Origin of the sequence: Acinetobacter sp. V102_4 (assembly GCF_031799005.1) — a bacterium.
Classification (GTDB): Bacteria; Pseudomonadota; Gammaproteobacteria; order Pseudomonadales; family Moraxellaceae; genus Acinetobacter; species Acinetobacter calcoaceticus.
The window spans coordinates 115,343-228,225 of sequence record NZ_JAVQNR010000049.1; the positions used below are offsets into that span (position 1 = coordinate 115,343).

At 37.0% G+C, this 112,883-nt stretch carries 130 protein-coding genes, 1 tRNA gene and 4 pseudogenes (2 of these 135 running past the window's edge); 95 read left to right on the forward strand and 40 right to left on the reverse strand.

Going from position 1 to position 112,883, the window contains the following annotated elements; all coding sequences use genetic code 11:
* Positions 1 to 573: the 3' portion of an O-methyltransferase gene (locus RMB13_RS14005; protein WP_311085528.1), read on the forward strand. Its footprint begins 15 nt before the window's first position; only the last 573 of its 588 coding nucleotides appear in the window; its start codon lies beyond the left edge, outside the window; it ends in the stop codon at positions 571 to 573.
* On the opposite strand, the gene RMB13_RS14010 is transcribed toward RMB13_RS14005, so the two are convergent.
* A complete protein-coding gene (locus RMB13_RS14010) occupies positions 550 to 1,599 on the reverse strand; it encodes an AraC family transcriptional regulator ligand-binding domain-containing protein (RefSeq protein WP_311085529.1) in 1,050 nt (349 codons plus the stop codon). The two genes, RMB13_RS14005 and RMB13_RS14010, sit on opposite strands and share 24 nt — an antisense overlap.
* Positions 1,600 to 1,719: 120 nt before the next feature.
* Between RMB13_RS14010 and RMB13_RS14015 the strand changes: the two genes are divergently transcribed.
* Complete coding sequence (locus tag RMB13_RS14015) at positions 1,720 to 2,913, forward strand: alkane 1-monooxygenase (RefSeq protein ID WP_311085530.1); 1,194 nt, start codon at positions 1,720 to 1,722, stop codon at positions 2,911 to 2,913.
* Between the two features lie 51 nt (positions 2,914 to 2,964).
* Here the strand turns inward: RMB13_RS14015 and RMB13_RS14020 are convergent, their stop codons facing one another.
* Both RMB13_RS14020 and ahpC read right to left on the reverse strand, forming a co-directional pair.
* Positions 2,965 to 3,174, reverse strand: coding sequence for a KTSC domain-containing protein (locus tag RMB13_RS14020; RefSeq protein WP_003652651.1), 210 nt, complete (start codon positions 3,172 to 3,174; stop codon positions 2,965 to 2,967).
* A 254-nt stretch (positions 3,175 to 3,428) separates the two neighbouring features.
* A complete protein-coding gene (gene ahpC / locus RMB13_RS14025) occupies positions 3,429 to 3,992 on the reverse strand; it encodes an alkyl hydroperoxide reductase subunit C (RefSeq protein ID WP_003652649.1) in 564 nt (187 codons plus the stop codon).
* A gap of 352 nt (positions 3,993 to 4,344) precedes the next feature.
* Between ahpC and hrpA the strand changes: the two genes are divergently transcribed.
* Positions 4,345 to 8,202, forward strand: coding sequence for an ATP-dependent RNA helicase HrpA (gene hrpA / locus RMB13_RS14030; RefSeq protein WP_311085531.1), 3,858 nt, complete (start codon positions 4,345 to 4,347; stop codon positions 8,200 to 8,202).
* A gap of 94 nt (positions 8,203 to 8,296) precedes the next feature.
* The gene (locus tag RMB13_RS14035; RefSeq protein WP_311085532.1) at positions 8,297 to 9,403 is read left to right on the forward strand and encodes a beta-ketoacyl-ACP synthase III; all 1,107 of its coding nucleotides are present in this window, start codon (positions 8,297 to 8,299) and stop codon (positions 9,401 to 9,403) included.
* Between the two features lie 100 nt (positions 9,404 to 9,503).
* Here RMB13_RS14035 and RMB13_RS14040 read toward each other — a convergent pair whose 3' ends face one another.
* The 7 genes and pseudogenes from RMB13_RS14040 to benA form a co-directional block, all read right to left on the reverse strand.
* Complete coding sequence (locus RMB13_RS14040) at positions 9,504 to 10,760, reverse strand: OprD family outer membrane porin (protein WP_311085533.1); 1,257 nt, start codon at positions 10,758 to 10,760, stop codon at positions 9,504 to 9,506.
* A 45-nt stretch (positions 10,761 to 10,805) separates the two neighbouring features.
* On the reverse strand, positions 10,806 to 12,164 hold the full coding sequence (locus RMB13_RS14045; protein WP_311075244.1) for an aromatic acid/H+ symport family MFS transporter: 1,359 nt from the start codon (positions 12,162 to 12,164) through the stop codon (positions 10,806 to 10,808).
* A gap of 479 nt (positions 12,165 to 12,643) precedes the next feature.
* Positions 12,644 to 13,837 (reverse strand): benzoate/H(+) symporter BenE, encoded by a 1,194-nt coding sequence (benE, locus tag RMB13_RS14050; protein WP_311085534.1) that lies wholly within the window; start codon positions 13,835 to 13,837, stop codon positions 12,644 to 12,646.
* Between the two features lie 57 nt (positions 13,838 to 13,894).
* Entirely contained in the window at positions 13,895 to 14,680 is a 786-nt protein-coding gene (locus RMB13_RS14055; protein ID WP_311085535.1) for a 1,6-dihydroxycyclohexa-2,4-diene-1-carboxylate dehydrogenase, read from the reverse strand.
* A gap of 18 nt (positions 14,681 to 14,698) precedes the next feature.
* A complete protein-coding gene (gene benC, locus RMB13_RS14060) occupies positions 14,699 to 15,715 on the reverse strand; it encodes a benzoate 1,2-dioxygenase electron transfer component BenC (RefSeq protein ID WP_281831628.1) in 1,017 nt (338 codons plus the stop codon).
* Between the two features lie 52 nt (positions 15,716 to 15,767).
* Positions 15,768 to 16,287: pseudogene (gene benB, locus RMB13_RS14065) on the reverse strand (benzoate 1,2-dioxygenase small subunit).
* Positions 16,284 to 17,666 (reverse strand): benzoate 1,2-dioxygenase large subunit, encoded by a 1,383-nt coding sequence (benA, locus tag RMB13_RS14070; RefSeq protein ID WP_281831630.1) that lies wholly within the window; start codon positions 17,664 to 17,666, stop codon positions 16,284 to 16,286. Before benA ends, benB begins: the two are co-directional and overlap by 4 nt.
* Before the next feature lie 107 nt (positions 17,667 to 17,773).
* Between benA and RMB13_RS14075 the strand changes: the two genes are divergently transcribed.
* Both RMB13_RS14075 and RMB13_RS14080 read left to right on the forward strand, forming a co-directional pair.
* Complete coding sequence (locus RMB13_RS14075) at positions 17,774 to 17,902, forward strand: hypothetical protein (protein ID WP_311085536.1); 129 nt, start codon at positions 17,774 to 17,776, stop codon at positions 17,900 to 17,902.
* Positions 17,903 to 17,946: 44 nt separating this feature from the next.
* Positions 17,947 to 18,906, forward strand: coding sequence for a LysR family transcriptional regulator (locus RMB13_RS14080; RefSeq protein ID WP_003652630.1), 960 nt, complete (start codon positions 17,947 to 17,949; stop codon positions 18,904 to 18,906).
* A gap of 51 nt (positions 18,907 to 18,957) precedes the next feature.
* Here RMB13_RS14080 and RMB13_RS14085 read toward each other — a convergent pair whose 3' ends face one another.
* A complete protein-coding gene (locus RMB13_RS14085) occupies positions 18,958 to 19,158 on the reverse strand; it encodes a heavy-metal-associated domain-containing protein (protein ID WP_080592898.1) in 201 nt (66 codons plus the stop codon).
* A 166-nt stretch (positions 19,159 to 19,324) separates the two neighbouring features.
* On the opposite strand from RMB13_RS14085, the gene RMB13_RS14090 reads away from it, so the two are divergent.
* The 3 genes from RMB13_RS14090 (at position 19,325) to RMB13_RS14100 (ending at position 22,709) form a co-directional block, all read left to right on the forward strand.
* Entirely contained in the window at positions 19,325 to 21,796 is a 2,472-nt protein-coding gene (locus tag RMB13_RS14090) for a heavy metal translocating P-type ATPase (RefSeq protein WP_311085537.1), read from the forward strand.
* A gap of 75 nt (positions 21,797 to 21,871) precedes the next feature.
* The gene (gene cueR, locus RMB13_RS14095) at positions 21,872 to 22,273 is read left to right on the forward strand and encodes a Cu(I)-responsive transcriptional regulator (protein ID WP_005048061.1); all 402 of its coding nucleotides are present in this window, start codon (positions 21,872 to 21,874) and stop codon (positions 22,271 to 22,273) included.
* Positions 22,274 to 22,301: 28 nt separating this feature from the next.
* Complete coding sequence (locus RMB13_RS14100; protein ID WP_311085538.1) at positions 22,302 to 22,709, forward strand: GFA family protein; 408 nt, start codon at positions 22,302 to 22,304, stop codon at positions 22,707 to 22,709.
* 666 nt (positions 22,710 to 23,375) lie between these two features.
* Here RMB13_RS14100 and RMB13_RS14105 read toward each other — a convergent pair.
* Positions 23,376 to 23,726 (reverse strand): four-helix bundle copper-binding protein, encoded by a 351-nt coding sequence (locus RMB13_RS14105; protein ID WP_017390238.1) that lies wholly within the window; start codon positions 23,724 to 23,726, stop codon positions 23,376 to 23,378.
* A gap of 487 nt (positions 23,727 to 24,213) precedes the next feature.
* Complete coding sequence (locus tag RMB13_RS14110; protein ID WP_311085539.1) at positions 24,214 to 24,546, reverse strand: hypothetical protein; 333 nt, start codon at positions 24,544 to 24,546, stop codon at positions 24,214 to 24,216.
* Between the two features lie 442 nt (positions 24,547 to 24,988).
* Between RMB13_RS14110 and RMB13_RS14115 the strand changes: the two genes are divergently transcribed.
* Positions 24,989 to 25,582: a LysE family translocator gene (locus tag RMB13_RS14115; protein WP_017390240.1), complete on the forward strand. Its 594-nt coding sequence runs from the start codon at positions 24,989 to 24,991 to the stop codon at positions 25,580 to 25,582.
* Positions 25,583 to 25,630: 48 nt separating this feature from the next.
* On the forward strand, positions 25,631 to 25,849 hold the full coding sequence (locus RMB13_RS14120; RefSeq protein WP_017390241.1) for a hypothetical protein: 219 nt from the start codon (positions 25,631 to 25,633) through the stop codon (positions 25,847 to 25,849).
* 256 nt (positions 25,850 to 26,105) lie between these two features.
* Here RMB13_RS14120 and xseB read toward each other — a convergent pair whose 3' ends face one another.
* Both xseB and xseA read right to left on the reverse strand, forming a co-directional pair.
* Positions 26,106 to 26,300 (reverse strand): exodeoxyribonuclease VII small subunit, encoded by a 195-nt coding sequence (xseB, locus tag RMB13_RS14125; protein ID WP_003652614.1) that lies wholly within the window; start codon positions 26,298 to 26,300, stop codon positions 26,106 to 26,108.
* Positions 26,290 to 27,555 carry an exodeoxyribonuclease VII large subunit gene (gene xseA / locus RMB13_RS14130; protein WP_311085540.1) on the reverse strand — a complete coding sequence of 422 codons (1,266 nt, stop codon included), beginning with the start codon at positions 27,553 to 27,555 and terminating at the stop codon, positions 26,290 to 26,292. The genes xseB and xseA overlap by 11 nt, the downstream gene beginning before the upstream one ends.
* A gap of 254 nt (positions 27,556 to 27,809) precedes the next feature.
* Between xseA and RMB13_RS14135 the strand changes: the two genes are divergently transcribed.
* Positions 27,810 to 27,886 (forward strand) — tRNA-Met (locus RMB13_RS14135).
* Between the two features lie 173 nt (positions 27,887 to 28,059).
* Positions 28,060 to 28,293: a hypothetical protein gene (locus RMB13_RS14140; protein WP_017389051.1), complete on the forward strand. Its 234-nt coding sequence runs from the start codon at positions 28,060 to 28,062 to the stop codon at positions 28,291 to 28,293.
* 150 nt (positions 28,294 to 28,443) lie between these two features.
* Here RMB13_RS14140 and RMB13_RS14145 read toward each other — a convergent pair whose 3' ends face one another.
* Positions 28,444 to 29,115, reverse strand: coding sequence for a LexA family transcriptional regulator (locus tag RMB13_RS14145; protein ID WP_311085541.1), 672 nt, complete (start codon positions 29,113 to 29,115; stop codon positions 28,444 to 28,446).
* Positions 29,116 to 29,788: 673 nt separating this feature from the next.
* On the opposite strand from RMB13_RS14145, the gene RMB13_RS14150 reads away from it, so the two are divergent.
* The 3 genes from RMB13_RS14150 to RMB13_RS14160 all read left to right on the forward strand — a co-directional run bounded on the left by RMB13_RS14150 (position 29,789) and on the right by RMB13_RS14160 (position 31,218).
* On the forward strand, positions 29,789 to 30,043 hold the full coding sequence (locus RMB13_RS14150; protein WP_017390244.1) for a hypothetical protein: 255 nt from the start codon (positions 29,789 to 29,791) through the stop codon (positions 30,041 to 30,043).
* Positions 30,044 to 30,252: 209 nt separating this feature from the next.
* Positions 30,253 to 30,642 carry a hypothetical protein gene (locus RMB13_RS14155; RefSeq protein ID WP_003652608.1) on the forward strand — a complete coding sequence of 130 codons (390 nt, stop codon included), beginning with the start codon at positions 30,253 to 30,255 and terminating at the stop codon, positions 30,640 to 30,642.
* 30 nt (positions 30,643 to 30,672) lie between these two features.
* The gene (locus RMB13_RS14160) at positions 30,673 to 31,218 is read left to right on the forward strand and encodes a glycosyl hydrolase 108 family protein (RefSeq protein WP_311085542.1); all 546 of its coding nucleotides are present in this window, start codon (positions 30,673 to 30,675) and stop codon (positions 31,216 to 31,218) included.
* Between the two features lie 97 nt (positions 31,219 to 31,315).
* Here the strand turns inward: RMB13_RS14160 and RMB13_RS14165 are convergent, their stop codons facing one another.
* Positions 31,316 to 31,933, reverse strand: a complete 618-nt coding sequence (locus RMB13_RS14165) for a LysE family translocator (RefSeq protein WP_017390247.1) — start codon at positions 31,931 to 31,933, stop codon at positions 31,316 to 31,318.
* Positions 31,934 to 32,190: 257 nt separating this feature from the next.
* On the opposite strand from RMB13_RS14165, the gene RMB13_RS14170 reads away from it, so the two are divergent.
* The 4 genes from RMB13_RS14170 to RMB13_RS14185 all read left to right on the forward strand — a co-directional run bounded on the left by RMB13_RS14170 (position 32,191) and on the right by RMB13_RS14185 (position 35,322).
* Positions 32,191 to 33,123, forward strand: coding sequence for a lauroyl acyltransferase (locus RMB13_RS14170; RefSeq protein ID WP_017390248.1), 933 nt, complete (start codon positions 32,191 to 32,193; stop codon positions 33,121 to 33,123).
* Between the two features lie 344 nt (positions 33,124 to 33,467).
* Positions 33,468 to 33,683: a cold-shock protein gene (locus RMB13_RS14175; protein WP_003652601.1), complete on the forward strand. Its 216-nt coding sequence runs from the start codon at positions 33,468 to 33,470 to the stop codon at positions 33,681 to 33,683.
* A 220-nt stretch (positions 33,684 to 33,903) separates the two neighbouring features.
* Positions 33,904 to 34,128, forward strand: a complete 225-nt coding sequence (locus tag RMB13_RS14180) for a hypothetical protein (RefSeq protein WP_017390249.1) — start codon at positions 33,904 to 33,906, stop codon at positions 34,126 to 34,128.
* Between the two features lie 384 nt (positions 34,129 to 34,512).
* Positions 34,513 to 35,322: a pyrroline-5-carboxylate reductase dimerization domain-containing protein gene (locus RMB13_RS14185; protein ID WP_311075215.1), complete on the forward strand. Its 810-nt coding sequence runs from the start codon at positions 34,513 to 34,515 to the stop codon at positions 35,320 to 35,322.
* A 15-nt stretch (positions 35,323 to 35,337) separates the two neighbouring features.
* On the opposite strand, the gene RMB13_RS14190 is transcribed toward RMB13_RS14185, so the two are convergent.
* From RMB13_RS14190 to RMB13_RS14200, 3 genes are all read right to left on the reverse strand, one after another.
* Positions 35,338 to 35,454 carry a hypothetical protein gene (locus RMB13_RS14190; protein WP_004793556.1) on the reverse strand — a complete coding sequence of 39 codons (117 nt, stop codon included), beginning with the start codon at positions 35,452 to 35,454 and terminating at the stop codon, positions 35,338 to 35,340.
* 178 nt (positions 35,455 to 35,632) lie between these two features.
* Positions 35,633 to 36,118, reverse strand: a complete 486-nt coding sequence (locus tag RMB13_RS14195) for an Lrp/AsnC family transcriptional regulator (protein ID WP_034677787.1) — start codon at positions 36,116 to 36,118, stop codon at positions 35,633 to 35,635.
* A gap of 233 nt (positions 36,119 to 36,351) precedes the next feature.
* Positions 36,352 to 37,026: an HAD-IA family hydrolase gene (locus tag RMB13_RS14200; protein ID WP_311085543.1), complete on the reverse strand. Its 675-nt coding sequence runs from the start codon at positions 37,024 to 37,026 to the stop codon at positions 36,352 to 36,354.
* 197 nt (positions 37,027 to 37,223) lie between these two features.
* Between RMB13_RS14200 and RMB13_RS14205 the strand changes: the two genes are divergently transcribed.
* The 3 genes from RMB13_RS14205 to RMB13_RS14215 all read left to right on the forward strand — a co-directional run bounded on the left by RMB13_RS14205 (position 37,224) and on the right by RMB13_RS14215 (position 39,947).
* Complete coding sequence (locus tag RMB13_RS14205) at positions 37,224 to 37,991, forward strand: methyltransferase domain-containing protein (protein ID WP_311085544.1); 768 nt, start codon at positions 37,224 to 37,226, stop codon at positions 37,989 to 37,991.
* Positions 37,992 to 38,274: 283 nt separating this feature from the next.
* Positions 38,275 to 38,613, forward strand: coding sequence for a hypothetical protein (locus tag RMB13_RS14210; RefSeq protein ID WP_132071115.1), 339 nt, complete (start codon positions 38,275 to 38,277; stop codon positions 38,611 to 38,613).
* Positions 38,614 to 39,392: 779 nt separating this feature from the next.
* Positions 39,393 to 39,947 carry a TetR/AcrR family transcriptional regulator gene (locus tag RMB13_RS14215; protein ID WP_311085545.1) on the forward strand — a complete coding sequence of 185 codons (555 nt, stop codon included), beginning with the start codon at positions 39,393 to 39,395 and terminating at the stop codon, positions 39,945 to 39,947.
* Between the two features lie 66 nt (positions 39,948 to 40,013).
* Here RMB13_RS14215 and RMB13_RS14220 read toward each other — a convergent pair whose 3' ends face one another.
* A complete protein-coding gene (locus RMB13_RS14220) occupies positions 40,014 to 40,958 on the reverse strand; it encodes a metal-dependent hydrolase (protein WP_311085546.1) in 945 nt (314 codons plus the stop codon).
* Positions 40,959 to 41,241: 283 nt separating this feature from the next.
* Positions 41,242 to 41,475, reverse strand: coding sequence for a DUF2171 domain-containing protein (locus RMB13_RS14230; RefSeq protein ID WP_005041820.1), 234 nt, complete (start codon positions 41,473 to 41,475; stop codon positions 41,242 to 41,244).
* A gap of 249 nt (positions 41,476 to 41,724) precedes the next feature.
* Here RMB13_RS14230 and RMB13_RS14235 point away from each other — a divergent pair, with 249 nt between their 5' ends.
* Genes RMB13_RS14235 through RMB13_RS14250 form a run of 4 tightly spaced genes read left to right on the forward strand, consistent with a single transcriptional unit; the run spans position 41,725 to position 44,735 of the window.
* Positions 41,725 to 42,738: an acyl-CoA dehydrogenase gene (locus RMB13_RS14235; RefSeq protein ID WP_311085547.1), complete on the forward strand. Its 1,014-nt coding sequence runs from the start codon at positions 41,725 to 41,727 to the stop codon at positions 42,736 to 42,738.
* Positions 42,726 to 43,520 (forward strand): PIG-L family deacetylase, encoded by a 795-nt coding sequence (locus tag RMB13_RS14240; protein ID WP_311085548.1) that lies wholly within the window; start codon positions 42,726 to 42,728, stop codon positions 43,518 to 43,520. Before RMB13_RS14235 ends, RMB13_RS14240 begins: the two co-directional genes overlap by 13 nt.
* Positions 43,495 to 44,094: a class I SAM-dependent methyltransferase gene (locus RMB13_RS14245; protein ID WP_311085549.1), complete on the forward strand. Its 600-nt coding sequence runs from the start codon at positions 43,495 to 43,497 to the stop codon at positions 44,092 to 44,094. Before RMB13_RS14240 ends, RMB13_RS14245 begins: the two co-directional genes overlap by 26 nt.
* Complete coding sequence (locus RMB13_RS14250) at positions 44,091 to 44,735, forward strand: glycosyltransferase family 2 protein (RefSeq protein ID WP_311085550.1); 645 nt, start codon at positions 44,091 to 44,093, stop codon at positions 44,733 to 44,735. The genes RMB13_RS14245 and RMB13_RS14250 overlap by 4 nt, the downstream gene beginning before the upstream one ends.
* 4 nt (positions 44,736 to 44,739) lie before the next feature.
* On the opposite strand, the gene RMB13_RS14255 is transcribed toward RMB13_RS14250, so the two are convergent.
* A complete protein-coding gene (locus tag RMB13_RS14255; protein ID WP_311085551.1) occupies positions 44,740 to 45,102 on the reverse strand; it encodes a DUF3592 domain-containing protein in 363 nt (120 codons plus the stop codon).
* A 257-nt stretch (positions 45,103 to 45,359) separates the two neighbouring features.
* On the opposite strand from RMB13_RS14255, the gene RMB13_RS14260 reads away from it, so the two are divergent.
* The 6 genes from RMB13_RS14260 (at position 45,360) to RMB13_RS14285 (ending at position 53,101) form a co-directional block, all read left to right on the forward strand.
* Positions 45,360 to 46,607, forward strand: a complete 1,248-nt coding sequence (locus tag RMB13_RS14260) for a mechanosensitive ion channel family protein (protein ID WP_311085552.1) — start codon at positions 45,360 to 45,362, stop codon at positions 46,605 to 46,607.
* A 283-nt stretch (positions 46,608 to 46,890) separates the two neighbouring features.
* On the forward strand, positions 46,891 to 49,212 hold the full coding sequence (locus RMB13_RS14265; protein ID WP_311085553.1) for a TonB-dependent receptor domain-containing protein: 2,322 nt from the start codon (positions 46,891 to 46,893) through the stop codon (positions 49,210 to 49,212).
* Positions 49,213 to 49,477: 265 nt separating this feature from the next.
* Positions 49,478 to 50,419 (forward strand): metal-dependent hydrolase, encoded by a 942-nt coding sequence (locus tag RMB13_RS14270; protein WP_281831678.1) that lies wholly within the window; start codon positions 49,478 to 49,480, stop codon positions 50,417 to 50,419.
* Position 50,420: 1 nt separating this feature from the next.
* Complete coding sequence (locus tag RMB13_RS14275; RefSeq protein ID WP_311085554.1) at positions 50,421 to 51,317, forward strand: alpha/beta fold hydrolase; 897 nt, start codon at positions 50,421 to 50,423, stop codon at positions 51,315 to 51,317.
* Between the two features lie 22 nt (positions 51,318 to 51,339).
* The gene (locus RMB13_RS14280) at positions 51,340 to 52,581 is read left to right on the forward strand and encodes an NADH:flavin oxidoreductase/NADH oxidase family protein (RefSeq protein WP_311085555.1); all 1,242 of its coding nucleotides are present in this window, start codon (positions 51,340 to 51,342) and stop codon (positions 52,579 to 52,581) included.
* 40 nt (positions 52,582 to 52,621) lie between these two features.
* On the forward strand, positions 52,622 to 53,101 hold the full coding sequence (locus RMB13_RS14285; RefSeq protein ID WP_311085556.1) for a DUF6632 domain-containing protein: 480 nt from the start codon (positions 52,622 to 52,624) through the stop codon (positions 53,099 to 53,101).
* A gap of 50 nt (positions 53,102 to 53,151) precedes the next feature.
* Here the strand turns inward: RMB13_RS14285 and RMB13_RS14290 are convergent, their stop codons facing one another.
* Positions 53,152 to 53,556 carry a hypothetical protein gene (locus tag RMB13_RS14290; RefSeq protein WP_311085557.1) on the reverse strand — a complete coding sequence of 135 codons (405 nt, stop codon included), beginning with the start codon at positions 53,554 to 53,556 and terminating at the stop codon, positions 53,152 to 53,154.
* Between the two features lie 83 nt (positions 53,557 to 53,639).
* A complete protein-coding gene (locus RMB13_RS14295; protein WP_311085558.1) occupies positions 53,640 to 54,890 on the reverse strand; it encodes an MFS transporter in 1,251 nt (416 codons plus the stop codon).
* A gap of 111 nt (positions 54,891 to 55,001) precedes the next feature.
* Between RMB13_RS14295 and RMB13_RS14300 the strand changes: the two genes are divergently transcribed.
* Both RMB13_RS14300 and RMB13_RS14305 read left to right on the forward strand, forming a co-directional pair.
* Positions 55,002 to 55,448 (forward strand): helix-turn-helix domain-containing protein, encoded by a 447-nt coding sequence (locus RMB13_RS14300; protein ID WP_311085559.1) that lies wholly within the window; start codon positions 55,002 to 55,004, stop codon positions 55,446 to 55,448.
* A gap of 122 nt (positions 55,449 to 55,570) precedes the next feature.
* Positions 55,571 to 55,900, forward strand: coding sequence for a hypothetical protein (locus RMB13_RS14305; RefSeq protein ID WP_171264526.1), 330 nt, complete (start codon positions 55,571 to 55,573; stop codon positions 55,898 to 55,900).
* 62 nt (positions 55,901 to 55,962) lie between these two features.
* Here the strand turns inward: RMB13_RS14305 and RMB13_RS14310 are convergent, their stop codons facing one another.
* The 3 genes and pseudogenes from RMB13_RS14310 to RMB13_RS21850 form a co-directional block, all read right to left on the reverse strand.
* Positions 55,963 to 56,823: a DNA adenine methylase gene (locus RMB13_RS14310; RefSeq protein WP_311085560.1), complete on the reverse strand. Its 861-nt coding sequence runs from the start codon at positions 56,821 to 56,823 to the stop codon at positions 55,963 to 55,965.
* Positions 56,824 to 56,835: 12 nt separating this feature from the next.
* A pseudogene (locus tag RMB13_RS14315) lies at positions 56,836 to 58,267 on the reverse strand (hypothetical protein).
* Positions 58,268 to 58,337: 70 nt separating this feature from the next.
* Positions 58,338 to 58,479: pseudogene (locus RMB13_RS21850) on the reverse strand (peptidase S24); the annotation flags it as partial.
* Positions 58,480 to 59,074: 595 nt separating this feature from the next.
* Here RMB13_RS21850 and RMB13_RS14320 point away from each other — a divergent pair.
* On the forward strand, positions 59,075 to 59,605 hold the full coding sequence (locus tag RMB13_RS14320) for a hypothetical protein (protein ID WP_311085561.1): 531 nt from the start codon (positions 59,075 to 59,077) through the stop codon (positions 59,603 to 59,605).
* Between the two features lie 42 nt (positions 59,606 to 59,647).
* Here RMB13_RS14320 and RMB13_RS14325 read toward each other — a convergent pair whose 3' ends face one another.
* From RMB13_RS14325 to RMB13_RS14350, 6 genes are all read right to left on the reverse strand, one after another.
* The gene (locus RMB13_RS14325) at positions 59,648 to 59,944 is read right to left on the reverse strand and encodes a hypothetical protein (RefSeq protein ID WP_311085562.1); all 297 of its coding nucleotides are present in this window, start codon (positions 59,942 to 59,944) and stop codon (positions 59,648 to 59,650) included.
* Between the two features lie 108 nt (positions 59,945 to 60,052).
* The gene (locus tag RMB13_RS14330; RefSeq protein ID WP_002045195.1) at positions 60,053 to 60,196 is read right to left on the reverse strand and encodes a hypothetical protein; all 144 of its coding nucleotides are present in this window, start codon (positions 60,194 to 60,196) and stop codon (positions 60,053 to 60,055) included.
* Complete coding sequence (locus tag RMB13_RS14335; protein WP_311085563.1) at positions 60,193 to 60,405, reverse strand: hypothetical protein; 213 nt, start codon at positions 60,403 to 60,405, stop codon at positions 60,193 to 60,195. Before RMB13_RS14335 ends, RMB13_RS14330 begins: the two co-directional genes overlap by 4 nt.
* The gene (locus tag RMB13_RS14340; protein WP_311085564.1) at positions 60,393 to 61,040 is read right to left on the reverse strand and encodes a DUF1071 domain-containing protein; all 648 of its coding nucleotides are present in this window, start codon (positions 61,038 to 61,040) and stop codon (positions 60,393 to 60,395) included. Before RMB13_RS14340 ends, RMB13_RS14335 begins: the two co-directional genes overlap by 13 nt.
* Positions 61,041 to 61,051: 11 nt before the next feature.
* Positions 61,052 to 61,381, reverse strand: a complete 330-nt coding sequence (locus RMB13_RS14345) for a hypothetical protein (protein ID WP_311085565.1) — start codon at positions 61,379 to 61,381, stop codon at positions 61,052 to 61,054.
* 2 nt (positions 61,382 to 61,383) lie between these two features.
* Positions 61,384 to 61,572, reverse strand: coding sequence for a hypothetical protein (locus RMB13_RS14350; RefSeq protein WP_311085566.1), 189 nt, complete (start codon positions 61,570 to 61,572; stop codon positions 61,384 to 61,386).
* 240 nt (positions 61,573 to 61,812) lie between these two features.
* On the opposite strand from RMB13_RS14350, the gene RMB13_RS14355 reads away from it, so the two are divergent.
* The 4 genes from RMB13_RS14355 (at position 61,813) to RMB13_RS14370 (ending at position 65,975) form a co-directional block, all read left to right on the forward strand.
* Entirely contained in the window at positions 61,813 to 63,009 is a 1,197-nt protein-coding gene (locus RMB13_RS14355) for a DNA cytosine methyltransferase (protein WP_311085567.1), read from the forward strand.
* A complete protein-coding gene (locus RMB13_RS14360) occupies positions 63,006 to 64,799 on the forward strand; it encodes an ATP-binding protein (RefSeq protein WP_311085568.1) in 1,794 nt (597 codons plus the stop codon). Before RMB13_RS14355 ends, RMB13_RS14360 begins: the two co-directional genes overlap by 4 nt.
* A gap of 65 nt (positions 64,800 to 64,864) precedes the next feature.
* A complete protein-coding gene (locus tag RMB13_RS14365; protein ID WP_311085569.1) occupies positions 64,865 to 65,134 on the forward strand; it encodes a GHKL domain-containing protein in 270 nt (89 codons plus the stop codon).
* A gap of 1 nt (position 65,135) precedes the next feature.
* Positions 65,136 to 65,975 carry a hypothetical protein gene (locus RMB13_RS14370; protein WP_111854777.1) on the forward strand — a complete coding sequence of 280 codons (840 nt, stop codon included), beginning with the start codon at positions 65,136 to 65,138 and terminating at the stop codon, positions 65,973 to 65,975.
* A 37-nt stretch (positions 65,976 to 66,012) separates the two neighbouring features.
* Here the strand turns inward: RMB13_RS14370 and RMB13_RS14375 are convergent, their stop codons facing one another.
* On the reverse strand, positions 66,013 to 66,735 hold the full coding sequence (locus RMB13_RS14375; protein WP_311085570.1) for a S24 family peptidase: 723 nt from the start codon (positions 66,733 to 66,735) through the stop codon (positions 66,013 to 66,015).
* Between the two features lie 99 nt (positions 66,736 to 66,834).
* Between RMB13_RS14375 and RMB13_RS14380 the strand changes: the two genes are divergently transcribed.
* The 52 genes from RMB13_RS14380 to RMB13_RS14635 all read left to right on the forward strand — a co-directional run bounded on the left by RMB13_RS14380 (position 66,835) and on the right by RMB13_RS14635 (position 106,093).
* The gene (locus RMB13_RS14380) at positions 66,835 to 67,092 is read left to right on the forward strand and encodes a hypothetical protein (protein ID WP_311085571.1); all 258 of its coding nucleotides are present in this window, start codon (positions 66,835 to 66,837) and stop codon (positions 67,090 to 67,092) included.
* A gap of 29 nt (positions 67,093 to 67,121) precedes the next feature.
* Positions 67,122 to 67,406, forward strand: a complete 285-nt coding sequence (locus RMB13_RS14385; RefSeq protein WP_311085572.1) for a hypothetical protein — start codon at positions 67,122 to 67,124, stop codon at positions 67,404 to 67,406.
* A 53-nt stretch (positions 67,407 to 67,459) separates the two neighbouring features.
* The gene (locus RMB13_RS14390; RefSeq protein WP_311085573.1) at positions 67,460 to 67,732 is read left to right on the forward strand and encodes a hypothetical protein; all 273 of its coding nucleotides are present in this window, start codon (positions 67,460 to 67,462) and stop codon (positions 67,730 to 67,732) included.
* Complete coding sequence (locus tag RMB13_RS14395) at positions 67,729 to 68,562, forward strand: DNA adenine methylase (protein ID WP_311085574.1); 834 nt, start codon at positions 67,729 to 67,731, stop codon at positions 68,560 to 68,562. The genes RMB13_RS14390 and RMB13_RS14395 overlap by 4 nt, the downstream gene beginning before the upstream one ends.
* Positions 68,559 to 69,500, forward strand: coding sequence for a helix-turn-helix domain-containing protein (locus RMB13_RS14400; RefSeq protein WP_311085575.1), 942 nt, complete (start codon positions 68,559 to 68,561; stop codon positions 69,498 to 69,500). Before RMB13_RS14395 ends, RMB13_RS14400 begins: the two co-directional genes overlap by 4 nt.
* A 67-nt stretch (positions 69,501 to 69,567) precedes the next feature.
* Positions 69,568 to 69,972, forward strand: coding sequence for a DUF559 domain-containing protein (locus tag RMB13_RS14405; RefSeq protein ID WP_311085576.1), 405 nt, complete (start codon positions 69,568 to 69,570; stop codon positions 69,970 to 69,972).
* Entirely contained in the window at positions 69,969 to 70,409 is a 441-nt protein-coding gene (locus RMB13_RS14410; RefSeq protein ID WP_311085577.1) for a hypothetical protein, read from the forward strand. The genes RMB13_RS14405 and RMB13_RS14410 overlap by 4 nt, the downstream gene beginning before the upstream one ends.
* Before the next feature lie 2 nt (positions 70,410 to 70,411).
* Positions 70,412 to 70,582: a hypothetical protein gene (locus RMB13_RS14415; protein WP_311085578.1), complete on the forward strand. Its 171-nt coding sequence runs from the start codon at positions 70,412 to 70,414 to the stop codon at positions 70,580 to 70,582.
* 142 nt (positions 70,583 to 70,724) lie between these two features.
* Positions 70,725 to 71,048, forward strand: coding sequence for a hypothetical protein (locus tag RMB13_RS14420; protein WP_311085579.1), 324 nt, complete (start codon positions 70,725 to 70,727; stop codon positions 71,046 to 71,048).
* Positions 71,049 to 71,115: 67 nt separating this feature from the next.
* Positions 71,116 to 71,346 carry a hypothetical protein gene (locus RMB13_RS14425; protein ID WP_311085580.1) on the forward strand — a complete coding sequence of 77 codons (231 nt, stop codon included), beginning with the start codon at positions 71,116 to 71,118 and terminating at the stop codon, positions 71,344 to 71,346.
* 308 nt (positions 71,347 to 71,654) lie between these two features.
* Positions 71,655 to 72,257 (forward strand): M15 family metallopeptidase, encoded by a 603-nt coding sequence (locus RMB13_RS14430; RefSeq protein WP_311085581.1) that lies wholly within the window; start codon positions 71,655 to 71,657, stop codon positions 72,255 to 72,257.
* A gap of 163 nt (positions 72,258 to 72,420) precedes the next feature.
* Positions 72,421 to 72,834, forward strand: a complete 414-nt coding sequence (locus RMB13_RS14435; RefSeq protein ID WP_311085582.1) for a hypothetical protein — start codon at positions 72,421 to 72,423, stop codon at positions 72,832 to 72,834.
* 55 nt (positions 72,835 to 72,889) lie between these two features.
* A complete protein-coding gene (locus RMB13_RS14440; RefSeq protein ID WP_311085583.1) occupies positions 72,890 to 73,537 on the forward strand; it encodes a putative metallopeptidase in 648 nt (215 codons plus the stop codon).
* Between the two features lie 46 nt (positions 73,538 to 73,583).
* A complete protein-coding gene (locus tag RMB13_RS14445; RefSeq protein WP_311085584.1) occupies positions 73,584 to 74,057 on the forward strand; it encodes a DUF2280 domain-containing protein in 474 nt (157 codons plus the stop codon).
* Positions 74,047 to 75,474: a phage terminase large subunit gene (gene terL / locus RMB13_RS14450; protein ID WP_311085585.1), complete on the forward strand. Its 1,428-nt coding sequence runs from the start codon at positions 74,047 to 74,049 to the stop codon at positions 75,472 to 75,474. Before RMB13_RS14445 ends, terL begins: the two co-directional genes overlap by 11 nt.
* Positions 75,471 to 76,913 carry a DUF4055 domain-containing protein gene (locus tag RMB13_RS14455; RefSeq protein WP_311085586.1) on the forward strand — a complete coding sequence of 481 codons (1,443 nt, stop codon included), beginning with the start codon at positions 75,471 to 75,473 and terminating at the stop codon, positions 76,911 to 76,913. The genes terL and RMB13_RS14455 overlap by 4 nt, the downstream gene beginning before the upstream one ends.
* Before the next feature lie 10 nt (positions 76,914 to 76,923).
* Positions 76,924 to 78,018, forward strand: a complete 1,095-nt coding sequence (locus RMB13_RS14460; protein ID WP_311085587.1) for a minor capsid protein — start codon at positions 76,924 to 76,926, stop codon at positions 78,016 to 78,018.
* Positions 78,019 to 78,082: 64 nt separating this feature from the next.
* The gene (locus RMB13_RS14465) at positions 78,083 to 78,580 is read left to right on the forward strand and encodes a hypothetical protein (RefSeq protein ID WP_311085588.1); all 498 of its coding nucleotides are present in this window, start codon (positions 78,083 to 78,085) and stop codon (positions 78,578 to 78,580) included.
* 117 nt (positions 78,581 to 78,697) lie between these two features.
* A complete protein-coding gene (locus RMB13_RS14470) occupies positions 78,698 to 79,465 on the forward strand; it encodes a DUF6651 domain-containing protein (protein WP_311085589.1) in 768 nt (255 codons plus the stop codon).
* Between the two features lie 27 nt (positions 79,466 to 79,492).
* Complete coding sequence (locus RMB13_RS14475; RefSeq protein WP_311085590.1) at positions 79,493 to 80,437, forward strand: major capsid protein; 945 nt, start codon at positions 79,493 to 79,495, stop codon at positions 80,435 to 80,437.
* Positions 80,438 to 80,505: 68 nt separating this feature from the next.
* Positions 80,506 to 81,171, forward strand: coding sequence for an Ish1 domain-containing protein (locus tag RMB13_RS14480; RefSeq protein WP_311085591.1), 666 nt, complete (start codon positions 80,506 to 80,508; stop codon positions 81,169 to 81,171).
* Positions 81,172 to 81,175: 4 nt separating this feature from the next.
* Positions 81,176 to 81,565, forward strand: a complete 390-nt coding sequence (locus tag RMB13_RS14485) for a hypothetical protein (protein WP_270903755.1) — start codon at positions 81,176 to 81,178, stop codon at positions 81,563 to 81,565.
* Between the two features lie 3 nt (positions 81,566 to 81,568).
* Positions 81,569 to 81,937, forward strand: coding sequence for a glutamate 5-kinase (locus tag RMB13_RS14490; protein WP_311085592.1), 369 nt, complete (start codon positions 81,569 to 81,571; stop codon positions 81,935 to 81,937).
* Between the two features lie 37 nt (positions 81,938 to 81,974).
* Positions 81,975 to 82,679: a hypothetical protein gene (locus RMB13_RS14495; protein ID WP_311085593.1), complete on the forward strand. Its 705-nt coding sequence runs from the start codon at positions 81,975 to 81,977 to the stop codon at positions 82,677 to 82,679.
* Positions 82,680 to 82,768: 89 nt separating this feature from the next.
* Positions 82,769 to 82,939: a hypothetical protein gene (locus RMB13_RS14500; RefSeq protein WP_311085594.1), complete on the forward strand. Its 171-nt coding sequence runs from the start codon at positions 82,769 to 82,771 to the stop codon at positions 82,937 to 82,939.
* An 11-nt stretch (positions 82,940 to 82,950) separates the two neighbouring features.
* The gene (locus tag RMB13_RS14505) at positions 82,951 to 83,358 is read left to right on the forward strand and encodes a hypothetical protein (protein ID WP_311085595.1); all 408 of its coding nucleotides are present in this window, start codon (positions 82,951 to 82,953) and stop codon (positions 83,356 to 83,358) included.
* Positions 83,330 to 83,698 (forward strand): HK97 gp10 family phage protein, encoded by a 369-nt coding sequence (locus RMB13_RS14510; RefSeq protein WP_311085629.1) that lies wholly within the window; start codon positions 83,330 to 83,332, stop codon positions 83,696 to 83,698. The genes RMB13_RS14505 and RMB13_RS14510 overlap by 29 nt, the downstream gene beginning before the upstream one ends.
* Before the next feature lies 1 nt (position 83,699).
* Positions 83,700 to 84,098 carry a hypothetical protein gene (locus tag RMB13_RS14515; RefSeq protein WP_311085596.1) on the forward strand — a complete coding sequence of 133 codons (399 nt, stop codon included), beginning with the start codon at positions 83,700 to 83,702 and terminating at the stop codon, positions 84,096 to 84,098.
* Positions 84,099 to 84,176: 78 nt separating this feature from the next.
* Positions 84,177 to 84,809, forward strand: a complete 633-nt coding sequence (locus RMB13_RS14520; protein WP_311085597.1) for a hypothetical protein — start codon at positions 84,177 to 84,179, stop codon at positions 84,807 to 84,809.
* A 117-nt stretch (positions 84,810 to 84,926) separates the two neighbouring features.
* On the forward strand, positions 84,927 to 85,280 hold the full coding sequence (locus tag RMB13_RS14525; RefSeq protein WP_311085598.1) for a hypothetical protein: 354 nt from the start codon (positions 84,927 to 84,929) through the stop codon (positions 85,278 to 85,280).
* The gene (locus RMB13_RS14530; RefSeq protein ID WP_311085599.1) at positions 85,280 to 86,245 is read left to right on the forward strand and encodes a phage tail protein; all 966 of its coding nucleotides are present in this window, start codon (positions 85,280 to 85,282) and stop codon (positions 86,243 to 86,245) included. The genes RMB13_RS14525 and RMB13_RS14530 overlap by 1 nt, the downstream gene beginning before the upstream one ends.
* 52 nt (positions 86,246 to 86,297) lie before the next feature.
* Positions 86,298 to 87,215, forward strand: a complete 918-nt coding sequence (locus RMB13_RS14535; RefSeq protein ID WP_311085600.1) for a phage tail tube protein — start codon at positions 86,298 to 86,300, stop codon at positions 87,213 to 87,215.
* A 70-nt stretch (positions 87,216 to 87,285) separates the two neighbouring features.
* On the forward strand, positions 87,286 to 87,795 hold the full coding sequence (locus RMB13_RS14540; protein ID WP_311085601.1) for a hypothetical protein: 510 nt from the start codon (positions 87,286 to 87,288) through the stop codon (positions 87,793 to 87,795).
* Positions 87,796 to 87,905: 110 nt separating this feature from the next.
* Positions 87,906 to 88,043 carry a hypothetical protein gene (locus tag RMB13_RS21855; protein ID WP_409070791.1) on the forward strand — a complete coding sequence of 46 codons (138 nt, stop codon included), beginning with the start codon at positions 87,906 to 87,908 and terminating at the stop codon, positions 88,041 to 88,043.
* A gap of 402 nt (positions 88,044 to 88,445) precedes the next feature.
* A complete protein-coding gene (locus tag RMB13_RS14550; RefSeq protein WP_145850148.1) occupies positions 88,446 to 88,652 on the forward strand; it encodes a hypothetical protein in 207 nt (68 codons plus the stop codon).
* Between the two features lie 14 nt (positions 88,653 to 88,666).
* A complete protein-coding gene (locus RMB13_RS14555) occupies positions 88,667 to 89,386 on the forward strand; it encodes a nucleotidyl transferase AbiEii/AbiGii toxin family protein (RefSeq protein WP_311085602.1) in 720 nt (239 codons plus the stop codon).
* A gap of 118 nt (positions 89,387 to 89,504) precedes the next feature.
* The gene (locus RMB13_RS14560) at positions 89,505 to 89,792 is read left to right on the forward strand and encodes a hypothetical protein (protein ID WP_409070792.1); all 288 of its coding nucleotides are present in this window, start codon (positions 89,505 to 89,507) and stop codon (positions 89,790 to 89,792) included.
* Positions 89,793 to 89,911: 119 nt separating this feature from the next.
* Positions 89,912 to 90,550, forward strand: coding sequence for a TonB family protein (locus RMB13_RS14565; RefSeq protein ID WP_311085603.1), 639 nt, complete (start codon positions 89,912 to 89,914; stop codon positions 90,548 to 90,550).
* Between the two features lie 58 nt (positions 90,551 to 90,608).
* Positions 90,609 to 90,953 (forward strand): hypothetical protein, encoded by a 345-nt coding sequence (locus tag RMB13_RS14570; protein WP_311085604.1) that lies wholly within the window; start codon positions 90,609 to 90,611, stop codon positions 90,951 to 90,953.
* Positions 90,954 to 91,058: 105 nt separating this feature from the next.
* Positions 91,059 to 91,619, forward strand: a complete 561-nt coding sequence (locus RMB13_RS14575; protein WP_199942997.1) for a hypothetical protein — start codon at positions 91,059 to 91,061, stop codon at positions 91,617 to 91,619.
* A 2-nt stretch (positions 91,620 to 91,621) separates the two neighbouring features.
* A complete protein-coding gene (locus RMB13_RS14580; RefSeq protein WP_311085605.1) occupies positions 91,622 to 92,158 on the forward strand; it encodes a hypothetical protein in 537 nt (178 codons plus the stop codon).
* A gap of 26 nt (positions 92,159 to 92,184) precedes the next feature.
* Positions 92,185 to 92,727 (forward strand): hypothetical protein, encoded by a 543-nt coding sequence (locus RMB13_RS14585; RefSeq protein WP_311085606.1) that lies wholly within the window; start codon positions 92,185 to 92,187, stop codon positions 92,725 to 92,727.
* A 136-nt stretch (positions 92,728 to 92,863) separates the two neighbouring features.
* On the forward strand, positions 92,864 to 97,480 hold the full coding sequence (locus tag RMB13_RS14590; protein ID WP_311085607.1) for a tape measure protein: 4,617 nt from the start codon (positions 92,864 to 92,866) through the stop codon (positions 97,478 to 97,480).
* A gap of 295 nt (positions 97,481 to 97,775) precedes the next feature.
* Positions 97,776 to 97,925, forward strand: a complete 150-nt coding sequence (locus RMB13_RS14595) for a hypothetical protein (protein ID WP_009388179.1) — start codon at positions 97,776 to 97,778, stop codon at positions 97,923 to 97,925.
* A 56-nt stretch (positions 97,926 to 97,981) separates the two neighbouring features.
* Positions 97,982 to 98,380: a hypothetical protein gene (locus RMB13_RS14600; protein WP_311085608.1), complete on the forward strand. Its 399-nt coding sequence runs from the start codon at positions 97,982 to 97,984 to the stop codon at positions 98,378 to 98,380.
* On the forward strand, positions 98,380 to 98,886 hold the full coding sequence (locus tag RMB13_RS14605) for a DUF1833 family protein (RefSeq protein WP_311085609.1): 507 nt from the start codon (positions 98,380 to 98,382) through the stop codon (positions 98,884 to 98,886). The genes RMB13_RS14600 and RMB13_RS14605 overlap by 1 nt, the downstream gene beginning before the upstream one ends.
* A complete protein-coding gene (locus RMB13_RS14610; RefSeq protein WP_311085610.1) occupies positions 98,883 to 99,245 on the forward strand; it encodes a hypothetical protein in 363 nt (120 codons plus the stop codon). The genes RMB13_RS14605 and RMB13_RS14610 overlap by 4 nt, the downstream gene beginning before the upstream one ends.
* Positions 99,238 to 102,657: a host specificity factor TipJ family phage tail protein gene (locus RMB13_RS14615; protein ID WP_311085611.1), complete on the forward strand. Its 3,420-nt coding sequence runs from the start codon at positions 99,238 to 99,240 to the stop codon at positions 102,655 to 102,657. The genes RMB13_RS14610 and RMB13_RS14615 overlap by 8 nt, the downstream gene beginning before the upstream one ends.
* A gap of 117 nt (positions 102,658 to 102,774) precedes the next feature.
* A complete protein-coding gene (locus tag RMB13_RS14620) occupies positions 102,775 to 103,164 on the forward strand; it encodes a hypothetical protein (RefSeq protein ID WP_206223466.1) in 390 nt (129 codons plus the stop codon).
* Positions 103,165 to 103,314: 150 nt separating this feature from the next.
* The gene (locus RMB13_RS14625; RefSeq protein WP_311085612.1) at positions 103,315 to 103,884 is read left to right on the forward strand and encodes a hypothetical protein; all 570 of its coding nucleotides are present in this window, start codon (positions 103,315 to 103,317) and stop codon (positions 103,882 to 103,884) included.
* A gap of 156 nt (positions 103,885 to 104,040) precedes the next feature.
* On the forward strand, positions 104,041 to 104,586 hold the full coding sequence (locus RMB13_RS14630) for a glycosyl hydrolase 108 family protein (RefSeq protein WP_311085613.1): 546 nt from the start codon (positions 104,041 to 104,043) through the stop codon (positions 104,584 to 104,586).
* Positions 104,587 to 104,797: 211 nt separating this feature from the next.
* A complete protein-coding gene (locus RMB13_RS14635; protein ID WP_311085614.1) occupies positions 104,798 to 106,093 on the forward strand; it encodes a hypothetical protein in 1,296 nt (431 codons plus the stop codon).
* 192 nt (positions 106,094 to 106,285) lie between these two features.
* On the opposite strand, the gene RMB13_RS14640 is transcribed toward RMB13_RS14635, so the two are convergent.
* The 4 genes from RMB13_RS14640 to RMB13_RS14655 all read right to left on the reverse strand — a co-directional run bounded on the left by RMB13_RS14640 (position 106,286) and on the right by RMB13_RS14655 (position 108,853).
* Entirely contained in the window at positions 106,286 to 106,915 is a 630-nt protein-coding gene (locus RMB13_RS14640; protein ID WP_311085615.1) for a hypothetical protein, read from the reverse strand.
* Positions 106,916 to 107,046: 131 nt separating this feature from the next.
* Positions 107,047 to 107,490 carry a hypothetical protein gene (locus RMB13_RS14645; RefSeq protein WP_311085616.1) on the reverse strand — a complete coding sequence of 148 codons (444 nt, stop codon included), beginning with the start codon at positions 107,488 to 107,490 and terminating at the stop codon, positions 107,047 to 107,049.
* Entirely contained in the window at positions 107,487 to 108,485 is a 999-nt protein-coding gene (locus RMB13_RS14650) for a hypothetical protein (RefSeq protein ID WP_311085617.1), read from the reverse strand. Before RMB13_RS14650 ends, RMB13_RS14645 begins: the two co-directional genes overlap by 4 nt.
* Positions 108,482 to 108,853: a hypothetical protein gene (locus RMB13_RS14655; RefSeq protein ID WP_311085618.1), complete on the reverse strand. Its 372-nt coding sequence runs from the start codon at positions 108,851 to 108,853 to the stop codon at positions 108,482 to 108,484. The genes RMB13_RS14650 and RMB13_RS14655 overlap by 4 nt, the downstream gene beginning before the upstream one ends.
* Positions 108,854 to 108,925: 72 nt before the next feature.
* Between RMB13_RS14655 and RMB13_RS14660 the strand changes: the two genes are divergently transcribed.
* From RMB13_RS14660 to RMB13_RS14670, 3 genes are all read left to right on the forward strand, one after another.
* Positions 108,926 to 109,627 carry a hypothetical protein gene (locus tag RMB13_RS14660; RefSeq protein ID WP_311085619.1) on the forward strand — a complete coding sequence of 234 codons (702 nt, stop codon included), beginning with the start codon at positions 108,926 to 108,928 and terminating at the stop codon, positions 109,625 to 109,627.
* Positions 109,628 to 110,148: 521 nt separating this feature from the next.
* A complete protein-coding gene (locus tag RMB13_RS14665) occupies positions 110,149 to 110,652 on the forward strand; it encodes a hypothetical protein (protein WP_311085620.1) in 504 nt (167 codons plus the stop codon).
* Positions 110,649 to 111,917 (forward strand): S1 family peptidase, encoded by a 1,269-nt coding sequence (locus tag RMB13_RS14670; RefSeq protein WP_311085621.1) that lies wholly within the window; start codon positions 110,649 to 110,651, stop codon positions 111,915 to 111,917. The genes RMB13_RS14665 and RMB13_RS14670 overlap by 4 nt, the downstream gene beginning before the upstream one ends.
* 223 nt (positions 111,918 to 112,140) lie before the next feature.
* Here the strand turns inward: RMB13_RS14670 and RMB13_RS14675 are convergent.
* Positions 112,141 to 112,883, reverse strand: a pseudogene (locus tag RMB13_RS14675) (tyrosine-type recombinase/integrase) (it continues 270 nt past the right edge of the window).

Here is a 112,883-nt window from a genome sequence, read left to right on the forward strand (position 1 = left end):
TTCTTACAAAGAGTTGCAGATTTATATGACACCTTTAAACGGCATGATGCCCAGCAGGCAGATCGCTTGCTGCGTTATCGCAATATTGAGGCTGAGTCTGCAAAACTATTGTCGCAATTTATTCGCATGCAGCAAGCCAAATCAATTTTAGAAATCGGTACGTCAACGGGTTACTCAACTTTGTGGCTTGCTGAAGCTGCTCAGGCAACTGGTGGGCAGGTGACTACAGTTGAAATTGATGCAAAGCGAAGTGCTGAGGCGAAACGCCATGTTGCTGAGTTAGACCTTAGTGAAATCGTTCAATTTTGGGTGGGCGATGCAGCCGATTATTTAAAAGAAGCTCAGGATACGTTTGATTTTATTTTGTTAGATGCTGAGCGCAATGCTTATGAGAATTATTGGCCAGATTTAAAACGGTTGATCAAGCAAAAAGGTGGCGTACTCATTATTGATAACGTCATTTCACATGCGGCTGAAGTAAAATCATTTCTGGAACTGATCAAAAATGATCAAAACTTTATGAGCAGTATTTTGCCAGTAGGCGCTGGTTTATGTATGGTGGTTCTGAAGTAGGTTCACTTTCTTTAGATATTCTTGCCGATAAGCTTGCGGACTACAGCCCTGTACTTTATTAAATGCACGGGTGAAATTGGCAGGATTGGAATATCCCAGCTCATAGGCAATATGAGTAATGGTAAAGGTAGAATTCTCTAATAAATCAATGGCACGTTCAGTGCTGATCTGCTGCTTTAAAGCTTGAAACTCAACACCTTGTTGCTGCAAATAGCGTTGCAAGGTTTTGGTAGAAATGTTTAAGACTTTGGCACATTCCATTAGGGTTGGGACTTGATTGGCTTGTCGCAACATCATGCTGACCCATTCAACAATTTCACCTTGATGATAGATCTTCTGGATTTGTTCCAGACAGCGTTGCTCAACTATTTTTAAACTATGCGCATCAGCTAAAGGTAAGGGCAGTGCCAATTGCTGTTGATCAATTACTACGCGTATACCTGAAAGCCACGTATAGTTAAAGTGGAAATTGGCTTTCACTAAGGATACGTAACGTTCTTGATAGCTCGGCTCTGGAATACTCAAATATACTTGGTAGCGTTGTAATTGCTGACCTGCTAACTCTAACAGGCTGTAGTAAAACGCCACGGCAATCGCTTCAATATGAAAGGCCAAACATTGTTTATTCATCTGCAAAATCGGTTCGAATAATAGTTCAACCTTTTGCTGATTGGTCGGAAATCCAATACTGAGCTTAAAACTCGGCATAATCAGTCTAAAATATTGGGCAATCAGCCTAAGTGCATGTTCCAAATTAGGACTAGTCATTAGCGCATAGCCCACTAGACTATGTGAGCTGAGTTTTATATTTTTACCCAGTTCAAAGGCCAAGTCTTGAGTATTGGGCAGACTTAAACCAATCTCAATGAATTGTTCAATTTGTTGAATCGATAATAATTCTGTTTTTGCCAGTTCTTGCTGGAATGCCGTCAATAAATCGTTATCGTATTGATGCGTGCTGATTAAAATCTCAATCAGCCGTAAATAATAACGTGATGGAATAACAGGGATCTGTTGCTTCTGCACAAGAAAAACTCAGTAAAGTCTTAAAATGATAATAGCAAGTCTTGAAATGATAATATAGAGAAGCTATGAAGGAACACAATCAATTCAAGCAAAGCATTTTGTGTTTGATTGGAGTTTCTAATGAATATGCATACTCAACTGGATGTCGAGCAAGCGACAACAACATTTAAAGATAAAAAACGTCATTTATGGCTATTGGGTTTGGCTGTACCGACCATTGCAATGGGTGGCCTGGCGGGCTATCAATTTGGTCCTAAAAAAACTAAAAAGTTCTTCGCTTCATTTGGGCCATTATTTCTTCATGGTGTTATTCCAGCATTGGATAAATTGATTGGTGAAGACACAGAAAATCCACCATTAGATGCAATCGCAGATTTAGAAGCTGATCCGTATTACGCTCGTATTGTTAAACTTTTTATTCCTCTGCAATACGCGACCAATATCTATGGGGCATATTTAGCCAGTCGTAAAAATACATCTCTTGCTGATCAGGTTTTACTGGGAACTTTGGTGGGAATGGTCAATGGAATTGCTATTAATACTGCCCATGAACTTAGCCACAAGAATGGACAGCTTGAACATTATTTATCGCATTTAGCTTTAGCGCCATCGGGTTATAACCATTTCCGAATTGAACATCCTTATGGACACCACCGTCGAGTTGCGACACCTGAAGACCCAGCATCTTCACAATTTGGTGAAACCTTTTGGAAGTTTTTACCACGTACCGTGATTGGCAGCTTTAAGTCGGCGATCGAAATTGAAAAGAATCGTTTAGAACGTAAGAAATTGCCTTTCTTCTGTAAGGAAAATGAGCTGATTCATGGCTGGGCGATGTCTGCTGTGTACCATGCAGTCATGTTTGCGAAATTTGGTACGCGTTCGATTCCATTTCAAGTCACTCAAGCCGCTTATGCAGTAACTTTGTTTGAATCGGTGAATTATATTGAGCATTATGGCTTAAAGCGTGCAAAGAAAGAAAATGGCCAATATGAACGTACTTTGCCAGAGCACAGCTGGAACAATAATAATGTGGTGACCAATTTGTTCTTGTATCAATTACAACGCCATTCAGATCATCATGCTAATCCAACTCGGAGCTTTCAGACCTTACGTCACTTTGAAGATGCGCCGCAATTACCAGCAGGCTATGGTGCAATGATTCTGCCTGCATTTATTCCATCTTGGTGGTCAAAAATTATGGATGATCGCGTTGTCGATCACTATAAGGGCGACCTCAGTAAAATCAATATGCATGTTGATGTGAAGGAAAAAATGCTAGAGAAATATATTGAACAAAATGACGCGGCTTAAATAGTTGAAAGATATAAAACAGATCAGCCCAAGCGGGCTGATTTTTTATGATTAAGCAGAAATACAGAGCCTTTTAAAATGCAGATCAAACTCAAGATATTTGTGAACAAATGCAGTTTTATCATTTGTACGTAGCAAATTATTGTAGATAAACTCTGGAACGGGATGATAGAGCTCACCTGAGCCATTGCTATAGAAAATTTTTAAATAGCGTGAAGAAACATCGTATTTCCAAGAGGTTACAACAACAGATTTTTCCATATAACTACTCCTACTTTTATTTGATCTTTTAGTACATATATAAAAACTCTTTTGTTTCATCATTTGACAGTACTCTAAGTTAAGCAGACTGACAATTCATAAATGAATGTTGCTATAAATTTATAAGTATAAGAATTGTAAAAAATTAGCTATAAAATTTCGGTGTGGAGTAGGGCTTAGATTTATAAAAATAACCAATAAAAAAACCACCCTAAAAAAGGGTGGTTTCAGACGTATTGGTCTAATCTAAAAAATTAGATTTTACCAACTAAGTCGATAGATGGAGCAAGAGTTGCTTCGCCTTCTTTCCATTTAGCTGGGCAAACTTCACCTGGGTGAGCGTGAACGTATTGAGCAGCTTTTACTTTACGAAGAAGTTCAGACGCATCACGGCCGATACCACCAGCGTTAAGTTCAACGATTTGGATTTTACCTTCTGGATCGATAACGAAAGTACCGCGGTCAGCTAAGCCTTCAGATTCGATAAGAACGTCGAAGTTTTTAGAAAGAGTCCAAGTTGGGTCACCAACTAATGGATATTGAATTTTTTTGATTTCTTCAGAAGTGTCGTGCCAAGCTTTGTGCGTGAAGTGTGTATCAGTAGATACAGCATAAATTTCAACACCAAGTTTTTGGAATTCAGCGTAGTTGTCTGCTAAGTCACCAAGTTCAGTTGGACAAACGAAAGTGAAGTCAGCTGGATAGAAGAATACAACAGACCACTTACCTTTAAGGTTAGTTTCGTTAACTTCAACAAATTGGCCGTTGTGGTAAGCAGTTGCTTGGAATGGTTTAACTTCAGTATTAATCAAGCTCATCATTGTCTCCATGATTGAGGTTTATATTTAAACTTGTTTACGAGATGTAGAATAAATAAAAATTCTTTATTGGGGAAATAGTATTTTTACATGACTAAAATCGGAAAATTGAATAAGTGATAAATTTGCGATTTTTAAGTCCCCAAATACTGTACTCGATTTGACTGCAAAAACATGTAAATCAAATGACAGTTATAGTAAAAGAAACTTGCCTAACAACATGAAGTCTCGTTAGTGAGAATTCAAGGGTAAAATGTAAAAAAATTAAAAATATATCAAAAACCAATTGTTTTACCTTATGCACATTAAAGCGTAAAATAGCGGATTGTTGTATTTTCAGGAAAGTTTGTTTGTGCAGAATGGTTTAAATATAGATCAGTGGGTGATGGCAAGAGATCGTCACCGTTTAAATCGTTTACGTAAAGATAAAAAAGCCAATACAGCAGAGATTGAAAAATTATTTGAACAATCTAATGCCAAAGTAAGACAGCGCTTTGCACGTTTACCTGAAATTAAACTAAATCAGGAACTACCGGTTTCTCAATATGCTGACCGTCTAATTGATGCAATTCAAAAGCATCAGGTCATTATTGTGGCAGGTGAAACAGGTTCCGGTAAAACCACTCAGCTTCCCCAAATTGCAATGTTAGCAGGTCGTGGCTTAACAGGTATGATTGGTCATACACAGCCACGCCGTTTAGCAGCACGTAGTGTGTCGCAGCGTATTGCAGAAGAAGTCGGCGAAAAGCTTGGCGAGTCGATTGGTTTTAAAATCCGATTTAATGAACAAGGTTCGCAAGATTCGATTGTCCGGTTAATGACCGACGGTATTTTACTTGCCGAGTTAGGCAATGACCGTTTCTTATCTAAATATGACACGATCATTATTGATGAGGCGCATGAACGCTCACTCAATATCGACTTTATTATGGGCTATTTAAAGCAGTTACTGCCAAAACGCCCAGACCTTAAAGTTATCGTGACTTCTGCAACTTTAGATGTAAATCGTTTTAGTAATTACTTTAATGACGCACCAATTTTTGAAGTTGAAGGGCGTAGTTATCCAGTTGAAGTGCTTTATCGTCCAATTTCAGAGATGAATATTGGCGGAAGTGACGACGATGAGTTTGATGATTTTGAAGAAAATCTACCACGTGCAGTGGTACAAGCGGTTGAAGAATGTTTTGCCGATGCCGAAGCAAAAGGTCACCCAGAACATGCCGATATTCTGATTTTCTCAAGCACAGAGCAAGAAATTCGTGAATTACAGGAAACCTTGCAAAAGTACGGGCCAAGACATACCGAAATTTTACCGTTGTATGCGCGCTTAGCTGTTTCTGAACAACAAAAGATTTTCAGTCCAGGTGGTAAAGGCCGTCGTATTATTATTGCGACTAACGTAGCCGAAACAGCGCTTACTGTTCCTAATATTCGCTATGTGATTGATAGCGGTTTTGCCCGTATTTCTCGTTATAACTATCGATCACGGGTTCAACGCTTACCGATTGAAGCTATTTCCCAAGCCGCTGCCAATCAACGTAAAGGACGTTGCGGTCGTATTACTGCTGGTGTCTGTATTCGTTTATACAGCGAAGAAGATTTTTTAAGTCGTCCAGAATTTACCGAACCGGAAATTAAACGAACTAACTTAGCTTCCGTTATTTTGCAAATGCAAAGTTTGGGCTTAGGTGAGTTAGAAAACTTCGATTTTATTGAACCGCCAGATTTCCGTCTTGTGAATGATGGTCGAAAGCTCTTGATTGAGTTAGGGGCAATGAATGAGAAGAAAAATGAGCTGACCAAAGTCGGGCAAATGATGGCACGTATGCCGATTGACCCACGTTTAGCGCGTATGATTATTGGTGGTGCACATTTTGGTGTACTCAAAGAAATCTTGATTGTGGTGAGTGCTTTAGCGGTTCAAGATCCGCGTGAACGACCAGCAGACAAACAAATGCAGGCTGACCAAAAGCATGCATTGTTCAAAGAAGCAGATTCAGATTTTCTGTTTTATTTGAAACTTTGGGATACTTTAAATCCTAAAGGTGAAGCAAGTATGTCTGAAAATAAACGACGTCAGTTTGCTAAGGAGAATTTTTTAAGTTGGTTGCGTTTACGTGAGTGGAAACAAACGCATCAGCAATTAGTTGAATTAGCAGAAGGTTTAAAACTCAGCTTTAATGAAAAAGATGCAAATTATGAAAATTTGCATCGTGCGTTGCTGACAGGGTTACTTTCTTTCATTGCCAATAAAACAGATGAACGCAACACCTTTATGGCGGTGCGTCAGCAAAAGGCAAAAGTTTTTCCGGCAAGTACGCTGCACAAAACCAATACCTCTTGGGTGATGGCTTTTGAGATGGTCGAAACGTCTCAGGTATATTTACGTACTTTAGCCAAAATTGATCCTGAATGGATTTTGCTTGCTGCACGTGACTTGTTGAAATATCACTATTTTGAACCGCATTGGTCTAAGAAAGCGGGGATCGTAAATGCCTACGCGCAAATTTCTTTGTTTGGTTTAATTATTGAACCAAAACGGTTAATTAATTTTGAAAAAGTTGACCAGCCTGCTGCACATGAGATTTTCTTACGTGATGCATTAACCACAGGTAATTTGGGTACAGTTCCACCATTTTTAAAACACAACTTACTTAAACTTGAAGAAGTGGAGCGAGTTGAAGATAAATTGCGTCGCCGTGATTTGGTGGTTGATGAAGAAACAATTTATCAGTTCTATGCCTCTAAAATTCCCGAAGAAATTGCAAGCCGTCGTAGTTTTGAAGACTGGCGAGCGACGGTAGAAGCAAATAATCCGCGTTATTTATTTGTTGAGGATGATGCACTTTGGCTCAATGACCGACCAACAACGCAACAATTTCCAGATCATCTGCATAATGGTCAACTACGTTTAGCAACAACATATCATTTTGACCCAAGCCATGACGAAGATGGTGCAACTGTTCAGATTCCTGTTCAGGCACTACCTCAAGTCGATGAAAATATTTGGTCATGGGGAATTCCGGGCTGGCGCCAAGACTTAATTGAGGCTTTACTCAAAGCGTTACCTAAAGACAAGCGTCGTAATGTGGTGCCTATTCCTGATACAGCTCGTAAGCTCATGCAGGGTATTGATGCAGTACATTTACGTGAACATATTTTTAGTTATTTAGCTTTTGCCTTACGTGGCGAGCAAATTACAGACAAAGATTTCTCGTTTGAACGCATTGATCCATATTTGGTGCCGTTCATTAAAGTCATTGATGAAAAAGGTAAATTGATTGCCAAAGGTCGTGATCTGCCAGAGTTAAAAGCACGTTGTCGTGTGGAAACTCATCGTCCAGTAAAACAGCAAAAAGGTGAGTTTAAAAACTTCCCTGACAACTTTACTTTTGAGGCTTCGCACAAGGTCACAGGTGTTGTTGTGAAACAATATCAGGCTTTAGTGCCGACCAAAGCTTTTGCTGAAACTGATGCTAAAGATGATTCTGGTATTGTCATACAAACCTTTAATGATCAGGCTGAAGCCATTAAACACCATCGTGAAGGCATTATCCGCCTGGTACACATGCAACTTGGTGACTTGGTTCGTCAGTTGAAAAAGCAGATTTCAAAATCGCTTGCTTTAGCTTACTCACCTTTGGGCGATAAAGCTAAACTTGAGCAGATGTTGGTCTATGCAACCTTGCAAATGGCAATTACGACTCTGCCAATTAATGCAGATGAATTTAATAAGCTGCTAGAACAGGTCAAAAAGCAATTTTTGAGTTATGGTCAGCAAGCTCTTGAGCAATTGAGCGAGATTTATATTCAATGGCAGCAAATTCGCCGTCAGCTTTTGGTGCTTGATCCAGAGATATTTGGGCGAAGTATTGATGATATTGAAGATCAGTTAGATTTAATGTCACTTGGCAATTTTGTTTATTGCCAGCCTGTCGATCTTTGGCAGGAATACCCGCGTTATTTGAAAGCGCTGCTATTGCGTTTAGACCGATTGCCCAATAATCTACAGCGAGATCATGCAGCAATTGACGATGTCGATCCATGGATGGACAAGGTGTTTAAATTGAAAAATGATCCTAAAATCAAAGAATTGTATTTGATGTTGGAAGAGTTTCGCATTTCTTTATTTTCTCAACCGATGAAAACCAAGATGCCTATTTCACCAACTCGACTGCAAAAGTTATGGGATCGTTTGGGAATCAGTTAAAATAGATATGGGTCTGTTTATGTTGTTTTTAGCGAACAACGCAATTTATAAATGAAAGATTAACAGACCCTTTTCATTTTTTTAGGAGTTTTACATGGGCATTCGTATTACAGGTACTGGGCTATTTCATCCAACAGAAACCATTTCTAATGAAGAACTGGCCGTCAGTTTAAATGCTTATGTGGAACAATATAACCAAGACAATGCAGAGAAAATTGCATCTGGTGAACTTGAAGAGTTACGTGGTTCAAGTGCTGAATTTATTGAAAAAGCTTCTGGTATTAAAAGCCGTTACGTAATCGAAAAATCAGGAATTCTCGATCCGACTCGTTTACGTCCTCGTTTGTCTGAGCGTTCAAATGATGAGCTGTCTCTTCAGGCCGAATGGGGCGTTATTGCGGCTAAACAAGCAATGGAAAATGCAGGGGTTACTGCTGAAGATATTGATGTCGTAATTTTGGCATGTTCAAACATGCAGCGTGCTTATCCGGCAGTCGCGATTGAAATCCAGTCGGCGCTAGGTATTCAAGGTTATGCATATGACATGAATGTTGCATGTTCAGCTGCTACTTTTGGTTTGAAACAAGCGGCAGATGCAATTCGTTCAGGCGCTCGCCGTGTTTTATTGGTGAATGTTGAGATTACCTCTGGTCACCTAGATTACCGTAACCGTGATTGTCACTTCATTTTTGGTGATGTTGCAACTGCTTCTATTATTGAAGAGACTACGACTAAAACTGGTTTTGAAATTTTAGATATTCATTTATTTACTCAATTTTCAAATAACATTCGTAATAACTTCGGCTTCTTAAACCGTAGCGAAGATGCTGTAGTTGACGACAAATTATTCCGTCAAGATGGCCGCAAAGTGTTTAAAGATGTTTGTCCCTTGGTAGCAAAAATCATTAATGCGCAGTTGGAAAAAATACAGTTAACTGCAAACGATATTAAACGTTTCTGGTTACACCAAGCCAATGCCAACATGAATGAACTAATCTTGAAATATGTTGCTGGTAAAGAGGCAGATTTAAGCCGCGCACCAATTATTTTAGATGAATTTGCCAATACCTCTTCAGCAGGTGTGATTATTGCTTTGCACCGTACAGGGCATGAAGTGAATGATGGCGAATATGGCGTGATTTCATCTTTTGGTGCTGGTTATTCAGTAGGTTCGATTGTTGTACAAAAGCACGTTGCTTAAGTTACAAGATTAATTAAAAACGCTCGTAAGGGCGTTTTTTTATGGCTCAAAAATAATAAAGCGGACTAAAATTAGCCCGCTTAAATTAAATCAAAAGTTATTAAAACTTTTTGGTGTAATTGACAAACAGGCGGTCTTCACCAAAATCATTGCCATGTTTAACATTGTAATCAATGCGAATGTATTGCAGGGCAACGCCCTTTAAGTACGGCTGTTGAAACGCATAGTTTAAAATCACGTTCGACTCGGTTTCGTGGTTTTTCTCATCATTCGCTGCTTTAAAGTCATGCCCATACACATATTTCACCATTGCGTTTAGGCCGGGCACATAATCTTTAAAGTCGTAGCCATACATGACATGGTAAGACTTTTCATCTTCTTTAAAGAAACCAGTAGCATTCCAGTTAATGAAATAGGTTTCCGGTAAGAAACCATCCGGTAATGGATAAGCTGACTCACCCATGATTTGTTGGTAGCCTAAACCAAAGGTATGATTTTTCACTTTAAGCGTTTCTAGTACTCCAATGTTTTGTGCATCGATATCAAAAGTGTTGCCATCATCTTTTGCATTGAAGTATTTAAACTTAGAAGTAAGAGCGAAATTAGGTTGTTTCCAATTATGCTCAAGCCCAACATAGTGTTTGTTATAGAGGTCTTCTAAATTACCAAAGTAGTACTCACCCTTTAAAGCAGGCGTAAATTGGTAGCGTAGGTCAATATAATTTAAGCCATCAGATTCTTTGGTAATTCCATTTGCCGTGAATGAAAACTTTTTAAAGTCTTCTTCATTTCGTGGCGATACTTTTTCAACTCGACCAATTTCGGCATACAGCTGATCCGAAAGTTGCGACTTTAAATTGGTTCCCCAATAAGAAGCGAGCAATTGTCGGCTGGCATCGACAGCGGTTACAGGTAAATCGAGCCAAAGCTCACCCACACTCAAAAGCGTTTTGTCATAACCTAATTTTAATGTCGCCCCGTATTTTAAAAAGTCTGATGCTTGTGACTGAGTTTCCTTATTAAAAGGTAAAACTGTGTCTGCTACATGTTTGTCCGAACTTAGGCGCACGGCGTATTGAACGGAAGCATCTGCACCAATCGTAATAGGTTTGTCTGCAATTTGCAGCGGGGTATCATGCATTTTCGATTTATAAAATAAAGATGCTGCCTGAGACCAACTGCCAGTATCTTTGAGCGCATCGTTGTCAAAATTACGGTTGATGTAGGCATTCTTTAAAGTGAATTTCCATTCATCTTCAGCCTGCTGATTTGGATTTGCAGCCCATGAATTGCCACACATCAATACTAAGGTTGCAAAGGTTAAAGCATGTGGCTTAAGGCGATGTAATAATTCCATAATCCATTTCCAAAATCTATGCGCCAGTCCTAGGCGCATGTATGTTTACTGCTGGGTAAGCGTGTTTTGAGTGTTAAATGTTGATGGCGTTTGTGCGGCAACAGAGGCTTTTAGATTGACCATAAATATTGCAAGTGCAGCAATTACACCCGGAATCGCAATCGCTAAGAAATTCATTTGGTGAGGAAGCTCAAATGTGAGTAGGGCGCCAGTTAAAACTGGACCGATAATTGCACCAATACGACCAATTCCAGATGCCCAGCCCATGCCAGTTGAACGAAGTGCTGTCGGGTAGAACTGTGCAACAAACGTGTAGAGTAAGATTTGTGAACCAATTGTGGCAGCACCAGCAATGGCAATCAGGCTATATAAAATAAATTGTGGACTATTGATACCAAGTAAAATTAAAGCTGCTGACCCCACAATAAACATGATGGTAATGACTGGTTTTAAATGGAATCTGTCTGCTAAAGCCCCTCCACCAATTGCACCGACCATGCCACCGATGTTAAGTGCGAACAGGAACAACATGCTCGCACCTAGCGAATAGCCCGCTTGCAGCATAAGTTTAGGTAACCAGCTTCCTAAGGCATACACCATGAGTAAGCACATAAAGAAAGCAATCCAGAACATAAATGTGCTGAAGGTACGGCCTTGTTGAAAAAGTGCACGGACAGGTGCTTCAGTTGTTGTGCTTTCGTTTAACACCAGTTGTGTATTGGCGTTTACCTGAGTTTGAGGTGCAATTTTGCTGACAATACTTTTAGCCTGTTCACTCTGATTAGATTTCACTAAAAAGGTGAGAGACTCAGGCAGAAATTTCCAGATCAGTGGGAGTAATAGCAGTGGAATACCTGCAAGTAAAAACATGATTTGCCAGCCCATATCTTTCACGAGCCATGCACCGAGTAGAGCAGATGTCATGCCACCAATTGCGTAACCACTAAACATGATTGCGACTAAGGTACTACGAATTTTTTTAGGCGCATATTCGGTCATGAGTGCGACCACGTTTGGCATCACGCCACCAATACCAAGGCCAGCAATAAAGCGCAAAATTGCAAATTCAGTTGGTCCTTTGGCAAAAGCACCGATAAAGGTAAATCCACTAAATAAAGTCACACAAATCAGGATGGTTTTTTTACGCCCGAGCTTGTCCGAAAGTGTGCCGAAAATCATGGCACCAAACATCATGCCAAATAGAGCCGCGCTTGCCAGCAAACCTGCTTCTACCGCAGTTAATGACCATTGTTGCATTAATAAAGGGAGTGCTACTCCATAAATGACTAAGTCATATCCATCAAAAATAATAATAAGTAAACACCAGATTAAAACTTTCCAATGAAAAGAAGTAAAACTGGCCTTGTCAATTAGCTCATTAATATTAACCTTGCTCGTATCCATTTTCTTCACCTCCAATTTGTGAAGTATCGCGTTATTTTTTAATAAACTATTTTGTTATTGAGTTAGAGTCAAAAACCTAATTGATATATCTTTATGTCTTTAAGGTATTGTGTTTTTATTAATTTAATTATTTGAAAAATATGAATTTATTTTGATTTTTGAGGTTGGTTTTACTATCTGTATTAAATGATGTTAAATATTATATGGTGAGAATTTCAATGTTTTTATTGGTGTTTTATTCTTGATTTTCTTGCTAAGAATCACTGATAAAAATAGAGCTAAATTTATATTATGAATTGGAATGAAAATATTAAGATAGGAGATTAAAGTCTATTATTTAATTATTTTAGAAATTGACCTTTGAAAATGAAATTTAATTGATATTAAATAAAAATCGCCAAATCAGGGTTAGCAAATTATTTGCATCCTGATGTGGCGATTGAGGCTTTATTTTAGTGGTGGGCGCTTAGATAAAAAACTTAATTTGTGGCCGGAGTTGATCGTGGTGTGAGAATGAAATGGGCGATTACACCAATACAAATACCCCAAAACACTGAGCTTAATCCAAGAAAGTGCATGCCTGATGCTGTAGCTAAAAAGGTAATAAGTGCAGCATCACGTTGACTATCATTTCTCATGGCGACAGAAATATTTGTGGCAATCGCTCCAAGCAAGGCTAAACCTGCCAGTGCTGCAACCAACTCTTTAGGGAGTAAGCTAAATAGCATGACAATACTGCCAGCAAATAAGCCTCCTAAAATATAAAAAATTCCATTAGCGATACCCGCAATATATCGTTTTTCTTTAAGTTCATGTGCATCTTTGCCCATACATAAAGCAGCGGTAATTGAGGCAAGCACAATGGTAATACCACCTACGCAAGCAACAGCTAAAGAAGCAATACTGGTAACGCTAATAATCGGTTTGGCTGGCGTGTCATAACCGCTGAGTTTCATGATCGCCATACCCGGTAAAAATTGACCAGTTAAGCTGACTAAAATGAGAGGAAGAGCAAGGTTAAGAGTTGAGTTCCATGTCCACTCTGGGCTAATCCACTGCGGGATAGCTAAACTAAAACTCACATCAACCGGATTCATTTTGCCTAAAATGAGGCTTAATAAAACTCCGGCAGCTAATACCCAAATCATGGTGTAGCGTGGCATTAAACGCTTGGCAATTAAAAAGACAATGAGCATGCTAAAAACAATAAAAGGCATGCTATCAGATGCGGTAAATAGACCAATACCAAATTGAAAAAGAATACCTGCCATCATGCCTGCTGCGACATCTTGCGGAATCCATTTCAGTAATTTGTCGAAGTAACCAGTAATGCCAATTAAAAAAATAACGATAGCAGAAGTAATATAAGCGGCTACCGCTTCATGAAGTGAGACATTTGGGAATAGCGTCACTAACAGGGCAGTACCTGGTGCAGACCATGCGGTAATGACAGGAGTTTTATATTTAATCGAAAGATAAATACCTGAAACAGCAGCACCAATTGAAATTCCCCAAATCCATGACACCATCATATCGGTGGACACATGGGCGCGCTGAGCAGCTTGGAAAAAAATAATCAGTGGGCCTGAGTAAGAAATTAAAACTGCAAGAAAGCCAGCAACTGTTGCTGATATGGACCAGTCATTTTTTAATGTCTTTAACAGGGTTGCCATGTGCGATTGCCTCCATGCAAATCATGTTATTTACCCAATCATACAAAAAGATCAGGGTTAACCCTGATCTCCACCTCCGACCGAAATAACCGATCCGGTCATATACGATGCTTCGTCTGATGCAAGAAATAAAATTGCATTCACTTGTTCTTGAATTGTGCCATAACGGCCCATAAATGTTCGATCTATTGTTTGATCAACCACTTGCTGCATCCAGTCTTTTTCATTTTGACTTAATGGGTTGGCGTTACGCGGTACTTTGCGAGGCGGTGCTTCGGTTCCACCCGTCGCAACTGCATTGACTCGGATCCCGTCTTTAGCATGTTCAAAAGCAAGCGATGCCGTTAAAGCATTTACACCACCTTTAGATGCCGAGTAGGGAATACGATTAATGCCACGGGTTGCAATTGAAGATACATTTACAATAACACCCGATTGTTGCTTAATCATGGCGGGCAACACAGCGCGGCAGCACCATAAAGTTGGAAACAATGAGCGATTCACTTCCTTAATGATCTCTTCTTCGGAAAACTCTTCAAAAGGTTTCATCCAGATCGCGCCACCTACATTATTAATCAGGATATCGATCCGACCATAGTGTTCAATGGCTTTTGCAACAACCGCTTGAGCACCTGCGTAGGTTTCAAGGTCGGCATTAATCGTGACAGCATCGCCACCTGCATTCTGAATTTCTTTGAGAACTTCTTCAACATATTCAGAGCGGTCAGTCATGATGACTTGTCCACCTTCAGCCGCGACTTGCAGGGCCACGCCACGACCAATACCTTGGGCACTACCCGTGACAATCACGACCTTATCGGTAAATCTTTGATGGTTTGACATAGATAACTTCTCCACCTGTTAATTCGCAGAGAATTTTTCAAACAAGAAATTAGCAGGTTTGATATTTTCAGTTTCTAACCAGCCACGTACAGCCTCTACCATTGGTACTGGGCCACATAGATAAACATCGACATCACCACCGTTTAACCATTCACTTTCAATATGACCAGTGACATAGCCTTTGCGTTCATGGTTGCTCTCAGAGCTTGCAACTACAGTGCGGTATTCAAACCATGGGAATTTCGCCTGCAACTCATTGAGTTTTTCTAGAGCAACCAAATCAAAGTCATTGGTTACGCCAAAGACTAAACGAACAGGCTGTTCTGAACCTTTTTCTTCAAGCACTTGTAACATCGACATAAATGGGGCAATGCCAGTGCCGCCTGCGAGCATCAGCACTGGACGCGCTACATTACGTAAATAGAAGCTACCGAATGGACCGGTAAATGTCATTTTGTCGCCAGCTTGGGCATTTTTGCTCAAGAATTCACTCATTTTGCCGTTCGGTACGTTACGGACCACAAAGCCTGTTAAGCGATTGCCCGGTTTTGAGCTAAATGAATATGAACGTGTTTCGCCAGTTTCTGGAATTGCAACATTCACATACTGACCTGCAAGGAAATGAATATCCGGTTGGCCTTCATCAAGTTGAATATCAAACGTGATGGTTGAATCTGATAAATTTTCAACGCGAGCTAATGTACCTTGGAAGCTATGAATTTCTGTTTTGCAGACATCTGATGATGCTTGAATTTGAAATACAGCATCTGAGGTTGGGCGACATTGGCAAGCAAGAATATAGCCTTGCTCAGCTTCTTCTGGAGTTAATGCATCTTCAATATAGGTTTCTTCTGGCATGTCATAATGACCTGACTCGCAAAATGCGCGGCAAGTTCCACATGCACCATCACGGCAATCCAAAGGAATATTAATTTTTTGGCGATAGGCTGCGTCAGATAAGGTTTCGCCTTGAGCTACGTTAATGAAACGTGTAACACCATCTTCAAATTGAAGTGCAATATTGTGGTTTGACATGGCATGTATCCTACAAAATATTTGAAACTTTTACCCTCAGCCAACAGTCCGTTTAACTGAGGGGGTATGTCTTAAAGGTGGTAAATATCAATCACTTGATTAATGTAGTCATTTTTCAAAACGACATACTTGCTCAAGATTTTTGGTTGATCACCTGAAAAATCGATCACATAACGTGACATACCGAAATAGCTGTAATTTGTCTTGTAACGGAAACTCAAGGTATTCCAGTTAAAGCGAACAGTAACTTTATCTCCATCGCGTTCTACGACTTCAACGTTGGCAATATTGTGGCTTGTGCGTGTGTCCGGCATGGTTGCAGATGAACGCTCAGTTTTAATACGGAATACACGATATTCTAAACCTTGACGGTCTGGGTAATAAATGAGTGAAATTTCCGATTGAGGGTCTTCAGTTAATCTATCGTCGTCGTCCCAAGCTGGCATCCAGAAAGAAGCTTCCGGTGCGTAGCATGCAAGCCAGTCATCCCATTGTTCATCATCTAAAAAGCGAGCTTCGCGATAGAGAAACTGAGCAATATTTTCTAAAGTTGCTTTGTCTTGAGTGCTCATGCTGTTTCTCCCTGATCAGCAATTTCTTTCTCTGATGCAATCGCATGTTTCATGGTGTGTAACCAATATTGATGTTGGGCAAGATAAAGACCTTCATCTTCAGTTTTGATACCACTTAACATTGGTTTTAAACCAATTTCGTTTGCTGCATCGTCTGGCCCATAAATCCAATGTTTTGAACCACGGCACATGTCATTCCATTCAAGTGCAATACCTGCGTAGCCTGCCTGACAAGCACGGAATTCTTCTAAATCGTCTGGTGTTGCCATGCCTGAGGCATTAAAGAAATCTTCATATTGACGGATACGACGCGCGCGAGCTTCAGGTGCTTCGCCTTTAGGTGCGATACAGTAAATGGTGACTTCGGTTCTATTGACAGAAAGTGGGCGAAGTACACGAATTTGCGAACCGAACTGATCCATCAAATAAACGTTTGGATAGAGGCACAGGTTACGTGAGCGCTCAATCATCCATTTCGACATTGCTTCACCGTATTTTTCGGTGTATTCGTCTGCGTTCGGGAAGTTTGGACGGTCTTCTGGGTTTGCCCATTGTGTCCAAAGCAACATATGGCCATTTTCAAAACCATACGAGCCACCACCTTGTTTACCCCAAGAACCAGCGCTCATCGCGCGAATGTTATCAGCAGCTTGAGTTTCTTTACGGTGTTGAGTCGTTGCTGCATAGTTCCAGTGAACAGCAGAAACGTGGTAACCATCCGCACCATTTTCAGCAGTGAGTTTCCAGTTGCCTTCATAGGTATAAGTAGATGAACCACGTAAAACTTCCAGACCATGTTCAGATTGATCAACAATCATGTCGATGATTTTGGTGGTTTCACCCAAGAATTCTTCAAGTGAAGGAACATCTGGATTTAAGCTACCAAACAAGAAGCCTTTGTAGTTCTCAAAGCGAGCAACTTTTTTAAGGTCGTGCGAGCCGTCTTGATTAAAACAGTCAGAGTAACCAGCTTCGCTTGGGTCTTTAACTTTTAGAAGTTTACCTGAGTTGTTAAACGTCCAGCCGTGGAAAGGGCAGGTATATGTTGCTTTGTTACCACGCTTGTGACGGCAAAGTTGTGCTCCGCGGTGTGAACACGCATTGATCATGGCATTCAATTCGCCGTTACGGTTACGTGCAATAATGACTGGCTGACGACCAATGTGAGTGGTGTAGTAGTCATTATTATTTGGAATTTGGCTTTCGTGCGCTAAGTAAACCCAATTACCTTCGAAGATATATTTCATTTCGAGGTCAAATAGGGCTTCGTCAGTAAACACTGAGCGATGAAGTTTAAATTCACCTGTATCGATATTATCTACAAGTAATTCATCAATACGGTCAAGATGGCTAGTATTGATTACAGGAATACGTGGCATGTCCGTTCTCCGACTTTCCAAAAGTGTGGAAGTCACCAAGGCCTTAGCTAAAGATCTACAAGGTCTTGATATCCTAATATTGTCAATGAAGCGCATGAGCGCGCTGGGTGTTTAACCGTGAATTGATGAAGATGAATCACTTAAATATTGGCAAGAAGGCTTTTCACAAAGCAATTCATCACTTCATCGGTTTGTTGCTTGTATATACCTTAAAAGAATGGTTAAGCTGTGTCTAAGACTGAATTTGCATTTTTTTATATCTTAAAGGTATGGAAGCCTTATGGAACTAAGACATTTACGGTATTTTGTGGCTGTTGTTGAAGAGCAGAGCTTCACAAAGGCAGCCGAAAAACTATTTATTGCTCAACCACCTTTGAGCCGGCAGATCCAAAATTTGGAAAGTGAGCTTGGAATTCAATTATTTGAGCGTGGAAGCCGTCCTTTACAGACAACCCCAGCCGGACATTTCTTTTATCAGCATGCCCTTAAACTTTTGTCGAATGCTGAAGAAATAAAAAGTATGACCAAGCGGATTGGTCTGATTGAACGTAGCGTGACGATTGGTTTTGTTGGGTCTTTGCTCTATGGTTTACTGCCGCGAATCATCTATTTATTTCGGCAACAGCAACCGCATTTGAATATTCAACTGATGGAGTTAAGTACGACCGAGCAACTACAGGCATTAAAAGAAGGCCGTATTGATGTCGGGTTTGGTCGCTTAAGAATTAGTGATCCTGCGGTGAGACGTATTTTGCTACGTAAAGAACGCTTGGTGGTTGCTGCACATACGAGTCATCCCATTGCTCAGCGTACGGAAGGGGTATATCTGGCCGATCTTATTGATGAAAAGATGTTTATGTATCCCACTTCGCCGAAACCTAATTTTTCGACCCAGCTTTTAAATATTTTTGCCGAGCATAGTTTGGTTCCAAAAAATATGCATGAGATACGGGAAATTCAGTTGGCTTTGGGCTTGGTCGCAGCGGGAGAAGGTTTATGTATTATTCCTGCCAGTGCCGATACCATTCGTTTTCCGCACTTAAATTACATCCCAATTCTCGACAATGGGGCAGTCAGTCCGATTTTTATTACTGCACGCGCAATGGACAGAAGTGAGGACTTACAACTCTTATTTGATTGTATTTATCAGGTCTACGATTTAGAAGGGATACCTTATCAACGCACTGTTTTTACACTTGATCAGAATCCGATAGATGATTCAAATGGTATCGATTTTTAAATAAGATGAATGCATAGCCTCAAAGTCTGAAGCTATGCGTTATGCAAATTCTTACTGCACTTGAGCTGGAAAACCATCTTCATCCAGCGCTTCGGTAATTTTTTCGACACTTTCACTGGTTTCTACAGTTACGATTTTGGTCGCTAAATCTACATCTACTTTTGCATTTGGGTCGACATCTTGAATAGTTGCTGTCACACCACGCGCGCAGCCGCCACAAGTCATATTTTCAATAAGTAGTTTCATGTTCATACTCCATCAAGAATGAGATGTTTGTTTAGATAACACTGAGTCTAAACCTTGTCATGATTGTAAGGTCAAGACCAATTTTTTAAAAAAATATGCTTGACCTTCCCATGATGGGAATCTGTATGCTCAATACAGAATATTAAATTTTGCAGATTTGCAGAGGTGTTTGATGGACTCAAAAAACACAAAATTGCCAGCATATAGTGAAACACTACCAATCGAAGGTATGACCTGTGCCTCGTGTGTAGGTCGTGTCGAAAAAGCACTTAAGAAAGTTGAAAATGTAGAAATTGCTAACGTTAATTTGGCAACAGAAAAAGCTGTTGTTTATTCAAATCAACCGATTCAGCGTGAAGCACTGGTTAAAGCAGTTGAACGAGCGGGTTATGATGTTCCCAAAGCTGCACCAGTGGAGCTGTCTATTGAGGGCATGACCTGTGCATCTTGTGTTGCGCGTGTTGAAAAAGCCCTTAAAAAAGTAGACGGCGTGCAAGAAGCGACAGTTAACTTAGCCACAGAGCAGGCTTGGGTGCAGGCAGATGCATCAGTCAATGTTGAAGACCTGATTCGTGCTGTTAAAAAAGCAGGTTACGACGCCAAAGCATCTGAAAAAAATCAAGATGAGCAGCTCGATAAAAAAGCTTCAGAGTTAGATCAGCTTAAAAAAGATTTGATCATCTCGATTGTTTTGGCCTTACCTGTGTTTATTTTGGAAATGGGTTCACATCTAATTCCAGCTTTTCACATGTGGGTCATGCACACGATTGGTCAATACAATAGCTGGCTTTTACAGTTTGTTTTGACAACACTAGTCTTGGTTTTTCCCGGTCGCCGTTTTTACCAAAAAGGTATTCCAGCCCTATGGCGTTTAGCACCAGATATGAACTCTCTGGTGGCTGTTGGAACCTTGGCTGCCTATAGTTTTTCTGTTGTAGCAACCTTCATGCCGCATGTGTTACCCCAAGGCACAGTCAATGTTTACTTTGAAGCGGCTGCTGTGATTGTCAGTCTAATTTTGCTCGGGCGATATTTCGAAGCAAAAGCTAAAGGACGTACTTCACAAGCTATTCAGCATTTAGTGGGAATGCAGCCTAAAACAGCCCGTATTCAGCGTGATGGTCAAGTGGTGGAAGTTGCTGTTGCCGAAGTGGTCAGTGGAACTATTGTAGAAATTCGTCCGGGTGAACGTGTACCTGTCGATGGGGAAGTAGTTGAAGGACACAGCTATATTGATGAATCTATGATTACGGGTGAGCCTGTTCCTGTTGAAAAAATAGTGGGGCAGCAAGTGGTTGGTGGTACGGTCAACCAGAACGGTACTCTAAACATTCGGGCAACCGCAGTAGGTAGCTCCTCTGTGCTTTCACAAATTATTCGCATGGTTGAGCAAGCCCAAGGCTCTAAACTTCCGATTCAGGGTTTGGTCGATAAAGTCACCATGTGGTTTGTGCCAGCGGTGATGCTCATTGCTGCAATTACTTTCTTGGTCTGGTTTATCTTTGGGCCAGAACCTGCGTTAACTTTTGGTTTGGTCAACGCCGTTGCAGTACTGATTATTGCTTGCCCTTGTGCGATGGGACTTGCAACACCAACTTCTATTATGGTCGGTACTGGACGTGGTGCTGAGCTAGGGGTTCTGTTCCGTAAAGGCGAAGCTTTGCAGCTTTTACAAGAAGCGCAGGTGGTTGCCGTTGATAAAACTGGAACGCTCACTGAAGGCAAACCCACGTTGACAGACTTTAATGTGCAACAAGGTTTTGAACGTGAGCGAGTACTTACTTTGGTTGCCTCGGTTGAAGCCAAATCTGAACACCCAATTGCTTTAGCCATTGTTCAGGCAGCAGAGAGTGAGGGGCTAACTTTATTACCAGTAACAGCATTTAACTCGATTACAGGTTCAGGTATTGAAGCTGAAGTGTCAGGTCAAAAAGTACAAATTGGTGCAGACCGTTATATGCACCAACTTGGTTTAGATACCAACTCATTTCAAGCGATTGCTGCACAGTTGGGTGAAGAGGGTAAAACGCCGCTTTATGTTGCTATCGACCAGCAACTTGCTGCGATTATTGCCGTGGCAGACCCAATTAAAGAAACAACCTATGCTGCGATTGAGGCCTTACATCAGTTAGGTCTAAAGGTTGCCATGATTACAGGGGACAACCGTCATACGGCGAAAGCGATTGCTAAAAAACTTAATATTGATGAAGTTGTGGCAGAGGTTTTACCCGAAGGTAAAGTGGACACAGTTCGCCAACTGCAAAAACAATATGGTCGTTTGGCCTTTGTAGGGGATGGCATTAATGATGCACCTGCTTTGGCGCAAGCAGATGTCGGCTTAGCGATTGGTACCGGAACAGATGTTGCTATTGAAGCTGCTGATGTTGTGCTTATGTCAGGTAGTTTAAAAGGTGTGCCGAACGCAATTGCTTTAAGTAAAGCCACCATGCGAAACATACGCCAAAACTTGTTCTGGGCATTTGTATATAACGTTGCACTTATTCCAATTGCGGCAGGCGCATTATATCCAGCATTTGGCGTGCTACTTTCACCTATGTTTGCAGCAGGAGCGATGGCACTTTCTTCAGTTTTTGTTTTAGGAAATGCATTACGCTTAAAACGTTTTCATGCGCCAGTACAGTGAGCGTGCTGAAACTCATCTTTTGGTTTAAGATCATAACAGCAGGTCTTAAACCAAATTCAATATTTGAGGTGTGAGATGAATATCGGTCAGGCATCTAAACAGTCTGGTATTTCAGCGAAAATGATTCGCTACTATGAAGAAATCGGTTTACTTGAAGCCGCTCAGCGCTCAGCTTCGGGCTATCGTATTTACTCAGAAACTGACCTAAAGACTTTAAACTTCTTAAAACATGCCAGAGAGTTAGGTTTTTCATCCGAACAAATGAAAGAGCTGATTTCGCTTTGGAAAAATACCGATCGGCATAGTGCAGAGGTGAAAGCTTTAACCGTAAAACATATTGCCGAATTAAAACAGAAAATTGCGCATTTACAAGAAATGGTTAATATCTTGCAGGCATCAGCCGATGATTGCTGTGGTAACCAGCAAGCTTCTTGTGCGATCTTAGATCACATTGAAAAAGGTGTGGGTGTAAGCTAAGTTCCATTAAAATAAAAAAGGAAAAATCATGGCTTATACAGCTTCTTGTCTTTGTGGTGGCGTTCAACTCAGCATTAATTCCGAATTAGAACCCATCATGGTTTGTCATTGTAAACAATGCCAAAAAGCCCAAGGTGCTGCTTTTGCTGCCATTACTCAAGTACAAAAAAGTGATTTAAAAGTTGTGCAGGGTGAAAACCTGTTACAGGCTTATTTTGCATCGCCTAATAAAAAGAGAGTGTTTTGTAAAACCTGTGGTTCACCGATCTGGAGTGAACGTTTAGATAAGCCTGATGTAGTACGTTTAAGGGTAGGGCTCATTAATGAAGAAATATCGACATCTGTCATTTCTCATGCTTTTGTGTCTTCAAAAGTGAAGTGGTATCCAATTTGCGATAGTGCTCGCCAATATCCAAATGGGGTGGAAAACCCTTAAATATTAGGGTTGGATTGTATTTTATTCATTTGTAAAAAAACGTGAACAAGACTAGTCATGAATAAATAATGTGCTATAATTGTACTTAAGGTAATCGTAATATCTCCTCGATCCACAGGGAAACTTGGGACAGGGCAAAAGATACGATAAGACCTTACATATAGCTAGCAAAGAGCATGTAAGAGATGGATAGACACAAATCTTAGATTGCTCACCGTTGCAGAAAAGCCCGTGAAACGGGCTTTTTTAATGCCTGTAAAAAAGCTATTTATTGGATTATCACGCCATAAATAAAGTTTTTATGAATCTACTTTTGTCTGTTTCTTCTTCAGCAAATAAAACTCTGAAGAAATAATAAAATATTTTAAACATACAGACTGTTCTGTATTGCAATTTAATTTATTTATAGGTACATTTACTTAACGGTTTAAAGTTCAAGTTTAATAATGGACTCATGGTCGTTGTGGGAGATCTAAGAGCCTGCATTCTTCCCCAAGATGCGGGTTTTTTTTATGCCTAAAGAAAAGTTATTATTAACCTCTCTTAAATAAAAAAGATAAATTATTAGTTTTTAATATCTTAAGTCATTAAGTTTTTTAGAAATTTTCTTACCATATATAGCCTAATTATAAGTCAGCTATATAAACTTCCTTATGCGTTACGCGACTATGCACGATAGGCTTGACACGCTTGAGCACAAGCTAGGCATGCTTTAGCACAAATTTGGCAGTGCTCATGTTCATGTTTGCTGCATTCTGCTGCACAAAGTTGACATGCATGGGCACATAATGGCATCGCTTGTTCAGCTAACTCAGAATGCCTTAACTCTAAAGAAGTACATAACTGACAGGTTTCTATACAAGTCAGACAGTGTTTAATACACTCGCGCATCATATGTTCTTCTTGCAAACAGGCAGCTGCACAGGTTTTACAAGCAATCATACATTCTACGCAGGCTTGAATTGAGCTAGAGGCTTGGCAAAATAATGAATTATTTGCTTCTTGATTGATTTGCATACGAATTCTCCTATTCCAAAAGTTTTTATTAAAAAATGGAATATTGTTATGTTTTTCTATTTTATAGATCATTTTTCAAACAATGGGCATTTGAGATGAAAGGGGTACAAATACCCACTACATAATTAACCTCGTAGTAGAATGTTACATCCAGTTTTTAGCTTAAAAGCGCTTATTTCTTGATGATAAGAAGTATCAATAAAATTTAAGGATTGTGTTAAATTTAATTGCATATAATACTTTTGGCTAATTTCTTATTGTGTGAATATTAGGCAAATTAGGAATGTGAACTTTGAAGGACACGAAATGGAAAACGTTAATCAATACGCTCACGGAGCTGAGCATGAAGTCCACATCCATTGCAAACGATCATTAAGCACATTAATACTGAGTATGTTCGTATTAATTACAACTGGTCGTTAAAAGAAAAAGCACCCGAGGGTGCTTTTTCTATATTTGAATCTAACAACGGGTTGAATGAAAGAGTTTATGAAGACCCTACAAACCCACGACGTTTTTTGTAGGCTTGGCGGTCATAAGACGGAATATTGGATTGTTGCAGATCAATAGCTAACTGTTTTTTACGTTGAAACTGCACCTCACTTAAAAGCGCAGCATAGATTTTGGGACGATCAGTTTTAAACTTGTCTACATCTAATGGAATCTTATCTTCATTCTTGACAATGTACAGCACAGAACCATTGCCATTCGTTTCATAAACCGTCCAACCCAGCCGCACAGTATAGAGGCCAGTTTTTGGATTTTTACCTAAGTAAGATTTAAAACCATCGGGATGAGGGCGAACATAAGCATTCATCATGCATCCTCCATCATTTGATTTATTTGATGAAAGCGACAATCAATGAATTGATGGGGAGTGAGACATCATATTCAGTAAAATCACGATTTCTAATTGTTTATATATTGTTCAATTTTAAAATTTCAAGTGAGGCAAAAAGCTGCTATTTACTCAGTTATATAAAGTTCAAAATATTAAAAAACAGCAGATTTTTTGAGTAAAAAATTCTCAAGTTAATGTGGTAGAGGCTTGTAATAATAGCTCATTATTCTCTATTTATGTGATCGATTTTGCACATTTAAAATTATTTAAATCGTAAGTGAATTTACAGTCGGTTTGAGTTAATTATTTGTTTTAACATTAATTAATTTAATTTTAATATTTCTTGTTACAACCATTTTGTCGACAATAGATGCTCATTTTTGACATATTTCGCCTAGCATAATTAAAGAGTTCGTTGCCTATGGTGTCATTTCTGTTTATTGGACTAGTGGTCACCATTTTGTTGACTCCAGGCCCCACAAACACATTGTTAGCCTCGGCTGGAATACAGGCAGGGGTGAAGCAGTCTCTTAAACTTATTCCTGCTGAAGTGATGGGTTATCTCATTGCAATTACTTCATGGGGTGTTTTGCTTGAGTCAGTTTCACATTTAATCCCTTGGCTTCCTGCCTTATTAAAGTTAATAAGTGCAACTTTCATTCTCTACATTGCATTTAAACTTTGGGTAACATCAACAAATGACATCAAATTAGACAACCCACTTATTACGCCTAAGGCTTTATTTGTCGCAACACTTTTAAATCCTAAAGCTTTACTCTTTGCTTCTGCTATTTTTCCACATGCAGCATGGGAAGTGCTTCACGTTTATTTTGTGCATATTGCTATTTTTTTATCATTAATTACACCCATTGCATTTTTATGGATTGCTTTTGGAACCGTATTAATTTCAAACAAAGTAACTTGGTTAAACCAACGTAATTTACAACGTACGGCTGCATTTATTTTAACTTTTTTTGCTATGCCAATCGGCTATTCAGCGATTAGCTCATTTTAGATTTAACCCATTATTAGTATTAAAAATTTTAATTTTTAGGAGATTTTTATGAAAAGATTAAAAGTAATTATTAAGGACCAGTTTAACCAAGAAATCATTGCTTTGGCAAAAGTTAGACCTATGAACGACCACGCCCTTGAGCTTCATAAAAGCGTTGAACATATTGAAATTGATGATGACATTATTTTACCCAATATGGATTTACTCTATGAAAATCCTAAAGACGGGAAAATTTATCAATTAATTGGACCATTCAACGAGGAATAGCCTTTAAAGCATGTTTGAAAATGACCAAAATTGGAATGTGTGTGTAGGATGATCTTAATCGAAGGATTTTTAGTTAAGAAATGCTGAAAATAAAGTCAAACTAACGTAATAGACACAATTAAAATATTGAAGATCCCAAATAGTTGTGGGACCATGCTTTTTGTAAAAGTGTGACCTAATCCACACTTTTACATTTCAGGACTAAGTGGTTTTCACTAAGCCCATTCCTTCAATGAGAAGTAGGAATGGGCTTTTTTTATTCTTTAAATGTTTCATCTAAAGCTTGTTGAACTGCTTCAATGCGCGATTTACAAGCTTTATAGGCAGTAATCGATTCTTCAACAATTTTCATTAAATTATCAATATCTGGGCTTTCTTGAGACTCAAGTAATTCGGCATTTTTCTTCAAAATGTCATGGCCATCCTTAAACGTTAACTCTTTATTCTTCATTTGGAATTACCTGTGTAATGTTGGCTTCAATCACACCATCTTGCATTTCAATGGCAAGGGCTGGGTTTGAAATTTGATGTATAGAACGAATTGCTTTTCCTTCTGATCTAACAATCGCATAACCTTTGGCTTGAACCTGTTTCGGGTTTTGCAAAAGGACTTCTTTCATTAAAGATTCGATTTGGGCTAATGAAAATTTAACCTGTTGCTGTGAACTAAACTGAATACGTTCTTTCATCTGGTCAAGCAGATAATGCCCCGAGTTAAGTTGACTTTGTGCTGAAGATTTAATGTGGTGAAGCAGTTGCTCATTCTTGCTTTGATAGGTCGTGATTTGATGCTGCGAAAGGAGCTTAATGGTTTGCAGACTATCTACCGCTTCTTGTACGCGTTCAACAATATGGTTACGAATACCAGCAATCACTTTACTTGGCGTATCGAATGAACGATGGGCGATTTCATCAAGAATGGTACTGTCTTTTTCATGACCAATGCCGACCCAAATGGGTACAGTGCGTTTGCAGAGCAGAGCGGCAAGTTCATAATCATTCAAATAGGCTAAATCATTAACAGATCCACCGCCACGAATAATTACAATCAAGTCCGGCGGAAATGTAAATGTGCTGGCCCATTGCCGTAAACCTATACCTAAAGACTCGATTAAGCTGGTTGCGGCTGTATTTCCTTGAAAAGTAGCGGTCTGATACACAAAATGGCAAACACCATTTCTTTCTAGCGCATCGGCATCTTTTTTAAAGTCACCTAAGCCCGCAGCATTTTGAGGCGCAATTACTAAAACATTTTGAATATCAAAAGGAGTGGAGAGGAGTTTGTTCTTATGAATTAAACCTTCTTGAGTGAGTCGTTCAATAATTTGCTGATAACGTTTAGCAATTTCACCTAAGGTAAAACTTGAGTCAATCTCTTCAATATTGACTGAAAATCCATATTGAGGATCAAAACGTGCGCGAATTTTTATGAGAACATTTAAGTCACTTGAAATCTCAATACCAGTTTCACGTTCAAACTTTAAAACAATTTTACTTGCCGAAAATTTCCAGATTGTGGCCTTACAACTTGCAATGACCTTATCGGTATCTGCATCTTTTTCTGCAAGCTCTAAATAGTAGTGACCGCCTTTAATATTTAAATTTCGAATTTCTGCTTTTACCCAAACTGGCTCATCAAAAGCCAAACGTATGACTTCCTGAACTGTGCCGAGATATTCACTAAGGGAAAACTGAGGTTCAGACATACGAACTAAACATTAAAAGACCAACTTAGATAGTATAAAAGCCATCCAACCAAGGCAATTGCTGTCTGTGAATTTAGGGTTCTGTTTAAAATAAATACAACAATTCAAAAGATTAAATTTAAATTTAGGTTGTTCATCATTAGTTAATTCAAAATATAAAATTAATTAAAAAAGATAAAACTGATGAATTACAACATATTAAAAAATAAAGTTTGCTTTATAAAATATATAAGCGTATAAAGCTTACTTCCAATTGCGGGGTGGAGCAGTCTGGTAGCTCGTCGGGCTCATAACCCGAAGGTCGTTGGTTCAAATCCGACCCCCGCAACCAAAATATTATGCTCTGTGATGTACCACTTTTCATAATGCAAAAATTATGAAAAGCATTAGCTTATAAATAACCCTATATCAAGCTAAATATTAAATTCTAGACTGACTGTCCATACCTTAAATCTAGCGTTCTAATTAAATACCGTTAAATCACATGAGCTCAGTGATGAGTGAATGATTGTGAATATAGTAAATGAGTGGCAAATTGCCACAGCCGTAAATGGCAATGAAATTAATGTGAGAGTGGTTCCTCACGTGCGTAAGCAAAACTCTCAAGATGGTTATCGTTGGGTCGAAGTTGGTAAGAAAATTCAACTTCAAACTGGTGAAGAAATCGAGTTGAACCAAGATGGTAAAAGCTTTTATGCTGCATTTAACCAGCTTTATCGTTTAAGTACGTATTGCTAATAAAATGTTTAGCTCTCAAGCTAAAAACCTATCTCTTTTAATGGAGATAGGTTTTTTTATATCTATACGATTTATAAATAATTAAAGTTATAAAAAGGCAAGGTATATTAAATCGATAGAATTATTCTTTTAATTATATTTATAACTAAATTAACCTGCTCGCCAGAATTGACGGCCCATGACTTTAAAGTTCTTTCCATTTTCTTCGGTTACACGTCGGTCTCTAAACTTTTCATTTAAACTGTGCAAAATTAAAGAGCCATCTGCTTCTTTAAAAATCTGCTTAATCATTCCTTCCCCAGCAAAGTAAACCGCATAAATCTCGCCATCAATGACTTCAGTCTGAGAGATATCAATGCCGACTAAATCTCCATCTTTAATGTAATCGGTCATGCTATCGCCTTTAGCTTTGATAATACGCATGCACTCTTGAGCAACTCGTTTTTCTTTAAAAAATGATGCTGGAAAAGGAATTTTTCCATTAATTGCATCGAAGTGAAACTCGATAGATTCACCCGTACCACAAGAAAAGCTAGCTTCTACAACTTCAACCCAGACATATTGATCGGTGGATTCAGCACTCACAACAGTAGGGCTAAATACATCACTTTCTCTAAAAGAATCTTCAGTATTTCCGGTCGTTAGCCAATAACCATCTACACCCAAAAATTGGGCAATTAATGGAAGAAACGCTGATTTCAAATTTTTCCCTGACTCTAAAGCTTGATAGGCAGGCTGAGACATCTTGACTGCTTCTGCTACTTCAGCCTGAGTTTTTTTCGCTTTAACCCTTGAGTCTTTTAAACGGTCTTTAAGAGCCATAACGGTTACACCTGCAAACTTATAACAAATATATAACTTAAGTTATATCGAGTAAAACAACTATAGTTATTGACTAATAATAACTATAGTTATAATATCAGTTATATCTTAAGATGAATAGATAAAGTTTTAGTAGTGTTTAAGTCTCTATTTATTGGTTTATCAACGTGTTGAGATGAAAGCTAAATTTATTTTGTTTTTATAGGAGGCAAAATAAAAGGGAGATAGCTCAATTATGATGTGCAGATAGGCTATCAAAACAAAAATTGGAATAAAAAAAAGCCCGATTCCGTGGATCAGGCTTAATGTTCGTCGATAAAGGGTATCAAGAACATGAAGAATTTAACAAAGATTGTGAGTCGTAACAAAAGTTTCCGATATACGGCAAAGCCTTATTTGAACTTTTTGGTCAAAAAAATAAAGTCCGAAAAGGCTTAAAACTAAGAGCTTTAATACTTTTTTACAATTTCAGAAAAGGAAATATCTATTTTTAAATTAATGCTTTAAACGCATATTGTTTGGTTCTATATGTTTGTTGTACCAGTTGAAACGTTTCGAACACACATTTGTAGCCATAGCTTAGCTATATTGCTCAAAGAATGCGTCAAAACTTCAAGAATAACAAACGATAAAGATGCCTTATTAAACGAGTAAGTTGAGTTGGAGATAGTGAATGACTACAGCAATGCAGAACAGAGCTAAACAACTTAAAAATGCAAAACGTGGAGGGTATGTCCCAACAATTGCAAAAGATATAAACAAACTTAAGGTACAAAAAATAAAAAGGGCACTTGAAGAGGCGAAGCAAATTGCAAGTGAGCTTGAAGATGAAGCGTTCGAATTCGACGATCAAGTCTCTATGCAAAAAGCGATAGGTGCAATCACCGTGATTGAGTTGATTGAACAAGCCTTAAACAGTGCACACTAACCAGCTTTAGCACACAAACATTCTTTCTTGGGCCCTGAAATTAAGCGGGTCAAGGTAAGTTCGTCTTGCAATTTAGCGCCGCATTAAAGCGTTAGTGTTTTTTATTGACTGTAATAAAGAAAACTAAGGGTATTTATAAAACCTGAAAAACAACAAGCTGGTCATGGTGATGGATTTTCAAGTTTTACCCTTTAAAGCAGGACAAGATTATGAAAACAGTTCCAATGAATGGATTAGCCACATTTTTAAATTTTTATAGCATTGCAATTATGGTGGCTTTAGCAGTCAGCTTAGTTGTCGCAGTCGTGTTAATGATGCGTTTCCCTCGTTCACCGCAGGAATGGATTGTTGGGCTGATCTGTACAGTGGTTTCAAGCTTAACAGGTGGCTCATTTATTATCATGAAATGGAATTTACAAGAATGGGTGTTGGATATTTGGGGAATGATCACACTTTGTGGATTCTTCTTTATTTGCGGTTTGCCTGGTTGGGCTATTGTGAGATGGATATTTAACTTCATCAATAAACAAGAAGGTAAAACGATTGTGGAAGTTATGAAAGACTTAAAAAAAGCGAAAGATGATCTGCAAAATAGCTAAAAACAGTATTAATCATATAGGTAAAATAAAATGAATATCGACCAGTACTTAGAAGCAATTATAAACAGAGAAGGTGGGTACGTTAACCATCCATCAGATCATGGTCATGCCACCAAATTTGGCATTACAGAAGCGGTGGCCCGATCACAAGGCTATCAAGGCAATATGCAGGATTTAACATTAGCTGTGGCTAAATCTATTTATAAGAAACAATATTGGTTTGAACCCCAATTTGACCAGATCAATGAGATTAGCCCGACTATTGCAGAAGAGTTATTTGATACAGGCGTCAATTGTGGCGTCAATTTTGCAAAACCCTTGTTGCAGCGTGCTTTAAATTTGCTGAATAAGCAGGGAAAAGAAGGTTGGCCAAATCTTGCTTTAGATGGTCAGTATGGTCCTCTCACTTTTCAAGCTCTTAGAGGTTATTTGAACAGGCGTCATAAAGAAGGAGAAACGGTATTGGTACGCGTTTTAAATATTATGCAAGGGCAGCACTATATCGAAATTACAGAGAAGAACCCAAATTATGAAGACTTCTTTTATGGTTGGATTTTAAACAGGGTATCGTTGTAAAAATTGTAATTAGATAAAAATATGCTCAATCATCGAAATGCTTTAAAAGCCTAAACATGAGTTAAGGCTTTTAAAGCATAATTCTTAAAGTAATGATTTATTGTGCGATGAGTAAGATCGCAAGAAGAAAGAAAATAGCCCCACTGATTTTATTGAGTATAGAAAAATTATTTCCAGCCAACATCTTTTCTTTAAAAATTGAAGAGAAGTTTGCATAGACCAAATGAATTAAAAAACCAATCAAACAAAAGGTTAAAGATAGAACTAAAAACTGATTTAAAATTTCTTTCTTTATATCGATAAATTGAGGGAAAAGAGCAATAAAAAATACGATTGTTTTTGGGTTAAGCAAAGATGCGAGTAGACCCTGATAAAATAGTTTAGATTTGCTGACATTTTTATCACTTTGCTGATCTGTGATTAAATCTTGTGATGGGATTTTTTTGCTAAAGTTTTTATATCCGAGATACATTAAATAAAATGCACCAATAAATTTTAAAACCGTAAAAATAGTAGGGTTACTCGTAATAATAAGACCTACACCACTGGCGGAAATTACAGCAATTACAAACATACCAATAATTAAGCCGCTAATACCGAATAAAGCGGTTTTAACACCATAATTGATTGAATTTGTGACAGTAAATAAAACACCGGGGCCGGGGCTTAATAGGGTAAGGAATGCAATTGTTATAAAAACTAAAAGACCGCTCACGCTGATATATCCTATTTATCAATTGAGACAAAATTATGCGATTACTTTAAATGAGAAAATAATTTATGTATACAGAAGGTTATGTATATTTAAAATAAATAAATTAAATATTAAAATTTGAAAGTTTCGAAATAAAATATGCATTTATATAAATAGATAATGTATTTAAAAGCATAGCAGTTGTTGCAACATAAACATACAACCCTGATAAGTAGGCGTGTTAGTATGCTAAGTCTATACCTCAAGAAATATACAGTATGACGAAAAAAGAACGGCAGTTTAAATCTGGCGAATTTCAATTTTCCTTTTTATCGTTTAAATATTGGGGTCTATGGGTTTTAGCTTTTATTTTAATGTTATTCGCAATGTTACCTTGGGCTATTCAATGGCGTCTCGCCGATTTTCTTTCAAAAATAGCATGGAAATCTTTAGGTTCAAGAAGAAAAACAACACTACGTAATTTAGAAGCATGCTTTCCTGAAAAAACACCTATGCAAATTGAAGTGAAAGCCAAACAGGTTTTTGTAGATACTTTAACGGGTGTATTTGAAGCTTTAAATGCTTGGTATAGTCCAAACTGGTTTAAAAACCGTGTTCATATAGATGGATTAGAGAATTTAACCAACAATCAGGAAAATGGCGTACTTTTACTAGGCACTCATAGCACCCTTTTAGATGCAGGCGGAGCTGCGTGTACCTTATTTTTTAATATGGACGTGGTTTACCGACCTCAAAACAATCCCTTTTTAGATTTTCTGATTCATCGTAGCCGCGCAAGAGTGTATAAAAACCAGATTGCTCGAGACAACATGCGTGGACTTATCCAAAACCTTAAACATGGTCATGCCATATGGTATAGCCCAGATCAGGATTTTGGCTTAAAGCAAGGTGTAATGGCATCATTCTTCGGGGTACAGGCAGCTACTGTCACAGCTCACCGTAGACTTATGGATATCTCAAAAGCAGCAGCAGTGCCTTTATACTTTTACAGAAGTGGCAATATTAGAAATCCTCAATATCATGTTCTCGTTGAACCTAAATTAGAGAATTTTCCAAGTGGGTGTGAAGTTAGTGATGCTGAAAGAGTAAATAAAATTATTGAGAATCAAATTCGTATCGCACCAACGCAATACATGTGGTTCCATCGACGTTTTAAGACGCGCCCAGCTGGTGAAAAGAAATTCTATTGATGGTCTTATGGGGAAATAAAAAAGGTACTTCTTTCGATTAAAATGAAACAAAATTTGACTTTTAATTGAAAGGAATCTTAATTAAATCAATATGAAAGACGAAGGGCGAGAGGTATAGAATTTTTCTTGCTTTAATTATTTTGAATATCGATTGCAAATGCTTCTGAAGCGTGTATTATCGAGCATAACTAACAAAATATTCTTGTCATCATAAATTTCTATTTGCGCAGTTTTATTTATAATCCTTCGGTTTTTTCAGATATTTAAGTTTTGACGTCTATTTTTTAGTTAAATTGGTTTCCCCAATAATAAGTTATAATATTTTAAGATTTAGGATATAACATATGTCTACTACTACTGGTACAGTAAAATGGTTCAATGAAACTAAAGGTTTTGGTTTTATTGTGACTGATGAAGGTAAAGATATTTTTGCTCATTTTACCGATATTCAAACACCTGGTTTTAAAGTTCTCTTGGAAGGTCAACGTGTTGAGTTTACTGTAGTACAGGGTAAAAAAGGCCCGCAAGCTTCAAATATTGTGATTGTTCAAAACTCATAAATAAATAGAGCGTTTAATTGATTTAAATATATTATTTAAATAAAATATGTTTGAGTCTAAAACATTTTATTAGAGTTGAAAAAGCCCACTTTATATTTTGTGGGTTTTTTATAAGTTTTAATTCAACTTATATTTGAAAAAAAGAAGTATAAAAATACTCTTATAAAAGGGTTTTAAAATTTTATGTTATAACATAACTAATTAGGTGTATGGTATTAAAATGGATATTTGTATCGGCGGTATTTTTGACGGTCAAAAAATAGAAAACAATAATGATTTCTTTAAGGTTGAAGAGCATTATTCAGATCATAGTTCTAAATATATTAAACAGCACTTCCACTTGTTTGGACAAATTTTTACTTTCTGGGTTTGTGAAGATGTTGATTTAACCCAAGCAATAAGCAAAGCCGAGAGAATTTTAAAGAAGAAAAGAGAAAACATTTAGCTAATAAATCACAATACATCTGCTACGGTCTGTTAATTTAAATATTTTATTATTTAATGTAAGATATTTTATTAGTAGCTTAATTGAAGATAGCTTTTGAAAGTAAATATTTCATTTATATGGTATTAGATCGTTATTTACAATAGTTTGGTAGTAGTTACAGACTTTAACAATTTCTGTGTGGGATTTGCTATATATAGTTATACATTAGGCATAAGCTAAAGTTGTTTTATTTATTGCGCAAATAAAACAAACCCACTTAAATATTATTTATTTGAGTGGGTTCTTTATTCAAAAACAGTTATTCATTATTTCAGCGTTCATAATTAAATTATAGATAATATTTATTCTTATAGTCTACCTTAAGAAAGGAAAACATTTTAAATGGTAAATGCAGTACAACCTAATATTTGTTTTGTTGGTAGTAGTAATTTGGCGTTAGCCTTAATAGGAGGCTTGGTTTTAAAAGGTTTTAAAAAAGAAAAGATACATCTTATTGAAGATAAAAAAATTAGTGATACAAATACATTGAAGCAAAAGGAAAATAGTTTAAAAAAAGCGGATATTGTTATCTTATTATTGGAACCTAAAAACTTAAAAGGAATGCTTGAGCCTTTTAAAAAACATCTAGCACCTAAAGTCATTATTTCTATGATGGCGGGGATTGATATTGCAAAATTATCAACGATTACTGGCTCAAAAAAAGTTGTTCGTGTAATTTCAAATCCACCTGTGCTTACGCATACGGGTACTCACGTGCTCATTGCTTCTGAGCAAATGGACCAGCTCGATAAAGATGTCATCGAAATGCTGTACTCTGCAACGGGGCAGACTTTCTGGGCAGCTTCGGAAACACAAACTGACGCAATTATTGCATTATCGGGCTCAGGGCCGGCTTACTTTTTTTATATTTTAGATAGCATGATTAAGACGGGCGTTTCATTAGGGCTCGACAAACAGTTTGCCTTAGATCTAGCACTTCAAGCAGCGAGTGGCGCAGTTGAAATGATCCGTAAAACCAATGTGCCGCCTGCGGATTTATGTGGAAAGGTTACTTTGGCGAATGGCATTACAGAATCTGCTTTACGCATGTTCGATTTAGGCAATGTATCTGATGATATACGTTTAGCTATGAAAGCCGCATATCATCGTAGCAAAGAAATTACTTCAGAAATTATTTCTGAGATTGGTTAACTCTTCTTTAGCAAACTAGGCCTTTAAAAAGTATTCCCAAATAATGAAACCTAAGCCAAACCCAATAAAAGAGTAGAGAGTAATAATAAAGAATACAAAACTGGCCTTATTTTTTTTCTTCAAAATGTTCATGGCGATGCCTCCAATTCAGATTAATTTTATTATGGAGATGAGGAGGCTGTAATCATAGATACAGAATTTTTTAAAAAAAATATAACAGAGTCTAAATCTGTTATGGTCTAAACCGCTTAACTTAATAAAAATTTTAGAATCAATATTTTAAGTCGATGTACTATAGGCGCTACATCTTTTATTCAATTAACATTAAATCGGCTGTATTTGCAGATTTAAGAGGGCGTAGGGCAAAGGTTGAGCGTGTGTGTCGAATACCTTTAATTGAATAGAGTTTTTTTCGTAAAAAACGTTCGTAATGCTCCGCATCTTTTACGGCTACTTTGACCAAATAATCATAGTCACCTGTAACCAGATGAGCTTCTACAACTTCAGGTATATCTGCTAATGCTTCGCTGAAATTCTCTAACATTTCATCATCATGGCGCTCTAAAGTAATTTCTATAAAAAATACCTCATGAATGCCAATCGCTTTAGGGTTCACGTTTACCGTATAGCCTTCAATAATTTTTAAAGTTTCCAGACGTTTTAGTCGTGTCCAGCATGGAGAAGATGAAAGACCGACTTCTTCAGCTAATTGAGCAACGGTTAAACGGCCATTGCCACGTAAAGCAGATAAAATTTTCCGATCTATACGATCTAGTGTGTATTCTGTTCTGTTCAAAATATAAACCAAAGAAGAATCTTCTGATAAAATTAAATATACTTCATTTTTATGCTGCCATCATTTAAAAAAAGCAAAAAATACAGGAAACATTTTGAGCTAAAGGTACATACACTATTTCTATGCATTGAACCTTTCTGGATAGGGGTTGTGATGGAGCAAAGAGCACTGTTTCAGTAAGGGTGACTAAACAGTGCTCTTTGCGGATTTCATATGAGAACAAATATCCTTCTCTAAAGAATGAAACTCTCTAATTTATTAATTGCTGTTTCTAGCTGATCATAATGATTAATTTTTTTATCTGCTAAAGGAGAGTAGATAGAAGGATCTGGGTGGAAAAAGATAGTTTTCATTCCAGCTTTGTGAGCACCTTCAATATCGACTTTAGGGTTATCTCCTACAAAAATGCATTCATTAGGAATGTAGCCAAGCTCTTTACACGCATATTCAAATATTCGTCTATCTGGTTTCCGTATGCCTATGGCCTCTGAAACGATAATTGTAGAAAAAAACTCGTTGATACCCAGTGCATAAAAGTTATTTTCTTGAAACGGGGATTTGCCATTAGAAACTAAGCCTAATTTATATCCTTTGTTGTAAAGATTTTGAATTGTTTCAGGAACTCTTTCAAATGAAGAGGAAAACTTATTAAAGTCATTAACGTAGGATTCAAGTAATGTCTCGACGTTAAAAGATTTGATATTAAAATCTTCAAGTAATTGGGAATAAACCAAGTCTTTCCAAACACTTCCATTGTTATCTAATTCAATAAATCTGGCGATAAAATCTTGCTTATTCTGTTGTGGCACTAGTTGAAAAAAGTTTACTTGCCATTCGACAAATTTTATTAATGAGGTATTTCTGTCAAGTAGAGTTTGATCTAAATCAAATAAAATAGCTTTTGGCATTTTCTACTTTTATAAAATTTTTAGATAAAGCCAGTATAGCTGTCTATTGTATTTAAGGATTTTAAAATTTTGTGATTACTGTGTATTAAAATAAATTAAATAATAACTTTTATTTATCAATTGAAGAAAAACTAATCATTATTTTTTATCTAACTTTTCCTTTATGGTGATTTCATTGCATAGAAGGAAGCAAGGTTATGATCACCCAGCATGATATAAATCAAAAACAATATCAAAATAAGTCCCTCGACTATTTGAATAGCCAAGCTCATTCTGAAGGAATTGAATTTAATAAATTTATTAATGAAATTCAGAAAATTGAAAAGGCTATCGTTCTTGATTTAGGCTGTGGTGGTGGCCATGTCTCTTATAATGTTGCTCCGCATGCAGACCTTGTTTTTGCTTACGATTTATCTCATGAAATGTTAGACACTGTGTCTAAGGCTGCCAGCCAACGAAAATTAAAAAACATCTTTGTGCAGCAGGGCATTGCTGAAGATATGCCTTTTAGTGATCATCAGTTTGACGTGGTCATTAGCCGATATTCTGCTCATCACTGGCAACATGTTCCTAGCGCAATGAAAGAAGTAAACCGTGTTCTTAAGCCTGACGGCATTGTTATTTTTGTAGACATTATTAGTTCTAGCTCGCCGATATTAGATACGTTTTTACAGACGATCGAAACTATTCGAGATCCGAGTCATGTACGGAACTATAGTGTGAAAGAATGGGTTTATTTTATCGAAGATGCGGGCTTTGACTTGGTTGGCTTAGATAAACAAACGCTCTCGTTAGACTTTGATAGTTGGGTGAAGCGTATGAAAACACCTGAAGATCAAATTAAAACTTTACGCTATTTGCAGGAAGGTTCATCTGACCTCGTTAAGAAATATTTCAAAATTCAAAATGACGGTAGCTTTGAAAGCCATGTGGGTTATTTTGTTTTTAAGAAATTAGGGTTTTAAGTGGTGTAATAAGTAAGGGTTTTAGTAGATAAAAAATGAATTAAATGTCACTAGAACTCTTTTATTGAATAGCTTGGATTATATTAAAGATGGGTATAAAACAAATCTAATATCATTTATTTGATAAAACTTAATCACACAATTTTTATAAGGTGATTAAGTATTCAAAAGAGGAGAGGATTTATTTAATTTTCTTTTTATTAATAGACACTTATAAATAATTATTATTTAATACGCGCGCAACATTACCACTAATACTTTTAATAACTTTGTCGGGGAAATAATGCGTAATATTTTAGTAACGGTTTTCACTTTATTGGTAGGAACATCAATTTATGCTGGTCAAGAACCTAAAAGTCTTGTAGGGCAAACACACTGCGAGAAAACAGTAGAACTACATGGTTTTTTAAGCCGTGCTCAACTTGATTGTAATTATCACTATTCTTCACAAGAATTAATTCATGAAGCAGAAAAATGCACTAAACATGAGTTAGGTGATAAATACGGTAGAGAAGTCATGAGATTCGGCATGAACCAATTTGAAGAACGCAAGAAAGAGGATTTAAAAGGCCAATTATGTAGTCGGGTTTTAAAAGAGTTTCCAAACTATATTAGAAAATAAAATAAGGTTTTAAAAACCTCTTCTAGCAAGCCGATAGAATGGATTTAATTGTTCATTTTATCGGTGTATCACCATATATAATTCGCTAATTAAACTAGAAAATAAACTTTAAGAAGCCATCCAATGTCGAGTAAATTTTTAAGTTTGACTCATATTTAAAAGTTTCAAAAAAACTAAATCTTCCGTATTGGATTAATAAACCCTTTTACTAAAATTATTTTAAAGCTTTATTTCTAGCCAATATCACATTGACACCTAAAACCCCTCCGATTATGCTTTGCGTGCTGGCCTACATCGCCAGTCGACTTTGACAGGTCGGATAGCCAACGCACACGAAAAAGTCTTTCTTTTTTGTGGGCATCCCTGCGTGCCCCCTCTACGGTGGAACGGGAGGGGGACACCTTCGGGTGTGCTGATCTTTTGGCTATCAGTCTGTCAACCTTCTCTCGTTTCACCACCATTATTTGACAGTAATGTGGTGAAGCTTCTTTATAGCCAAAGGAGTTCGCTCATGCGTACTAATTCTTCTCAATTTTTGGCCTTTGCCAAAGTCTCTCTAACCATACCGCCCAACTGGTCTTTAAAACGGTTTAACCGACTCTAGGTTTTCTACAACCTTAGCTCGTTACGACTAAAAAATCATAGCAACAATAAAACCTGAGATAGCTTAGGCACATTTTTGTGCTGCTTTTGCATGCCTGTTTTTAGCACTCATTTTAAGAGTGACGGCATTTCTATCTCTTTTAGATACAACAAAAAATTATTTAAATGGTATACCTATGCCAAATTTAGAATCTTCATTTAGAGCACTCAGAGTGCTTCACACCGCAAAAGACTTATTTAATCAATATGGGTTTCATAAGGTCGGAGTCGACCAAATTATTGCGGAAGCCAAAGTTGCCAAAGCTACTTTTTACAACGACTTTCACTCAAAAGCACGACTCATCGAGATGTGTCTCACTTTTCAAAAAGACGCGCTCAAAGACAAGGTATTTTCAATTTCTAATTCTTACCGTGAACAAATGGTGCTTGATAAACTTAAGGAGATTTATTTTCTACATGCCGACTTAAATGGCTTTTATCATTTGCCATTTAAGGCAATTTTTGAAATTGAAAAGCTCTATCCGGTTGCCTATAAAGTCGTGGTTGATTATAGAAACTGGTTCATTGGTGAAATCCATAAGTTGCTTTTAACCTTAAAATCTACGGCTTCACTCCAAGACGCTTACATGTTTTTATTTATGATTGATGGAGCAATGGTCCAGCTTTTAGGTGAAAATGGGGTAGATGAGAGCGCACGGCTGTTGGATTATTTCTTTTTAAACTTTGTCTAATTGTTAAAACTTAAATAGAAAAAAGCCTCTCATTAAGGAGGCTTTTTCTTTGAAAGAAATAAGTGCTTAGCTTAATGTCGCAGGTTTTGCAGAATGAGTCATTTGTTCAAAGTATTGGACCGCAGGTGAACGAGCCATATAAGCCAAAGCTTGTTCAGTGTCACCTTCATGAATTGGGTTAAATTTTGGAGAAACCCATCTTAAAGTCGCTTTCCATAAATATTTAATGGTCGGTAGGTTGTCTGAGCGAGTAGCAGTTTTTTCAAACTCGCGAATGAAATTAAAGAAGCCACGACGCATCAATTTTTGAATGTCTTCGTGCTCTAAATCCTGCTTGCCTAGACTACGTGCAAAATCAGCAAGGAAGTAAATAAACAGTGGGAAAATAGCGGCCATAATCACTTGGCGCGACACATAAAAACCCAACTTGTTTGTTAAAAGGTGCTGAAATAAATCGTAAGCAACACAGCGGTGTTCAACTTCTTCGGCAAGGTGCCAACGGAATAAATCTGCCATTGCAGGGTCGGCGCTATCCCAAGACTTACTATCAAGTGTCCACTGACCAATAGTTCCCGTAAAGTGCTCAATTGCAGCAATAACACCTACTCGGAAAAGTAACCAATATTCTTCAAGTTTTTTGCCTTTCACAAGCGGCAGACCAAAAGGTTTATCGCCCAATAAAATATTAAAAACAAAATGGGCACGGTTGAGTGGATCTTGAATGTCATAGCCATTTTCACGTAAGAAGTCCTGTGCTTTTTCATGCGCACGTGCATGAGCAGCTTCTTGGCGGACAAAGCCTACTACTTCTTGTTTCAATGTTTCATCGGTAATGTAGGGAAGGGTTTTATTAAACACTCGGCAGAACCAGAACTCGCCAGCCGGCAAAAGCATATTGATACCATTTGCTACATGTGAGCATAACGGATCATTCGGCATCCAGCAGATAGATGACTCTGCGAAATCAAAATATACTTTTCGAGCTTTAAGCTGATGATTCCCTGTGATCATATACGTCACCCTATTCATAATTATTCATTTAATGCGAATGCACAATTTTTAGCATTAAGTAAAATCGATCACCATGTGCTTAAGGGACAAAAACATCTTACAAAAGGCTTATAGAGATAAAAAAGGTCTAAGTGAGAGGTTCGGTCCATAAAAAAGGCTCCTTTATTAAAAGGAGCCTTCATTTTTATAATCTAGGCTTTAAATTCTTTAAGCCTATTCATTTTTATAAGCTAAAACTTTTTATTATAAAGCTTACGGTAAGTAACTCGCCGTGCTTAAAAGCCTAGATTGCTTGCCATTGATCTTTAACTTCTTCTGAATTTTTATTAAGTATGACTTGGTTTTCTTTCACTTCCCCAATCCACGCAGTAGGAATGAGATGATGTTGACCACTTTCGTCTCGAGTCAGCTTTAATTGATTTTCACCATCGAGATGGTCGACTGTTCCTACTTTAGTACCGCAAGAAGCAATAACATCTGCGTGTTTTTGAATGTCAGTAATATTTAAAGTATTCATTTTAGACCTCTTCTTTGAAAATAGAAAAACGGTAGAAACTAAATTACTTTAAATAATGAGCTAAATGTTGAATTTTTAATAAACCTTACAGGATCGGTTTATAAACTCACTTAATGAATATATTTGAGTAACAATGAAATAATTAGATATAAAACTAATAATAATTATCTTTTTATTACAATTAATGTGTTTATTTAAACAGAAGTATTTAGATATGGTTAAATCAAGTCTTATAAATAATTATTTGCAATGAATATTAAAATATCTATAAATATGACGATATTGAGCATCTTGAGTGAATTTGAATCTGCCTTAGCTGAAGATAAAAGTAAGCTTCGTATAGATTTACTTTCTCAATTGGTAAATTTAGCCAAAAATTTACCTTATCCAGCTTCGGGCCACACCTATCAGCGTTGGCAACTTTTTGCTCAGATTGCTGGGTCAGATTTAAGTTTGGCTAAACTATTTGAGTCTCATTGCGATGCCTTAAGTATTTTAAATGAATTGGGCTATCAAGAAGAAATAGATGACCAGATTTGGGCGGTTTGGGCAGCAGACGGTGGACCAGCTCCATTACAAATAAAAGATAATCTTTGTAATGGCATAAAACCTTGGTGCTCCAGTGCGGAGTTTATCCAAAAAGCCTTAATGAGTTATAAAGACCGGCAAGGGCAAGCACAGCTTTGTATTGTTAACTTAGAACATCCTTCAATTACTACCGATTTGAGCCACTGGCATGCAGTCGGAATGCACGCCACGCAGACAGCTAGAGTCACTTTTGCAAATACGCCTGTAAAACCGATAGGTCATCCAAACAGTTATTTAGAACGTCCAAGGTTTTGGCATGGTGCGGCTGGAGTCGCTGCTTGTTGGTACGGTGCCGCTGTGCGTTTAGCCAGCTTTTTGCAGGAAAGTTGTCAGGCAAATCCTAACCCTTTTAAGAAATTTTACTTAGGAGAGTTAGCTCAACAATTAGCGATCACCAAGCAATATTTTCAATACATTGCTGAACTGATTGACCATCAACCATTGCTGAGTCATGAGCGGGAAATACGGATATTGCGTGCCCAAACTGAACAATGCTGTCAAAGTGTGATTGAACGAGTAGGGAAAGCCTTAGGTGCTCGGCCTTTTTGTGAAGATGCGACTTTCGCTCAGCTCATGGCTGACTTGCCTGTGTTCATGCGACAAAGTCATGCCGCTTTTGACTATGAACAAATTGCAGAACTCTGTTTATCGGAGCAAAGCTTATGGGAACTTTAAAACATCCTTTGGTAGAAGACCGCGTTATTTTTGGTGAGGGTACGTCCAAAGAGCAATGGTTAAAGGCATTTAAAGAACAACCTTTAGCACCTTTAAATCTTGAGTTATTTCGCTCTAAAAGGGTGGTGATTGTTGCTCCACATCCTGATGATGAAGTGCTCGGTTGTGGCGGTCTAATGCAGCAACTTATCGCACTGAATTGTAAGATTTTAATTTTAGCTGTGACTAACGGCACACAAAGTCATCCTAACTCGACAAAATATCCTCCAGATCAGCTCAATATTCTTCGTCCGCAAGAAAGCTTGGCAGCCTTAAAGTGTTTAGGGGCAGCAGAGTCAACCGAACGGGCAGAGCTTAATTTGTTAGATGGTCAGATCCATTTTCAAACCCATCAACTTTGGCAGAGTTTAGAGCAGACCGTGCAAGCTGACGATATTCTGATTTGTAGTTATGCACTTGATGGTCACCCAGACCATGAAGCGGTAGGTAAAACAGTACAAGCTTATGCAAACGCTAAGCAACTACTATGTTTACACGTATTAATATGGGCTTGGCATTGGGCAGAGCCTTTAGACCCACGAATTGATTGGCATCGCGCAAAAGCGTACCACTTAACCGAAGAACAATTAACTAAAAAACATCAAGCAATTTTGCAGTTTAAAACCCAACTTAAAGCAGATGAAACCACAGGGAATGCTGCGGTTCTCTCTTCAAGTGCTATTAAACGTCTTTTAATGCCTTATGAGGTGTATTTGAGTGATTCATTCTCGCATGTACTTTGAAGATTTATATCGTCATAACAGTGATCCATGGGGCTATGACTCACACTGGTATGAAGCCCGTAAAAGGCAAATTTGTCTCGCGCTGCTCACAAGACCTCGCTACCCAAAAGTGTTAGAAGTGGGCTGTTCAAATGGACATTTAAGTTTTCATTTGGCGCAAAGAGCTGAGGAGTTAGTGTGTATAGATGTCTCTGAGAGCGCAGTTCAATTGGCTTCCGAGCGTTTACAAGAGTTTGAGCATGTTGTTGTTGAGAATAGAAAAATACCAGAAGACTACTCAATTCAAAAATTTGATCTGATTTTAATTAGTGAGATGGCCTATTACTTGTCGGCAAACGAATTGCATCAGTTTATTGAAATGTTAAAGCATAGTTTAAATGATGACGGTGAAATTCTGTGTTGCCATTGGCGTCATGAAATTCAAGATTTTGAATTAAACGCAGAACAAGTCCATCAAGCTTTTCAGCAACATTTCCCATTTCATCATTATCTAAGCTTGAACGACCCAGATTTTATGATAGATGTTTGGACGGCGAACACTTCCTCTTTAGCGCAGCAGGAAAAACTAAGATGAAAATAGGTATCGTCATTCCAGCACATAACGAAGAGCAATATCTATCTGCCTGCCTGCAATCGATTCAGGTTGCCATAGATAATATTAGCGGTTATGACGTAGAGGTCATTGTTGTACTTGATAACTGTACAGATCAGTCGCGACTCATTGCACAAAGCTATCAAATCAATTGGATTGAGTGTGGTTATGCATGTGTAGGAAAAGCACGAGATTTAGGTATTCGCCATTTAATTGGGCGTGGAGTAACATGGATTGCGTGTACGGATGCAGACACGGTGGTTAGTCCTGATTGGCTGCGCTATCAAATAGAGCATCAACCAACAGATGCAATTTGCGGTACTGTGACCTTAGATGACTTGAGCCATCTATCGATATCCAAACGGCAGAAATACTTGGCACATTATAAAGATCAGATGGATCATGCACATATTCATGGGGCAAATTTAAGTTTTAGTGCGGAAGTCTATCTTTTGGTAGGAGGCTTTGAGCCTATTTCATGTCATGAAGATGTATCTTTAATCAAAAAATTGATCAAGCATTGTTGCAATATTACTTGGAGTAATCTGGTTAGAGTGACAACGAGTAGTCGGCTAAATGGGCGGGCACCTCAGGGTTTATCGTACTTTTTAAATAATCTCTAATAACTTAAACCATGACTTCTCCCAATATTGAAATATTCTTTAAATTTTTAGGGTCATATTTAATTTTGATGATGCTACCGACTTTATATTGATCGTGATTTTGTTTAGCAATAAGCACCTTCAGATTTTCAGTCATGATTTGACCTTGCTCAGTTTGAAATTTTAATTTTATGTGACATAAAGGGCGATATTGAACCTTGACGAGAGAGTCCTGAAAATACACAACTTCGGCAGAAGTAATGATTCCTCGTTTATAAATAAAAAATTTATGAACCAGACTTTTAAGAAAAAAGGTCCAAGCCATATAGATAAAGAATAAGGTGAACCAGATCATTCCAATACAAGTCAAAAAGTCAGAAAATTTCACTCACTAAAACCAGAATTATTCGTTTAATACATTATTTTAAATGAACCCAATCGTTCGATCTACGTTATATAACTGATCCAAAACTAAAGCAGGCAAGACCTTATAGTTAAGCGTCAAAAATCATGAGATTTGTAATTAAATATGGGCAGGGTATATAACTTAGTTGTTGTATTTATGACTACATATGTAAACAAGTCTTATTATCAAATGCTTTAACCCTTAAAATTCTAGAAAATAAAGTTTTAAGGGGTATGAGTTTGGATTTTTTAAATTTTTTTCGTGATATTCGGGTTGAGCTAAGCCATTATCCTTGGCTTGAGATGTTTGTTTCACTCATTATTTTGATTTTATTTGCAGCAATAGCAAATTTTATTGCTAAGCGAATTATTGTTCGGGGCGTTCGGCACTTAATCACAAAACTTAAATCACCCAATCAATCTATTTTTGCTCAGCATAGTGTCATAAAGAAATTTGCAAATATTGTTCCAGCTGTTGTGATTATGAACGGGATTGCAACAGTTCCTCATCTATCTCCAAAGTTTATTGCTTTTGTCGAAATGGGGGCACAAGCGTTTATTTTCCTCACGCTCGCGCTTACAGTCAGCGAACTGTTAAATATTTTTAATCTCATTTATCAACGTAATCCAAAATCTAGAAACAAACCAATTAAAGGTTACCTACAACTTGTTAAATTAATTTTATTTGTCGTTTGTGGCCTCATGATTTTGGGCACATTCCTTAAAAAGGATGTGTTTACTTTACTTGCAGGTTTTGGTGCGATGGCAGCAGTATTAATGCTGGTTTTCCAAAACACGATTTTGTCTTTGGTTGCCAGTGTACAAATTGCATCTTATGACATGGTTCGTATTGGTGACTGGATTGAGATGCCTTCACTGAATGCGGATGGTGATGTGATCGATATTTCACTACATACAGTGACTGTTCAAAATTTTGATAAAACCTACACCACTATTCCAACCAATAAGCTCGTTACTGATACTTTTAAAAACTGGCGAGGCATGAGTAATTCGGGTTGTCGCCGTATGAAGCGTTCACTCTTTCTCGATCAAAGTAGTGTTCATTTTATGACTGATGAAGAGCAACAAAAGCTCAAAGAATTTTTATTATTAGATCAATATCTTGATGCAAAGAATTCTGAAATTGAAGAATTCAATAAACATTTAAGTAATCAATCTCGTTATAACAAACGCCGTTTAACCAATATCGGTACATTTAGAGCCTATGTGGAATTTTACTTGCGCCAACATAAGGGGATTGCTCAAAATCAAACGATTATGGTTCGCCAATTACAGCCGACTAGCCAAGGGTTGCCGTTAGAAATTTATGCATTTAGCAATACAACTGCATGGGTTTCCTATGAAGCAATTCAGTCCGATATTTTTGATCATTTAATTGCGATTCTTCCCGAATTTGGTTTACGTGTTTACCAAGCGCCTTCGGGTCATGATTTGCAGAGATTAACGTCAGAGATTAATCCAAGTTAAGATTTAAAACTAATTGATCCACTTGCGTGTCAATTAGAATGATTAAAGCTGTCGAATATTCTTACAATTCAAAGCAGAGATATTCAGTGAGTAAAAATAAGTCAGCTCTCTAGAGCTGACTTATTTTTTATTCTTTATTAACTCTTTTCAGACACAAGACACATTGGGTCTTTTTCATAGGCACTTATAAGCACATACCAAAAAACAAGATTGTAGATTTTTGATAAGTATAGTGATTAAATAATGTAATGTTATAACATTACATTATTTAATCGAGGATAGAATGCGCTATACCACCTGTATGTTGAGTATGTTGTTTGTAATGCAACAAATTAAGGCTGAGGAATATAATAATGTCACACAACTTACACCCTTAAGAATAAAAGCATCTTCTACAGAAAATGTAGTTGAAGTTAATAAGTTAGAAATAAAAGCTGCAAAGACTTTAGGGGATGCTCTTTCAAAAATTTCTGGTGTGCAAAATTCAGCATTTGGACCGAATGCAGGTGCACCAATAATTCGTAGCTTGTCGGGTAATAGAGTTGGTGTTTTTGAAGATGGTCAATTAGTCAGTGGGATGAATGCGATAAGTGGAGATATTAACATTCCATTCGACCCACTTTTTACAGAACAAATTATAGTGAATAAAAGCTCGGATAGTATCCGTTATGGAGGCAATTCAATTGGTGGAAGTGTTCAAATAGAATCTGGTTTAATTTCTAAAGAAATAGAACATAAAGAGCATAAATTAGATATAGCCTATAGAAAAGGGTTTAATGATTTAGATGCGAAGGGATTCAAATTCAATATTAACAATCAAAATAATTGGTCGACAAATATTAGATATTCAAAACAAGAAATTTCATCGTATAAAATTCCAGGAAATAGTAAAGCGAATGCCTGTGAAAATCAGGTTTTCCCTGAGACTGGAGGTGTGAACAGTGCATTAGCAGATTCGTGTCAAAAAGACACTCGGATTCAGCATATTTACAATAAGTCTTCACAACCTTATATAGATCAGTTTATGACTGAAAACCCTGATTGGGCTGATGGGGAATTCTCATTTTATAGTGATAAACCATCATCAATCTGGAGCGGAAAAACTTATATCAACCCGAAGAATCCTGAATATATTCCTAATACGCCACAGAATACAGTAAAGAAGATTAATAATGATGTGACACCTAATTATTACAAAAAATTAGGAAATAGTTATGCTCAAAGCGAAAATGTGGGAGTGGGTACAACATATTTTTTTGATAAAGGTTACATTGGGATAAGCGCAGATCGAAAAAAAAGCGAATATGGTGTGCCAGGATTTTCAATGCAAAATCAATCATTTCAAGACCGCTATGTGATGCTTCCTGTTGGCGTGAAAATTGAGCAGAATCGCTTTGCTTTAGATTCATTATTGAAGCAACCAATTTCTATTTTTGAGAATATACACTTCAATCTACAACAGCTTTCGAACAAGTCAGGTGAGTATTTAGGTGCAACGCAAGCCAACGAATATAAAATCGATGAGCAATTAGCAGAGGTTTTAATGACACAAAAGTCATTTAAGAGTTTAACTGGTACTCTAGGTTTAAGTTTAAGAAATAGAGAAATTAAAGGTGATGGCAAGCAGCGGTATTTGCCGAACGTGAATACCAGTAATAAAGCTATATTTCTCCAAGAACAGTTAAATTTTAATAAGTTTTATTTTGATGCTGGTTACCGTTTTGAGAGTATAGAACATGAAATTCAAGACCAAACATTTAAGTTAGCGCGTAATGCTCGTAATTCAAAACTGGAAAATCAATCTTTCGATTTAAATCATTATTATATAGGGGGAGGACTAAATATTAATGATTACATTAATCTAAGGGCAAAATATGCAATTTCAGAGCGTGCTCCTGAAATTAATGAACTATATTCAAGTAATGCTCACTATTCAGTGATGACCCAAGAAGAGGGTAATCAGAACCTTGAGCCAGAAAAAGTCAAAAGTTTAGAATTAAGCATGATCGTGAATTGGAAAGAAGCTGAACTAAAAATAGTCGGTTACCAAATGATTTTTGATAATTACATATATCTCACGCATTCTGGTGCTTCTATGGCAAACCGCTTACCTTTGAAATATTGGACACAGACAGATACACAAATTACAGGTTTTGAAGTTGATGCAAATTATGATTTTGATCTTAATCAATATGGAAACTTAAAGCTTGGTGGTTTTGCCGATTTAGTTAAAAATAAAGCTACTGACCCTTCGAATATAAGATTGAACAATGATGGGGTTTATTTACCAAATATGCCAACAAACCGTTATGGATCTTATCTCGAATGGCAAAATAATTCTTGGTCAGCACAAGTATCAAGCACTTATTATGCGCAACCAAAATATTTAGGTAAGAATGTTAGTCAAGAAGTCCCTTTGCCTGCATATAATCTAGTCGATTTCAAAATTAATAAAAATTTGAATTTAAAGAATGCATCGTTTGATATTTTCTTAAATGGTACAAATTTACTTAATGAAGAAGCACGTCCTCAGAACTCACCTTTAAAATATATTGCACCGTTACCTGGCCGAGCTTTTCAAGTTGGAATAATGATGAGCATATAATTTGATGTAAAGATTCATTGGGTTGAAAAGGACTTCACTCAATTCATTAAAAGTTGAATGTAAATATTGAAACAAGCACCTTACGCACTACTTTTTTATTTTTAATGACTTTGCATAAGTAGAAGTACGACCTCCATTTTATTGCGACCTATCAATTTGATGAAATGATTTTTACCGTTCTGACATGGGAATTGTCCTTTAATGACATTAACAAGTTCTCTTTTAGAACTTAATGTGTAGCTATCTTGAGGAAGAGAAAAAGAACATGTATCCAAACACATTCAAAGATATGGCTTCTAAAACTTTATGGCCTTTATTTCCACGTCGTGTCGCTTTTGATTGGAATGACTCACCACTCCACTGGATGCCACAATCTCCAGTAGGAAGTCATGCTGTAAACCATTTCAGTTTTACACTTGTGCGAGGAGAGTACTTTTTCTGCCGTATTTTTAATAAGGCATTGCCATTCGTAACCGATGAAAAATTAAAAAAAGACGTAGAAACTTTTATTCGCCAAGAGGCGATTCATGCGCAAGCACACAAAGAATCTATCGAAAAATATATACAGCGTTATGGCGTTGATATTGAAGAACAATACGAGCGTGTAATTGAACTCTTTGATTACATGCTTGCAGATAAGCCGTTTGGAAAAGTTCTCCCTAAGCGCATGCAAAAATCTTGGTTATTGTTCCGTGTAGGTATTGTCGCTGCTGCAGAGCATTACACTTGCGCATTAGGCCAATATGCTTTGACGAAAGCCCACTGGGAAGAAAAAGGTTGTGACCCAGCAGTAAGTGATCTATTTACTTGGCACTGTGCGGAAGAAGTTGAACATCGAACGGTTGCTTTCGATTTATTTGAGCACTTAGGCGGTAACTATGCATTGCGTGCTGCAATCATGAGTATGGTGGCACCAATTTTCACTTATTTAATGGTTAAAGGCACACAAGAGCTTGCGGCAGTAGATCGTAGTTTACCTAAATCTCAACAAAGCTTAGCTCGCTTTGGTTTTTGGCAACAATGGTTTAAAGCGAGCTCTCAGGAGTTAGTACCAAGTCCTGTGTGGTTTATGACTACAGCTAAAAACTTCTTTAAACCTTCGTACCACCCTTACTATGAAGGCTCAACCGAGCTTGCATTGGATTATATAAATCGATCACCAGCAGTCAAACTTTATGAAGAAATGCAAAAAGGATTGGTGAGCTAATATGAATACGAATATTGAAAAACAACAAAGATATATTCAGTCGGCTGATGTCACGCTATCAATATATGAATGGGGCACAGCTGCAGACAATCGTGAAACACTGGTGTTTATTCATGGTTATCCTGACGAAGCACAAATCTGGGATGAACTGGCTTCACTACTGAAATCAGATTTTCATATTGTGACTTACGATGTAAGAGGTACAGGTTTATCTGGGGCTCCGTTATCTGAAGCGGGTTATCACATGGACTACCTCATTTCAGATTTAAAAGCAGTTATTGAACAAACGAGTCCTCAGCAGCCTGTTCATTTGATTGGCCATGATCTTGGTGCTCTCCAAGGTTGGGAAGCGATTTTAGATGATAAGTTAAAACCATATGTCAAAAGTTATACGGCTTTAGCACCTAGCATTGATCATGCTGGTATGTGGTTTAAAGAAAATCTGAACAGTAAAGAGCTGGCGAGACAGTTTGCTGCTATCAAGCAAATGATTTCTTCGAGTTATATGTTGTTTTTTAATATTCCAATTATTCCAGAGCTAAGCTGGTATCTGGGTCTATCAAAAATATGGCCACAAGTGGTTTCGCAACTCGAAGGTAAGAAAGTTAGACCACATCCTAATCAACTCAAAAATGCGGTACGTGGGTTAGGTTTCTATCGATTGAACCTATTTAAGCCATTAATTAACTCTAAAAAGCGTTATACCTCAGTACCTGTACATGTTTTATCAATGACCAAAGATCGCTTTGTGCCTCAACACATCGTAGATAAACAGGACAGATGGGTAAATTCATCTTTTACACGTACTGATATTCAGGCGGGTCATTGGGGGATTGCGAGCCATCCTGATTTAATCGCAGTACCTATTCGTAATTATATTCAAAAGCTCACTGCATAAAAAATAAAGCTGGAGGTCTAAGATGAAAAACGAATTAAAACTGGCGTCACCATTTCTTTTGAAAGATGGGTTTACACTCAAGAATAGGCTTATTAAATCGGCTTTAAGTGAAGGGCTGGCGCATACAGATGGGCGACCGAGCAAAGAGCTGATTCAACTATATCGAACTTGGTCGCAATCTGGAGTCGGAGTTCTGATTACCGGTAACGTGATGATTGACTCTAGAGCAATCGGCGAGCCGGGCAATGTCATTATTGAAAACGAAAAAGATTTTGCCTTAATCAAAGAATGGGCAGATGTTGCTAAATCTGGTGGCAGTGACGTCTGGATGCAAATAAACCATCCAGGTAAACAGGCAATTCGAGGATTAAATCAAGAAACAGTTTCACCATCAGCAGTACCGTTCGGGCCTAAAATGGCAGCAGTTTTTGCCACACCAAGAGAGCTGACTCAGGAAGAAATTGAAGATCTCATTCAACGCTATGCAACTACTGCAGAGATTGCCAAGAAAGCAGGCTTCTCTGGTGTTCAGTTACATGGTGCACATGGTTATCTAATTAGCCAGTTCCTTTCCCCGCATCATAACCGCCGTACAGATCAGTGGGGCGGAACTATCGAAAATCGACGTAGATTTGTTCTTGAGGTTTACAAGGAAATTCGCAATCGAGTCGGACCCGATTATCCAGTAAGCATTAAATTAAACTCAGCCGATTTTCAAAGAGGCGGTTTTACCGAAGAAGAATCATTGGCGACAATTCAAGCACTAGATGAAGTGGGAATTGACTTAATCGAGATTTCTGGCGGAACCTATGAAAAACCGATTATGCAGTTGGGTAAACCTAAAGATTCAACACTGTCTCGCGAAGCCTACTTTTTAGACTTTGCCAAAAAAGTCCGTGAACAAAGTAAAGTCCCCTTAATGGTGACTGGCGGTTTTAGAAGCCTACAAGGTATTGAAAGTGCTTTATTAAATGATGATTTAGATTTTGTTGGACTGGGGCGTATTTTTGCAATTGAACCGTTGGCATCAAAACGGTTGCTACAAGGGCTTGAAACAATAAACCAAGTTAAACCCTTAACTACAGGTATTAAATTCATTGATAACTTGGGGGCATTAGAAGTTACGTGGTATACGCGTCAAATGCATCGATTAGGACGTGGGCGTTTACCAATCCCCAATGAAAATGGCCTTAAATCTCTTATTCTGGATATTAAAGATAAAGGGTTGAGTATTTTCAAGACCCGTCGATTACGTGCCTCTTAAAATTATAAATTAACGGTTTATATCAATAAGGATATAAGTTATGTCGACCACTTATCAGATAAAAATATCGAGATTTAGCCTAGCCGCAAAGTTTATGGGAATTAGCTTTTTACTATTTTTTGCAGGTGCAGCACTTCTTATCTTTTTCAATATTCCTGCAATTTTACTTCAGTTCGAATGGGGTAAATTTCTTGTTCGATTAGTTCGCTGGGGGGAGTTGCAGGGCGGCGGTGAACTTTATGAGTTGATGATCTCAACCATCTATATTGTATGGGGCTGGTTTCTATTAAAAGCCGCCAATGAACCTTTAAAAAACTATATGTTTTTTGAATTTACCATGATTGCAAATATTGCTCATTTCGGTGCAATGCTTGTTATGGGTTTGGTGATGACACATGAGTCTCCACATTTGATTGGAGATGTATTTTTGGGGTGGGTCATGCTATTAATTTATATTTATTTCTGGTTGCCTGTCAGGAAAATATATAAATCTGATAGTGAGTTGAATCGTTCTGTTTAAGACCAAGGGATTGGGGGCGCGAAAATTGAATTCGAACCCTTCACTGTAGATTATCCAGCAAACCAAATATTTTGATGATCACACATTGGGCTTAAATGTTTAATGCGTAGGTTGTCTTGCTCAAAATCACCGCTCCCTCCAACAATATCTAATTCGCTGCCTAGAGCGATATGCTTGCCTTTATAACTTAACGTTTCTTTTTCAGAATCCCACTGAGCGGTGTGTTCTGGAAAGATAATGAGTATATCGTTCACATAAAGACACTCTTGTTTTAGCTGCAATATTCCTTTTAAGCGTGCTGAAGCTGAAACACCATTAAACTGATAAACAGGGAGTTTTACAGCGCTTGTATTTTCGTTCGCTTCTTGCCGCTGACATCCTGTAAGAGCTACCAACACAACTATGCAAATCAATTTATGATTAATACCCAATTTTGTTCCTTTAGGGGCTTCCATATATTTTTGATAGTAATGGACTAACGTTGCATATCAACATTTAGATTGTTAGAGAAGATTTCATCTCATTATATTTTACTAATTTATATATTGTTATCTTTTTCGTCTGTTTTTTTGGGCAAAATATGACGTGTCATCCACCAAAATAATAGTGCCAACAGACTCACACCTGCACCTAGAGCACACACGCCACGCCATCCAGCATATGCGTAAGTAGCGGTTGTACTGATAGCACCCAGTCCACTACCAATTGCATAAAATAGCATGTAGAGCCCAACAAGCCGGCTATGAGCTTCTGGACGAGTACGAAAAATCATACTCTGATTAGTCACATGTAAAGCTTGCCCGCCCAAGTCTAGCAATACTATGCCAATCACCAGTGCCCAGAGAGAGTACGCCATGAGTGAAAGAGGACTCCATGCAATTAATAATATAACGAGTGCCGCCACACTTGTACGCTGAGCATATCCGCGGTCGGCCCATTGTCCCGCACGTGCAGCGGCCAGAGCACCAACGACTCCGACTAGACCAAAAGATCCAATAATCGTATGTGAAAAACTATAAGGTGGCTCACTCAAAGGCAATACCAGTGCGCTCCAAAAAATATTGAATGCCGCGAACATGAGTAAAGCTAAGACACCGCGCACTTGTAGCACTTTTTCTTGATGGAGTAGTTTTAGCATAGAAGCCAGAAGCTGCGGATAGCGCATTGAAACCGGTTGAACTTTTAAATGAGGAAGTCGTCTCCAGAGTGGTAACGCAATCATGAGCATGATGATTGCTGCACAAAAGTAAACGCCACGCCAACCCGCTACATCACTGATTCCTCCTGAAAACACTCGGGCAAGAAGTAAACCAATGAATACACCACTTTGTGCAGTGCCGACCACATGTCCTTGCTCATGTGGGAGAGCAGCACTCGCAGCATAAGCAATAAGCCCTTGTGTCATGGCTGTACCGAGTAAACCCACAGCAAGCATTCCTGCCAAAAGAACAACAACAGAATGAGCAAATGCAACAACTAGCAATGCAGATACCAAAGCCAGTAATTGTATAGCCATTAATCGACGCCGATTTACAAGATCACCCAACGGCACCAGAAACACGAGGGCCAGTGCACAACCAATTTGCGTGGCTGTAACTACACCACCGATGGCAGCATGACTAATGCTAAAGTCCCTAGCCAATATGTCGAGCAAAGGCTGTGCATAATAGACATTTGCAACGCTTGCACCACTTGCAATAGCAAACATCAAAATTACGCTACGAGGCATGCTCGAAAGCGGTCTATTGTTTGCTGTGGGTGAGGTTGAAGATGCAAGAGAAGCTTTCATAACCCTAAATCCATTTAATCTGGTTTTAAAATGAAACTAGTTGAATATTAGATTGACTAGTTTTAAAATGCAACTAGATATTTTATTCCTGATTATTGGTAGGGGAACTCAATGGCGAACTCTACAGCTTCAAAAGAAGAACCTTGTCCTGTTGCGCGCTGCGTCAATCTCATAGGAGATCGATGGTCACTGCTTATTGTGCGTGATGCTTTTGATGGTATGCGCCGTTTTGGAGATTTTCAGCGCAGCTTAGGAGTGGCGCGAAATATTCTTTCTGATCGACTGAAAAAGTTAGTTGATGCAGACGTTCTTGAAATGCAAGATGCTTCGGATGGTACGGCTTATCAAGAATATGTGTTGACAGCTAAAGGGGAGAGTTTGTTTCCAGTCGTTGTGGCTCTACGACAATGGGGTGAGCACAACTTATTTGAAAGTGGTGAGCGGCACTCTCTGTTAATTGATAAAAATACAGGTCAGCAAATTCCATTTATGGCACCAGTCGCAGCAGATGGAAAAGTGCTCAATGCGTCTGACACTCAAGTGCAAAAAGTGAAATGAAATTAATCGCGCCATCTCATTCTTTTGCAACTGTAAAAGCGGAGAAAAGAAAAATTAACCTTTCTTAACTTAAATTTTGGGCAATTAGTTGTTAACCTTGCGCGTCAAATTAAGGTGAGACTATGAGATTTATATTCCTCTTTATCAGCGCAATTTCTATTCCATGTTATGCAGCTTCAGAAGCAATGCAGCTTCATTACTGCGAAACTGTTAAAAAAGCAGCAAGTGGCGTGATGGATGCTAGACAACATGAGGTGCCAGCTAAAGAGCTACATGACATAGCGAATCATCTTGAAGAGGAACAAGCCAAACAAATTTATCAAGAGCTTATCAAATCTGCATATTCTTCAAAATTATTTGAAGATCCTCTCATTAAATCAAAAGCTGTCGAAAATTTTCAAACCACATGGCATGAACAATGTTTAGCAAAAGAATTAGCTAAAAATATTTGAGGGTGTTAGTGGGAAATAGTTAAAATTATGAAGTTGACTTTGGGTAAACATAAGTTAAATTTTTATAGCTCTAATTCACCTTGCTTATTTTTAATTTCAACAGGTTTTATAAAATCACAATATATCATGACTTCTGAACCTTTCATTTTAAAATATGCACTATAATTTAAATCATAGTCATCTTGTCTATATCCCTTATAAATATCTTTAATTTCCTGACAGTTATCATATGAAGCTATCCATTTTGTTTGGATGTTATCTAAAGCTTCTCGAATTTGTACGTGATTTTCATGTACATAGAAATTGCGATAAAGACCTTGGCCTTTAACGTAATAAGGAGGGTCAAGATATATTAAAGAATTTTTTGGTAAAAGATTATCAACTTTATTAAGTAACTCTAAAGCATCATAGTTATATACTTTAATGTGAGTGCTATGCTTACCAATTTTCTCAATTCGTTTTGATAAATTTTGTTTATGAAAACGGACATCTAACTTGTAGTTACCATTTTGATTTTTCCCTCCAATTACGCCACCTTTCAAGATACCTGATCGATTAGTTCGATTTAGAAAAAAAGTTGCAAAGCCATGATCTAGTTGACTAAATTCTTCAGGTTTGGAGAGGATGTGTTTTTGTTTATGCCATTCATCAATGGTAATTGGAGTATCAATTATAAGCTTAAGAAAAGATTCAGTATTCTCAATGATAGATTTCCAGAAGTTGAAAACTGCAATATCATAATCATTAATATGAATGTTTTTACAATAGCCACTATAAAGTAAATCTAAAGCGACACCAGCTCCTCCCGCATAAGGTTCGAGATAATCAGCATTAAGGTTATTTGTCTCCATTAGTTTTTTTACAAAGGGAGAAAATTTTCCTTTACCACCGGGATAGCGAAGTGGAGTGTTAAAGTTAGCCATTTGTATATTTAATCAAAAATCATCAGTTTTGGCCACTTTTTTTATTGGGTAAAATAATTTCCAAAATAACTCTAGATATGAAATACTGTATATTATTGAAATGTTTAACAAATTCTTTGTGATCTAAAGTAACATAATCTGAGGAATGCTTATTGCAATTCCCTTCATTGGAAAGCCATGTTAGAGAATGACGGATTGTTGTTTGCTGTTCTTTTGAAGAAATGAACTTTTTTATATGATTATTGTAGTAGCTAGTAAAGTCAGTATCTGACCACCCTGCGACTCTTGGTAAACTATCTAAAAAAGACCACGCAGCTACAACAGCAATAATTACATACTTTTTACTATTTAGCTCTGTTAATGACTTATAAATTAAAGAAAACTTGTGTACAGCTAATTGATTTAATGCATTAATTAAAAAGTTATTTTCCTCTATTAATGAAGGAATATCCGGTATTTCTAATTTAGCTTTTGGCTCTATAAAAGGTAACCCAATTTGTGGGGGAGGAATTAGTCCTGTTTGAGGGCTTAGTGGAACAATAGGATTAGGGAGTATAGGTGTTTGAGGTGCGATTGGTGGTGTAACTGGTTTTACTTCTTTCTTTCTTCGCGTTCTAGGAGGCTTTTCAATATCCAGTTTATGAAATCTATACTCGAAAAATTCGGATAAGAATGCTTCTGAAGCATAATTTTTTCCTCTAGATAAACCTATTTCATTATTATCAATCGCTTTAATTAACTCTTTAACAAGTTCAATAGCAATTGAAAAAAAGTTAGATTCAGAATTAAGTATCGCTTTTTCTTCATTGAAAACTTCAAAATGAATATAGTTATTTAAATATGCATGTCTGATAAGTCGTTTGAATACCTCAAAAGAGAACCTAGGTGATTGAACATAATTATTTGAATCAATATCAATCGAAATAACATGGAGTAAAATTGCAATAGCTCGCCAATCTGCATCCTCAATATGGGCATCATATCGAAATTTTGCGGTAGCGAAAGCTGACCAATGTATACGAGAAATTCCTTTCCCTGCAGCATGTCTTTCATAAACAGTTTTTAAGATATCTTGTTTGTCTGCACTGACAAAGCATCCAATTTTATTTAAGTTGAAGGGGAGAGATTTTTTATCAATTTTTTTAATAAGATCTTCTATGCGTTTACTTGGCGCTAATGATGGGTCATTAATAACTTTAAGAATAGAAACTCTTCTATTTCCATCTAAAACAATATTTTCATTTTTTTCATTTGAGAAAACTAAAGGGTAGTCGCCAATATTATTTGAAATAATATCATTTAATAAATTCTCAAAATTAGTGGGGCTATCACGATAAATCAGGTCAATACACTCTTTTTGATTATGTGCTAGACCAAATCGATAATTTTCTTGATCAAGTAAAAGTTCATTTATTTTAAAGAACTTTGTAGTATTAAAACGCATATTGAACCTTCAAAATCATTTTCACACATCCCGAAACACCCCTTCGGAGCATTATGGTATTTTCATACTATTTAGGGTTTAAGAGATCTAAATACATACCGTTGCTTTTTACATTCAATTTCTTGAAAGTTACTTTCGTTTTTCTCGCCACCTGCAACGATAACCAAATCACCTGTTTTTAAATCACTTATTTGAAAGTCAGGATTTACATACTTTAACATTTGGTTTGAGTTCTGAAAACATCCATTATTAAATAATATTTAAACTATAATTATTTTTATCAACTTTAAGGTTAGTACCGTTGGAACAAAGTCTGCAGTAGTCCTATGTTTCCATCTACTAATAAATTATATAAGACTCATCTCATACTGAAATTGATATAGGAAATTTAGCCAACAAAGACGGCCGTGGGTGTTGTGGTAGAATGTAAAGCGTTTCTTTAAATACAAATTTTAATTAGCTCAAGCTAACTACCAGACAATAAAAAAACCACCTAATTCTTTCGAATTAAGTGGTCTTTAAATTTTGGAGCGGGAAACGAGACTCGAACTCGCGACCCCAACCTTGGCAAGGTTATAATAAATATTAAATAACAATAGGTTATATTTTAATGGTGTCGAAGTGGTGTCGAATAATTTTTTACAATTTTCTAGGGTTCATCTATACTTTTATTATAAGAAAAATTGATCAGCAAACAAATATTATTGGTGAAGTGGTATTAGAATATCTTTTAAGTCTCAAGTTAATAGAACTTTTTAATTTAAAGAAGTTAGCAAAAATTTATTGATAAATTAGGTTTTTAAAATTATGTGTTATTCAAACAACTTTTGGTCATGGGTGGGTTGTAATGCTGGACAAATCCAAATATTGATTGCTGTAATTGCCTTACTGTTAGCTATTATCCCTATCCGACACGCATATAAACAATTTAAGCTTAGTAATGCTCAAAGAGCATTTGAGCTAAAAATGAATCTATATCGACTCACAAATGAAAATATAGTTGAAATAACTAAAACATATGAAAAATACTCTAAATTAATCTCGGAATATGAATATGTTAATAGTATTTTACTAGAAAAAGGTGATCCAGATGCTTCGACTATTTCAAATAGTCTAGAAAATCTAAAGGATCAAAAGAAAGAACTTTTTAAACAAATCGAAGGTCTAGATCAATTTGGTATATCTTTATCAAATACTAACTTTAGTAACCTTGATGAATTAGAAGATAAAATAAATCTATCTATTAAGATTTTGGTTCAATCCGCTATAAATAATGTAGGCTCGTTGAACATAGAAGATTCCTTTAGAGCAGTAAAAAAAGTAAAGAATATTTCTTAATTTGATACTACGAAAAATAATGAAGGCGCTTTAAGCGCCTTTTTAGTTTTTACGTCTAGACTGGCGTTGCTGCCTTTGAATATTTAAATTTTCAAGAACGGGCATAACTTCATTCGGATCGTAAAGATGCTTGCCATCAGTTCCTTTATTGAATGGACGAAGCTCATCAATAATCAATTTACGAGACAGGCTATAGCGATCCATTAACCATGCTGCAGTAACACGGTTTGGTATTTCCTCAGCTTTCATTTCAATGACTTTTCCAACATTAGGAATGATTTCATGAATGAAAACCTGAGGTGGTTTTTCTGCTTCAACAACGACTATATATTTTCCCATACCTTATACCTATCTAATTACCCCTAAATACTGCAATGTTCTCAAGAGTGGCCGCAGAGGGTCAGCAATACAGTCACTCATGTAGAACATCGCAGTTCTAAAATTGTTTTACTTTCTCCAAGTCGCTTCTTTAAATTTCGCCTCATCTACTAAGTTATCGATTTGAGACGGATTCACATTGTCGTAGTAATGGTTCATCAAATTGCCAAACACAATTAGGGTTCGAGCTGAGGATGAGTAACGGAAGCTCATATAAATTCCTCCATGGCTTCAAAAGCATTTTTACGTGCTGAAGCCTGATTCTTGAGTAAAGAGATATGAGCATCCTTAATCAGCTCATTATTGTGCATAACACGTTGTTTGGCGTGGAGGGCAGAGGTCGCTTCAATACGACCTCTTAGAGTGCCGTTGCCATGTAGTTTGGCAACATACCTAAAGATATAGGTACTTAAGCGCTCCATCCCTCCATGTCCTTTTTTGCTTTGCATGCCTTCACAATCTGGCTTTCAAAGCTGGTGCCTTTGAAGCGTTTATAGATTGTGGCCAGATCTGCCTCATTTTGTGTATGTTGAATTGCTTGTAGTGCTTGTTGGAATTCAGCCGTAAGTTGTTGGGCTGCATTCGGCTGTTGCTGCGGGTTTTGTGGAGTTTGCTGCTGTTGAGGTTGAGCTGTCTTTTGCTGAGTCTTTTCTTCCTCAGGTAAGTCTTCACCGGCATAGATATATAAACCTAAACCGTGTACTGCAATGCCTTTAACCAGACAACGCATCATGGCCTTGTTGATGTCAAATGCATTCGGTTTAGCAATCGCTTTATTTCGATAGTCCATCACAGGCAAGAACATGTACATGGTTTTACCGAATACGGTGACATCACAATGAACCATCATAGATCCATCCGGAAAAGTCATTGGATCACGAAAAGCCCAGTTTGCTTGTGGATCTATGCGCATGAGTTTGTCCACGGCCCAAGCCCAAGACAGATATGACATGTTGTTTTTCTTTTCGATATGTCCAGATACGCTAATCGCTGCTAACTGTTCAAAGTGGTTAGTACTTTCATTATTTAAAACGGTTGGATTAATTGCTGCATTCATTTTTCTTATCCTTATTTTGAACCAGTAAAGCCGCGCTTCTTCTTATAAGCTTTACGGTCATTTGATGGAATGTGTGAGGCAGCTAAATCCTTAGCAAGTTGCTTTGAGCGCTGGAAGCTAATCTCATTCATTAAGGCTGTATAAACCTTAGGGCGCTTCATCTTAAACACTTCAACATTTAAAGGAGTCTTCACTTCACCTTTTACCGTGTACAGCACACTGCCGTTTGCATTAGCTGCGTAAACGGTCCAGCCGATACGAACAGAGTAGAGACCAGTTAAGCGATCATGACCGATATAGGCTTTCATGCCCTCTGGATGTGGTTTGAATTGAGCATTCATGATTAGCCTCCCATCATCCAAGATGCAGCGGCTACTGCAATCACCCAAAGGATGAGTGAAAGGGCAATAAACTTAATGAAGTCGATTGCATTGGCTTTGATGGTGGCGAAACGAGAAGGACGCTGTTCTTCAACAGTCGGGTGTTGATATAAGCGTGATGTGGTTTGACTAGGAATAGGGTTTTGTTTCATACTTGCCTCGCGTAATGCAAAGCACATCGGAAGGTAGAAGAGTCGATGTGCTTTTTTTGTTGTCCATGAGAGAAATATGAACTATCGGTTCAATTTAGTCAAGAACTATTGGTTCGTATTTACGGGTGGTTAATTTTAAAATCATTTTTTTTGTTATTTTTCAATATTTTTTTTAAAAAATATCAGTGTTAATATATAAATTAGGGAAATATATTTTTTAAATTTTTATTAAATTGAGATATGACTAATTTTAAGGTATTAGATTTGTTTGCTGGTGCTGGAGGAATGGCAGAAGGCTTTTTACAAGCTGGTTTTTCAATTCCTTACGCATCAGATAAAAGTGAACAAGCAGCATTAACATATCAATACCGACATATAGATCAACTTGGTCATGCGTTAAAGTATTTTTGTGGAGATATTCAAGAGTTAGCTACTGAAAAAAATTTAAAAGATTTTTTAGATAAAGATTTTAATAAAATTGATGTCATTTGCGGTGGACCTCCATGCCAAGGTTTTAGTATGGCTGGGAAAAGAAATCCTGATGATCTCAGAAACCAACTTGTAAGAAGTTACATTAACATTTTGAGACAAGTTCAGCCAAAATACTTTGTTATGGAGAACGTTGTTGGTATTTTGTCGGCCAAATTTTCATATTATGAAGGACAATCTAAAATATATGAAAATGAGCTAGTAACTAAGGTATTAATCAAGGAGTTTTCCGAAATTGGTTATTCCCATGTAGTAATTAAAACTCTTGATGCTAGTGATTATGGTGTGCCACAACGGAGAAAACGGGTTTTTTTCTTGGGAACAAGAAATGATATTAATGAGATATTATTACACCCTCAACCATCTCAAAAAGTAAAAATTTCGGCAAAGCAAGCTTTAGCAGATCTAGAAAATATAGATATTGGAACAAAACTTGAAAAATATTTAAAAAAAGCCACTTCTGAATATCAACTTAAATCTCGAAAAGGTCGTACATTAAAGGTAGACGGTACTGAGGTTAAAAATAAAAAATTAAAAAATCATGAAACAAGTAAACATTCAAATTTAATAATTGAAAGATTTGCCTTATTGAAAGCAGGTGATGATTTTAAAAATGTTTATCAAATGCTTTCAGATGAGCTTAAAGAAAAATATAAGACAAAAAAACATAATTGTAGGCGAATGATACCAGATGAACCTTCGCCAACAGTTTTAACTTTACCTGATGATATGGTGCATTATTCAAAAAATAGAATTCTAACTGTTAGAGAGATGGCAAGATTACAATCCTTTGATGATAGTTTTGAGTTTCTAGGTAAAAGAACAACAGGAGGCCATCTTAGAAAACAGGAGACACCTCAATATACTTTAGTTGGCAATGCTGTTCCCCCACTTTTAGCAAGGGCTATTGCAATAGAAATTAAATTAAACTTAGAGAAGCTAAAATGAATAAAGAAATACTTTATTTTCAAACAAGTTCAGGTATAAAAAGTATTGTTGGAAGAGACTTAATTACAGATAAATTTGTAGCAATTTTTGAACTAGTAAAAAATTCATATGATGCAAATGCTACTTATGTAAAAATTATTTTTGATCAGGATAAAATTATTATTAGTGATAATGGCCATGGTATGTCAAAAGATGATTTAATAAATAAATGGCTGAATTTAGCTTATTCTGATAAGCAAGAGGGAAGTGCAAATAATGATCGAGCCTTTGTTGGTTCAAAAGGAATAGGACGTTTTTCGGCTGATAGACTAGGGACAAATCTTTTAATAAAAACAAAAAGAAAAAATGATCAGAAAAGTCATCAATTAAAAGTTGACTGGAGTAAATTTGATTTAGATTTGAGTAAAAGATTTGAGACAATTGAAACTGAATATACTAATAGTATTGTTGACACTGTGAATGAATCATTTACATATTTAGAAATTAGTAATTTAAATGAACAATGGGGAATGGAACAGATAAATAAAGCTAAAGAAAGCCTCCGTCGTTTAAAAAATCCCTTTTTAAAAGAAGATGGTTTTAAAATAGTTGTAGTTAATAAATTAAATTTACTTCCTCAGGAAGAAATCATTGAAAGTAATATAGCAGAAGTTTTAAAAGATAAAAGTATAACTATAGAAGCAGATTTTAATGAAAAAATTAAAGTTACTCTATTTGATAGAGGGGAAAAAATATACCAGACAGAAGAAGAAAATCACTCAATTCTAAGATATTGTCCTATTAATATAAATATTAATTATTTAACTTATTCTGCAAAATTGACTTTTACAAGACGAATGAAAGTAGAACCTGTTAACTATGGAAATATTTTTATATATAAAAACAACTTTAGAGTAATGCCTTATGGTGAAAGAGATTATGATTTATTTTCATTAAATATGCGAAAAACTCAAGGTCATAGTAGATATTTAGGTACCCGTGAATTACTTGGTTTTATTGATATTAAAGATGTTAATAATTTGTACTTTAAAGAAGCATCTTCTCGTGACTCAGGGTTTGTAAATACTATATATTTAAAAGAGTTAGAAAAATTATATCTTGATTATATCCATCGCCCATTAGAGTATTATGTTAACTTAATTTCATGGGGTGAAATTAAATCTATTAATCAAGAGAATGAGGCTCAAAAAATCTCGATTGAAGACATTTCTGAAGAAGGCGTTGTCAAGTTTAAGAATTATCTTTCACGAAATAAGAAACTTGTATATTTTAAAAATGAGCTAAATTTTGAGGAAAATAAACCTGAAATTAAGTTGGACAAAATTGTTAATTCTATTACTGATAAGAATGACTTAAAAACAATTAAACCTCTCGTTAAAGAGTTAAAAAATAATGTTACAGAATTAAAAAAAGAGCAAATTCTTGCAGAAAAAAAAGTTAAAGAGCAACAAAGCACTTTAGTTAAATTAGAACAACAGAATCAAAACCTTTTAAAGAAAAGAACTGAAAGTTCCTATGGTGAACAGTTAAGTCATCATTTAACTACATATACTGATAGACTTGAGTGGGTAGTTAAAGATTTACAAAATTTTTCTGAAAAGTTGGATGTAAACTTACAAAGCGAATTAATAGATACTATTCGCTCTGTCCAAAGAACAAAACATGAATTAAGTATTTTCAAAGATATTCTAATTAATAGTGATTTTGATACAAGAGCTAAATTTAAATATAATTTAAAAGATATATTAGATTGGTATATTAAAGAAAAAAATCTTCATATTCTAATCTAGATATTCTAGTAGTTGGAGAGCAGCAATTTATAATAATATGCAATATTGTAGAGTTAATACTTACATTGGATAATTTTTATAATAATGCATTTGAGCATGGTGCAAAATTTATTCAATATAATTTTGTTAATGAAAATGAACTATTAATATCAAGTGATTCACAAAAAATCCCCGAAGATTTGTATGATAAAGTTTTCGAATTAGGTTTTTCCACAAAAGATAAAGGAACTGGAATTGGGTTGGATCAGATTAAAGGCTTTTTAAGTAAATCAAAATATTCAATTAAAATTGAAAATAATGAAAGTTTAGTTACTTTTAAAATCTATAGGGGGTAATATGAGACTTGATTTTAATGTAATTCTTGTGGATGATGAAGTTGATGATCCAGATAATAGGCGATCTATTTTTGAGTATAAACGTGTAGTTGAAGATCGTCTTAAATTAAAAGGTTTTAATCCTTTAATTGAAGTTTTTTCTAATCCAGATAGTGTCGCTAGTTTGCCTCTTTCAAAAAAGAGACGTATTGATCTTTATATTAGTGATAATAATTTAGGTGAGAATGAACATGAAATAAAAGAAGGAATTGACCTTTACTTGACTTTAAAAAAACAATTTCAATGTGATTTTTTACTGTATACAAGGTCTAATAAACAGTCAATTATTCAGAAGTTAATAAAAGACTTATCTGATGAGCAAGACCCAAATCTTTTTACAAAATTTTCTTTTGTAAGTAGATCCAATAGTAATGAGTGGCATAGTTTTACTTTCGAACTAATTAATCGGATTGTGAAAATTAGAGAAGAATTTAATAATTTAAGAGGATTATTCGCTGCAAAAATTTCAAAGATTCAAATATATTTAAAATCTTTACATGGTTTTAATGAAGAAGATAATATTGATCTCATAGATATTTTGAAAATTTCACATGAAAAACAATATATTACCCTAAATCAATGGCAGAGATTAACTAAATTGCGATATTTACGAAATGCTCTTTTACATAATGATGAAGTGTATGATGGTGAATCAGACTGCTATAAATTAGAGTATAAAGAACCATCATTTAGTAATGGAACAAATTTTACTTTAAATTCAAAATGGTTAATTGAATCAACTACAAACTATACTGATCTTAGAAGACAGTTAGATTTAATTGAAAGAGAAATTTTGCCTTGATTTATAATGTGAATTGGGGGATTTTAACTAATTCACATTAAACCTCTCTGTACAACCCAACTACTTTTCCAACTAGTTTACAACCCTCATGTAGATACATGATTTTTTCACGCCACTTAGGATTTAGTGGTTCTAAATACATACCATCCGTTTCAATCACTAGCTTTTTAAAAGTAGCTTCTTTTTCACCTTCACATGAAACTATAACTAAATCACCAGTTTTTAAGTCACTTACTGGAAAATCTGGATTTACATAAATTCTATCATTTGGTTCAAACTTTGGTGCCATCGATTCTCCTCTTACTATTAATCCATATCCATTTTTACCGCATTTCGGATTGTGAGGTAACCATTCATTAAATTCAGTTCCACTAGGTACAGATTCAATAGAAGTCCAAGTTCCCGCTTCAACCCAAGATATAACTGGGATTAAATTTCCTAAAACTTCTATTTTTTGATTGATATCAATATTCCTATCTAAATTCTTTATTAACTCATCCTGCTGAATGGCTTGAGACATTGAGCCTGTACCTGATAAAAGCCATTCAGAATTAACTTTTAAAAACTTCGATAAAAGAGGGATTTTTGAGGTTTCAGGTATGGCATCACCATTTAACCATTTTCCCGCGCCTTTATCGGAAATATTAAACTCTCGGCTCAAAATACGTGCCCGTCCTCTAGCTGGATAGCCTACAGCGTCCATGGCTTTATGAAGACGTTGTGCAAATTCTTGCTTAACTGAATCTATTTGTGAAGTCATTACATCACCATTCTGAACCATTGGTTCAATAATAAATGTTATTGAATGAACTATCAGTTCCTGTTAAAGTTGAACCAATAGTTCATTATTGGGTTTGGTATGAGTACTATAAAAGAAGTAATTCATGATGCTGGCGGAGTTTGTGCGGTGGCATTTTCTGTTCAATTAAGTGAAAGATCTATTTATAAATGGATTGAAAAGAATTGCTTACCCCGTTCGGAGTACACAGGCGAAAGCAAATATTCAAAGTTAATTGCACAGTTATGCGAAAACTTTACTGAACAAGAAATTCTTAAAATTGGTAATCCGCGAAAGTCAAAAAATATAGAGCATAAGAAAGAAGAAATCCCTATGTAATTTTAATAGGCAAGGGAGCTGCTCTTTTAATGAGAACCGATGAAATGAATGAAGCAAGAGAGTTGGGCTTTTTAGGTGGAAAGCTCGATAACCCTGTAACGGTCAAATTTAATGATTTAACCGATGAATCCATCGAAGGTGTGGCTAATGCCAGCGACATGACGAAAGCAGACTGGATACGAGAAGCTTGCATAGAAAAACTCTTGGTGGAGAGACGCAAGTTCAATCGTATGCGAAAGGTATGGGGTCATCCTAAGGAAACAAGAGATGCCAGAGGATGCCATGAGAATACAGGATCAAATTTAGAGCATTAAAAAAGGCTGATCTCGTGGATCAGGCTTCTAGGCATTCAATTGAGGTGAATCAAATGAACAGAAATAATTTATCAGAACAACCAATCGAACTCAACACACAGGAGTTTGTAGTGGGCGATATGGTAGTTGTTAATGAACTGGAACATAAAGAAATTTTTGAAGTATTTGGTTTTTACTACAGCACCCCTAAACGACTTTTTGTTAAGTCAGCATGCGGGAAGCAGTTAGATCTACCAGTTCAATTCTTTAGATCGGCATCAATTGCTGAGTTAGAAGCAAAACGTCGATTAACTGCAGAAGAATTAGCACGGGCGGAGGTGTCATGAGTAGTTTAAAACATCCGCTTATCCGTTATCACGGTGGCAAGTTCCGGATCGCTGATTGGGTTATCTCACATTTTCCCGTCCACAAAACTTATGTTGAGCCATTTGGTGGAGGAGCATCCGTTCTATTTACTAAAGAACCTAGTGTTATTGAGGTCTATAACGATTTAGATAATGAGGTCGTGAATTTATTCAAAGTACTCAGAGAACCAGACCAACGAAGATGTTTAGAAGAGAAATTGTATTTAACGCCATTTGCTCGCACTGAATTTTATGATGCCTACGATGAAACCGAAGACCCTGTAGAAAAAGCGAGAAGAATGATCATTCGAGCACAAATGGGTTTTGGTTCAGCTGGAGCAACTAAAGGAAAAACCGGTTTTAGAATGGCGGGAGGCCGACAAAAGAATTATGAAATTGCGTTATGGGAACGTTATCCAAATCGATTATTGCAGTTTGCTGAGCGTTTAAAACAGGTTCTTATTGAAAACCAGCCAGCTGCAAAAGTGATTAACCAATATGACGATGAGAACACATTATTTTTTGTGGACCCACCGTATGTAAGAAGTACTCGAACATCAAACATGACGGCTTATCGATATGAAATGAGTGATCAGGACCATATCGATTTATTAGATCTATTAAATCAGGTCAAAGGCAAAGTCATTTTATCGGGTTATGACCATGAAATTTACAACTCACGCTTAACACACTGGGTAAAGAAAACTAAAGCTGTACAGGCCTCAGGGAATAGAGGTGGTGTGAGTCGCCAAGAATGCCTTTGGATTTCTCCAAATGCCCAACAAACCGATTTATTTGGAGTGGGCTTATGAGTCTGGACGCAACCATTTGGGCTTTCAAAGCAGAGGTTAAAACTTCAAGTCAGAGACTCGTTTTATTGGCTTTGGCTGATAGAGCGGGTGAGTCTCACAAGTGTTACCCAAGCATTAAACGTATGGTTAAAGACACTGTGCTAAACCGTAAAACGGTGATCAAAGTATTAGATGAGCTAGAAGCAATTTCATTAATTAGATTCACAGGTGAAATCACAGGAAATGGTGTGAAGGTTTACCAGTTAATTGGTGTGATGGGCCGTGAAGAAAATGATTTAACCAGTCCCAAAAAGGGGACTAGTACCAATAATGGGACTAGTTCCAATTTCGGTACTGGTTCCAAAAGCGGTACTAGTACCAATAATGGGACCGCAACCAGTCCCAAAAACGGTACCGAGACCAGTCCCAATATTGGGACACAGAACCTATCAGGGAATCTATCAGTAGAATCTATAAATAAAAAAACATGGTTGAGTTTGAAAAAACTTGGTGAAGAAATTCGTTTGGCAACTGATCAGGATACTTACGAGCAGATCAAAAATGCAAATTGGTTTGATCGAGAATTACGTGCATTTGAACTCTACAACGCCGAGAAGAATCTTTGTGATGAACTCATGCATTACCACTTTGCAGATTGGTTAATCAACGCATGTGGCAAATACCAAGCTCGTGAACAGACCGCTTTCCGGAATTCAGGGTCGTCAGTACGAGGCGCGCCGAGCGCTCAAGAAAAACTGAGCGACAAACAGGTTCACACCTTCGCTCAAAAACTTTCACAACATCCTGAATTCGCAAGCCAGTTTGCTGCTGCAGGGGAAAGCTACGATCAGCTCGCAGCACGTATCGCCGTGAAACTTAGCGATCCAACTCAGGCAAAACAATGGGAACCATATCTCAAGCAAGTTGGCTTTAAAGGCACATTGCAGGGTGCAGCATGACAGACCTCTACGATGTCAACGTAGCGCTCTTGGAAAGTGAGCTCATCGCTTTTGAAAAGGGGGTTGCATGTCTAGCATGAGTTTAGCTGAATACCGTGAATTATTTCCAGTGAAGACAAAGAAGCGCCGTTCAGCAAAGCAAGGTATCAGACAGCCAAGTGAAGGCGAGACAGTACTGGTAACACACTTAAGAGCATGCAAGATCAGTTTTGAGCAGGAATATAAATTCCATCCAAAACGCAAATGGAGAGCTGACTTTCTGATTACCGATACAAAGATTTTGGTAGAGGTTGAAGGCGGGATTTGGATGGCAGGTGGTGGACGTCACACAAGGGGTAAGGGTTACATCGGGGATATGGAGAAATATAACTCGGCGGCAATGATGGGTTTTACAGTTTTACGGTTCAGTACAGAGCAAGTTAAAGCAGGCGTGGCGATTAAACAAATTGAGCAATTGGTGGGTGAGAAATGAGTGCAGCTTTAAAAACACAACAAATGGACTGGTCAAAATATACTATTGATGGTTGGTTAGAGCAGTTTGGCGCTTGGTGTGAAACAGTTAGAATGAAAGGCGGTGATCTACCGGACGGACTTCATATCAATCAAATTTACTGGTTGATGCGTGAATCAAGTAAAGAACTACCAAAAAGTAAATCTTACATTCGATGTGAGATAAATGATTTTGAAGCAGACCACATACAATCAATACTCAAGACTGTGTTTAAATCTGAAAAATGTGATTATACAACCAAGTTTGCAGTGATGTGTTTAGTAAAACATAAAGTTGAGAACAGATCCTTAAGTGCAGTTGCAGCAATTACCAATCAGTCTAAAGGTCAAGTGAATATTATGGTTAGTTGTGCTAGATTTTACCTTCTTGGTAAATATAATTTTCTAACAATGGTGTAAGTATGTATAAGACTGAATTGATAAAATCACAAAACCCTACAAGTATTAAAAACAAAGTTCAGGCATGGCTTGATGAGCAATCTTTATCAAATTCTGGTTTTAAGGTAATTTCAGTAAGTTACACATATGAACCTGAGAAAGGATATCGAGCATTTATCACATATAAAGAGTAGCTTGACCGTTTAAACGCGATATGGCATAGTTTTGTTATAGTGTTCGAAGTGTAATTAAAACACTGGTATTAAAGCTCATCATTTGGTGGGCTTTTTTGTTTTATGTTATATAACTATCTCCAGTAATACAGGAGGTAAAACAATGTCAATAAAATGGTCACTAGAAATGTTAGAGCGAGATTTAAATCGCCTATATGATGAAATTATAAATTTGGACAACCTTGATCAATTAAATGCAGAACAAGGAAAATTGGCAACAATCTTTTTATCTAAAGCTGAACAGTATTTTCGGGTTAACTATAGAAGTTCTGGTCATCAGTTGAATTACACATATTATTTTCAAGATAAGTTGTTTGCAGAAATAAATTTATTGCAGAGTCCACATTTTGAAGATAGAGAAAAATATCTGAAGTGGTTTGTAGAACAAATACGAAATGGTCGTGAAAACCTCCAACTTTCTAGCTAGACAATATCAGCTTTGGAAGTATTTTTTATATGCTATAGTCCAGCTTGACTAAAAACTGGTAAGTAAAATGAATATCTGTATTGGCGGTGATTTAGATGGTGATGTTGTAAATAACCGTGAAGGTACATACTTTGAAGCCAGTGAAATAGATTCATGCAAGCAGTCAACATACAACCGCCAGAGTTATATTGTTGGTGAAAATACATATAGATTTTGGCTTTGTGCAGAGTTGCCATATATGGAAGCAACAGAAATAGCCAGTAAGCATCTAGCTGAAAAATACAAATACCTTTCCTGATCTATTTTTTATAAGAAATGAAGCTCATCATTCGATGGGCTTTTTTGTTGACTTATTTACTCTTTAAAAAATCAGAAAAACATAATTTTTTTATTATTAAAATTAAATAAAGATAATTAGGTTTATGCTTCATGTCTTAGTGTAAATTATTAGATATACTTTAGATTGATGTGAATATTTTTAAATTTTATTAAATAGTCATGTATAAAATAAATTATTTTGATGTTTGTATCGGAAAGTCATTTAAAAAAATATAATCTTTCAATATTATATTAATTGCTATAACAAAAAATAAAATGGTGAAGAAAATGAAAATAGAAGAAATGATTATCGCTGTTCAAAAGAAATTGGGTGTGGATATAGATGGTCGTGCTGGACCGGAAACATGGACAGCAATATATAGTAATATTATTGGAACAGTCCCCAAAGATTTTTCAATTGATAAAGTAGATGATCGTAGTGAGGAAAATATCATTACTTTATTACCAGAAGTTCAACCCTATGCTCGAGCATTGGTGCAAAATGCTGCTAAGCTCGGTATTACAATTAAAGTTTTAAGTGGATTTAGATCATATGCTGATCAAGATGCTTTATATAATATTGGAAGAACTGTAGAACCACACAGAAGTCCAGTAACAAACGCTAAAGGCGGATACTCGAATCATAATTTTGGTACTGCATTTGACATAGGAATATTTGAAGGAAAAAAATATTTAACAGATTCTTCAAAATATAATGCAATAGGAGCCTTAGGTTTGGAACTAGGGCTGGAATGGGGAGGTAAGTGGACTAGTTTTGTTGATAAACCTCACTTTCAGCTTAGACCATATTGGGCAATCGATATTTCTCAAACTGAAATGCTTGCTGAATTTAGAAAACGTATTAAACAAGGTACACCTCTTTTTACATAAGAGTCTGTTTTTAAGTAGTAGTTGATCTCTTCCTGAAATCAATGAGATATCAATAGCCCTGCTAAATATCGATTATTGGCGGGGCTCATCTTTTATTTAAACTACTTTTTATCTTTAGATATATAATTTCTCAACAAAGTTACCTTCTAAAATGTTGATGAATATGAAACTGCATTTAATAATTAGTTTATTGCTTTTGGGACTTGTTTCATCTCAGGCGTATCCAAAATCTAAATTAGAGTTTTTAACAGAGGCCAATGATCTATTTAATGCACGTGAAGAGGCTATCAATAAATTTCAAACATTAGGAATGCTTTCAGATGAAAGACAACTTAACTTTAAAGAGCAGTTGGAACTTACAAGTTCAGTTTGTGATCTGGCTAATGCAAATGAGCAGATTAAAAAATTCTATAATGATAATTTTGAACAATCTCAAGAATTAGGAAAAGAGAAAACCACTCGTGAACAAATGAATCTGGAATTCGATAAAGAAAATCAGTCTTATCTTGATATAGCTAAACAATTAACTGGTACTCCTTACGAGTGTGGTAAGCAGAATTACAAGAAGTTGCTGTGATAGTTTTAATATTTAAATACCACCTTTGAGGTGGTTTTTTTATGGGACTTAATTTATGAAAAATGAAATCGGCTTTCATGTTCCCGTACGTCCAATGCCTCCGGAATGGATATTTGAAACGGGTACATCTAATTTTGTGCCGGCGCCAGAAATGTGGGAATGGATAAGAAAGGTTTTTCTAGATCCAAAATCTAAATTATTTAACCCTGACCACTTGCATTTACGGTCATTTAGATATCCCGATATTACTGTGATGTGGGCTAGATCTGGTTTTAAAAAGCAAGGTCGTCAAGTCATTGGTACTACTGAAAAAGTCATGATCAATGCTGGGGGATGGAAGAAAGAACGACAAGAAGAACAATTCATCCAGTGGTTTAATCATATTCCTGAATATCTCATTACTTTTGATGCTTCTTATTCACGGATTGCTAGTGACGTGAACTTTTGTGCGTTGGTTGAGCATGAGCTTTACCACATTGCACATAAGAAAGACGAATGGGGAACACCAGCATATAACCGAGAAACAGGTATGCCAAAGTTAGCAATACAAGGCCATGATGTTGAAGAGTTTACAGGCGTTGTACGCCGATATGGTGCAAGTGAGGATGTCAAAAGAATGGTTGAGGCTGCTAAAACAAGACCTGAGATGTCTCGAGCTGATGTTCATTATGCTTGTGGCACTTGTTATTTAAGAGTGGTTTAAATTTTTTTGCCATTCTACGTTGATGTACGTTGATGGAATGGTGGAAATGGCACGCATTAATAAAAAGATAAAACTATTCATTATTAGGGTGCTTGCTGAGTTCGAAACACCTACTAATACAGCAAAACAAGTTAAAGAAGTATTTGGTTTGGAAGTAACTCCACAGCAATGTGAACGTTATGATCCAACAAAGAGAGCTGGATACGATTTAAGCCAAGAACTGAGAGATAAATTCTTTGAATATCGACGTATAGCCAATTTAGAGCTTGAAGCAATTCCTATTGCTAATAAACGTTATCGTCTACAGCTACTTCAAGACTTAGTTGAAAAACATCCTGACAATCCAGTTTTGATTCCTAAGTGGGCTGAACAAGCTGCAAAGGAAATGGGTGGACAATTTACTAATCGCCAAGAAATAACAGGCAAAGACGGCGGACCAGTTCAAACTGTTAATTCAGATGTGCCTGTTCCAATGGAAGAGTATTTAAAAGCCAGGAGAGAGGTCTTAGATGAGTACTGATGCGGCTCGGGATAAAGCCATCCGGATCGAGGCGCAAGAAGATTTATATTTCTTCACAAGGTACATGTTTAAGGAGCGCCGTGGTTATAAATGGATGCATAACTGGCACCATTTAGAACTCTGTGAGGCTTTAATGAAAGTCTATCGCGGAGAAACCAAGCGGTTAGTTATTAATTTACCGCCTCGTTATTCTAAAACTGAGATTGTCGTAATTAATTTTATGGCATGGTGTTACGGTAAAAAGCCTGATTCTGAATTTATTCATATCAGTTATTCCGCAATGTTGGCAGCTAATAATGCATTCCAAATTAGGGGCCTTGTGCAAGAGGAAGCCTATAAGAAAGTCTTTCCTGATTTTGCTTTGAGAGATGATAGTAAGGCAAAAGACTTCTGGCGCACATCTGAGGGCGGTGTCTGCTATGCGACTGGTACTGGCGGCACCATTACAGGGTTCGGAGCAGGAAAACTAAGAGACGACTTTGGTGGCTGTATCATTATTGATGATCCACATAAAGCACATGAAGCATCTTCTAAAACAATTCGAGAAGGTGTGATTGACTGGTTCCAGAACACACTCGAGTCACGTACAAACTCACCTGAAACGCCGATTATCGTCATTATGCAACGTTTGCACGAAGATGATTTAGCGGGCTGGTTGTTAGGTGATAGAAAAGATGGTGTACCTGTTGCTGGTGGTAACGGCGAAGTGAGGGAACATCTTTGTCTTTCAGCTATTCAAGAAGATGGATCTGCTTTATGGCCAGCAAAACACAATATCCAAAAATTAAAACAAATGGAGCAAGCTGCGCCTTATGTTTTTGCTGGTCAGTACCGACAAATGCCTTCACCGCCAGCAGGCGGTTTTTTTAAGCCTGACAATATTGAAATTATAGATGCTTTGCCTGCGGATGTAGTGAAGCAGGTACGAGCGTGGGACTTTGGTGCAACTGAGAATGAAGGTGACTTTACGGCAGGTGTTAGGGAGGCTTTGGGCGCAGATGGCTTTACTTATATTGTCGATGTGACCAAAGGGCAACTTGGTCCAGACAACGTTAATAAGCGGTTAAAGCAAACTACTGAGTTGGACGGCAAAAACGTCACTGTTCGTCTACCTCAGGATCCTGGTCAAGCGGGTAAATCGCAAGCTAATGCTTTTGTGAAACTACTAGCTGGTTATAGCGTAATTGCTAAGCCGATATCAGGTGACAAGCTAACAAGGGCACAACCTTTTGCAGCTCAAGTAAATGTTGGGAATGTTCGTATGCTTAAAGGCGAATGGAATAAAGCCTTCTTAGATGAGCTTCGCCACTTTCCGAACGGTACTCATGACGACCAGGTTGATGCTGGTTCTGATGCTTTTAATGAATTACACGAAGGCTTTGAAGTCTTCTTCGCAGATATGGGGTTTTCTCGATGAGTGACGTAACTTTTAAACATCCTGAATATGTTAAAAACTTGCCATACTGGCAAAAACTGGATGATGTTTGTGAGGGTGAGGATGCAGTTAAAGCTAAAGGTGAAAATTATTTACCTAAGCCTAATGCACATGATAAAACGCCAGCAAACAAAAGTGCTTACTTAGCTTATTTGATACGTGCTGTGTTTTATGAAGTTACAGGTACAACGTCAAACAGTTTAGTGGGTGCTGCATTTGCTACAGATCCAAGCTTTAAATTCCCATCCCAGCTCGCTCATTTAGAGCGTAATGCTAACGGCGCAGGCTTAAGTGCTTATCAATTGGCACAAACAGGCATTCGTCATTTATTAAAGCATTACCGCTGCGCTCTTTATGTAGATTATCCAGCAGTTAAACCATCTCGAAATCTCGCTGAGTTTAAACAGCAAAAAGCATTCCCGATGATTCATTTATTGAATGCCATTGATGTAATCAATTGGGATTCAATGATGATTGATAACCAGAAAAAGCTTTGCTTAGTGGTCATCCGTGAATTTACTTCTGAACGTGGCAATGATGGTTTCAGCAAAACAGAGGTAGAGCAGTACCGAGTTCTTCGTTTAGAACCTGATAGTGAAGAAAATTACATCTATACAGTTCAGGTTTACACCAAAGGGGATAAAGGTACTTGGATGGGGGGAGAAAAGAAGTCACCAACTGATTATAACGGTGATACCTGGTCATATATTCCTTTCACCTTTGTGGGAGCTATTGATAACTCCGAAGAGATTAAGAAGCCTCCATTGCTCCCATTAGCTAATCTTAATTTGGCTCATTACCGAGACAGTGCGGACTTTCAAGAGTCCGTTTTTTATATGGGCCAACCGCAGTTTTATGCAAAGGGAGTCAATTGGGCTTGGTACGACGAGGCCAAAAAGCGTGGCATTTATATCGGTGCAAAAGTTCTATTACCTTTACCTGAAAACGGTGATTTGGGGATTGTACAAGCAGATCCAAACACTTTAGCTCGGGAAGCTATGAAGGATAAATGGGAACAGATGAAGGAGATGGGCGCGCGTTTAATTGAAAAGGGTTCAGCAGGGAAAAAGACTGCTACTGAATCAAATAGTGATGACGCCGTGCAGCATTCCATTCTTTCACTTTGTGTTGTGAATATGAATGAAGCTTTTTCTATGGCTTTAAGATGGGCAGCTAAGTTTGTAGCGCCTAATGTAGATGTTCTGACTAAAGATGAACTGATGTTCGAAATCAGCCAAGAATTTAATAAACAAGGGTATCAAGCTGAACTTGCTCGTCAATTATATGAAGCAGCTTTACAAGGCCGATCTTCATTTAAATCTTGGTGGGAATATAACCAGACTGGAATGTTCCCAAAACAAAAGTATAAAGAAGAGCTAGACAACATCGAAGGCGAAAAAGACGGAACAGTGAATCTGTAGGTAGGGTGATATGGCTAAAGATATTAAAAATCTTTTGGAGGTACTCACTCAACATCAGGCTTATCTCTATCGTACTTCTTCGCAATCAGTAAATGAATTATTGGGTTTATTCAATGATGATACGAACGCAATGCTTTCAAAGCTTCGAGATTTATTGGATGAACTTAGTGATTCAGAAAAGATTGCTTTAGCTGGAGGGAAATACACAACCTCAAACCTTAGGGAAATAAGAGATTTAATTTCTCAATGGTTTAGTAGTGTTAATACAAGCCTACCTGAAGTTTTCGCCGTTTCAGCTACAGCGATGGCCGTTTATGAAGCTAACTACATTGCAAAATTATACGGCGCAAGGATAAATAAGCCTGACGGTGAAAAGCTCTTTGCAGCAGCGAAAAAAGTTCCTTTGGCTGGCGGTGCTCTTGTTGATGACCTTTTATCAAGAATTGCAGAAAGTGCCCGCCAAAAAGTTGAATATGCGATTCGTGACGTTATTAGCTCAGGTAAAACAAACCAAGAAATTATCCAGCGTATTCGCGGTACCAAACGCCTTAATTTTGAAGATGGTCTGTTAAACAGCACTAAATCAGATATTGACCGGACTGTTCGGACTATACGAAGCCATGTGGCTAATCAAGCCTATCTAGATAGCTACAAACAAATAGGCTTTGAATACGTCCGATTTGTTAGTGTTTTAGATGGTAGGACATCAAAGCTATGTGCGTCTTTAGATGGAACTATATGGGAAATTAACGACCCAGCCAAACGGGTACCACCGTTGCATCCACATTGTCGAAGCATCTTGGTACCAGTTGATAAAGATGGTCGATTAGTTGGACAGCGTCCTTTTGTAATGGATGAGCGAAAAGTCAAAGACATCCCGAAAGATGAGCGCAGCCAGTTAATAGGGCAATTGGATGCAAACACTACATTCAAAGAGTTCTTCAAAAAGACTGATGACTTTTTCCAAAAAGAGTGGCTTGGGCCAAAGAGGTACAAACTTTATAAAGAAGGAATCTTTGATTTTGATAAATTTTATGATCCGGAGGGAAAATTATACACTTTAGAGGAGTTAAAGATTCTAGATGAAAAAATAACTAATATATGAATCTTGCCTTAAAAGTGATAATTATATATTTTATAATTTATTTAATTGTTTAGTGCTTCATATAATGAAAAAGCTTGTAGAAATATCCAGAAATAATAAATTGCTCAAAGAAATAATTATTTCTGAAATTATTATTGTATCAATTATTTATCTAGTCGTAATATCGATGACGTACTATTTGGAAGGAGTGAAAGGTATTGATAAATTAGTTAATTCATCAAATGACCAGTTTGGTTTAACACCTATAATTGCAACCGTAATTAATTTTGTAATTGGTTTGGTTTTTTTGATTCTTTATCGTTATTTTAACTTTGCATTTAAAAGCACCTTAATGGGGGTATCTGAGGCACTTCTAGATACATTCACAACATTATTTAGACTTTCTGGTGGTATTTTAATTGGTTTCGCAATTATCTATTTTTTAGAAGTTAGATATGAACACATATTAATCGTGTTTTTAATATATGGAATAATTTCTGTCTTTAATTCATCTTTTTTAGTATTTTTCAAAAGAAAGATGTATCAAAAGCCAGATAGGGAATTAAAAAGAATGCCCTATTAAATCTTATTTAAATTAAAGCCCTATTACATATAGGGCTTTTTTTATTGCCTGCCGAAAGTGGATGCAGACGGCGAACCAGGGTGGATGCCCATTTTGAAAATATAGGTTGGATGACCCATGAAACTTAAAACAGTAACGATCGACGGTAAGGTATATGCGGAAGTAGAGGGTGATAAACCTATCTATGTTCATGATGATGGTAAAGAGATGCCACATGATGCCGCTCACTCTGTAGCAACTATTGCACGTTTAAACAATGAAGCAAAAACGAACCGTGAAGCGAAAGAAGCGGCAGAAAAAGCCCTAAAAGCTTTTGATGGGATCAATGATCCTGTGGCAGCTAAGAAAGCAATTCAGACAATGCAAAACCTTGACGATAAAAAGCTAGTGGATGCTGGTGAAGTCGAGAAAGTGAAAGCTGAAGCTATCAAAGCAGTTGAAGAAAAATATGCTCCAATCGTTCAACAACGTGATGCTCTAGAAGCTCAATTGCATGGTGAGCTTATTGGCGGTGGTTTTGCTCGTTCTAAGTACATTCAAGACAACATTGCAGTACCAGTAGATATGGTTCAAGCGACATTTGGCCAGCACTTCAAAATCGAAGAAGGCAAAGTGGTTGCATATGATCCGAATGGCGAAAAGATTTATTCACGTATTCGCCCTGGTGAACTTGCAAATGTTGATGAAGCTTTAGAGTCCTTGGTTGGCGGATACCAGCATAAAGACTTAATCCTTAAAGGTGGTAAAGGAAATGGCGGTGGTTTCCAAAGTGAGGGTAAAGGTGGAGCACCTTCAGGTATGAAGCGTAGCGAGATGTCAGTATCTCAAAGAGCGGAATACATCAAAGAACATGGCCAAGATTCATTCCTAAAACTACCAAACTAATTATTAAACATTTGGAGATAAGTAGTTATGACTACAGTAAATTCAGACATGATCATCTACAACCAATTGGCTCAAACTGCTTATTTAGAGCGTTTGCAAGACAATTTGAATGTCTTTAATGAGGCATCCGCTGGAGCGATTGTTTATCGCAATGAAATCATTGAAGGTGATTTTAGCAAAGATTCCTTTTACCGAGTGGGGGGGAGCATCAAACATCGTGATGTGAACTCAAATGCTAAAGTTAACCCTGAAAAAATTGGTGCTGGTGAATCTGTAGGGGTGAAAATTCCCTATAAATATGGTCCTTATGCTTCTACTGAAGAGGCATTCAAGCGCCGTGCTCGTACACCTGAAGAGTTTGCAATGATTCTTGGCTATGATTTGGCAGATGCTTTAGTTGCAGGGCGTTTACAGTACAGCTTGGCTTCATTGAAAGCAGCAATTACAAGCAATCCTGATATGGTTGCAAAAGGCAGTATCGTAGTAGACGGTCGTAAAGCTTTAACCAAAGGAATGCGTAAGTTTGGCGATAAGTTTGGCCGTATTAGTTTGTGGGTAATGAACTCAGACACCTATTTCGATATTGTTGATGATGCAATCACTAAGCAGATTTATGGCGAATCTGAAATCGTTATCTATGGTGGTTTATCAGGTACTTTAGGTAAGCCGGTATTGGTTACTGATGCCGTGGGCGATGATGATGCATTTGGTTTGCAAGTGGGAGCTGTTACTGTCACTGAATCACAAGTACCAGGCTTCCGAGCTTACGACATTAATGATGAAGAAAACTTAGGAATTGGTATGCGTGCTGAAGGTACCTTTAACATGGATCTTCTTGGTTATAGCTGGGATACAACCAAAGGTATTAATCCTGATCTTTCTTTACTGGGTTCAAGTGCAAACTGGCTGAAACATGCAACCAGCAACAAAATGACTGCTGGTACATTGTTGGATTTGTCTGGTACGCCTTAATACCTTAAACATCTAATTTTATTGGAGGGCAACTTAGCCCTCTTTTTTATTATTAAGAGAAAAGTATCATGAAGTTAATCTATACACGTATTGCCGCAGCAGCAGCTTTAGAAGTCGGAACATTTGCAAACCCAGACTATTATGAATATCCAAATCGTAGTGCTGAAGAAGTAATCATTTATGGTGACTATCCAAAAATCCAAAATGACTATGAAGCTTTGGATATTCCAGTTGAAGTTCGCAAATTGGCAGAGCCTGCAAAAACGACTTTGGCCACAGTAAATGTTGCAGTGGGAATTACCCCAGAGCTGCAAGAGGTCATTGATAATACAAAAGCTGAGTGTGAAAAGGTTGTTGAGGAAAACGGGCAACTTAAACAGAAAATCGAAATCTTAGAACAAGCTAATGGTGATAGCTCGGAATTACTTTCTGAAAACTCACGTTTAAAAGATGCTGTACTCCAAGCTGACAATGCTACTAAAGCTGCTGAAGGAAAGGTAGTAAGCATCCAATCAGAATTTGACGCTTTTAAAAATGATGTTGCTGCTATGCAAGCGCGTATTGCTGAATTGGAAGCTGGAAAATTGGCAGAAAATCCAGTAACTGAAACGGCGACAAATGATTTTGAAAGTTGGTCTAACGATCAATTAAAAGAATATTTGGCAAGTAAAGACATTGGCTACAAACCATCTGCTTCAAAAGCAGAACTACTTAAGCTGATCCCAAAGGAATAATGAAATGAGCTTTATTACTGTAGATGACGCAAATTCAATTTTGGGCAGCGATTTTGCACCAGACAGTGATAAAGCTCGTCTGGTTCAACTTGCAAATGTCTGGATGAAAAAAAGGATAGGGTTCGTGCCGGATCCTATTGATTCACTCCTCAAAGACGCTGCTTGTGAAATTATTAAAGGCATTCTTGCTAAGGCGATCTATAACGGCAAAGAGCAGTTGCTTAAACGAAAGAAAGTTAAAGCTGATTCAGTCGAATCTGAGAAAGAGTATCAAGAAGGTACTGAAGCGATTTCTAGCTTTGAACAGATAGCAATTGATTATATTGATTCGATTGATTTGAAAGATCCTAATGCAAGTTTTAATGGCTTCGGCATTCCACTTTACAGGGCATAAATAATGGGCTTAAGAGATGAGTTACAGGCGGACATTGCTGAAGCATTTAATGAAGATTTGGCTGACGCCGTGCATACCTTTACGTGTGAACGGATATCAAAAACAAATTGGGATCCTAAGACTGAAACTCATGTTGAAGTTAAAGAAAACTATTCTGGCCGTGGCGTTCTGTTTGGCTCATACAGTCAATATGAAATACAAACGCTTGGAGTACTGACTACAGATAAGAAAGCGACCGTACTTCAAAATGAAGTGACTATGGCCCCAAAAATTGATGATGAATGGATTACAGCCTTAGGTTCATTTCGAGTAATTCATATTCAGCAAGATCCAGCCAGTACAATCTGGAAATGTCAGTTGAGACAAGTTTAATTACTTGTTCTAATATCCTTCTGAATTAGGGGGATATATGGCTAGAAAAAATTTAAAAGTTAAAGTAGAACTCACAATCTTTTGGTTGGGATTATTCTGTTTATCATATTTGATTTTCGGATTCATTTTAAAATCTGATTTAACTAAGCCTATTGATTCTTCGATTTTTTATGAAGTTTTAAAAGATTCATTAAGCATATCAGCAGCATTCTTTGCTCCAATTGCAGCATTTATTCTCTTTAGTGACTGGAGAGAGCAGCATAATAAGCAAGTTCGGAATGAATTTGGATTAAAGGTTTTTAATCAATTTGAAAAATTTTCTAAAGGAATTGATCAGGCAGGTTTTATTTATACAGAACTTGATTGTTTATTACCTAAAGAAGCTAGGGATAAACGGGACCCCTTTAGAATACGCATAGGTTTAGATCATCCAATTTTTCATAAAAATAAAAATTTAATTTTAAGTTATTTTAAACAAGTGCAGCAAATCCAAGAAGAATTTCAAGCATTAATTGAAAATTTTAGATATTTTGGAGTTGTAACAAACCAGTTAATAGATATGAAATCGTGGATTGATAGTACCTTAGAAGAGTTTGTAAATATCCATGAGGAGGATGAAACCTATTCTGAATTCTTGCAATTTCTCGAAAAAATAATAAAAGAATTAGAATTATATAAAAATCTTCGAAATCAAATTGAATTAAATCTAGTTAAAAATATTCTGCAGCAACTTCAAGAATGATAATTGCTATCTTATCCTTCTCTTGATTAAAAGATCGATTTTTTAGAAATTCTTAATCCCACTTCGGTGGGTTTTTTATTGGAGTAAATATGACGTGGACTGCACATGAGGTTTATGACAGCGTTCAGGTTGTACCTGATGATGATTTAAAACCTCATTCATTTTTTCACTGCGAATGCCATCCCGAATATGTGGATGGCATTTTTATTCATAACGCATTTGATGGCAGAGAGGCAACTGAAACGCCTTTGCTAAGTTGATAGGTTAGACCATGGTTAGCACAGATTACGTTCCCTTATGGCATATCTCACCATTTCAACATGTGCAATACACACTTGCTAGAAATCAGCTTCACATGGATCTCTTATTCGAAGACATGAATAAGGTTGATCCATTCATGTCCGTTAAAGGGGCAGCTGCGCAAGTTGATTTCTATTCCGATGGTGCGTTAGCAATTGTTCAGTTGGGCGATACCTCAGAAAGGAAATTGGTAGAGATCTATGGCTTGCTTTTGCATGAAGCTGTTCATGTTTGGCAGAAGGTTAAAAAGCTCATGGGAGAAAAAGAGCCTAGTTCAGAATTTGAAGCATATTCAATTCAAGCGATCGCTCAAGACCTTTTTAAAATGTATGAAGAAAGCGAGGTAAATGATGGGATGGAAGGGGAAAAGGCCAACTGATTTTAGTTTTGAAGTGACTAAAACAGCAGAGGAAAAGGTAAAGAAAATTACTATGGATGCTGTTCAGTCTTTAGTAGTTTCAAGTCCCGTTGATACTGGAGCTTATCGTGCTTCTCACATTGTTTCTATTGGATCTGGTGATTATGGTGTACGTAGTCCTGAAACAAATGCCGTTCAAGATGCAGCTATTCAAGCCGTTAAATTTAAGCTGGGCAATTTGGTTTACATCCAGAACAACCAGCCTTATGCAGAGCGCTTAGAAAATGGTTGGTCAGATCAAGCACCTCAAGGTATTTACAAGACAACGTTTACTTATATTTCTCAAAAGTATGGTGGTTAAGATGGCAATGACTTTAGAGCAGACAAGGCAAGCTATTATCGATCGTATGCAAAGCTTTACAGGTATTGCACAGAACAGAATTCAGTATCCAAATGCACCAGGCTTTGAAGTACCAAAGGAAGGCTTGTGGTGTCGTCTTACGATCGCAGGTGGACCGAGTTTCGTGGCAGGAGTTGCTGATAAACCATGTACACGCCGTACAGGTAATATAATGGTCCAGTGTTTTGCAAGACATCATAGTGGTGCGAAAGGTTTAACTGAGTTAAGTGATTCTTTACTTCATCATTTTGAATATTTCATCACTGATCATCTTGAATGTCTACAAGGACAATCAGTTTTTGTCGGTCAAGATGCAAACTTCATTCAGTATAATGTAACGATCAGATTTAATATAAATTAAAAAAAAGTTTCAAAAAAATATTATAAATCTATCTTTTATAAAGTAAGGTGAATTTTCTAATATTTATAAGTTTCTTTTATGCTTGAAAAGTTTTTATTTGCAATCTTGGGCGCAGCTCTTACCTTTCTAAGTTCCCTGGTACTTGAGTGGATCAAAGCAAAGTTGGGTCGTAGAAAAAGTATTATTGATCAATGGAAAATGGATTATGAGAATGCTGAGAGATTGGATGGTATTCTTGCTCTTCCAAATAATGATATTAATAAGATAAAAAGAGATAGATTTTCTAAAGTTTTTTTTAAAAATGAAAAAGCTAATTTTCAAGATTTAAAGCTCTTATTGATATCGAATAACCCCGATTATTGGTCTAATGATTTTTTTGAGTCTAAAGGCTATTTAAATTTTATTAAAAATGAAGAAAACGGTGACTATACATTGATTACCTATGATAGACCTAAATATAAAGTAAAATTATTGATAAGTGGTTATTTCATATCTGCGATTTTAGGCTTATTGCCATATATTTATAGTGCCAAGCTAATGCCTATACTTAAAGAAGAAATTGCTTCTGGTTCTTATCTCTTATTAATAATTATATCCCTTTACATGTTTGGGTTTCTATCAAATGCCTACTTTTCTATGAGGAAAGCTTCTAAAGAATACTCGGCTAAACAGTTTGTTTTAAGTTTTTATAAAGAAGGAGTGCACAAATGAATTCTAAACCTGGTTACTTTGTAATAAGTAATATTCTAACCTAGGTCAGTTTAAAACTGGTTTTATTAAATCACTACCACCTCATCGGTGGTTTTTTTATGTCTACAGGAATCACTTATGAGCAATTTCGTTTTTAAGCGTGGTGACACATTCAACTTGAATTTGCAGCTGGTTGATATGGATGATGCGTTGCAATTTCCAGCAAATGATGTACGTCGTGCGATCGACTTAACGGGTTATGCATTTACTTCTCAAGTTAAAACTTTGGATACCGGTGCGGCAGTGGCTACTTTAACCTGCGCCATTTTAAGCCAGACGACTCAGAAAGGATGGCTTAGCGTGAAATCAGGAGCAAGTACTGCTACATGGCCATTGGGTTTATGTCAGATGGATATCAAAGCGGTTGTAGGTGGTGTTGTTCAACATACTGAAACATTGGTATTCCAAGTGATTGATGGAGTAACAGCATAATGGCAAATCTTTTATTTAGATTTAGTTGGGATCATCGGCCTTTTGTCTATAACTCTTCTCAAGGCAAGCGGCAGTTTATGTTGCCTTTTGCCTCCGGTATTCCAAATCTAGCGCCGGACTGGACACAAGTGCAGGGATTAGGAAACGCTGCAACTGGTACCATTACAACTTCTGCTGCAGATTTGACAGCTGGTCGAATCTTGAAGGTTGGTGATTTTGGTGTTGGTGCGCCACAAACAATCGCAGATACTTCTGTAGACTTAAACAATGTTGGAGCAGGTTTTTTTAATATTCCTGGAGCAGCTGTTAATTCACCTGGTGCTGGTTGGCTAGAAAGTAGATTGTGGTCGAATGGCGCTACGAATCTTATGAAGCAGTTTTGGACGGCTGCATATACTAGTGATATTCGTGTAAGACAAAAAGCATCAGCAGGAGGTAGTTTTTCTGTATGGCATAAATTATGGACAGAAGGCAATACAACTGTTGATGCAAATGGTTTTGTAAAATCAGCTTCTCCAATCGTTAAGCTTTTTGCAGAGTCAATTGAATTAAATGAGGAAGCCAGTAAACAGCCAATCGATTTTGAAAAAGTTGATGTAGGTGATTACCTGTTGAAAGGATCTTTAGGTTTTGCAAGTGAGGGTTGGTATATCGAAGTGCCTAAAGATGCCAATGGCAATACGGTAGTTGCTGTTGAGTATTCAGCTCTGGAAAATGGTGATATTTCAATTAAGACCTATAAACGTAAATTTGATATTGAACTAGCTGCAGTCGTTGCTGATCATGATAATCCATTAGATATACCTGAAGGTCGCTGGATTGATATCCGATTGTATGAAGTGCCTGAAGAACCAGTGAGTGAAACACCTGTTGAATTTCAGCCTACAAACTTATCAGAAGCAGTAGCTGCGGCATTGAATGGTGTGGAGCCACCAGAAGTTGCCGACTCAAATGATATTAAATAAGGACCCGCTAATTTAGCGGGTTTTTTTATGCCTAAATTTTGGAGAACTATAAATGAGTTCAGGCGCAAAAATTCGATTATATGCTTGTGAAGAAGCAGTGCTGGGGACTACACCAGCAAACCCGATCTGGTACACCGTTCGCCGTGTGAGTGACGGATTATCAGAAAATGTTTCTACTGAAGAAAGCAGTGAAGTTGTAGAGTCACGATTTCGTCAAGGTGGGGTAGTCACTGAAGCTGAAGTGGCAGGTCAGTTAGAGTTTGAATTATCTGTAGGAACATTCGACTTATTCTTTAGTGCTCTTGCATTTAATAACTGGGCAGCAAATGCCCTCAGCTTTGGCGGCACCGTACGTAAATCTTTAACCCTAGTTAAAGTTTTTGAAGATGTAGGTCAGGTCTTTATTTACCGTGGTGTTCAAGTAAATACGGGTGAAATTACCATTCAGACCACAGGAAAGATTACTGGTAACTTTGGCTTGGTTGGTAATTCATTTACTCGTCAGCTAGTCAACCCAGTTGTTAATCCAGTAGCGGCATCAAGTCGACCTTTGGTCAGCATGCCAAACGTTGAAAACCTACTCGTAAATGGTCAGTCGATTCAGGGTAAAGCGTGTATGCAGTCCCTCACACTTTCACTTAACAATAATCTAGAAGCAATCCGCTGTATCGGTTCAGGTAAGTACACGCCAGAGTTTTACTTAGAGAAGATGATGGATATTGAAGCGAATGCTTCATTCATGTTCTCGGCTACAGCAGCAGGCTGGATTGATGCCATTAAAACCCGTGATGTGTTCACTCTGACGTTCGATATTAAAGACAGTAAGGGTAGTAAATACTCGTTCAACTTCCCTCAATTGGAAGTTATGGAAGCAAATCATCCAGATGGTGGAGGTGATGACATCATCACTTTAGATATCAACTTTGCTCAAGTGCGGACAGCTCCAACGATTGTGCGTGCTCTTGTGTAATTCAAATTAATAAACCTTAAGCCCATGGAATCCCGTGGGCTTTTTTATTTCCTAAATTTTCGAGGTAGTTATGGCTTTAAAAGTTGGAATTGTACGAAGTTCAGAAGTATCGAAGTGGTGTACGTTTGAAACAGCAGATGGGCAGGCGGAATTTAAAATTCGTGGGATTGGTTATAAACCCTTTCAGGTCGCATTAGAAAAAGCGGGGAATCAAATTACATCCAAAGGCTATGATGTAATGGTGAGAGATGAAAACAGCAAGCTCTATCATGAGCTTTTATTAGATGCGGCTGGCGCTCATTTAATCGAAGACTGGAAAGGCGTTGTTTTCGCTGAAGTGGAAGATGGCGAAACAGTAGAGTCTGAAAAACCGTATACACCAGAAAATGCTTCTAAGCTTCTTAACCTTGGTGACATTGGCCTTTTGATCTGGTCATTCGTAAAAGAGCAGGCACAAAAGATTCAGGAAGAAGCAGATAAGGATAAGGCGACGATTTTGGGAAAGTCATCGAACTCTACAAGTACCAAAAGACCTATGCGTCAAAAACGCCGCACGAAATCGAACAAATCAAATTCCTAGGTGGATATATACCAGATCCACCAGAATATTCTTATGCAGCTGACTCAATTCTTGCAGCTTTTAGCACGATTATCAGATCTAGGCGATATGAGCAGGGCGTACCACTATCTTTGGACCAGCAGGCTATCAATGTTTATGCTGAGCATAATGATTTACCTGTTGATGCTCATATCTTTAATGACTGTATTTTTGCTTTAGACAACATGCTTTTAGATGAGTGGCATAAGGAGTTTAAGAAGAAAAAATAAAAGGTTTTAAGGTTCAAATTCTTAAAACTAAATCTAGTGCGGGGTATTTTAAGATTTACAATATATACCGCACTTTTAGCATAGTATTTCTGTAATTCTTAAAAGCGAGTATTTTCAAGTTGTTGAATTTTAAAATTAAAAAATATAAAGCCTAGGCTTTAAGAATGTAATTTCTAATTGACATAAATGTCATTAAGAAATATTATGTTCTCAATAGTAAATTATATCGTACGAAATATTATTGAATCGGGCGATTACTATGGACGAGGTTTTAGCCACGTCAATTTATCATCCTCCAAATGTGGAGTAAAAGGTTATATAAGCTTCAGCACTTAAAGTGGCTGAGTTGTTTAACTCCTTTTTATCTATCAATTTCTGAGTAAATTTATTGAGGTTCTTCAAATGAATCTAATTGCAAGAAAAGAGTATCCTGCTTTAGATTGTATTTTATGGGATACCTCAGCAGAAAAAATACCTGCTGAAAGAGCTTTTCACTTATATGAAAAGCGTTGGAAGTACATTAACCAAAATATTCTTACACCAAAAGAATTAGGTCTGATTGAAACCTTAACAAGGCTAGTTGGGCATGGGTTCTTCTTGCCTGCATAAAGCGAAAAACTCAAATGTATAGTCGAGAACACCATAATTTAATTTATTCAGCATTAGATAACTTCAATAGTGATTATCTAGCTGAACATCAAATATTATTTGGTGGTGGAACTCGAATCGCATTAGAGTTAAATGAGTATAGAAAATCAATTGATATTGATTTTCTATGCCCAAATAAGGATTCTTATAGAGCAGTGCGGACAACGGCAAGCAATAACAGTCTAGGAAATTTAGTAAAAAAAGATTTTGAATATCCAAGGGAAATACGTTTGGATAGGGATAGTACCAGATGTTTTATTTTGATAGATGGTATTACTATCAAATTAGAGTTTGTTTCCTTTGCAGATTATTCATTAAATCAAGAAAAAAATAACAACTTTCATGTGCCAGCAATAGATCATGATGCTTGTTATCTTACAAAGTTATTGGCAAATGCTGACCGTTATAATGATGAGCCATATAAAGATATTTTTGACTTATTGGCAATGTTTGAAAATTGGGGGGAAATAAACACTGAAGTTTGGAAGGCATCAGATACTCACTACAGTTACAATAGTGTATTTTCTGGATTAGAAAAAGCTTGTGCCAAAATTATTCAGAATCCACAAAAATATTTAGAAATTGCTCAGAATGAGCTAGAAATAACTTCAGAATATTCTGAAAAATTAGTGAATGATGTTAGTAAGCAATTTATGAATTATGTTTTAGCTCAGAAGAGTTTACATATAAGATAAGTTTAAAAATATACATATAAACCACCTTTAGGTGGTTTTTTAATATCTGGAATTTACTGATAGTGAAAAAGTTGTTAAAAACATATAATGTTAAAAATAATTTATATTGAAAATTAATATGTTAGGAAAACTTTTTTATACATTGGGGTTATCTATTTCTTTAGTAGTTTTAGTTAGTTGCACTAAACAAGAGGAAAATAAGGCACTTCCTCCTTCAGTTGAAGAACAGTATCAAAGTGCTGATCAACAAATAGGGAAGATGCTCGATGACCTTGAAAATCGAGATATTCCACTTCAACGGAAGCGGGAGATATTGTGCAACACCTATCCTGAAGTCTACAAAAAGCAATATATGCCAGCATTACTGAAGCTTTCTCCTAAAGTATATACAAGGAAACTCTATTAAGAGACTATGAGGCTGTGATTAGCTTTTATAAAAAACTTTTGTAGTTAAATGTCTTTGAAATCATTTATAATTTTATTGCTTTTATACTTTCAAATAAATAATTTACTTCTTGGATTAATATGAAAATTTTCTTAAAATTTTTATTAAGCTTAATGTTTGGTTTCTCATTTAATGTGTATGCCAGTGATTCAAATGATGATTTAACAGATAATATTTCTTATTATCGATGGAAAAATCCTCCTCAAGTACATATAGATACCTCTTATCTTGAAGGATATGATAGGGATGTTATAGTAATTTTTGAGGCCAATAAAAGAGGAAAGATAACAAATACGGCTATCATTAAAAGTAGTGGTATCGAGTATGTAGATAAACAATGCGAAAAAGCAGTAAAAAAGGCTAGTATATATCCTTATCAAAAAGATGGAGTATATTATCCTTCTCGTTCCACACAACCATTTAGTATAGAAGTTTCTAGAAAACCAATTTTTGAATTTTTTCCTGAGATAAAAGTAAAAAAAGATGATCTTAAAGGACAAATCAGATATTTGAGTATTTATTCAGAAGCAGATGATAATGGAAACATCACAGTTGCAAAGATTAGAAAAAGTACTGGCTTACAAGAATTAGATAATCTTGTCTTAGATGAATTTCGTAAAAAAGCTAAATTCTTTCCTCTAATAATTAACGGTGAACCTTATCCGATTAGTGATACTACAAATTTAACATTAACGAAATTTTTTACTCTTCATTACTAGAATATTATTAATTTAATAGACACTAATTTATTAAATGACAAAATCTAAGAGAAACCTAATGAAAAAGCTTTATCTATTTACACTTATGTTTACATTGATAGGATCGGTTCAAGCCAAATCAGCTGAAAATATGGAAGTAAAGAAAAAGTGTGAAATATTTACAGAGTTAGCATTGGTCTATTTAGATAATTATTTCAAGGGTCAAAGTCGAGAGGAACAATATCATTTAGTTAAAGAAAATACTCGAGATGAAGTATTGATTGTTTTTAGTAAAAAATTAATTGACACTGTCTACGACTATACTCCATTAACGATGAATGAAAGTGATAGAAAAGCATACAGGAAAGAATATTCATCATTGTTTTTTGATAAGTGCATGCGGGGTTATAAATCTTCTAAATGAATTTTATACACACTACATAACCACCTTCGGGTGGTTTTTCTTTATGTGACATTTAGTAACCAGTTTGTTAGAGTTAGTACATTTTATAACAAATGGTGAAAAAACATGAAAAAAATATTATTTTTAAGTGTTCTTTTGGGTTTGATAAGCTGTAGTAATAGTGATAATGCTAAAAAAGCCTCAAGCGTTAGTAGCAATAAAAATGACTCAAGCCTTGAATCTCAAACAGGGAAATGGCGAACTGTAGTTAGCAAAGATGAAATGCGGAACACTGAGTCTAAGTGGCTTGCATTGCGTTCAGAGAATAATGCCGATCTTAACTTTCCTTATGACGGGGAGAATAAACTTCAATTTGATATTCTTGACTCTAAATCAGATGACCCAAAAATATTTTTAACAATAGATAAAGGCCAGTATGATTGTAATGATTACTGTTATACAGCAGTTAAGTTTGGAAATAGCCCAATTCAATATCTTAATTTCCAAAAATATGAGACATCTGGTAGTGATGGTACTATATTAATTTTTACTGAAAATTCTAAAGCTTTTTTAGACAATATTCGAAAAGTTAACTCACTAATGGTTGAGCTACCTTTTTATTCGAATGGAACTCGTCAATTCAAGTTTGATACTTCAAAGTTTAATAATGCAGAGAAAGTGATTTAACTATGTCTAAGGTATATAAATTCATTGTGGTATTAGTTGGTTTTGTTGCTATTGTTTTTTCACTAAATTATTACATGCTTCAACGGCATATGAATACAGTATTATTAGAGGATTCCAGAAATAATGGGGTTAAAGTCTGGGTTCACTATAAGTGGTTTATTAATCCGACAGAACTTAAATATGATTTGCGGGATATATCAGGGAAAAATAGCCCATTAGATGTAAACAGGGTTCTACTACAATTTGCTGAGAAAATAAAAGATAAGGAATTTAACAAAGTTTATCTCGGTTTTAGAGGGGATGATAAGTTCTTTCTGAAAGGAGAGTATTTCCAGACACTTGGAAAGGAGTATGAATTTCAAAATCCTGTTTATACCCTAAGAACCATGCCTGAGAATGTTTATATGTTAGATGGTGAGCATGCTTATGGTATATGGGAAGGTGGTTTGTTGGGTGTAATGGGTAAGCAGATGGAAGACTTAAATACTTTTGCAAAGGACTGGTATTTGGATGATATTGTTAAAAGTTTAGATAAATAAAGCGCCTCTTAAGTGAGCTAATTAATATGAAAAAGATTATTTTATTGAGTTTGGTTTTAGGTGTAGTGGGGGTGAGCGGTTGCTCAAAGGTGGAAAAAGAGTCCAAAGAAGCTGTCTTAAACACCTTAAAAGATCCAGATTCAGCACAATTCCAAAATATAAAAGGATATTGTGGAGAAGTAAATTCAAAGAATAGCTATGGCGGTTATGTTGGCTTTAAGAGATATGTCACCATTGAGGGTGCAGTCTTATTAGAGGACTCAGAGGGTATTGATCCAGAAACATTTGCAATAATTTGGGAGGCACACTGTACTCCGAATAAGTTATCTGTAAAAGATCGCAGTAATTGTGTCAAGGATGCGTACAATCAGTCCCTCATAATGGATGCAAGGCTTAAAGGGGTTTCCAAAGAAAGTTTAAGGACTGAAATACTAACAGACAAAAATGCATCAAAAGCAGAAATTGAAGAAGGCTTAAGAGATATCGATCGTGCATATAACAGTAATTTCAAAGATAAGGGATTGTACGCACAGGATGTTGTTGCTAAATGTGTGAAATTGATTGATTAGTGAATGGATTTTAAAGCACTTGGGCAACGATTTGCAGCAAGACCAAATTGGTTTAACTGTCCAGCTTAGTAAATATATTTAACTTAAATAGACCCACTCAATGAGTGGGTTTTTTAATGCCTGGAGAAAAGTAAAAATGGCACAAGAATCCCGTCTGGTCATTGTTATTGATTCACAGAATGCTGAACGTAATGCACGAAATCTAGGCAATGAACTAAACAGTATTGAAAAGAATGGTGACTTTGCCACAAAGTCAATGGATCGCATGTCTGTAGCTACTCGCTCATTAGCTGGTTACATGGCTGGTGTGGTTACAATTGGTTCAGCCATTAGCAAGATGGATCTCTACACTGGTATTAATAACAAATTAAAATTAGTTACTAATAACCAAGAAGAATTAAATCTGGCAATGAATGATACTTTTGAAATTGCACAGCGTTCGGCATCCTCTTGGAGTGCCGTGAATGATGTCTATTCCAAATATATGTCCAATGCTAAGACACTAAATTTAACTCAAGAACAGACAGCAAAACTTACCGAAATTACTTCAAAAGCAGTTGCTATTAGTGGTTCAAATTCTGAATCAGCAGCTGCGGCATTATTTCAGTACGGTCAGAGCCTTGATGGAAATATTCTTCGTGCAGAAGAGTTTAACAGTCTAGTCGATGGTGCTGGTGGCCTCTTAAACGCTATGGCCAAAGGTCTAGGTGTGACGCGTGGTGAACTCCGACAGATGATGATAGATGGCAAACTGACTGGAGAAGTTATCACTAAAGCACTTTTAAAAGCTGGTGATAGTGTTGAGCAACTTTACGGCAAAACTAACAAAACAATTTCTCAGTCTTTGGAAATGTTAAGTAATGGAATAACTAAGTTTGTTGGCGAAACAGGTCAGGGATCTGGTGCTGCACAGACTTTAGCTGGATCTATTCAAATTCTAGCAACTAATTTGGATTTGATTACGGACGGAGCTTTAGTAGTTGGAATTGGATATGTCACTAAAGCAATTACTGCTAAATCAATGGCTGTCTACGCGGATATTGCTGCAACAACATCTAGTATTCAAACAAGTCGTTCAAAAGCATTGGCGGAACTGGCAGAGTCATCTGCAGCTGTTAAGTCAGCTCAAGCTCAAGTAGTCAATACTCAAGCTACTTTATCCGCATTGGCTGCGGAAAAAGCATTAGAAGCAAGCCGATTAAAATCACAGATCAATGCAGTTGGTCGTACTCAATCTATTACCCGTATGGCTGAGCTTAAGAAAATTGAAGCTCAAGTTACACGGGAACTAGCTACAGCAGAGACAACATTAGCAGTTGCCCAAGCACGGAATGCAACAGCTCAAAAAGCCGCAGTTGGCCTTACAGGAGCTATGTTTGGCGCAGGCCGTACATTGTTGGGCGTTTTGGGTGGCCCAGCAGGTATAGGAATTACAGTAGCTACCTTAGCTGCTGGTTATTTGTTGATGCGTGATAATGGTAATGAAGCTAATGACATGCTTAATGATCAGACGCGTTATGCTGGATTGGCTGCGGATGAACTCACTAAGCTAAATGGCGCCCAAAAACGTGCAGCTGAAGGAGAACTAACTAAGCAGTTAAATTCACAGTCAGCTCAGCTTAAAAAAGCTCAAAATGATTTTTTAGCACTAACTCAAACTATTGCTGATAGCAATAAAAAGAGTACTGAGGCATATCGAATTTGGGCTGAATTAACAAATGGAGCGATTGATGTAAATCAGGCATTTGAAAGACTAAATCAACTTGATTTCATTAATTCCGAGCAGATTAATCAACTTGTTGATAGTAAAAAGAAAGTTGATGAAAATTCACTTGCAGTATCTAAGACAAATACTGAGCTAAATCTGGTAAGAAATAGTGGTGCCAATGCAAAAGCAGGATTTAATGATGTTAGTCAAGGCGCTAAGGGGGCGGTTCAAGATGTAACTGAGCTTAACAATAAGCTAAAAGACATAAATAAATCGCTTGCTGATCGTAAATGGGATGCTGATTTTAAAACTCTTTTGATTGGGAAATATGGTAAATCTGCTGAAGAAGCCGAACTATTATTACAAACATATCGCAATAACCAGAAGAAAGGCGTTACTGGTGTTACTGATGGGCAAAAAACGGTTATCAAAGGTATAGTTGATCAGGAAAATGCACTCGAAAGCCTTTTAGATAAGGATAAAGCACGTACCAAAGAATTAGAGAAACAGGAGAAGATATCTAAACGATTAGTTGGTATTTCAGGTCAATCTGGCATTGGTACAGGTCCTCATCTTGATGTTCGTTATGGGGGTTCCATGTCTGGCCAGAAAGTTTCTAATGAACATCTGGCGCGATTGCAGGCAGGTGGAAAATCATTGTCATCCTACAAGATCAGTTCAAATTACGGTCCACGAAAAGCCCCTACTAAAGGGGCTTCTTCATTTCATAAGGGTATTGATTTTTCAATGCCTGAAGGTACACCGATCACGACCAATGTTGCTGTTAAAGACATTAAGACTCGGTATGACAGCAAGGGTGGTGGTTATGTTAGTGAAGTGATCTTTGAAGATGGTGTAACACTTAAACTTCTTCATCAGTCACCAAGTATGCAAAGCAAGGTTAAGAGCGGAGCAAGTAAAGGAAGTGATAAGGTATCAGGTGATATCCAATCACAACTTGATCGTCAGTTAGATGCTCAGCGGTCACTTGAAAATGAAGTGGCCACTGAAGTACAGCGTATCCAGAATAACTTAACGGTTAGACTGGAGGATGTTGATAAAGCTGGCCTTTCACCAGAACGCACTAAAGAAATTAAAGCAGAATTACAACGTCGTGCTGACAATGATATTGCGATCGCCAAGCAAGCAACGAGAAGCAAACTAGAAGACTATAAGGAGTTCCAGAAAACTGAGACTCAACTACTTAAAGAAAATTTTGATCGCAAAAAGTTTAATGCGGCTCATGATATTGAATTAAGTAAATCAGAACAAAAGCAGGCTGTTGAATTAGTCAAAGAACAGTATAAGCAAGAACTCGCGCTTATGCAGTTGGCTCAAGAACAACGTGCATTTCAAGCTCGGTTATCTTTGCTTTCTGAAACTCAAGCTATGCAGGAACGCTATAGACTTGAAAGAGAGGAGATCCTTAAGAACTCAAAACTTTCCATAGAAGAGCGTCAAAAACTTATTGCGTTATCTAAAGCTACACAGGACAAAGAGACACGCGACAAAGTAAATAACGCTGTTCAGAACTGGGGTGGTATTCAGGCTGATATGAATGGTACCAGTGAGTTCTACAGACAGGATCAGGAACGGTTTAGCCGCTTAGGTGCTGCAAATGATTTGGCTGATAGCCAATATGCGGCAGCTGATTTAAATGAGCAAAGCGGTTTAGATGGTCTGAATGCACAGATGGAAGCTGGATTAATTCAGCAGCAAGACTTTGAAAATCAGAAGACTGCAATCATTCAAGCTGCTCAAGAACAACGTAGTCAAATTTACAATGATTATGCTCAGAACGTTAAGGATGTTGAAGACAAGTATCAACAAGATCGATTGAACGCTCAGATTGCCCTTGGTGGGCAAATGATGGGTTCAGTCACCTCGATGTTTGGCTCAATGTTTGGTGAACAGTCTAAAGCCTATAAGCTCATGTTTGCTGCGGATAAAGCTTATGCAATTGCGGCTGCAGGTATTGCCATTCAGCAAAATATCGCTGCAGCTTCAAAAGTTGGTTTTCCTTATAACTTGCCTTTAATTGCTGGGGCGGTTGCACAGGGTGCCAGCATTATTGCGAATATCCGGGCAATTAAAGATCAAGGCTTTGCTGATGGTGGTTTCACCGGATCTGGTGGTAAATACGAACCTGCAGGTATTGTCCATAAAGGCGAGGTGGTCTGGTCCCAAGAAGATATTAAACGCTGGGGTGGTGTTGGTTTGGTTGAGAATATGCGTAAGAGCTCAGGCCCTGATGCATTTATTAATAACCATGCCACTAACAACACTTCAGCAGAAAATGTCTTTAATCGTTCATTCCTAAGCTCTAAAGCTTTTAATGACAATCAAAATATCTCGAATATCTTTAATCAACCTACTCGAGAGAATCAGATTATCGTTAATTCTCTCAAGCCAAGCAAAGACGCGGTGTCAAGATTGGGAGATGTTCAAAGCATTACTAACCAGTATGCAGGGAACAACTCAAGCTTTAGCAGAGCACTGGATAATTCGATTCAAAGCAGTACCTCTTTTGAAAGTGTCATGAATCGGGCTAATCAAAGTTCACGGGCATTTAACCAAAGTAGAGATATTTCAAACATCTTTAATCAGTCTTATCAAGATGATCAGATTATCTATAAAGGAAATACTAGTGCAGCTAACCCTACTAACAACGCGAACTCAGATCTATTCCATGATGGAAAAGTTTACTTCTCTTCAAATGGTTTAGTTCAGGATCGTTCAAATCTTGAAGATGTGCAGGACTTTACCTCAAGCCAATCTCCACGCCCTCAAGCTGAGTTTATGCCTTCTTTTGAGCAATCTTCTCCAACTATCAATTTCAAGATTGAAGTAGTGAATCAGGTTAATGGGGCAACTGTTGAAGCAGAACAACTGGATGAGAAAACAGTCCGGATCATTGTTAAAGAAGAGTTGGATAAACAGCTTCCAAAAGCGGTGCCGAAATTAGTTAGTGAGGATATTAAAAATCCAAACTCTCTAATTAGCCGCTCCTTGACTGAGAATACGACAGCAAGACGAAATCGATAGTTTTTAAAGCTACAGGTATAAGGAGAGGTAAAATTTAAAGATAACGGTATAAGAGAGAAGAGCTGTTGACAGTGTAAACACCTGGTCTCTTCTAAAACCTATTGACAGCAAAAATTATGAAAGGACCACCTTCGGGTGGTTTTTTTTGCCCGTGTTTTCCAAAGTAGGAAAAATGAATAAATGACATTTTTTTGAAATGAAACAATAACGGCACTTAAAAAGCAAAAACCCCAGTGTTGGCGCACTGAGGTTTTCAATTCAACTCAACCAGCGAAAGTTAAGGAGAAGCATTACTATGAATAAGCATACATCAAAATCGGAATTAAAGGTAGATGGAAAAATGAGCGAAAAAGGCGCAGATCGTGTAGGACTAATACAAGCATTAACATATTTGGGATTAGTCCTTGGAATTATTAGCGTTGCAGTTATATTAGCCTTGAAATAATTGCAATTGTTTCTGGTACCGCCTACGGGCGGTTTTTTATTACCTGAAGGAAAGTTATGTACAAGTTAAAGCTAAATCCTCAAACAAATGGCTATGGCGTAACACCAGGTGATGATGTAAAGCGTCAGCAGATGGATGGAGGGCGTGGACGCTACTACATCGATGTAAAACGTAATAGCCACATTGTCGATGTGAACTGGAATTTAAGTAAAACCGATTTCAATAAAATGATGGCTTTCTGGCGACTTTACCAGAATAAGCCAGCTTCATTTTATGCCGATTTGGTGATTGACCAGGGCGCGCGCCAGCAATACCAATGCAACTTTATTCCCAACTCATTCAAGACCAACGAGGTGAATGGAAATCTTTACCGGGTAAATGCTCAGATTGAAGTTATTCAAAACCAGCCGAACTTTATTGCTGATGCAGCATTAATTAAAGATTGGGAGGTCTAATGGATAACGAATACGCCAAGTTCTTTTTTAACCGGACAGTCGATATCTATCAACTGGAGTGTATTGAGTTATCACACCCATCTTTTCTAAACACTTATCGAGTTGTTCGCAACGATGATCGTGGTGTCTATGTGCAGCATAAGGCGGGAGCTGGTCAGGTGTATTACGAATATCTGCCAGTTTCAATTCAAAGATCCGGAATGCTGGGTGATCTAGACCAGACGTTGACAGTCTCGGTTTCAGGATTGGGGGATGTATTGCCAGATGAATTCGAGCGGGTAATTGAAGGGCAATATTCTAATGTAAAGCCGACTGTAAATTACCGTCTTTATAGTTCGGACAACCTGAACTCACCAATGTTTTATTTACTCGGTCTGCAGCTTGCTAGTGTCGCCATGAATCATAAAGCAGTGACATTTAAAGCAGAATCACCACGACTCAACACAAATAAAACAGGGGATATTTTCTCACTTGATCGCTTTAGTGGGCTGAAGGGAGCAGTATGAAAAGTCACGACCATTTGCTTGATAAGCAATACGACGAAGAGCATTACAACTGTGTCCATTTTGTCCATGAAGCTGCAATGGATCTTTATGGAGTAGATCGAAGTGAGGCACTTGAATTGTTTATGCAACCAAAAGGACAAATTACCTTCTTAACATCACGTTTAAAACTATTGAATCCTCTGCCCATGCCTAAGGAGGGATGCATAGTCGCCTTCCACCCGAGACAAAGAAATAAGCCCCCGCATGTGGGGCTTTTTCGTGGGCAAAAGATTCTGCATCTCATGGAAAGCGGAGTTACTTACTTACCTGAAGAGGTCGTGATGGGAATGGGGTTTAGTCGAGTAAGTTATTATGATTAAGGTTATTTATAAACAAGATGCATTGTCTGAAGAGAAGTCGATTGAATATTCTCAAACTATTGGGCTATGGCTAACTTCAAAATATGAATATATGCCTGAGCACATCCGTATTTTTTATACACCTAGTAATATGGATCACGCTGAAATCTCTTTTGCTAATGAAGTAACGCCTAAAAATGCATTTGACTTAAAGCAGCTTGATTTCTTGCCTGGTACTTTCATTGTTATTGAGAACCCCAAATGGGTTGCTGCTATTGTTTCAATTGTAATTAGTATCGCGATCGCGTTTTTAATGCCTACGCCATCGATGGCGCAGACTACTCAGAATATTAATCAATCTTCATCCGCAAATAACGAACTTTCAAATCGTGAAAACAAAATCCGGGTGAATGGGCGCATTGCAGATATTTATGGAGCGGCTTGGGATACGCCTGATTCAATAGCCGTGCCTTACAAGGTTTATGAAAACAATATTGAAGTTGAACATATGGTCGGGTGCGTAGGCCGAGGTCAATATCATATTAAAGGCGCATACGACGGTGAAACCAATATCGTTGATATTGCTGGGGCATCGGTGGAGGTCTTTCGACCAGGTGTTGATATCGTTTCAGGAGAACCTTACTTTTCGATTGGTACTGAAATTACTACGCCGCCTTTAACAGTACAGCATCAAACTTCTGTTAACGGTCAAGTCTTACGGCCAGCTGATACACAGACTTTAGAAGGGACCAATTACCTTCTTTTTGCATATCCAAACGAGATCTTACGAGCAGCTGCAAACAATACCGATTTAACGACAAAGTTTGTTAGTAATGACCGCGTTGAAATCACTAATGCTTCATTTACTTATAACGGGCAAACATACGATTTAAACGGTACTTACAGTGTCCTATCCGTTGCCGATGACCGTATGACATTATCAAATCCTGCTGCGGTTAATCCAAACTGGTTAAAGCTAAAAGAGCTATCTAATCAGCAAACAACTGCTGCATCCCCAAAGCTTGCATCTATCGGTGAGAAATGGATTGGTCCATTCATTCTGGACAATATTGAACGTAGTCGAGTACTTTGCAATTTCGTTGCTACAAATGGACTTTATACTGTTTCATCAGGGGGCAATCAGGCAGCTGTAAACGTCACGATTGAGGTTGAAGTTACTCCAGTCAATGAATCGGGTTCTGCAATTGGTAACCCAATGCTAAAGCAGATCATTCTCAAGGGTTCGGCTAAATCACGGCAAACGGTTGGGGCAACCCTGGATATGGTCACATTTCAGGGCCACTGTAGTGTACGTGCTCGCCGATTGACAGCTACTCCAGCAGTCACAACTGTTGTTGATGACGTGAAATGGCAAGCGCTATACGGTGCTTATCCATTGCAAAGCACAATGTATGAATATGAAACGGTTTTTCGTGCACGTACATATGCAACGACTGGAGCTTTATCTGTTAAGTCGCGCAAGATCAATTTTGATCTTCAGCGGATGTTGCCCACCTATAAAAATGGAACAATGACGACAGAGTTGTTTCCAACTTCAAGCTTTGCAGATGCTTTGGTCTCAATGGCCCTCGATGACAAGATTGGCCGCCGTACGATTGATGAGATTGATATTGAAAACATCTACCGTACTTATAACGACGTAGTGGACTATTTCGGTACACCTTTAGCTGCAGAATTCTGTACCACCATTGATGATACTAATCTTTCGTTTGAGGAGCTGGTTACCAACCTTTGTGATGCGGTCTTTTGTACAGCATATCGGCAAAACAATAAGCTCAAAATCTACTTCGAACGACCAACAGATAACTCGGTGTTGCTATTTAACTTCAGGAATATCATCCCTGATAGTTATAAGCATGATCTTACATTCGGTGTAATAGATGACTACGATGGGCTGATCTATGAATACACGGATCCGACAGATGATAGCCGTATCAATATTTATCTTCCAGATAAAGGAGCCAAGAACCCCAAAGAGGTGAAATCGGTAGGTGTGCGTAACAAGTGGCAAGCTCACTTTAATGCGTACCGGCTATGGAACAAGCTCCGCTTTCAGCGTAAGTCAATTACCTTTGATGCAGCACCAGAATCTGAATTACTAGTTTTACGTGATCGTATAGCTGTTGCTGATTATCGTAATGGAATTCATCAAAGCGGTGATGTAATGCAGCAAGATGGCTTAATTCTTACATTGAGCCATGATGTTGATTTTATTGCTGGTAAGAGCTATGTGATTTATTTGCAAATGGGTGATGGTACCGTTGATTTAATTCCTATCACCGCTGGATCTGCTAAGAACAAAGTAATTTTAGGACGTTTACCTAACGGTGCTTTAAAGCTAAGTCCTGAAGATTTCGTAAATACGATCTACACGGTTGTTAATGACGATACAAAAGACTCATTACCTTATCTGGTGGCTAAGAAGGATCCGGTTGATAAGTTCTCAAATACCGTTACAGCAGTAAATTACGATGTGCGGTATTACTTTAACGACAAGGACTTTATTGATGTGCCAGTTGATGATTCTCCAATTTACATTCGTTATGATCAGCTAGATATTAATCTTGCGCGTTTATATCAGATGCAAAGAGGTGATTTGCCAACGACTGGAGAAATTAGCTTTATCGTTGAAGCGGGTGCTTTGGTTTCGAGTTCAAGTTCACTTCGGCCAGAATCACGTATGGTTTATAAGCATAGTTATGATTCTGAAACACGGGAGTATATTGTTTCTGCTGCTCCTGAATTACCAGCAATTGATACAGGGGAGTTTCCTTCTGATCTTGTCGTAAATCTTACGATTAAGGGCGCTGTTGTTGGGCGTGGTGGTGATGGTGGACTTCCTCATTTAGCGTATGGTGGAAGGTCTAGTGATCCGAACTATTCTTTTACTAGAACACGCCGTGATGGTTTCCAAGGTGCACCGGGTTTAATGAACCAGCACAGCAAATTGAATTTAATTATTGATGGCGGGACATTAGCGCGTGGAGGTTCAGGTGGAGGTGCTACACCAAGTGGCATCTACACTGAACTTGGCTATGGAGTGCAAGGTGCTCCAGGTGGAGCTGGGGCACCTTTTGGACGGGTTATGACAGGACAGCCTATCTATAATGATACTCAGGACTGGCGATGGTACTTTATTGATAGTTTCATGGTAGTAAAAGTGACGGATGCTGAAGCTGAGATGCCGGGTAAAGGATACCGTACTCAAAATGATCGTTATGGATCTCCTTTATCCGGTGATGGCGGAGGCTGGGGCCAGCGCGGTACCAAATCCACTAATGATGGAACTTGGAACTGGAATTACCACGGAACAATTGAAGGGCAACCGGGTGCAGGTGGTACCGCAATTGTAGGAGTGGCGCCACTTACAACCAAATTGATTAATGGAGGGAGAATCCTACAAACCCTTTAATACTTTGAAAAAACATAGAGCACCCATTTCGGGTGCTTTTTTATGATTGGCCCAATGATGGATTGGACAACCAACAACTACCGCTTTCTAGCGGTTTTTCTATTTCTGGAGAAATAAATGGAACCAGTTTCTACAAGCGGTTTAACAGCATTATTAAAATTTTATGGGGCAGCAATTATGGTGACTTTAGCAGTTGCCTTAGTTGCAGCAGTTGTATTGATGACACGTATGCCACGCTCACCTCAAGAATGGGCAGTTGGCCTTATCTGTACGGTTGTTTCAAGTTTAGCTGGTGGTTCATTCATTATTGTGAAGTGGGGGCTTCATGAATGGATTACGGACGTATGGGGAATGATTGCACTTGGTGGATTCTTCTTTATTTGCGGATTACCCGGTTGGGCTTTAGTCCGGTGGATCTTTAATTTTATTGATAAACAGGAAGGTAAAACGATCGTTGAAGTGATCAAAGAGTTTAAAAAAGCCAAAGATGATGTTCAAAATAGCTAACCGCCTTCGGGCGGTTTTTTTAACAATCAATAATCATATTTAAGTTATTCTAAATCATAGAAAAAAAGACTAAATAATGATCAGTTTTTAATTGACGAAACAATTGGCAAGGAGTGTATTAAAAGAACAATAACAAAAGGGGATAAATTTATGATTAAAATATTATTAGTTTTGGTAGGAGCTTTAATTTTATCTGGCTGTGCTTCTAAAGCAGTGTGGCCTTGGTATACAGGCTCAGCTAAAAACTCAAAAGTCGAAAGTAGATCATTGTGTAAGAATGGCCAAAATGAATGCACTTTTGATGATGCTATGAATAATATGCAATATGCAGCAGCTTACTGTAGGGATACCTTTAATCATTACGAGAAGACTTTAAACAAGAAAGGTTATGTATCAAGTGGAACAGGAATTTTTGGGGTTGTAGCTGGTGTTGCAGCCTCAGGTTTAACAGGAACAACAAGTACTGTGCTTAGTGGTCTTTCAGCATCAACGAATGCAGCACAAGCATATACTGATGGTTTAGTAAGTATGACTGCAACATCTGGAACGATGGACTCAATAAGAATTTCTACCGAAAACAAAAGTGCAGATATTAAAAAAGCAATTGAACTGAAGAAATATACAGAGGCTTCACTCATTGCTTTGATGATGGCAAACGATTGTGCTTACGCACCTAGTAAAGTTAATAATCAGATGCTAAGGTCAATTATTAATCAATAATTTAATTGGCAGAAGAAGCTATCCTCGAGAAGTTTTTATATCTTATGAATAAAACAGTAACCTCAAATTGAGGTTACTGCATCAATCTGGAATTATATTTAACTTAAATAGAACCCACTCATTGAGTGGGTTTTTTACTATCTAAAGGAAACCGAAATGAACATTGAACAATATCTCGAAGAGCTTATCAAACGTGAAGGCGGGTACGTAAATAATCCAGCGGATCGAGGAGGCGCAACAAAGTACGGTATTACTGAAGCAGTAGCACGTACAAATGGTTTTAAGGGCAATATGAAAGATTTACCACTTGAAGTGGCCAAAGCAATTTACAAGAAGCAGTACTGGACAGCACCGCGATTCGATCAATTAAATACTATTAGCTCAGCAGTAGCTGAAGAGTTATTAGATACGGGTGTGAACTGTGGTACCGGTTTTGCCAAGCCACTTTTACAACGTGCTTTAAATTTGCTTAACAACCAAGGCAAAGCAGGGTGGCCAGATTTATCAGTAGATGGGATTTATGGTCCAGCAACGTTAAACGCATTTAAAACTTATCTGGCCAAACGTGGGAAAGAAGGAGAAAAGGTATTGGTGCGGGTTCTTAATATCATGCAAGGCCAGCGTTACATTGAAATTTGTGAGCAAAATCCTACCCAAGAGCAATTCATTTACGGTTGGATCGCTAATAGAATTTCACTATAAGAGTCTTTTTTATAATGCATCTTTTTATTAGGATGCATTACGCAAGTGGTGAGCACTACTGATATTAGGGCTAGAAAGAGTATTAACACTCTTTAGTCTTTAATTGGAGATGAATCTTAAGAAATTTTTATTTTTGCTTACTTTTGATACTGAGCTTTTCAATTCTGAAAAATATATAATCAATATAAAAATAAAATAGGGAAGTTGTATTATGAATATTAAAATTTCAACTTATTTAACTATAAGCCTTGGTATTATTTTAAGTGCTTGTGGTGATAATGACAGTGACATAGAACTCCCAGTACCTCAAAATTGTACTTCAACCTATGATCAGTGGGCACAACTAAAAAGAGATGATACTTTATCTGAAACTAATACCAAGTTGAACTGTGAGGGAGTTAAACGTTCAGAACAAGTTTCAGCCGAAGGATACAATTACACTGTTTATGAATGGAATACTGCTTCGAAACCACGAGGTATACAAATAGGATATGGAAATGGCAAGTTAGTAGCCAGAACATTTTTGCCAGATGAAAAAAAATCGAGTTGTTTTCCTTCCTCTCAAATCATTGATAGCCTTAAATTAGGCCAGACATTAGAACAGACACAAAATACAATTGGCTGCTCGGGGCAGTGGGTAAAAAGTTATAGTATTTATGGAGGAGCTATTGATAATACTTACAGTTGGGAAAACGCTGATTCAAAAGAAGTTTTATCGTTAATATTTAATAATAACCTGCTAAAAACGAAAGAATATAAAAAGCCAAAATCTGTATCGAGTTGTATACCAACACACAGTCAGTGGAACAATGTAATTGTTAGCAGTTTATTTGGTGATACCTATCAATCAGCTACTTCTAAACTAGGTTGTAATGATGTAGATAAACAATGGGGTAAAAATGATCGGAGTACAGATATTATAAGGATTGAGGTCGGTCCATTTTCTGGACTTATAATCAGTAAATTTTTTATTCCTAAACTTGGTGACAATAATAGTTGCGCACCTTCATTTGAAAATTGGAGCAACATAACTTTTGGATCAACCTATAATCAAGCTAAAAAATTTATGGGTTGTGAGGGAGTACTTACGGGCATTACTGTACCTGAAGTAGGTACATCTGATGAAGAGATTGAAACCTCATTCTATCAATGGAGTAACTTTAACACATCTACAACTCCGCCAATGGGAATAGAACACTCACTAATTTTTAAAGGTGGGCGATTGATCAGTAAATCTTTTAGTAATAATAATTCCCCATTTTCTAGTTGTAACCCGACGCAACAAGGTTTTGAGAAAATAAAAATTGGTGACAAATTTGAGGATATCAAAGATGCATATGGATGTAGTGGAACATGGGTTAAAGCCTCATCCACAGGAAGTAATTATGGAACCACAACTTATGCATGGGGAGATATAGAATCTACAAACTCTATGAGAAACTATGCTTATATTGAGTTAAATAATGATCAAAAAGTAACTTCGACATATATCTATTTTGCTAAATAGCTCTAGTAGGTTTTATACAAACCTTAGGATAGAGACTAATTTATTTCTGGTTTATATCCCAATCTTATCAAATATCTAGATATATTTTCTTTGTGATCAGGATGCACAGCTCATGCTATCAATAGCAAGGTAAATGTATCAATTCGCGTTAGAGCACTTTAAAAAAAGGCCCTGAGGAATCAGGGCCTTTTTTTAGTTTTCAAATTCCACCTCATAAAGTGATGTTAAAGTTGCCTTTAATTTTTCATCTTTAGTTTCTGCAATGTACTCTTGCATTTTCTCTTTATACTCAGGGTGTCCAGCTTTATATTTTGCATACAAGTATGAGAACTCGCCTATCTTATAATCAGGGTCGGTCTTGTTTTCTGGTTTGTCTAGTTCCACTTTTAGAACCTCTGCAACATTGTCATAACACTTATTAACCAAAGTTGCTTCTTTCCCTTGCATGGTAAACAACTGACATGTAAATGTAAGTCTTGCTGTGTCATTTGGCTTCTCCGCAAGTTGCTTATTATTCAATGCGTGTGCCTTGTCATAGTCATTCAAAATCATATAAATATTCATTTGAAGTAGTTCACGTTTACGTTTGTCCGTAATTTTATCGACCTCAGGAAGTATTTCCCGCATATGCTTCTGGAAGACCTCTCTATCTTCCATAGAATATTTTTCAATATACTCATTATGTTTATCTATAATTTTCTGGTCTTCAGCAGATATTGGCTTAGGTGCTGTGATTTCGCTTTGTTTTGTACTATCCGAAGCATTGCTACAGCCACCAAAAAATGATGAATAAACGATAAATAGGGGTAAATACTTTTTCATACTTATGCTTGAGTCTGCTTTAGAGGGGACGCCTTTTTCTGGACCACATTTAGATTAAATGTATTATAAAAAGCCCTAAAGAATTAGGGCTTTTTTCTTGAGTTTATAGATATCTATAAACTCAAATTCCATTATGCTTCCTTAGGTTTATGTTTAATATTCAATAATATGAATAAAATGGTATAAATAAGTAAGGAAATAAGCCACAGAATTAAATAAATATTTTGATCGAATTTAATAGTATTTATAACAAGTTGGTTGATTGGATCACTTTCAGCTAAAAATGCGCTTAAAAATAAGAAGATATAAACAAAAAAACCTATTCTTAAAACATAAGTTATATTTTTGACAAAGAACATAATAAGGCCAAGTACGACACTTATAATTCCAAAGAACCATAGTAAAACACTATCGTCATCTGTTGAGCCTTGCATGTCTCTTAAATAAATATATTCATCTACGCCGTAAGGGGCAAAAGTCACAAATCCTTTAGATAAGGATTCAAAGCAAATGGCTAAAATGCCCGATACTATCAATACGATAGCCAAGTAATATTTTAAGTTTAGAGTTTTCATATTCCTGTATATCCTTCCCCAGCTTTCCAGTATTTATGCAATGTGCGTGGGGTTGCGGTACATGCTTCACAATTATCCGGTTTAGAATAAATAATACCGTTTAAAGCTTGTTTAATGGATTCTTGCCAATTTCTTGATCGATTATAAACTCTAGAGGGATTATCAAAACTAGCCTTATTAGTTGAAGGATCCAGATAAGAATCTAAACCCTTCTCACCAGCATTGTGCAGTATTGTAGCTTCTCTAGGGGTGAGCTGGCGGCCTAATTTTAATTGCTTTAAAGAAATATTCTTAGCGACAAGATCAGTTGCTACTTGAGGGTTGTTAGTGATGAGGTCAAATGTCTTTCTAAGCCTATTTGGGTCACTCTCCAGATAACCTAGCAGATCTGCGGCCAAACCTAATTGCATTTCACCAAGACCATAGCTTCTATGGGATTTAACGCCTCCGCGGTCTTTCGCATATGCAATATAGTTCTTGGCGATGGCTGCTGCTGAAAAGAATTTTTCCTGAAAAATAATTGAACCAACAGCCAACGGATCCACACCATACTTTGCTGCGGAGGTATTAATGGCTGCATTATAATAGGCAACCATGTTTAAGCCATCCGGTGCTGGTACTGAACGATTAACCATAACATGATCAAGATTGTGGTCTTTTTCTTGGCTAGTCTTATGAGCAACTAATTTAACTTGATGTACTGTGTGCGTTACGCTACTGCCTGATTCTTTCGTGTATGTAGTGCCAACGAAGGGTTGAGGCTCTAACAATCTACCAGTCGGCAAGTACACATTAAATCGGACAGTACAGTTTTTAGCATTTTCATTTTTCTGAAGTGGGAAACTTGCCTCTACAGATATACCTGAAGGGTTGATTTTCAACTTGCCCGTTTCAAACCTTCTACCAGTATCTTGTGCGATAAATAAAGCGGAAAATGAAAAGTTGGTATAATCGCCTAGTCCTCTTAATCTCAACTGTGCATAACATGTACTCATTCTGTGTCTTCCTCACTTGGTAGCACAGGATCCGGATAATCATGGTTCTCTAAAAGATGGAAAGATATTTGTTCTTCTTTCTGGGTATATATCCGTTGAGTGTAACCATTCTCATCAGTCATACCTTCAAATTGTTTGCCTGATTCTGATATTGCGAAATATGCTTTATTTTTATACAGTGCATTTTGATTATCAATTAATTGAACACTCAGATTAAATATTCCTTTACTTTCGGGTAATACTGGAAAGTGGCTAACAACTTGTTCACCAGACTTGAATATATGTTGACCAGCTTTAACCTCAAATTTACCTCCCGTTATTATCGTAATACCTTTATCATTAATTACAATACGTGAACCACCCGCCATACTTTTTTATTCTCAAATTTAAATTTATGTGATTAGAATAACATAACTTGTTTAAACTCAAAAAATACACTTATGACCATGATTGTTTCGGCGCATCTCGGAGATTGTATACTGATTGCCGCTGATAAAAGAGCGATGGTATATGATATAAACTCTGGATTATTAAGAATATCTCATGATGATGAGGCGAAAATAAAGTTATGGTGCCGTGGTGCTATTACAGGCACAGGCGAAAGTTTATTTATAAATCGTATAATGAATTATTTTGAAAATTTAACAGAACAAGAACAAAAACTTGAACAAGTGGATGCTATTCAAATGGAAATAGAAAGAAGATTGTCTGAAGGGGTTTCAAAAGAGCTTCTTTCTAATAATACGCTTATATTCTCAATATTTAATGGCTGTAAAACCTCATTATATATAATACCCATACAGCCATTTTTTGAGACATTTAAACTTGGTGGTCGCGAACATTTAAGGTCCCAAGTTAATGAAATTAAAGAATGGACCATAGAGGTATGCTGTTTAAATATTCCTTCCGATTTAGTATTATTACAAGACTTCCAGCGCAATTTAAGGAGCTTAAATAGCTTTGAAAGTGAGGGGCATTTCATTAGTTACTATATAGAGCATTTAAAGACTATTTTTGCGAAACAAGCTTCTATAGATACTAGTGTTACACCGTCTTTTGACCTGTATTTACAATCATGTGAGACTGGAGGTAGCTTTGCCATTCATATTGAGAACAACTTTTTAACTACTTCAAATGTGTAATATTTTGCCCATTGGTCCAACTGGACCAAGATTAACTAAGTTATTGTTTGCTATATCGATGATTTTGTATCATTGAAAACTTAGCTTCAAAAACGTTGAAATTAGCTGCATATCATGCAAGGCCAACGTTATATTGAAATCTATGAAAGAAATCCTATCCAATAGCAATTCTTTTACGTTGGATCGCTAACCGTGTTTCACTATGAAGGTGTTCTGGTTTTGCCGTGCATTCTGCTTTCAGGGTGCACAGCTCATACGATCAATAACAATGTGAGTGTTGGTATTTGTGTGAAAGCAATACAAAAAACTTTAATATTTAGCTTATTCTCAATAACTTTCATTGAGATAGGTAAAGTTATTAATTTGTTTAAAATATATATTTACATTTTTATTATTATATTAAGTTGTATTTTAGATAAGGGGCGTTTAAAAATATACCAAATGGTAAATTTTTTAATTACCTATAAACTGAATAAATATTTTTACAATCAATATTATATTATTTAACAAGGATTTAATTTGTGAAGAGAGTTTTGCTTTCTATTTTTCCATTATGTATGCCATTCATACATGGATGTTCTGCTGAAGAAAAGAATATCAACCTAACACCTATTACGACCGACCAAGTTTCTGTTAGTAACATTACTCATGAAGCAAAAGCGAAAGAATCTTATAAGCAATTTTTTCTTCTTTCAAAAGATTTAGAGTTTGATAAAGATTTACATCAGTTAGAAGCGATATGGCCTGGTAAATTAATCCTACACAACAACTGTTTATCCATCTTAGTGGAAAGTGATAAAGAAACTATTCATACATTAGTAGTGCCTAAGAACTATGAAATAATATTTGATAAGCAGAATAATATTGCAGGACTTAAAGATAGTAAGTCAAAAGAACAATACAAATTAGGTGAATCATTGCTATTTGGAGGTTTAGCAATAGATAAAGAGAAAATGAAACCAATTAAAAATATACCGAGTTATTGTGAGCCAAAATTGGCACTACCAGGAGACATTAAAAAATGACAAAACTAAGTAGTTTGAAAAGAAAATTGTTAGCAAGCATATTAATTGGCATGTCCTTTACTTCTTTGACTCATGCCGCAGCCAACGTTGATTATCTTCAAAAAAAGTACAATATCTCTTCAGATGAAGCGAATAGGCGAGTTGATTTACAAAATGATGTAATCGCACTTTCTGAAAAGCTAAATCAGGCTAATGATCCTAACTATGCAGATATGTATATTCAACATCAACCTGTGTATAAAATTATAGTTTTATTCGCTGATAATAGTGATCGAAAAGATTTTCTTAAATCTCTAGATCCAAAACTGCAAAAATGGGTACAAATAAAACAAGCAAAAAAATCTAGAAATGTTTACTCAAAAGAGTTAGATGATATTAACATTTCACTTAATCGATTAAATATTATCTACACTTCAGTTTATGATTTAGAGTCACAAAAGTTTTTGATTACTGTCGAAAAGAAGTCAGATGTTAACTTGGTGAAGCAAATTCTACCTAAAGCCAGAAATGGTGAAGTAACAATTAGAGTCGGTAATGTACCTAAAATCCAAGCTGCACCGAGTGGTGTGAAGTCAGGAGATAAGCTTTATGCAGGAAATACTTTGTCTTTTACAAGTGGAAGTCCGGGATGTACGGCTGGATTTGCTGTAAGTTATATCTCTGGTGGTGTGACTAAAAAAGGAGTGCTGACTTCGGGCCACTGTCCAAATGATATGTTAGTCAAATTCAGTGATCATAATGTTCTACTTAGCGGTCCTATCGTTGAAAAACAACATCGTAGTGATCCTAGTGGCGGTGGAGATAACATAAGTGATAAGTATGATTATCAAATTTGGGATGGGACGGGACTAAATCTTGATAATCAAATCGCTTTTAAAGATCTAAATGGTATTCCTGAGTTCCCAGCTACAGGTATTTTCCGTCTGACAGCAATTACAACATTCTTAAATCAAAAAAAGGGTATGATCGTTTGTAAATCTGGACAGACTACAGGAATTACTTGTGGTGAAATAACAAATGGTAACGCCTCTCACGATGGGGTTGCCGGTTGGATTCAAGTAGCTAACAGTAATCAAGCGAATATTAGTGCTGGTGGAGATAGTGGAGGTCCTTGGTTCCTATATCCAGGATCTTCAACTAATGTAAATGGTGTGGGAGTACATACAGCAGGTAATAGTTCTACTAACCCAGATGATTACGCTATTTATATGCCAATTGACTACATTGATGATCATATTTCTTCAGTAAATACACTAAAACAATGATATAGATTAATTTTAAGAAAAAGGTGATTCATACCATGATGAGTCACTTTTTTCTGATTCCGCTCATCATTTAATTGCTCTCATGAGCAATAAACACGGTAATACAGAATTAGAAACTAACGTTAAAGCTATGGCAATTTACCTAGCTTGGTTAAGCGAGTGATGATGGGGGGAGTTAACCCCGCATCCGTAAACAAAAAAGCCCCAATTAAGGGGCTTTTTACTATGCAGCACTTAACATTTTAGCAATTTCAGAAGCTGTAGGGTTGTAGTAAGTATTTACTAAAACACTAATCGTTTTATGGCCAGTAATCTTAGCTAAGATTTCTACTGGCAAACGATAGTCATGAACAAAACGGGTAATAGCTTCATGGCGCGTGTCATGAAACGTAATAACGCCATCTAAGCCAACTCTACGTAAGTTACGTTGCCACATTAATCGAAAGGCATTAGAGGTAAGAGGAACCATACGGTTATCGTCAGGATCGTCAGGTAGCCAAGAAAGTAGCTCTTTTGCCTTCGTAGTTAAAGGCACATCACGAGAAGTACCATTTTTAGTATCTAAGAGTCGTATAAAATCTGGAAAGATTAATCGCTTCTCTACACTGAGTATTTCACCTTTGCGCATTGCCGTTTCAAGTGCAAATAGAAACACCATGCAACTCGGTGTCTTGGCTGAACAGGCACCTTTCCCCATTCATAATCGAGCCCAGCTAAAACTTTATCTATATGGTTCTGATAAATCCGCTGATTACGTGGAGGAGGGGCAGTTGGTTTTGATATTTCTTTGAAGGGATTTTCTTTAGTTAGAAATAGTTCTTTGCGTGCAAAATCGAAAACTGAACTATACATAGCCATTTCTCGAATGACTGTTGCACCTTTAACTTGCTTTAAACGTTTATCACGCCATTGTTTAACTAATGCTGGTGTCAGGTCGTGAATTGATTCATCTGCTAATTTCCCCCA

Bases quoted from the DNA above. Each gene is read 5' to 3' on its own strand.
- RMB13_RS14150 (WP_017390244.1), top strand. From the start codon at position 29,789: ATGACTACAGCAATGCAGAACAGAGCTAAACAACTTAAAAATGCAAAA.
- RMB13_RS14590 (WP_311085607.1), top strand. From the start codon at position 92,864: ATGGCACAAGAATCCCGTCTGGTCATTGTTATTGATTCACAGAATGCT.
- RMB13_RS14270 (WP_281831678.1), top strand. From the start codon at position 49,478: ATGTATCCAAACACATTCAAAGATATGGCTTCTAAAACTTTATGGCCT.
- RMB13_RS14055 (WP_311085535.1), bottom strand. From the start codon at position 14,680: ATGTCAAACCATCAAAGATTTACCGATAAGGTCGTGATTGTCACGGGT.
- RMB13_RS14600 (WP_311085608.1), top strand. From the start codon at position 97,982: ATGTACAAGTTAAAGCTAAATCCTCAAACAAATGGCTATGGCGTAACA.
- RMB13_RS14155 (WP_003652608.1), top strand. From the start codon at position 30,253: ATGAAAACAGTTCCAATGAATGGATTAGCCACATTTTTAAATTTTTAT.
- RMB13_RS14350 (WP_311085566.1), bottom strand. From the start codon at position 61,572: ATGAAACAAAACCCTATTCCTAGTCAAACCACATCACGCTTATATCAA.
- RMB13_RS14020 (WP_003652651.1), bottom strand. From the start codon at position 3,174: ATGGAAAAATCTGTTGTTGTAACCTCTTGGAAATACGATGTTTCTTCA.
- RMB13_RS14330 (WP_002045195.1), bottom strand. From the start codon at position 60,196: ATGAGCTTCCGTTACTCATCCTCAGCTCGAACCCTAATTGTGTTTGGC.
- RMB13_RS14320 (WP_311085561.1), top strand. From the start codon at position 59,075: ATGTGTTATTCAAACAACTTTTGGTCATGGGTGGGTTGTAATGCTGGA.
- RMB13_RS14495 (WP_311085593.1), top strand. From the start codon at position 81,975: ATGGCTAGAAAAAATTTAAAAGTTAAAGTAGAACTCACAATCTTTTGG.
- RMB13_RS14400 (WP_311085575.1), top strand. From the start codon at position 68,559: ATGAGTCTGGACGCAACCATTTGGGCTTTCAAAGCAGAGGTTAAAACT.
- RMB13_RS14340 (WP_311085564.1), bottom strand. From the start codon at position 61,040: ATGAATGCAGCAATTAATCCAACCGTTTTAAATAATGAAAGTACTAAC.
- RMB13_RS14650 (WP_311085617.1), bottom strand. From the start codon at position 108,485: ATGAGTACATGTTATGCACAGTTGAGATTAAGAGGACTAGGCGATTAT.
- RMB13_RS14370 (WP_111854777.1), top strand. From the start codon at position 65,136: ATGAGACTTGATTTTAATGTAATTCTTGTGGATGATGAAGTTGATGAT.
- RMB13_RS14430 (WP_311085581.1), top strand. From the start codon at position 71,655: ATGAAAATAGAAGAAATGATTATCGCTGTTCAAAAGAAATTGGGTGTG.
- RMB13_RS14465 (WP_311085588.1), top strand. From the start codon at position 78,083: ATGAAAAAGCTTGTAGAAATATCCAGAAATAATAAATTGCTCAAAGAA.
- RMB13_RS14470 (WP_311085589.1), top strand. From the start codon at position 78,698: ATGAAACTTAAAACAGTAACGATCGACGGTAAGGTATATGCGGAAGTA.
- RMB13_RS14040 (WP_311085533.1), bottom strand. From the start codon at position 10,760: ATGGAATTATTACATCGCCTTAAGCCACATGCTTTAACCTTTGCAACC.
- RMB13_RS14440 (WP_311085583.1), top strand. From the start codon at position 72,890: ATGAAAAATGAAATCGGCTTTCATGTTCCCGTACGTCCAATGCCTCCG.
- RMB13_RS14585 (WP_311085606.1), top strand. From the start codon at position 92,185: ATGAAAAAGATTATTTTATTGAGTTTGGTTTTAGGTGTAGTGGGGGTG.
- RMB13_RS14160 (WP_311085542.1), top strand. From the start codon at position 30,673: ATGAATATCGACCAGTACTTAGAAGCAATTATAAACAGAGAAGGTGGG.
- RMB13_RS14595 (WP_009388179.1), top strand. From the start codon at position 97,776: ATGAATAAGCATACATCAAAATCGGAATTAAAGGTAGATGGAAAAATG.
- RMB13_RS14115 (WP_017390240.1), top strand. From the start codon at position 24,989: ATGGTGTCATTTCTGTTTATTGGACTAGTGGTCACCATTTTGTTGACT.
- RMB13_RS14555 (WP_311085602.1), top strand. From the start codon at position 88,667: ATGTATAGTCGAGAACACCATAATTTAATTTATTCAGCATTAGATAAC.
- RMB13_RS14310 (WP_311085560.1), bottom strand. From the start codon at position 56,823: ATGGCTAACTTTAACACTCCACTTCGCTATCCCGGTGGTAAAGGAAAA.
- RMB13_RS14510 (WP_311085629.1), top strand. From the start codon at position 83,330: ATGGGATGGAAGGGGAAAAGGCCAACTGATTTTAGTTTTGAAGTGACT.
- RMB13_RS14415 (WP_311085578.1), top strand. From the start codon at position 70,412: ATGTATAAGACTGAATTGATAAAATCACAAAACCCTACAAGTATTAAA.
- xseA (WP_311085540.1), bottom strand. From the start codon at position 27,555: ATGTCTGAACCTCAGTTTTCCCTTAGTGAATATCTCGGCACAGTTCAG.
- cueR (WP_005048061.1), top strand. From the start codon at position 21,872: ATGAATATCGGTCAGGCATCTAAACAGTCTGGTATTTCAGCGAAAATG.
- RMB13_RS14240 (WP_311085548.1), top strand. From the start codon at position 42,726: ATGGGAACTTTAAAACATCCTTTGGTAGAAGACCGCGTTATTTTTGGT.
- RMB13_RS14175 (WP_003652601.1), top strand. From the start codon at position 33,468: ATGTCTACTACTACTGGTACAGTAAAATGGTTCAATGAAACTAAAGGT.
- RMB13_RS14185 (WP_311075215.1), top strand. From the start codon at position 34,513: ATGGTAAATGCAGTACAACCTAATATTTGTTTTGTTGGTAGTAGTAAT.
- RMB13_RS14515 (WP_311085596.1), top strand. From the start codon at position 83,700: ATGGCAATGACTTTAGAGCAGACAAGGCAAGCTATTATCGATCGTATG.
- RMB13_RS14620 (WP_206223466.1), top strand. From the start codon at position 102,775: ATGGAACCAGTTTCTACAAGCGGTTTAACAGCATTATTAAAATTTTAT.
- RMB13_RS14500 (WP_311085594.1), top strand. From the start codon at position 82,769: ATGACGTGGACTGCACATGAGGTTTATGACAGCGTTCAGGTTGTACCT.
- RMB13_RS14140 (WP_017389051.1), top strand. From the start codon at position 28,060: ATGATTGTGAATATAGTAAATGAGTGGCAAATTGCCACAGCCGTAAAT.
- RMB13_RS14210 (WP_132071115.1), top strand. From the start codon at position 38,275: ATGCGTAATATTTTAGTAACGGTTTTCACTTTATTGGTAGGAACATCA.
- RMB13_RS14405 (WP_311085576.1), top strand. From the start codon at position 69,568: ATGTCTAGCATGAGTTTAGCTGAATACCGTGAATTATTTCCAGTGAAG.
- RMB13_RS14570 (WP_311085604.1), top strand. From the start codon at position 90,609: ATGAAAAAGCTTTATCTATTTACACTTATGTTTACATTGATAGGATCG.
- RMB13_RS14215 (WP_311085545.1), top strand. From the start codon at position 39,393: ATGCCAAATTTAGAATCTTCATTTAGAGCACTCAGAGTGCTTCACACC.
- RMB13_RS14575 (WP_199942997.1), top strand. From the start codon at position 91,059: ATGAAAAAAATATTATTTTTAAGTGTTCTTTTGGGTTTGATAAGCTGT.
- RMB13_RS14640 (WP_311085615.1), bottom strand. From the start codon at position 106,915: ATGAAAAAGTATTTACCCCTATTTATCGTTTATTCATCATTTTTTGGT.
- RMB13_RS14015 (WP_311085530.1), top strand. From the start codon at position 1,720: ATGAATATGCATACTCAACTGGATGTCGAGCAAGCGACAACAACATTT.
- RMB13_RS14090 (WP_311085537.1), top strand. From the start codon at position 19,325: ATGGACTCAAAAAACACAAAATTGCCAGCATATAGTGAAACACTACCA.
- RMB13_RS14085 (WP_080592898.1), bottom strand. From the start codon at position 19,158: ATGAACATGAAACTACTTATTGAAAATATGACTTGTGGCGGCTGCGCG.
- RMB13_RS14265 (WP_311085553.1), top strand. From the start codon at position 46,891: ATGCGCTATACCACCTGTATGTTGAGTATGTTGTTTGTAATGCAACAA.
- RMB13_RS14505 (WP_311085595.1), top strand. From the start codon at position 82,951: ATGGTTAGCACAGATTACGTTCCCTTATGGCATATCTCACCATTTCAA.
- RMB13_RS14630 (WP_311085613.1), top strand. From the start codon at position 104,041: ATGAACATTGAACAATATCTCGAAGAGCTTATCAAACGTGAAGGCGGG.
- RMB13_RS14045 (WP_311075244.1), bottom strand. From the start codon at position 12,164: ATGGATACGAGCAAGGTTAATATTAATGAGCTAATTGACAAGGCCAGT.
- RMB13_RS14635 (WP_311085614.1), top strand. From the start codon at position 104,798: ATGAATATTAAAATTTCAACTTATTTAACTATAAGCCTTGGTATTATT.
- RMB13_RS14520 (WP_311085597.1), top strand. From the start codon at position 84,177: ATGCTTGAAAAGTTTTTATTTGCAATCTTGGGCGCAGCTCTTACCTTT.
- RMB13_RS14625 (WP_311085612.1), top strand. From the start codon at position 103,315: ATGATTAAAATATTATTAGTTTTGGTAGGAGCTTTAATTTTATCTGGC.
- RMB13_RS14335 (WP_311085563.1), bottom strand. From the start codon at position 60,405: ATGGAGCGCTTAAGTACCTATATCTTTAGGTATGTTGCCAAACTACAT.
- RMB13_RS14205 (WP_311085544.1), top strand. From the start codon at position 37,224: ATGATCACCCAGCATGATATAAATCAAAAACAATATCAAAATAAGTCC.
- RMB13_RS14325 (WP_311085562.1), bottom strand. From the start codon at position 59,944: ATGGGAAAATATATAGTCGTTGTTGAAGCAGAAAAACCACCTCAGGTT.
- RMB13_RS14435 (WP_311085582.1), top strand. From the start codon at position 72,421: ATGAAACTGCATTTAATAATTAGTTTATTGCTTTTGGGACTTGTTTCA.
- RMB13_RS14490 (WP_311085592.1), top strand. From the start codon at position 81,569: ATGGGCTTAAGAGATGAGTTACAGGCGGACATTGCTGAAGCATTTAAT.
- RMB13_RS14445 (WP_311085584.1), top strand. From the start codon at position 73,584: ATGGCACGCATTAATAAAAAGATAAAACTATTCATTATTAGGGTGCTT.
- RMB13_RS14235 (WP_311085547.1), top strand. From the start codon at position 41,725: ATGAATATTAAAATATCTATAAATATGACGATATTGAGCATCTTGAGT.
- RMB13_RS14275 (WP_311085554.1), top strand. From the start codon at position 50,421: ATGAATACGAATATTGAAAAACAACAAAGATATATTCAGTCGGCTGAT.
- RMB13_RS14100 (WP_311085538.1), top strand. From the start codon at position 22,302: ATGGCTTATACAGCTTCTTGTCTTTGTGGTGGCGTTCAACTCAGCATT.
- RMB13_RS14385 (WP_311085572.1), top strand. From the start codon at position 67,122: ATGAGAACCGATGAAATGAATGAAGCAAGAGAGTTGGGCTTTTTAGGT.
- RMB13_RS14360 (WP_311085568.1), top strand. From the start codon at position 63,006: ATGAATAAAGAAATACTTTATTTTCAAACAAGTTCAGGTATAAAAAGT.
- RMB13_RS14455 (WP_311085586.1), top strand. From the start codon at position 75,471: ATGAGTGACGTAACTTTTAAACATCCTGAATATGTTAAAAACTTGCCA.
- RMB13_RS14655 (WP_311085618.1), bottom strand. From the start codon at position 108,853: ATGGCGGGTGGTTCACGTATTGTAATTAATGATAAAGGTATTACGATA.
- RMB13_RS14380 (WP_311085571.1), top strand. From the start codon at position 66,835: ATGAGTACTATAAAAGAAGTAATTCATGATGCTGGCGGAGTTTGTGCG.
- benA (WP_281831630.1), bottom strand. From the start codon at position 17,666: ATGCCACGTATTCCTGTAATCAATACTAGCCATCTTGACCGTATTGAT.
- RMB13_RS14220 (WP_311085546.1), bottom strand. From the start codon at position 40,958: ATGATCACAGGGAATCATCAGCTTAAAGCTCGAAAAGTATATTTTGAT.
- RMB13_RS14300 (WP_311085559.1), top strand. From the start codon at position 55,002: ATGGCGAACTCTACAGCTTCAAAAGAAGAACCTTGTCCTGTTGCGCGC.
- RMB13_RS14345 (WP_311085565.1), bottom strand. From the start codon at position 61,381: ATGAATGCTCAATTCAAACCACATCCAGAGGGCATGAAAGCCTATATC.
- RMB13_RS14615 (WP_311085611.1), top strand. From the start codon at position 99,238: ATGATTAAGGTTATTTATAAACAAGATGCATTGTCTGAAGAGAAGTCG.
- RMB13_RS14120 (WP_017390241.1), top strand. From the start codon at position 25,631: ATGAAAAGATTAAAAGTAATTATTAAGGACCAGTTTAACCAAGAAATC.
- RMB13_RS14605 (WP_311085609.1), top strand. From the start codon at position 98,380: ATGGATAACGAATACGCCAAGTTCTTTTTTAACCGGACAGTCGATATC.
- RMB13_RS14285 (WP_311085556.1), top strand. From the start codon at position 52,622: ATGTCGACCACTTATCAGATAAAAATATCGAGATTTAGCCTAGCCGCA.
- ahpC (WP_003652649.1), bottom strand. From the start codon at position 3,992: ATGAGCTTGATTAATACTGAAGTTAAACCATTCCAAGCAACTGCTTAC.
- RMB13_RS14645 (WP_311085616.1), bottom strand. From the start codon at position 107,490: ATGAAAACTCTAAACTTAAAATATTACTTGGCTATCGTATTGATAGTA.
- RMB13_RS14200 (WP_311085543.1), bottom strand. From the start codon at position 37,026: ATGCCAAAAGCTATTTTATTTGATTTAGATCAAACTCTACTTGACAGA.
- RMB13_RS14180 (WP_017390249.1), top strand. From the start codon at position 33,904: ATGGATATTTGTATCGGCGGTATTTTTGACGGTCAAAAAATAGAAAAC.
- RMB13_RS14525 (WP_311085598.1), top strand. From the start codon at position 84,927: ATGAGCAATTTCGTTTTTAAGCGTGGTGACACATTCAACTTGAATTTG.
- RMB13_RS14390 (WP_311085573.1), top strand. From the start codon at position 67,460: ATGAACAGAAATAATTTATCAGAACAACCAATCGAACTCAACACACAG.
- RMB13_RS14375 (WP_311085570.1), bottom strand. From the start codon at position 66,735: ATGACTTCACAAATAGATTCAGTTAAGCAAGAATTTGCACAACGTCTT.
- RMB13_RS14035 (WP_311085532.1), top strand. From the start codon at position 8,297: ATGGGCATTCGTATTACAGGTACTGGGCTATTTCATCCAACAGAAACC.
- RMB13_RS14290 (WP_311085557.1), bottom strand. From the start codon at position 53,556: ATGGAAGCCCCTAAAGGAACAAAATTGGGTATTAATCATAAATTGATT.
- RMB13_RS14540 (WP_311085601.1), top strand. From the start codon at position 87,286: ATGGCTTTAAAAGTTGGAATTGTACGAAGTTCAGAAGTATCGAAGTGG.
- RMB13_RS14580 (WP_311085605.1), top strand. From the start codon at position 91,622: ATGTCTAAGGTATATAAATTCATTGTGGTATTAGTTGGTTTTGTTGCT.
- RMB13_RS14145 (WP_311085541.1), bottom strand. From the start codon at position 29,115: ATGGCTCTTAAAGACCGTTTAAAAGACTCAAGGGTTAAAGCGAAAAAA.
- RMB13_RS14250 (WP_311085550.1), top strand. From the start codon at position 44,091: ATGAAAATAGGTATCGTCATTCCAGCACATAACGAAGAGCAATATCTA.
- RMB13_RS14660 (WP_311085619.1), top strand. From the start codon at position 108,926: ATGACCATGATTGTTTCGGCGCATCTCGGAGATTGTATACTGATTGCC.
- xseB (WP_003652614.1), bottom strand. From the start codon at position 26,300: ATGAAGAATAAAGAGTTAACGTTTAAGGATGGCCATGACATTTTGAAG.
- RMB13_RS14535 (WP_311085600.1), top strand. From the start codon at position 86,298: ATGAGTTCAGGCGCAAAAATTCGATTATATGCTTGTGAAGAAGCAGTG.
- RMB13_RS14305 (WP_171264526.1), top strand. From the start codon at position 55,571: ATGAGATTTATATTCCTCTTTATCAGCGCAATTTCTATTCCATGTTAT.
- benE (WP_311085534.1), bottom strand. From the start codon at position 13,837: ATGGCAACCCTGTTAAAGACATTAAAAAATGACTGGTCCATATCAGCA.
- RMB13_RS14170 (WP_017390248.1), top strand. From the start codon at position 32,191: ATGACGAAAAAAGAACGGCAGTTTAAATCTGGCGAATTTCAATTTTCC.
- RMB13_RS14105 (WP_017390238.1), bottom strand. From the start codon at position 23,726: ATGCAAATCAATCAAGAAGCAAATAATTCATTATTTTGCCAAGCCTCT.
- RMB13_RS14395 (WP_311085574.1), top strand. From the start codon at position 67,729: ATGAGTAGTTTAAAACATCCGCTTATCCGTTATCACGGTGGCAAGTTC.
- RMB13_RS14295 (WP_311085558.1), bottom strand. From the start codon at position 54,890: ATGAAAGCTTCTCTTGCATCTTCAACCTCACCCACAGCAAACAATAGA.
- RMB13_RS14190 (WP_004793556.1), bottom strand. From the start codon at position 35,454: ATGAACATTTTGAAGAAAAAAAATAAGGCCAGTTTTGTATTCTTTATT.
- benC (WP_281831628.1), bottom strand. From the start codon at position 15,715: ATGTCAAACCACAATATTGCACTTCAATTTGAAGATGGTGTTACACGT.
- RMB13_RS14475 (WP_311085590.1), top strand. From the start codon at position 79,493: ATGACTACAGTAAATTCAGACATGATCATCTACAACCAATTGGCTCAA.
- RMB13_RS14670 (WP_311085621.1), top strand. From the start codon at position 110,649: ATGACAAAACTAAGTAGTTTGAAAAGAAAATTGTTAGCAAGCATATTA.
- RMB13_RS14550 (WP_145850148.1), top strand. From the start codon at position 88,446: ATGAATCTAATTGCAAGAAAAGAGTATCCTGCTTTAGATTGTATTTTA.
- RMB13_RS14280 (WP_311085555.1), top strand. From the start codon at position 51,340: ATGAAAAACGAATTAAAACTGGCGTCACCATTTCTTTTGAAAGATGGG.
- RMB13_RS14480 (WP_311085591.1), top strand. From the start codon at position 80,506: ATGAAGTTAATCTATACACGTATTGCCGCAGCAGCAGCTTTAGAAGTC.
- RMB13_RS14355 (WP_311085567.1), top strand. From the start codon at position 61,813: ATGACTAATTTTAAGGTATTAGATTTGTTTGCTGGTGCTGGAGGAATG.
- RMB13_RS14610 (WP_311085610.1), top strand. From the start codon at position 98,883: ATGAAAAGTCACGACCATTTGCTTGATAAGCAATACGACGAAGAGCAT.
- RMB13_RS14560 (WP_409070792.1), top strand. From the start codon at position 89,505: ATGTTAGGAAAACTTTTTTATACATTGGGGTTATCTATTTCTTTAGTA.
- RMB13_RS14460 (WP_311085587.1), top strand. From the start codon at position 76,924: ATGGCTAAAGATATTAAAAATCTTTTGGAGGTACTCACTCAACATCAG.
- RMB13_RS14530 (WP_311085599.1), top strand. From the start codon at position 85,280: ATGGCAAATCTTTTATTTAGATTTAGTTGGGATCATCGGCCTTTTGTC.
- RMB13_RS14080 (WP_003652630.1), top strand. From the start codon at position 17,947: ATGGAACTAAGACATTTACGGTATTTTGTGGCTGTTGTTGAAGAGCAG.
- RMB13_RS14420 (WP_311085579.1), top strand. From the start codon at position 70,725: ATGTCAATAAAATGGTCACTAGAAATGTTAGAGCGAGATTTAAATCGC.
- RMB13_RS14425 (WP_311085580.1), top strand. From the start codon at position 71,116: ATGAATATCTGTATTGGCGGTGATTTAGATGGTGATGTTGTAAATAAC.
- terL (WP_311085585.1), top strand. From the start codon at position 74,047: ATGAGTACTGATGCGGCTCGGGATAAAGCCATCCGGATCGAGGCGCAA.
- RMB13_RS14110 (WP_311085539.1), bottom strand. From the start codon at position 24,546: ATGATGAATGCTTATGTTCGCCCTCATCCCGATGGTTTTAAATCTTAC.
- RMB13_RS14410 (WP_311085577.1), top strand. From the start codon at position 69,969: ATGAGTGCAGCTTTAAAAACACAACAAATGGACTGGTCAAAATATACT.
- RMB13_RS14565 (WP_311085603.1), top strand. From the start codon at position 89,912: ATGAAAATTTTCTTAAAATTTTTATTAAGCTTAATGTTTGGTTTCTCA.
- RMB13_RS14485 (WP_270903755.1), top strand. From the start codon at position 81,176: ATGAGCTTTATTACTGTAGATGACGCAAATTCAATTTTGGGCAGCGAT.
- RMB13_RS14230 (WP_005041820.1), bottom strand. From the start codon at position 41,475: ATGAATACTTTAAATATTACTGACATTCAAAAACACGCAGATGTTATT.